At 60.8% G+C, this 87,624-nt stretch carries 80 protein-coding genes and 2 pseudogenes; 44 read left to right on the plus strand and 38 right to left on the minus strand.

The window, feature by feature from the left end:
* Positions 1 to 136 (plus strand): annotated as a pseudogene (locus ACQZ40_RS21010) (IS4 family transposase); the annotation flags it as partial.
* Positions 137 to 218: 82 nt separating this feature from the next.
* Here the strand turns inward: ACQZ40_RS21010 and panB are convergent.
* The 8 genes from panB to ACQZ40_RS21050 form a co-directional block, all read right to left on the minus strand.
* Positions 219 to 1,058 carry a 3-methyl-2-oxobutanoate hydroxymethyltransferase gene (panB, locus tag ACQZ40_RS21015; RefSeq protein ID WP_125145840.1) on the minus strand — a complete coding sequence of 280 codons (840 nt, stop codon included), beginning with the start codon at positions 1,056 to 1,058 and terminating at the stop codon, positions 219 to 221.
* Positions 1,055 to 1,933, minus strand: coding sequence for a pantoate--beta-alanine ligase (gene panC / locus ACQZ40_RS21020; protein ID WP_448748599.1), 879 nt, complete (start codon positions 1,931 to 1,933; stop codon positions 1,055 to 1,057). Before panC ends, panB begins: the two co-directional genes overlap by 4 nt.
* Positions 1,934 to 2,080: 147 nt before the next feature.
* Positions 2,081 to 2,851, minus strand: coding sequence for an enoyl-CoA hydratase-related protein (locus ACQZ40_RS21025; RefSeq protein ID WP_125145838.1), 771 nt, complete (start codon positions 2,849 to 2,851; stop codon positions 2,081 to 2,083).
* Positions 2,841 to 3,767 carry a hydroxymethylglutaryl-CoA lyase gene (locus ACQZ40_RS21030; RefSeq protein ID WP_448748600.1) on the minus strand — a complete coding sequence of 309 codons (927 nt, stop codon included), beginning with the start codon at positions 3,765 to 3,767 and terminating at the stop codon, positions 2,841 to 2,843. The genes ACQZ40_RS21025 and ACQZ40_RS21030 overlap by 11 nt, the downstream gene beginning before the upstream one ends.
* Before the next feature lies 1 nt (position 3,768).
* Positions 3,769 to 5,760, minus strand: coding sequence for an acetyl-CoA carboxylase biotin carboxylase subunit (locus ACQZ40_RS21035; protein ID WP_448748601.1), 1,992 nt, complete (start codon positions 5,758 to 5,760; stop codon positions 3,769 to 3,771).
* Between the two features lie 7 nt (positions 5,761 to 5,767).
* On the minus strand, positions 5,768 to 7,369 hold the full coding sequence (locus ACQZ40_RS21040; protein ID WP_448748602.1) for a carboxyl transferase domain-containing protein: 1,602 nt from the start codon (positions 7,367 to 7,369) through the stop codon (positions 5,768 to 5,770).
* A gap of 7 nt (positions 7,370 to 7,376) precedes the next feature.
* On the minus strand, positions 7,377 to 8,549 hold the full coding sequence (locus ACQZ40_RS21045) for an isovaleryl-CoA dehydrogenase (protein ID WP_448748603.1): 1,173 nt from the start codon (positions 8,547 to 8,549) through the stop codon (positions 7,377 to 7,379).
* An 80-nt stretch (positions 8,550 to 8,629) separates the two neighbouring features.
* Positions 8,630 to 9,103, minus strand: coding sequence for an Lrp/AsnC family transcriptional regulator (locus ACQZ40_RS21050; protein ID WP_035221263.1), 474 nt, complete (start codon positions 9,101 to 9,103; stop codon positions 8,630 to 8,632).
* Between the two features lie 231 nt (positions 9,104 to 9,334).
* On the opposite strand from ACQZ40_RS21050, the gene ACQZ40_RS21055 reads away from it, so the two are divergent.
* From ACQZ40_RS21055 to gpmI, 6 genes are all read left to right on the plus strand, one after another.
* Complete coding sequence (locus tag ACQZ40_RS21055; RefSeq protein ID WP_448748629.1) at positions 9,335 to 10,450, plus strand: acetyl-CoA C-acyltransferase; 1,116 nt, start codon at positions 9,335 to 9,337, stop codon at positions 10,448 to 10,450.
* A gap of 12 nt (positions 10,451 to 10,462) precedes the next feature.
* The gene (locus tag ACQZ40_RS21060; RefSeq protein WP_174036917.1) at positions 10,463 to 11,590 is read left to right on the plus strand and encodes an acyl-CoA dehydrogenase family protein; all 1,128 of its coding nucleotides are present in this window, start codon (positions 10,463 to 10,465) and stop codon (positions 11,588 to 11,590) included.
* A 44-nt stretch (positions 11,591 to 11,634) separates the two neighbouring features.
* The gene (locus ACQZ40_RS21065; protein ID WP_448748604.1) at positions 11,635 to 12,873 is read left to right on the plus strand and encodes a thiamine pyrophosphate-dependent enzyme; all 1,239 of its coding nucleotides are present in this window, start codon (positions 11,635 to 11,637) and stop codon (positions 12,871 to 12,873) included.
* A gap of 3 nt (positions 12,874 to 12,876) precedes the next feature.
* Positions 12,877 to 13,890, plus strand: coding sequence for an alpha-ketoacid dehydrogenase subunit beta (locus ACQZ40_RS21070; RefSeq protein WP_059753514.1), 1,014 nt, complete (start codon positions 12,877 to 12,879; stop codon positions 13,888 to 13,890).
* Positions 13,891 to 13,892: 2 nt separating this feature from the next.
* Positions 13,893 to 15,161: a dihydrolipoamide acetyltransferase family protein gene (locus tag ACQZ40_RS21075; RefSeq protein ID WP_448748605.1), complete on the plus strand. Its 1,269-nt coding sequence runs from the start codon at positions 13,893 to 13,895 to the stop codon at positions 15,159 to 15,161.
* A 347-nt stretch (positions 15,162 to 15,508) separates the two neighbouring features.
* On the plus strand, positions 15,509 to 17,026 hold the full coding sequence (gene gpmI, locus ACQZ40_RS21080; RefSeq protein ID WP_443407369.1) for a 2,3-bisphosphoglycerate-independent phosphoglycerate mutase: 1,518 nt from the start codon (positions 15,509 to 15,511) through the stop codon (positions 17,024 to 17,026).
* A gap of 74 nt (positions 17,027 to 17,100) precedes the next feature.
* Here the strand turns inward: gpmI and ACQZ40_RS21085 are convergent, their stop codons facing one another.
* The 7 genes from ACQZ40_RS21085 to ACQZ40_RS21115 all read right to left on the minus strand — a co-directional run bounded on the left by ACQZ40_RS21085 (position 17,101) and on the right by ACQZ40_RS21115 (position 21,993).
* Complete coding sequence (locus ACQZ40_RS21085) at positions 17,101 to 17,538, minus strand: YeeE/YedE family protein (protein WP_174036911.1); 438 nt, start codon at positions 17,536 to 17,538, stop codon at positions 17,101 to 17,103.
* The gene (locus tag ACQZ40_RS21090) at positions 17,535 to 17,942 is read right to left on the minus strand and encodes a YeeE/YedE family protein (protein WP_065657141.1); all 408 of its coding nucleotides are present in this window, start codon (positions 17,940 to 17,942) and stop codon (positions 17,535 to 17,537) included. The genes ACQZ40_RS21085 and ACQZ40_RS21090 overlap by 4 nt, the downstream gene beginning before the upstream one ends.
* Positions 17,939 to 18,295, minus strand: coding sequence for a sulfite-sensing transcriptional repressor BigR (gene bigR, locus ACQZ40_RS21095; RefSeq protein WP_078053453.1), 357 nt, complete (start codon positions 18,293 to 18,295; stop codon positions 17,939 to 17,941). Before bigR ends, ACQZ40_RS21090 begins: the two co-directional genes overlap by 4 nt.
* The gene (blh, locus tag ACQZ40_RS21100) at positions 18,289 to 19,584 is read right to left on the minus strand and encodes a bifunctional sulfur transferase/dioxygenase Blh (RefSeq protein ID WP_078053454.1); all 1,296 of its coding nucleotides are present in this window, start codon (positions 19,582 to 19,584) and stop codon (positions 18,289 to 18,291) included. Before blh ends, bigR begins: the two co-directional genes overlap by 7 nt.
* Positions 19,585 to 19,848: 264 nt before the next feature.
* A complete protein-coding gene (locus tag ACQZ40_RS21105) occupies positions 19,849 to 20,334 on the minus strand; it encodes a hypothetical protein (RefSeq protein WP_003524730.1) in 486 nt (161 codons plus the stop codon).
* Positions 20,335 to 20,347: 13 nt separating this feature from the next.
* Positions 20,348 to 21,139 (minus strand): SDR family NAD(P)-dependent oxidoreductase, encoded by a 792-nt coding sequence (locus ACQZ40_RS21110; protein ID WP_174039957.1) that lies wholly within the window; start codon positions 21,137 to 21,139, stop codon positions 20,348 to 20,350.
* A gap of 26 nt (positions 21,140 to 21,165) precedes the next feature.
* Positions 21,166 to 21,993 carry an alpha/beta fold hydrolase gene (locus ACQZ40_RS21115; protein ID WP_065657145.1) on the minus strand — a complete coding sequence of 276 codons (828 nt, stop codon included), beginning with the start codon at positions 21,991 to 21,993 and terminating at the stop codon, positions 21,166 to 21,168.
* A gap of 130 nt (positions 21,994 to 22,123) precedes the next feature.
* Between ACQZ40_RS21115 and ACQZ40_RS21120 the strand changes: the two genes are divergently transcribed.
* Positions 22,124 to 23,110 (plus strand): GlxA family transcriptional regulator, encoded by a 987-nt coding sequence (locus ACQZ40_RS21120; RefSeq protein WP_448748630.1) that lies wholly within the window; start codon positions 22,124 to 22,126, stop codon positions 23,108 to 23,110.
* A gap of 95 nt (positions 23,111 to 23,205) precedes the next feature.
* Positions 23,206 to 23,937, plus strand: coding sequence for a FadR/GntR family transcriptional regulator (locus ACQZ40_RS21125; RefSeq protein WP_035261197.1), 732 nt, complete (start codon positions 23,206 to 23,208; stop codon positions 23,935 to 23,937).
* A gap of 50 nt (positions 23,938 to 23,987) precedes the next feature.
* On the opposite strand, the pseudogene ACQZ40_RS21130 reads toward ACQZ40_RS21125, so the two are convergent.
* A pseudogene (locus ACQZ40_RS21130) lies at positions 23,988 to 24,172 on the minus strand (LysE family translocator); the annotation flags it as partial.
* Positions 24,173 to 24,482: 310 nt separating this feature from the next.
* On the opposite strand from ACQZ40_RS21130, the gene ACQZ40_RS21135 reads away from it, so the two are divergent.
* The 4 genes from ACQZ40_RS21135 to ACQZ40_RS21150 are packed head-to-tail and all read left to right on the plus strand — an operon-like array spanning position 24,483 to position 27,991.
* Positions 24,483 to 25,505, plus strand: coding sequence for an ABC transporter permease (locus ACQZ40_RS21135; RefSeq protein WP_020813122.1), 1,023 nt, complete (start codon positions 24,483 to 24,485; stop codon positions 25,503 to 25,505).
* The gene (locus ACQZ40_RS21140) at positions 25,505 to 26,392 is read left to right on the plus strand and encodes an ABC transporter permease (protein ID WP_003524723.1); all 888 of its coding nucleotides are present in this window, start codon (positions 25,505 to 25,507) and stop codon (positions 26,390 to 26,392) included. Before ACQZ40_RS21135 ends, ACQZ40_RS21140 begins: the two co-directional genes overlap by 1 nt.
* Positions 26,393 to 26,396: 4 nt before the next feature.
* Positions 26,397 to 27,233: an ABC transporter ATP-binding protein gene (locus ACQZ40_RS21145; RefSeq protein WP_448748606.1), complete on the plus strand. Its 837-nt coding sequence runs from the start codon at positions 26,397 to 26,399 to the stop codon at positions 27,231 to 27,233.
* On the plus strand, positions 27,233 to 27,991 hold the full coding sequence (locus tag ACQZ40_RS21150) for an ABC transporter ATP-binding protein (protein WP_065657148.1): 759 nt from the start codon (positions 27,233 to 27,235) through the stop codon (positions 27,989 to 27,991). Before ACQZ40_RS21145 ends, ACQZ40_RS21150 begins: the two co-directional genes overlap by 1 nt.
* A gap of 387 nt (positions 27,992 to 28,378) precedes the next feature.
* On the opposite strand, the gene ACQZ40_RS21155 is transcribed toward ACQZ40_RS21150, so the two are convergent.
* From ACQZ40_RS21155 to ACQZ40_RS21165, 3 genes are all read right to left on the minus strand, one after another.
* Positions 28,379 to 29,977, minus strand: a complete 1,599-nt coding sequence (locus ACQZ40_RS21155) for an ABC transporter substrate-binding protein (protein WP_174036908.1) — start codon at positions 29,975 to 29,977, stop codon at positions 28,379 to 28,381.
* 81 nt (positions 29,978 to 30,058) lie between these two features.
* Positions 30,059 to 30,688, minus strand: coding sequence for an SGNH/GDSL hydrolase family protein (locus tag ACQZ40_RS21160; RefSeq protein WP_142844684.1), 630 nt, complete (start codon positions 30,686 to 30,688; stop codon positions 30,059 to 30,061).
* A gap of 6 nt (positions 30,689 to 30,694) precedes the next feature.
* On the minus strand, positions 30,695 to 31,843 hold the full coding sequence (locus ACQZ40_RS21165) for a mandelate racemase family protein (protein ID WP_448748607.1): 1,149 nt from the start codon (positions 31,841 to 31,843) through the stop codon (positions 30,695 to 30,697).
* Positions 31,844 to 32,278: 435 nt separating this feature from the next.
* On the opposite strand from ACQZ40_RS21165, the gene ACQZ40_RS21170 reads away from it, so the two are divergent.
* Positions 32,279 to 33,307 carry an LLM class flavin-dependent oxidoreductase gene (locus ACQZ40_RS21170; RefSeq protein WP_448748608.1) on the plus strand — a complete coding sequence of 343 codons (1,029 nt, stop codon included), beginning with the start codon at positions 32,279 to 32,281 and terminating at the stop codon, positions 33,305 to 33,307.
* A 78-nt stretch (positions 33,308 to 33,385) separates the two neighbouring features.
* Here the strand turns inward: ACQZ40_RS21170 and ACQZ40_RS21175 are convergent, their stop codons facing one another.
* Positions 33,386 to 34,693 (minus strand): NtaA/DmoA family FMN-dependent monooxygenase, encoded by a 1,308-nt coding sequence (locus ACQZ40_RS21175; RefSeq protein ID WP_448748609.1) that lies wholly within the window; start codon positions 34,691 to 34,693, stop codon positions 33,386 to 33,388.
* A gap of 358 nt (positions 34,694 to 35,051) precedes the next feature.
* Between ACQZ40_RS21175 and ACQZ40_RS21180 the strand changes: the two genes are divergently transcribed.
* The 8 genes from ACQZ40_RS21180 (at position 35,052) to ACQZ40_RS21215 (ending at position 44,910) form a co-directional block, all read left to right on the plus strand.
* Positions 35,052 to 36,119 carry an ABC transporter substrate-binding protein gene (locus tag ACQZ40_RS21180; protein WP_448748610.1) on the plus strand — a complete coding sequence of 356 codons (1,068 nt, stop codon included), beginning with the start codon at positions 35,052 to 35,054 and terminating at the stop codon, positions 36,117 to 36,119.
* 7 nt (positions 36,120 to 36,126) lie between these two features.
* Positions 36,127 to 37,017: an NmrA family NAD(P)-binding protein gene (locus ACQZ40_RS21185; RefSeq protein WP_448748611.1), complete on the plus strand. Its 891-nt coding sequence runs from the start codon at positions 36,127 to 36,129 to the stop codon at positions 37,015 to 37,017.
* Positions 37,008 to 38,192: an LLM class flavin-dependent oxidoreductase gene (locus ACQZ40_RS21190; protein ID WP_338809554.1), complete on the plus strand. Its 1,185-nt coding sequence runs from the start codon at positions 37,008 to 37,010 to the stop codon at positions 38,190 to 38,192. The genes ACQZ40_RS21185 and ACQZ40_RS21190 overlap by 10 nt, the downstream gene beginning before the upstream one ends.
* 91 nt (positions 38,193 to 38,283) lie before the next feature.
* Positions 38,284 to 39,483, plus strand: a complete 1,200-nt coding sequence (locus tag ACQZ40_RS21195; RefSeq protein ID WP_448748612.1) for a M20 aminoacylase family protein — start codon at positions 38,284 to 38,286, stop codon at positions 39,481 to 39,483.
* Positions 39,484 to 39,517: 34 nt separating this feature from the next.
* Entirely contained in the window at positions 39,518 to 41,107 is a 1,590-nt protein-coding gene (locus ACQZ40_RS21200) for an ABC transporter substrate-binding protein (RefSeq protein ID WP_448748613.1), read from the plus strand.
* Positions 41,108 to 41,526: 419 nt separating this feature from the next.
* Positions 41,527 to 41,877 (plus strand): DUF3088 domain-containing protein, encoded by a 351-nt coding sequence (locus ACQZ40_RS21205; RefSeq protein ID WP_448748614.1) that lies wholly within the window; start codon positions 41,527 to 41,529, stop codon positions 41,875 to 41,877.
* A 39-nt stretch (positions 41,878 to 41,916) separates the two neighbouring features.
* The gene (locus tag ACQZ40_RS21210) at positions 41,917 to 43,512 is read left to right on the plus strand and encodes an ABC transporter substrate-binding protein (protein WP_271045666.1); all 1,596 of its coding nucleotides are present in this window, start codon (positions 41,917 to 41,919) and stop codon (positions 43,510 to 43,512) included.
* A gap of 45 nt (positions 43,513 to 43,557) precedes the next feature.
* Positions 43,558 to 44,910 (plus strand): LLM class flavin-dependent oxidoreductase, encoded by a 1,353-nt coding sequence (locus ACQZ40_RS21215; protein WP_271045667.1) that lies wholly within the window; start codon positions 43,558 to 43,560, stop codon positions 44,908 to 44,910.
* 16 nt (positions 44,911 to 44,926) lie between these two features.
* Here ACQZ40_RS21215 and ACQZ40_RS21220 read toward each other — a convergent pair whose 3' ends face one another.
* From ACQZ40_RS21220 to ACQZ40_RS21250, 7 genes are all read right to left on the minus strand, one after another.
* Complete coding sequence (locus tag ACQZ40_RS21220) at positions 44,927 to 45,898, minus strand: LysR substrate-binding domain-containing protein (protein WP_448748615.1); 972 nt, start codon at positions 45,896 to 45,898, stop codon at positions 44,927 to 44,929.
* Between the two features lie 37 nt (positions 45,899 to 45,935).
* Positions 45,936 to 47,174, minus strand: a complete 1,239-nt coding sequence (locus ACQZ40_RS21225; protein ID WP_448748616.1) for an acyl-CoA dehydrogenase family protein — start codon at positions 47,172 to 47,174, stop codon at positions 45,936 to 45,938.
* Positions 47,175 to 47,245: 71 nt separating this feature from the next.
* The gene (locus ACQZ40_RS21230) at positions 47,246 to 48,301 is read right to left on the minus strand and encodes an aldo/keto reductase (RefSeq protein ID WP_448748617.1); all 1,056 of its coding nucleotides are present in this window, start codon (positions 48,299 to 48,301) and stop codon (positions 47,246 to 47,248) included.
* Between the two features lie 18 nt (positions 48,302 to 48,319).
* Positions 48,320 to 49,255, minus strand: coding sequence for an ABC transporter ATP-binding protein (locus tag ACQZ40_RS21235; RefSeq protein WP_080857359.1), 936 nt, complete (start codon positions 49,253 to 49,255; stop codon positions 48,320 to 48,322).
* The gene (locus ACQZ40_RS21240; protein ID WP_080857358.1) at positions 49,233 to 50,231 is read right to left on the minus strand and encodes an ABC transporter ATP-binding protein; all 999 of its coding nucleotides are present in this window, start codon (positions 50,229 to 50,231) and stop codon (positions 49,233 to 49,235) included. The genes ACQZ40_RS21235 and ACQZ40_RS21240 overlap by 23 nt, the downstream gene beginning before the upstream one ends.
* Positions 50,228 to 51,223, minus strand: a complete 996-nt coding sequence (locus ACQZ40_RS21245) for an ABC transporter permease (protein ID WP_448748618.1) — start codon at positions 51,221 to 51,223, stop codon at positions 50,228 to 50,230. The genes ACQZ40_RS21240 and ACQZ40_RS21245 overlap by 4 nt, the downstream gene beginning before the upstream one ends.
* Positions 51,220 to 52,209, minus strand: coding sequence for an ABC transporter permease (locus ACQZ40_RS21250; protein ID WP_338809537.1), 990 nt, complete (start codon positions 52,207 to 52,209; stop codon positions 51,220 to 51,222). Before ACQZ40_RS21250 ends, ACQZ40_RS21245 begins: the two co-directional genes overlap by 4 nt.
* Before the next feature lie 269 nt (positions 52,210 to 52,478).
* On the opposite strand from ACQZ40_RS21250, the gene ACQZ40_RS21255 reads away from it, so the two are divergent.
* The 3 genes from ACQZ40_RS21255 (at position 52,479) to ACQZ40_RS21265 (ending at position 56,362) form a co-directional block, all read left to right on the plus strand.
* Entirely contained in the window at positions 52,479 to 54,086 is a 1,608-nt protein-coding gene (locus tag ACQZ40_RS21255) for an ABC transporter substrate-binding protein (protein WP_448748619.1), read from the plus strand.
* Positions 54,087 to 54,155: 69 nt separating this feature from the next.
* Entirely contained in the window at positions 54,156 to 55,187 is a 1,032-nt protein-coding gene (locus ACQZ40_RS21260) for an ABC transporter substrate-binding protein (RefSeq protein WP_078053477.1), read from the plus strand.
* Positions 55,184 to 56,362, plus strand: a complete 1,179-nt coding sequence (locus ACQZ40_RS21265; RefSeq protein ID WP_448748620.1) for an acyl-CoA dehydrogenase family protein — start codon at positions 55,184 to 55,186, stop codon at positions 56,360 to 56,362. Before ACQZ40_RS21260 ends, ACQZ40_RS21265 begins: the two co-directional genes overlap by 4 nt.
* Positions 56,363 to 56,416: 54 nt before the next feature.
* On the opposite strand, the gene ACQZ40_RS21270 is transcribed toward ACQZ40_RS21265, so the two are convergent.
* On the minus strand, positions 56,417 to 57,487 hold the full coding sequence (locus ACQZ40_RS21270) for an LLM class flavin-dependent oxidoreductase (RefSeq protein ID WP_080857355.1): 1,071 nt from the start codon (positions 57,485 to 57,487) through the stop codon (positions 56,417 to 56,419).
* A gap of 399 nt (positions 57,488 to 57,886) precedes the next feature.
* Between ACQZ40_RS21270 and ACQZ40_RS21275 the strand changes: the two genes are divergently transcribed.
* From ACQZ40_RS21275 to ACQZ40_RS21295, 5 genes are all read left to right on the plus strand, one after another.
* Positions 57,887 to 58,489: an alpha/beta hydrolase gene (locus tag ACQZ40_RS21275; RefSeq protein WP_080857354.1), complete on the plus strand. Its 603-nt coding sequence runs from the start codon at positions 57,887 to 57,889 to the stop codon at positions 58,487 to 58,489.
* A 187-nt stretch (positions 58,490 to 58,676) separates the two neighbouring features.
* A complete protein-coding gene (locus ACQZ40_RS21280) occupies positions 58,677 to 58,874 on the plus strand; it encodes a hypothetical protein (protein ID WP_080857353.1) in 198 nt (65 codons plus the stop codon).
* Positions 58,875 to 59,041: 167 nt separating this feature from the next.
* Positions 59,042 to 60,211, plus strand: a complete 1,170-nt coding sequence (gene ssuD / locus ACQZ40_RS21285; protein WP_020808882.1) for an FMNH2-dependent alkanesulfonate monooxygenase — start codon at positions 59,042 to 59,044, stop codon at positions 60,209 to 60,211.
* Positions 60,212 to 60,400: 189 nt separating this feature from the next.
* Positions 60,401 to 60,946, plus strand: a complete 546-nt coding sequence (locus tag ACQZ40_RS21290; protein ID WP_149741745.1) for a flavin reductase family protein — start codon at positions 60,401 to 60,403, stop codon at positions 60,944 to 60,946.
* 50 nt (positions 60,947 to 60,996) lie between these two features.
* Positions 60,997 to 61,941, plus strand: coding sequence for an acyl-CoA dehydrogenase family protein (locus ACQZ40_RS21295; protein WP_174039953.1), 945 nt, complete (start codon positions 60,997 to 60,999; stop codon positions 61,939 to 61,941).
* Positions 61,942 to 61,972: 31 nt separating this feature from the next.
* On the opposite strand, the gene ACQZ40_RS21300 is transcribed toward ACQZ40_RS21295, so the two are convergent.
* Positions 61,973 to 62,422: an RrF2 family transcriptional regulator gene (locus ACQZ40_RS21300; protein WP_059753414.1), complete on the minus strand. Its 450-nt coding sequence runs from the start codon at positions 62,420 to 62,422 to the stop codon at positions 61,973 to 61,975.
* A gap of 303 nt (positions 62,423 to 62,725) precedes the next feature.
* Between ACQZ40_RS21300 and ACQZ40_RS21305 the strand changes: the two genes are divergently transcribed.
* The 7 genes from ACQZ40_RS21305 to ACQZ40_RS21335 all read left to right on the plus strand — a co-directional run bounded on the left by ACQZ40_RS21305 (position 62,726) and on the right by ACQZ40_RS21335 (position 70,776).
* Positions 62,726 to 63,730 carry an LLM class flavin-dependent oxidoreductase gene (locus ACQZ40_RS21305; RefSeq protein ID WP_448748621.1) on the plus strand — a complete coding sequence of 335 codons (1,005 nt, stop codon included), beginning with the start codon at positions 62,726 to 62,728 and terminating at the stop codon, positions 63,728 to 63,730.
* 22 nt (positions 63,731 to 63,752) lie between these two features.
* Positions 63,753 to 65,093 carry an LLM class flavin-dependent oxidoreductase gene (locus ACQZ40_RS21310; RefSeq protein WP_149741747.1) on the plus strand — a complete coding sequence of 447 codons (1,341 nt, stop codon included), beginning with the start codon at positions 63,753 to 63,755 and terminating at the stop codon, positions 65,091 to 65,093.
* Between the two features lie 82 nt (positions 65,094 to 65,175).
* Entirely contained in the window at positions 65,176 to 66,363 is a 1,188-nt protein-coding gene (locus ACQZ40_RS21315) for a M20 aminoacylase family protein (protein WP_448748622.1), read from the plus strand.
* 21 nt (positions 66,364 to 66,384) lie between these two features.
* Entirely contained in the window at positions 66,385 to 66,942 is a 558-nt protein-coding gene (locus tag ACQZ40_RS21320) for a GNAT family N-acetyltransferase (protein ID WP_065657179.1), read from the plus strand.
* Positions 66,943 to 66,956: 14 nt separating this feature from the next.
* On the plus strand, positions 66,957 to 68,753 hold the full coding sequence (locus ACQZ40_RS21325; RefSeq protein WP_448748623.1) for an amino acid ABC transporter permease/ATP-binding protein: 1,797 nt from the start codon (positions 66,957 to 66,959) through the stop codon (positions 68,751 to 68,753).
* Between the two features lie 23 nt (positions 68,754 to 68,776).
* On the plus strand, positions 68,777 to 69,715 hold the full coding sequence (locus ACQZ40_RS21330; protein ID WP_448748624.1) for an ABC transporter substrate-binding protein: 939 nt from the start codon (positions 68,777 to 68,779) through the stop codon (positions 69,713 to 69,715).
* Between the two features lie 125 nt (positions 69,716 to 69,840).
* Positions 69,841 to 70,776, plus strand: coding sequence for an ABC transporter substrate-binding protein (locus tag ACQZ40_RS21335; RefSeq protein WP_448748625.1), 936 nt, complete (start codon positions 69,841 to 69,843; stop codon positions 70,774 to 70,776).
* A gap of 67 nt (positions 70,777 to 70,843) precedes the next feature.
* Here ACQZ40_RS21335 and ACQZ40_RS21340 read toward each other — a convergent pair whose 3' ends face one another.
* Positions 70,844 to 71,767 carry a LysR family transcriptional regulator gene (locus tag ACQZ40_RS21340; protein WP_065657182.1) on the minus strand — a complete coding sequence of 308 codons (924 nt, stop codon included), beginning with the start codon at positions 71,765 to 71,767 and terminating at the stop codon, positions 70,844 to 70,846.
* Between the two features lie 112 nt (positions 71,768 to 71,879).
* On the opposite strand from ACQZ40_RS21340, the gene ACQZ40_RS21345 reads away from it, so the two are divergent.
* The 3 genes from ACQZ40_RS21345 to ACQZ40_RS21355 are packed head-to-tail and all read left to right on the plus strand — an operon-like array spanning position 71,880 to position 74,696.
* Entirely contained in the window at positions 71,880 to 72,191 is a 312-nt protein-coding gene (locus tag ACQZ40_RS21345; protein WP_078053489.1) for a (2Fe-2S)-binding protein, read from the plus strand.
* Positions 72,170 to 73,552, plus strand: coding sequence for an FAD-dependent oxidoreductase (locus ACQZ40_RS21350; RefSeq protein ID WP_448748626.1), 1,383 nt, complete (start codon positions 72,170 to 72,172; stop codon positions 73,550 to 73,552). Before ACQZ40_RS21345 ends, ACQZ40_RS21350 begins: the two co-directional genes overlap by 22 nt.
* The gene (locus ACQZ40_RS21355; RefSeq protein WP_448748627.1) at positions 73,545 to 74,696 is read left to right on the plus strand and encodes an NAD(P)/FAD-dependent oxidoreductase; all 1,152 of its coding nucleotides are present in this window, start codon (positions 73,545 to 73,547) and stop codon (positions 74,694 to 74,696) included. The genes ACQZ40_RS21350 and ACQZ40_RS21355 overlap by 8 nt, the downstream gene beginning before the upstream one ends.
* A gap of 7 nt (positions 74,697 to 74,703) precedes the next feature.
* Here the strand turns inward: ACQZ40_RS21355 and ACQZ40_RS21360 are convergent, their stop codons facing one another.
* A complete protein-coding gene (locus ACQZ40_RS21360; protein ID WP_078053492.1) occupies positions 74,704 to 76,029 on the minus strand; it encodes an NAD(P)/FAD-dependent oxidoreductase in 1,326 nt (441 codons plus the stop codon).
* Positions 76,030 to 76,259: 230 nt separating this feature from the next.
* Here ACQZ40_RS21360 and ACQZ40_RS21365 point away from each other — a divergent pair, with 230 nt between their 5' ends.
* Complete coding sequence (locus ACQZ40_RS21365; protein ID WP_003506856.1) at positions 76,260 to 76,736, plus strand: Lrp/AsnC family transcriptional regulator; 477 nt, start codon at positions 76,260 to 76,262, stop codon at positions 76,734 to 76,736.
* A gap of 43 nt (positions 76,737 to 76,779) precedes the next feature.
* On the opposite strand, the gene ACQZ40_RS21370 is transcribed toward ACQZ40_RS21365, so the two are convergent.
* The 7 genes from ACQZ40_RS21370 to ACQZ40_RS21400 all read right to left on the minus strand — a co-directional run bounded on the left by ACQZ40_RS21370 (position 76,780) and on the right by ACQZ40_RS21400 (position 85,229).
* A complete protein-coding gene (locus ACQZ40_RS21370) occupies positions 76,780 to 78,435 on the minus strand; it encodes an ABC transporter ATP-binding protein (RefSeq protein ID WP_271045682.1) in 1,656 nt (551 codons plus the stop codon).
* Positions 78,435 to 79,286, minus strand: coding sequence for an ABC transporter permease (locus ACQZ40_RS21375; protein WP_059753371.1), 852 nt, complete (start codon positions 79,284 to 79,286; stop codon positions 78,435 to 78,437). The genes ACQZ40_RS21370 and ACQZ40_RS21375 overlap by 1 nt, the downstream gene beginning before the upstream one ends.
* On the minus strand, positions 79,286 to 80,236 hold the full coding sequence (locus ACQZ40_RS21380) for an ABC transporter permease (protein ID WP_003524664.1): 951 nt from the start codon (positions 80,234 to 80,236) through the stop codon (positions 79,286 to 79,288). Before ACQZ40_RS21380 ends, ACQZ40_RS21375 begins: the two co-directional genes overlap by 1 nt.
* A 92-nt stretch (positions 80,237 to 80,328) precedes the next feature.
* Positions 80,329 to 81,939, minus strand: a complete 1,611-nt coding sequence (locus tag ACQZ40_RS21385; RefSeq protein ID WP_142844668.1) for an ABC transporter substrate-binding protein — start codon at positions 81,937 to 81,939, stop codon at positions 80,329 to 80,331.
* A gap of 93 nt (positions 81,940 to 82,032) precedes the next feature.
* A complete protein-coding gene (locus ACQZ40_RS21390; RefSeq protein ID WP_065657190.1) occupies positions 82,033 to 82,746 on the minus strand; it encodes an HAD-IA family hydrolase in 714 nt (237 codons plus the stop codon).
* Positions 82,747 to 83,003: 257 nt separating this feature from the next.
* Entirely contained in the window at positions 83,004 to 84,377 is a 1,374-nt protein-coding gene (locus ACQZ40_RS21395; RefSeq protein ID WP_065657191.1) for an aspartate aminotransferase family protein, read from the minus strand.
* 15 nt (positions 84,378 to 84,392) lie between these two features.
* Entirely contained in the window at positions 84,393 to 85,229 is an 837-nt protein-coding gene (locus ACQZ40_RS21400; protein WP_448748628.1) for a GNAT family N-acetyltransferase, read from the minus strand.
* On the opposite strand from ACQZ40_RS21400, the gene ACQZ40_RS21405 reads away from it, so the two are divergent.
* Genes ACQZ40_RS21405 through ACQZ40_RS21415 form a run of 3 tightly spaced genes read left to right on the plus strand, consistent with a single transcriptional unit; the run spans position 85,194 to position 87,511 of the window.
* A complete protein-coding gene (locus ACQZ40_RS21405; protein ID WP_125145792.1) occupies positions 85,194 to 85,556 on the plus strand; it encodes a hypothetical protein in 363 nt (120 codons plus the stop codon). The two genes, ACQZ40_RS21400 and ACQZ40_RS21405, sit on opposite strands and share 36 nt — an antisense overlap.
* Positions 85,553 to 86,221, plus strand: coding sequence for a haloacid dehalogenase type II (locus ACQZ40_RS21410; protein WP_035221404.1), 669 nt, complete (start codon positions 85,553 to 85,555; stop codon positions 86,219 to 86,221). The genes ACQZ40_RS21405 and ACQZ40_RS21410 overlap by 4 nt, the downstream gene beginning before the upstream one ends.
* Before the next feature lie 15 nt (positions 86,222 to 86,236).
* Positions 86,237 to 87,511, plus strand: a complete 1,275-nt coding sequence (locus ACQZ40_RS21415) for an NAD(P)/FAD-dependent oxidoreductase (protein WP_271045687.1) — start codon at positions 86,237 to 86,239, stop codon at positions 87,509 to 87,511.
* Positions 87,512 to 87,624 lie beyond the last annotated feature (113 nt).

Genomic DNA, 87,624 nt, shown 5'->3' on the forward strand with positions numbered 1-87,624 from the left:
GCCAAGCCCACTCGCCTTCGCCCGGCTGGTACGCGCAAACCTCATGCACCGGCGACGCACCGATCGGCTTCTAAACCCGCCACCAGACAAACCCACAAATCAAAACCAGATGGCCTTCCAATGGCCACAAATTTAAACCGGACAGTAGTGGGACAGGCTCGAGCATGACGCAGGTGAAGGTGTTGGTCACGAGCGCGCCCGCTCGCTGCGCGCCTTCATTACTTCCCCGAAGGCGATTGCCGTCGCACCTGAAACGTATGCTCCGGCCCGGGAAAGGCCCCCGAGCGAACTTCATCGGCATAGGCCGCCGCTGCTTCCGAGACCGCTGGGCCCAGATCGGCGAAACGCTTGACGAATTTCGGTTTGAAATCGGTGAAAAGGCCAAGCATGTCGTCGGAAACGAGCACCTGCCCATCGCAGGCCGGCGATGCGCCAATGCCAACCGTGGGTGCGGCGAGTTTTTCGGTCAGTTCGCGGGCGAGCGGCTCGACGGTGCCTTCCACGACGATGGCGAAGGCGCCGGCCTGATCGACCGCAATCGCGTCGCGCCAGATTTTTTGTGTTTCCGCATCCGAATGTCCGAGCGAGCGGAAGCCGCCGGCGGTGTGCACCAGCTGCGGCATAAGCCCGACATGGCCGAATACCGGAATGCCGCGCGCCACCAGAAAGGCGATGGTCTCCGCCATTTCCTCGCCGCCTTCCAGCTTCACGCCGTCGCAGCCGGTTTCCTGCATCAATCGCACGGCATTGCGGAACGCCTGTTCCTTGGATTCCTGATAGGTACCGAAGGGAAGATCGACGATGACGCAGGCATGTTCGACGCCGCGCATGACGGCGCGGCCATGGGCGATCATCATGTCCAGCGTGACGCCGACCGTCGTGTCCATGCCGTAAAGCACCATGCCGAGGGAATCGCCGACCAGGAGCAGATCGCAATGCGGATCGAGAAGGCGGGCAATCGGCGTGGTATAGGCGGTCAGGCAGACGATGCGCGCCTCGCCCTTCATCTGCCGAATGGAGGCCGTCGTCAGCCGCTTGTGTTTTCCATGGGCGCTCATTCGGCCGCCTCCCGTTGATTGATCCTGTCGCGCCCGATGACGCGGTTGTCGAGGAGCCTCGTGCTGCCGAGCCTGACGAACAGCGCCACCAGCACCGGCCTCGCCTGCAATGAAGCGACGGGGGCGAGCGTATCGGGATCGCGCACTGCAACAACTTCCGGCAAGGCCAGCGGCTCGGCGGCGATGAATTTTTCTATCGCGGCTTCGAATGCGGCGGGGTCGTCGAAACCCTCGCCATAAAGCCGTTCCGCCTCATCGAGTGCGCGCGGCACGATCACCGCGGCGGCGCGTTCCGCATGGCTCAGATAAACGTTACGTGACGAACAGGCCAGCCCATCGGCTTCGCGCACCGTAGCGACTGGCACGACCCGCACCGGCTGGGCAAGGTCCTCGACCATGCGGCGGATCAGCGTTACCTGCTGATAATCCTTCTCGCCGAAATAGGCGGCGTCCGGCTGGACGAGGTTAAAAAGCTTGGTCACGACGGTCGCAACACCGGCGAAATGCCCCGGCCGCACCGCGCCTTCCAGCTGGCTTCCCAGTTCGGGCACATCCACGACCGTCTGCATCGGGCGCGGATACATCTCGGAGACGTCTGGTGCGAAAAGAATGTCGATGCCCGCCTCTTCCAGCAATGCGCTGTCCCGGGCGAGATCGCGGGGGTAACGGGCCAGATCCTCATTCGCACCGAATTGCAGCGGGTTGACGAAGATCGAAACCACCGTCACGTCGTTTTCCGCCTTGGATTGGGCAACGAGCGTCAGATGGCCGATATGGAGAAAGCCCATGGTCGGCACGAAGCCGATGGTTTTACCCGCACGGCGAAAGGCGGCGGTGGCATCCCGCAATTCTTCGACGGTTTTTACAAGCTGCATGGGTCTCCTCCGGCTCCCCAATCGCCGCCCGGCGAAAGGTGCTGGATAGAACTCGATTTGCCGAACGGGGTCAACGGACGCATCGGGATTATCGATTAACCCTATGACGACTTTTAAGAAAACCGGTGCTCGGCCAGATGGCGGCGATCACTCCACCCAGAGCGGTTTCCTTTTTTCGGCAAAGGCCAATCGCCCCTCCCGCGCCTCGTTGCTGCTGCTGATTGTGGCGATGACGTTTTCGGCAAAGGCGAGCCGCTCGCTGGAGGGCATATCGCGCATCTTCAGCAACGCCGCCTTTCCGGCCGCGATGGCGCTCGGTGCATTCTGCCGCAAGCGGGCGAGAACATCTTCCACCACGACATCGAGTTCGTCCGACGGGACAGCCCGATTGACGAGGCCAAGGCGCTCCGCATCAGCGGCGTTTATCGTGGCTCCAAGATAGGCCATTTCCTGAAGCTGGCTCAGGGGTATCTTCGCCAGAAGCTTCGCCGCCACCATGGCCGGGAAAAGCCCGACGCGGACTTCCGGCAGGCCGAATTCGGCATGGTCGACGGCATAGGCGAGATCGCAGGCGGCGACGAGGCCAAGCCCGCCGGCCAGAACCCGGCCGTTGATGCGGGCGATGACGGGCCTGTCGCAGCCCTCGATGGCACGCATCACATCGGCAATAGGGTTGGTTCCATCCCGCGAGAGGAACATGCCGCCGGCGCTTTCCTTCAGATCGGCCCCGGAGCAGAAGCTGCGGTCTCCCGCGGCCGTTATCACCACGGCGCGCAGGGCGTGGTTGCCAGATGCCGCGCGGATGGCCGTCGTCAGGGCGTCCGTCATCGCGGCATTCAAGGCATTGTGTACTTCCGGCCGGTTAAGCGTCAGCCAGAGAACGTCCTTGCGCCTTTCGCTCAGCAGTTCATTCGCCATGCGCGTCACCTTCCTGTCTTGCCGCAAGCAGCGCCTTGCCGGCGCGGGCCGCATTCGGTCTGCCGAGATGCCGGCTGATCCAGTTTCCGGTTTTCGCCACCGCCATCAGGTCGATACCGGTTTTAATGCCAAGCCCCTGCAGCAGATAAACGACATCTTCGGTGGCGACGTTGCCGCTGGCGCCCGGCGCAAAGGGGCAGCCGCCCAGCCCGGCCACCGAACTGTCGAAGACGGAGATACCTTCATCCAGCGAGGCAAGCACATTGGCGACGCCCTGCCCATAGGTATCGTGGAAATGCATGGCGAGTTTTTCACGCGGGATGCGGGCAGACACCCGCTTGATGAGACTGCGAATCTGGTCCGCCGTGCCGACGCCGATCGTATCGCCGAGCGAAATTTCGTAACAGCCAAGTGCGATGAGCGCCTCGGCCATCGCTGCCACCTCATCGGGTGCAACCGTACCGTCATAGGGGCAGCCGGCTATGCAGGAGACGTAACCGCGCATGAGGATGTTCCGGCCGGCCGCGGCTGATGCGACATCGCGCAGGCGCTCGAGGCTTTCGGCGCGCGAGCAGCCGATATTGTGCTGGCTGAACCCTTCGGATGCGGAGACGAAAACGGCGATTTCCGTCACGCCGGCATCAAGGGCGGCCTCGAAACCTTTCATATTGGGAACGAGCGCCGGATAGGCGGTGCCGGGTCGCCGTTCGAGGCCCTGGAACACCTCTTTCGAACCCGCCATTTGCGGCACTTTTTTGGGTGAGACGAAAGCACCCGCTTCCACCGCCGCCAATCCGGCTGCGGCCAGCCGTTCGATCAGCTCGATCTTGATGGCGGCTGGAACCTCGGCGCTTTCGTTCTGCAAGCCATCACGCGCGCCCACTTCGACAATTTTTACCCTTCGGGGCCAGCTCATCTCACCCGCCCTCCGGCTCGAAATCCACCAGCACCGCACCGGCCGCGACCATATCGCCCTCAATGCAATTGATGGCCGTGACGGTGCCTTTCGCCGGCGCGCGGATCGTGTGCTCCATTTTCATCGCCTCCATCACCACAAGCGCCTCGCCGGCTTCGACCGCAGCACCGTTGCTGCTCAGCAAGGCGCGGATGACGCCGGGCATCGGTGCTTCCAGACCGCCGGTATGCGTAGCGGAATCCGCGATATCGACGGGATCCGGCTGGCTGACGCGATAGTGTTCGCCATCCAGAAAAAGCGCGTACCGGCCATCCTCTGCAAAGAAATGGCCCTGCCTTTTCCTGCCTTCCACCGTCGCACGGAATTTACCGTCCTCGAAAAGGTTGCCATAGGCGCTGATCGCCCGTCCGTCGATCTCCAGCGAAAAACCGTCCGCCTCATGCGTGACGCCGACGCCAAGCGGCTGGTTGTCAAACACGAAATACAGCGTTTCCCGCGCTGGCGCGTTGAGGCGGAAGGCGGCCGTCATGTTCCAAGGGCTATGGGGATCGGCCTGCGAACCTGGCTTTCCGTTTTTCTGCCGCGCAAGCAGCAGGCCAAGCGCGGCCATGGCTATCTCGTTCCCGTCCGTTGCTGCCGGAGCAAACAGCGCCGCTTCGTTACGGGCGATGAAACCGGTATCGAGATCGGCGTTCGCGAAGGCCGCCAGTCCCGCAAGCCGCGTCAGAAAGGCGGCATTGCTGGTGACGCCGCTGATCGCCAGATTTTCGAGCGCCAACCGCAGACGCCGCACCGCCGAGGGGCGATCTCGGTCCCAGACGATCAGCTTGGCGATCATCGGATCGTAATGCACGGTGATGGCGTCGCCGGCGCGGATGCCGCTGTCGATCCGGACGTGAGGGCCCTGATCGGGAAAAACCAGATGGCTGATGGTGCCGATCGACGGCAGGAAATCATGCGCCGGGTCTTCGGCATAAATCCGTGCCTCGATGGCATGGCCGTTTATGCTCAGATTCGCCCAGTCTTCCGGCAGGGCCTCTCCGTTGGCGACGCGGATCTGCCATTCGACCAGATCGAGACCGGTAATATATTCCGTGACCGGATGTTCGACCTGGAGCCTCGTATTCATTTCCATGAAATAGAAGTCGCCGGAAGGGTCGAGCAGGAATTCCACCGTTCCCGCGCCGCGATAATCGATGGCGCGGGCGGCGGCGACCGCCGCTTCATACATGCGCTGCCGAAGTGCGTCGGGCAGGCCGGGGGCAGGGGCTTCCTCTATGACCTTCTGGTGCCGGCGCTGGATCGAGCAATCGCGCTCGAAAAGCGAAACACACTTGCCGTGGCCGTCGGCAAAGACCTGCACTTCCACATGGCGCGGCCGTTCAAGGTATTTTTCGATCAGCATGCGGTCATTGCCGAAAGCGGCCAGCGCTTCGCGTTTTGCGCCGGCAAGCTCCGCTGCGAAGTCGCGCTTTTGCCGGACGATGCGCATGCCCTTGCCGCCGCCGCCGGCCGAGGCCTTGAGCAGCACCGGATAACCGATCTTGTCGGCCTCGCTTGCCAGTCGTTTCTCCGATTGTTCGTCACCGTGATAACCGGGAACAACCGGAACGCCGGCCTTTGCCATCAGCGCCTTCGCCTCGCTTTTCCCACCCATGGCGCGAATTGCCGCTGCCGGCGGGCCAATGAATACGAGATCGGCGGCGGCGCATGCTTCGGCGAAGCCGGCATTTTCCGAAAGGAAACCGTAACCCGGATGAATTGCCTGCGCGCCGCAGGCTTTTGCGGCGGCGATGATTTTTTCGCCGTCGAGATAGGAGGCCCGCGCGGGTGCTGCGCCAATGGCGATGGCCTCGTCGGCAAGCGCCACATGCATGGCGTCACGGTCGGCGTCCGAATAGACTGCGACGGTGCGGATACCCAACTTGGCGGCGGTGCGGATGATGCGGCAGGCGATTTCGCCGCGATTGGCGATCAGAATTTTCGAGAACATCGTCGCCTCACATCCTGAATATGCCAAAACGGGTGGGTTCTATCGGCGCGTTGAGCGCGGCGGAAAGCCCGAGGCCGAGTACCAGACGGGTATCCTTCGGGTCGATGATGCCATCGTCCCAAAGTCGCGCGCTGGCATAATAGGGATGGCCCTCCCGCTCGTATTTTTCCCGGATCGGCTGTTTGAACGCCTCTTCGCCTTCCTTCGACCAGTGGCGGCCATCGGCCTCGATGCCGTCGAGGCGGATTTGCGCCAGAACGGAGGCTGCCTGTTCGCCGCCCATCACGGAAATGCGGGCATTCGGCCACATCCACAAAAAGCGCGGTGAATAGGCCCGCCCGCACATGCCGTAATTACCGGCCCCGAACGAGCCGCCGATGATGACGGTGAATTTCGGCACTTTGGCTGAAGCGACCGCAGTCACGAGCTTTGCGCCATCCTTGGCGATACCACCAGCCTCATAGGCCTTGCCGACCATGAAGCCGGTGATGTTTTGCAGGAAAACCAGCGGGATGCCGCGCTGGCAGCAGAGTTCGATGAAATGCGCGCCCTTCAGCGCCGATTCCGAAAACAGGATGCCGTTATTGGCGATGATGCCGACAGGATAACCGTGGATATGGGCAAAACCGCAGACCAAAGTCGTGCCGTAAAGCGCCTTGAACTCATCGAATTCGGAACCGTCCACCAGACGCGCGATGATCTCGCGCACCTCGAAGGGTTTTCTCGTATCGGCGGGAACGATGCCATAAAGCTCTTCAGCCGGATAAAGCGGCTCCACCGGTTCGCGGATATCGAGTTCCATCTGCTTGCGACGATTGAGGGTGGAAACGATCCGTCGGGTCAGTGCCAGCGCGTGGCGGTCGTCGTGGGCATAATGATCGGTGACGCCGGATTGCCGCGAATGCACATCCGCGCCGCCCAGCTCTTCCGCACTCACCACCTCGCCGGTTGCGGCCTTCACCAGTGGCGGGCCGCCGAGAAAGATCGTGCCCTGATTTTTGACGATGACGGACTGGTCGCTCATGGCGGGCACATAGGCCCCGCCCGCCGTGCAACTGCCCATCACCACGGCAATCTGGGCGATGCCCTGCGCCGACATATTGGCCTGATTGTAGAAGATGCGGCCGAAATGATCGCGGTCGGGAAATACTTCGTCCTGATTAGGCAGGTTCGCGCCGCCGGAATCCACGAGGTAAATGCAGGGCAGGCGGTTCTCCGTGGCGATTTCCTGCGCGCGCAGATGTTTCTTCACCGTCAGCGGATAATAGGTGCCGCCCTTTACCGTCGCATCATTGGCGACGATCACACATTCGCGGCCGGAGACCCGGCCGATGCCGGTGACGATGCCGGCGGCGGGAACGGGTTCGTCATAGACCTCGTATGCCGCGAATTGCGAGAATTCGAGAAACGGGCTGCCGGGATCGAGAAGGGCTTCGATCCGGTCGCGCGCCAGCAATTTGCCGCGGGAAAGATGCCGTTCACGGGCCTTGTCGCCGCCGCCTCTGGAGATTTTTTCGACGTGTTGGCGCAGGTCATCCACCAGCCCCGACATGAAATCGACATTGGCAGCGAAGGTCGGGTCGCGGTTCAGACTTGAAGTAAGCTTCATCGTGTCCTCACCCGTTGCCCTTGACCAGTTCGCGGCCGATCAGCATCCGGCGAATTTCGCTGGTGCCTGCGCCGATCTCATAAAGCTTGGCGTCGCGCAGCAGCCTTCCGGCCGGGCTTTCATTGACATAACCGGAGCCGCCGAGAAGCTGGATGGCATCCAGGGCCACCTGCGTCGCCCGTTCGGCGGCGAAGAGGATCGCGCCCGCCGCATCCTGTCTTGTGATGCGGCCATTGTCGCAAGCGCGGGCAACGGCATAGACATAGGCGCGCGACGCATTCATGGCCGAATAGATATCGGCAAGCTTGCCCTGCACCAGCTGGAATTCGCCGATGGGTTTGCCGAACTGCTTACGCTCACGCGCATAGGGCAGCACCAGGTCGATGGCCGCCTGCATGATGCCGACCGGGCCGGCGGCCAGCACGGCGCGCTCATAATCCAGCCCGCTCATCAGCACCGTCACGCCGTCATTGAGGCGGCCGAGGATGTTCTCTTCCGGCACCTCGCAATCTTCGAACACCAGTTCCGAAGTGGGTGAGCCGCGCATGCCGAGCTTGTCGAGTTTCTGGGCGGGGCGAAACCCCTTGAAGCTCTTTTCGATCAGGAAGGCCGTGATACCGCGAGGGCCGGCGGACATATCCGTCTTGGCGTAAACCACCAGCGTATCGGCCTCGTGGCCGTTGGTGATCCACATTTTCGCGCCGTTCAGCACATAGCGGTCGCCTTTGCGCTCCGCCTTCAGCCGCATTGAGACGACATCCGAACCGGCCCCAGTCTCGCTCATGGCGAGTGAACCGACATGCTCGCCGGAGACCAACTTCGGCAGATATCTGTGCTTCTGCTCTTGCGTTCCCCAGCGGTGGATCTGGTTGATGCAGAGGTTGGAATGGGCGCCATAGGAAAGGCCGATGGAAGCGGAAGCCCGGCTTATCTCTTCCATCGCGACGCAATGGGCGAGATAGCCCATGTCGGCACCGCCGAATTCTTCTGAAACCGTGATGCCGTGCAGACCGAGCTGGCCCATTTCCGGCCAGAGCTTACGTGGAAAACGGTCGTCGCGGTCGATCTCTGCCGCCAAGGGGGCAATTTTATCCTCTGCGAATGCGCTTGCGCTGTCGCGCAATGCTGCGATTTCCGGGCCGAGATCGGCATCGAAAATGGCGGCGAGGTCCAAACTCATCGCGTCTCCTCCTCCGGACGGCCCTTGCCGCCGTCCCTTTTATCAGCAGCCGGCACCTCCTCCGCGCCGGCAACCCTCGATTACGGCGCGTCACCCCCGGTGAAGGCGGCGGAACGGCGCACGAATGTCTTGATGGCGAAATTGGACTGGATGCGCGACACGCCGGGAACCGTGGTCAGGAAATCCAGAAGCTCCTGATAATGCGGCAAATCCCGCACCATGGCGTGTATCAGATAATCGGAACTGCCGCTGGTCTGATAACCGCCCACCACTTCCGGAATGGAGGCGACATGGTGTTCGAAGGTCGTCAGCGCTTCCTTGATCTGCCGTTCCAGCGTGACGGAGATGAAGACGCCCATATTGCCGAGCAGCCGGTTCTCATCGAACACGGCAGTATAACCGCGAATGATGCCTTCCTCTTCCAGCTTGCGCACACGTCGAAGCGTCGGCGTGAAGGAAAGACCTATCCGCGCTGCCAGGTCACGCCAGCTCACCCGTCCGTCATCGCCGAGCACATGCAGAATCTTGCGGTCGAAACTGTCGAGCTCAATCATGGATCATTTGCTCTATGATATGACTAATTGTTGGATCAAAGATATCGCCAATCAAAAAACTGTCAATCAAAATAGCTTTGAAATGAATTCGAGATAGTGATAGCGTTCACCTCAGTCGCGGTCTGGAGGAGATTGCGATGACGGTCGTTCTCTCAAGCGGTAGAATGGCCAAGGGAGGTGAATTTGGCTGTGCATGACCCTGTCGTGATCGTTGGGGCCGCCCGTACTGCTATGGGTGGGTTCCAGGGCGAATTCAAATCGGTGGCCGCGCCCGATCTCGGTGCGGCGGCGATCCGTGCGGCCGTCGAACGGGCTGCGGTTCCACCCACTGATATTGACGATGTGCTGATGGGCTGTGTGCTTACGGCCGGGCAGGGGCAGGCTCCGGCCAGACAGGCGGCCATTGCCGCCGGAATCCCCAACTCGGTTGGCGCGACGACCATCAACAAGATGTGCGGCTCTGGTATGAAGGCGATCATGCTGGCGCATGACCAGCTTGCGGCGGGAAGCTCTTCCATCGTACTTGCGGGCGGTATGGAAAGCATGAGCAATGCGCCCTATCTCTTGGATCGCGCCCGGAACGGCTATCGTCTCGGCCACGGCAAGCTCACTGACCACATGTTTTTGGATGGCCTCGAAGACGCTCATGACAAGGGTCGGCTGATGGGCACTTTCGCGGAAGATTGTGCTGAAGCCTACCAATTCACCCGTGCCATGCAGGATGACTATGCGCTGACCTCGCTGGAGCGCGCCCGGCGTGCCATCGCTGAGGGGGCTTTCGAAGCGGAGATCGCGCCTCTCGGCGATGTTGCCGTGGACGAGCAGCCGGGCAAGGCGAAGCCGGAAAAGATCCCGCAACTGAAGCCCGCCTTCCGCGATGGCGGAACGGTGACGGCGGCCAATTCCAGTTCGATTTCCGATGGCGCTGCCGCTCTCGTTCTCATGCGTCGCTCCGAAGCGGAAAGGCGGGGCCTTTCACCGCTGGCGACCATTATCGGCCAAACCTCTTATGCGGATGCACCCGCCGGATATCCAACGGCTCCCATCGGCGCGATGAAAAAGCTGTTCGATAAAACCGGCTGGGCGGCGAAGGATGTCGATCTGTTCGAAATCAACGAGGCCTTTGCCGTGGTGGCGATGGCGGCAATGCGCGATCTCGATCTGCCGCATGAGAAGGTGAATGTGCACGGCGGGGCGTGTGCGCTCGGCCATCCCATCGGCGCTTCCGGCGCGAGGATCGTCGTCACCCTGCTGGCCGCTTTGCAGCGCCAAGGGCTGAAGCGCGGCGTGGCCGCCGTCTGCATCGGCGGCGGCGAAGCAACCGCGCTCGGCATAGAGCGATATTAAGGGGAGGCGGCGATGATCCTGAACGAAGCCCAGCAGCAGATCAGGGGCATGGCCCGCGATTTCGCCCGCGAGCGGCTCGCCCCTGGGGCTGCTTCGCGTGACCGGGAAAGCCGGTTCCCGAAAGACGAACTGAAGGAGATGGGAGACCTCGGCTTCCTCGGAATGCTGGTCTCCGAGGACTATGGCGGCTCGGAAACCGGTGCCGTCGCTTATGCTCTGGCGCTGGAGGAAATCGCTGCCGGCGACGGCGCCTGTTCCACCATCATGAGTGTGCATAATTCGGTCGGTTGCGTGCCGATCCTGAAATTCGGGACCGAAGACCAGAAGCAGCGTTTCCTGCCGAAACTGGCCTCCGGCGAATGGATCGGTGGTTTTGCGCTGACCGAACCGCAGGCCGGTTCAGATGCGTCCAACCTCAAGACCCGCGCCCGGCGCGATGGCGACCGATATATTCTCGATGGCGCGAAGCAATTCATCACCTCGGGTAAAAATGGCGATGTCGTCATCGTCTTTGCAGTTACCGATGCGGAGGCGGGCAAGAAGGGCATCAGCGCGTTCATCGTGCCGACCGATACGCCGGGTTACGAGGTCATAAGGGTCGAAGAAAAGCTCGGCCTGCATTCATCCGATACCTGCCAGATCGCTTTCACCGAGATGGCGGTCCCGGCCGAATTGCGGCTGGGCGAAGAGGGGCAGGGGTATCGCATCGCGCTTGCCAATCTGGAAGGTGGGCGCATCGGCATCGCCGCGCAGGCGGTCGGCATGGCGCAGGCCGCCTTCGAGGCGGCGCGGGATTATGCCCGCGAGCGCAAGGCCTTCGGGCAGGCAATCGTGGAGCATCAGGCGGTGGCGTTTCGCCTCGCGGACATGGCGACGCGCATTGAGGCGGCGCGGCAACTGGTGTTGCATGCGGCGGCGCTGAAGGAGGCGGGAGAGCCCTGTCTTTCGGAGGCCTCGATGGCCAAGCTCTTCGCCTCCGAAATGGCCGAGCGCGTCTGCTCGGACGCCATCCAGATTCACGGCGGTTACGGCTACATGGCGGATTATCCGGTGGAGCGGATCTATCGTGATGTGCGCATCTGCCAGATTTACGAGGGAACCAGCGATGTCCAGCGGATGGTGATCGCGCGGAACCTTTGAGAGTTGTTTCGCGGTCTGGAGGAGATCGCGACGGGAGGAGTAGAATGGATATAACCGAAACGCCACGTCTCAGCCTGCATGTTCCCGAACCTGCGGTGCGGCCCGGCGGGGAGCCGGATTTCTCCAATGTGAGAATACCCAAGGCCGGTTCCGTGCCGCGCCCGGAGGTTGACGCCGCGCCGGAAAGCATGCGCGATCTCGCCTATTCGATCATTCGCGTCCTCAATCACCAGGGCGAGGCCGTCGGGCCCTGGGCCGGGCTGCTTTCGGATGAAGACTTGCTGGTAGGCCTCAAAAACATGATGCGGCTTCGGGCTTTCGATGCGCGCATGCTGATGGCGCAGCGTCAGGGCAAGACCTCCTTCTACATGCAGCATCTGGGTGAAGAGGCGGTGAGCTGCGCCTTCCGCAAGGCGCTTTCCAAGGGCGACATGAATTTCCCGACCTACCGGCAGGCGGGCTTACTGATCGCCGATGATTATCCGCTCGTCACCATGATGAACCAGATCTATTCCAACGAACTGGATCCACTGCATGGTCGTCAGTTGCCGGTGCTTTATTCCTCGAAGGAGCATGGTTTTTTCACCGTCTCCGGCAATCTCGCCACGCAATATGTGCAGGCGGTCGGCTGGGCGATGGCGTCGGCCATCAAGGGCGATACGAAGATCGCAGCCGCCTGGATCGGCGACGGTTCGACGGCAGAGTCGGATTTTCACTCGGCAATGGTCTTTGCCTCCACCTACAAGGCCCCGGTGGTTCTCAATATCGTCAACAATCAATGGGCGATTTCCACCTTTCAGGGCATTGCGCGCGGCGGCTCCGGCACCTTTGCGGCACGCGGGCTGGGCTTCGGCATTCCCGCACTTCGGGTCGACGGCAATGATTATCTCGCCGTTTATGCCGTGGCGCGCTGGGCGGTGGAACGGGCGCGCCGCAATCTCGGCCCGACGCTGATCGAATATGTGACCTATCGTGTCGGCGCCCATTCCACGTCGGACGATCCGAGCGCTTACCGCCCTAAGACGGAATCCGAGGCATGGCCGCTGGGCGACCCGGTTCTGAGGCTCAAAAAACACCTCATCCTGCGCGGCGTCTGGTCGGAGGAAAGGCACCGGCAGACGGAGGCGGAAATCGCCGATGAGGTGCTTGAGGCGCAGCGCGAGGCAGAAAGCCACGGCACACTGCATGAGGGCAAAAAACCGCCGAAAAAGGATATTTTCGAAGGCGTCTACGCCGAGATGCCACCGCATCTCGTCCGCCAGCGCCAGAAGGCAGGATGGTAAGACATGGCAAGAATGACGATGATTGAAGCCGTCCGCAGCGCCATGGATGTGTCCATGGAGCGCAGCGACGATGTCGTGGTGTTCGGCGAGGATGTGGGCTATTTCGGCGGCGTGTTCCGCGCCACGCAGGGGCTGCAGGGAAAATACGGCAAGACCCGCTGTTTCGATGCTCCGATCAGCGAATCCGGCATTGTCGGCACCGCCATCGGCATGGCCGCTTATGGCCTGCGCCCCTGTGTCGAAATCCAGTTCGCCGATTACATGTATCCCGCCTATGATCAGATCACCCAGGAGGCGGCGCGTATCCGCTATCGCTCCAATGGCGATTTCACCTGCCCCATCGTTCTCAGAATGCCGACCGGCGGGGGCATTTTTGGCGGGCAGACGCACAGTCAGAGCCCGGAAGCGCTTTTCACCCATGTCTGCGGGCTGAAGGTGGTCGTCCCTTCCAATCCCTATGACGCCAAGGGGCTGCTGATCGCCTCCATTGAAGACCCCGACCCGGTGATGTTTCTGGAGCCGAAGCGGCTTTATAACGGTCCCTTCGACGGGCATCACGACCGGCCGGTAACGCCCTGGTCCAAACACGAGATGGGGGAGGTGCCGGAAGGGCACTACACCATTCCCATCGGCAAGGCGGAGATACGCCGTCCCGGAAACGCTGTCACCGTCATCGCTTATGGCACCATGGTGCATGTGGCGCTGGCGGCGGCGGAAGAGACGGGTGTGGATGCCGAGATCATCGACCTTCGCAGCCTGCTGCCGCTCGATCTCGATACCATCGTGAAGTCCGTCTCCAAGACCGGCCGCTGCGTCATGGTGCATGAGGCGACGTTGACCTCCGGCTTCGGGGCCGAAGTCGTGTCGCTGGTGCAGGAACATTGTTTTTATCACCTTGAGGCCCCCGTCGTCCGCGTCGCGGGCTGGGATACGCCTTACCCGCATGCGCAGGAGTGGGACTATTTTCCGGGACCTGCCCGTGTCGGGCGCGCCCTTGTCGAAGTCATGGAGGCCTGATTATGGCGGAATTTGTTCTCACGATGCCTGATGTCGGTGAAGGTGTGGCGGAAGCCGAACTGGTGGAATGGAACGTCAAACCGGGCGATATCGTCCATGAGGACATGGTGCTGGCCGCGGTGATGACGGACAAGGCGACTGTGGAAATCCCATCCCCGGTGGCGGGCGTCGTCACCTGGCTTGCCGTGACGGTAGGAAATACTGTGCCGGTGAAGGCGCCGCTCCTGCGCATCGAAACCGATGTCGCGGCCGCCGCTCCCAATGGCAGCGTGCCGGAAGCGGAAGCGCCCACCCAGATGACGGAAGCGCCTGCCGACATGACGGACACGCCACCACCTGTTGAAGCCCAGCCGACGGCGCGAGAACCCGAGGCGCCGCCGGCGCCCGCCGCCGAACCGCATCATAAACCGTTGGCGTCTCCCGCCGTTCGCCAGCGCGCCGACGATCTCGATATCGATCTCACCAAGGTCAAGGGAACAGGCCCCGACGGGCATATCACCCATGCCGATCTCGACGGGTTTTTAACCGTGCGGGGACGGCCGGAACGCCCCGAGCCGATAGCGCCCCACGATAGCGCTGTCGAGGAGGTGAAGGTGACCGGGCTCAGGCGCAAGATTGCCGAGAAGATGGTGCTCTCCGCCTCCCGTATTCCCCACATCACCTATGTCGAGGAAGTCGACGTGACCGATCTGGAGGATTTGCGCGCGACCATGAACGGCAACCGCCGTTCCGGGCAACCGAAGCTCACGATCCTGCCGTTCCTGATGCGCGCGCTGGTGAAGGCCGTTGCCGATCATCCCGGCATGAATGCCACCTTCGACGACGACAAAGGGGTCGTCAGCCACTATGAAGCGGTTCATATCGGCATCGCCACGCAGACGCCGTCGGGCCTCACCGTTCCGGTCGTGCGCCACACGGAAACGCTCGGTCTTTGGGAATGCGCGGGCGAAGTCGCACGCGTCGCCGAAGCCGCCCGCACCGGCACGGCCCATCGGGAAGAGCTGATGGGCTCCACGATCACCATCAGTTCGCTGGGAGCCTTGGGCGGTGTGGTCTCGACACCCATCATCAATCACCCCGAAGTGGCGATCATCGGCGTCAACAAGATCATGACGCGTCCGGTCTGGGACGGGACACGGTTTGTGCCGCGCAAGATGATGAACCTCTCATCGAGCTTCGATCACCGGGTTGTCGATGGGTGGGATGCGGCGGTCTTCATCCAGGCCGTCAAGGCATTGCTGGAGAAGCCCGCGCTTATTTTCATCGAGTGAAGGCGATCCGTGCTCCCTCATCCCTGTGCTCGTCACAGGGATCCAGCCTGCTCAAGTCTTTGGGCTGAAAGGACTCTCTCCACCGCGCAGACGCGCGTCGGCTGGATTCCTGTGACGAGCACAGGAATGAGAGTGTATGCGTGTCATGACCGCATTTCGTAGCTCGCGTTTTCGACCTTCACGGAACTGTTTCGCTGTCTGTATAGGCTTGCGTTCGTCATCTTCGGGTATAGAAGAGAAGAACGAGAAGCATGTTTTCTCATCATGATCATAGTGGCGGAAGAGGGCGCTCCGGTGCCCGGCGGTCCGCCCTCCGCCGGCAACCGAATGAAGAAGAAGGTTCTCCCATGCGCACTCCTAAACCCGTTGTCCTGACTATTCTCGATGGCTGGGGGCTGAACGAGGACACATCCAGCAATGCGCCGGTGCTGGCGAATACGCCCACCATGGACCGCCTTTTCGCCACCTGCCCGAATGCGAGGCTCACCACTTTTGGCCCGAATGTCGGCCTGCCCACCGGGCAGATGGGCAATTCGGAAGTCGGCCACACCAATATCGGCGCTGGCCGCATCGTCGCCATGGATCTCGGCCAGATCGATCTGGCCATCGAGGACGGCAGCTTTTTCCGCAATGCGGCGATGCTCGATTTCGCCGCCACGGTGAAGGCCGCGGGTGGTGTGGCGCATCTGATGTGCGTCGTTTCCGATGGCGGCGTCCATGGCCATATCCTCCACGGCCAGGCGGCGGTGAAGCTGATGATCAGCCACGGCCTGAAGGTGGTGGTACATGCCATCACCGACGGCCGCGATGTCGCGCCGCAATCGGCTGAAGATTTTGTGGCTGCGCTGGTGGCAAGCCTGCCGCAGGGGGCAAGCATCGGCACGGTAATCGGCCGCTATTATGCGATGGATCGCGACAATCGCTGGGAGCGCGTCGAGAAAGCCTATGACGCCATGGTTCTGGCGAAAGGCGAACATGCGCGCGATGCAGTGAGCGCCGTTGCCCAGAGCTACAAAAACAACGTCACCGACGAATTCATCCTGCCGACGGTGATCGACGGCTATGAGGGCTTCAAGGCCGGCGACGGCCTGTTCTGCCTGAATTTCCGCGCCGACCGTGCCCGTGAAATCCTGCTTGCCATAGGGGCGGACGATTTCGACGGTTTTTCGCGCGAAAAGCCAGTCCTTTCGGCGCTGCTCGGCATGGTGGAATATTCCACCCGGCACAATGATTTCATGACCACGGCCTATCCCAAGCGCGATATCGTCAATACGCTGGGCGCATGGGTGGCGAAGCAGGGGCTCACGCAGTTCCGCCTTGCCGAGACGGAAAAATATCCGCATGTCACCTTCTTCCTGAATGGCGGCAAGGAAGAGCCGGAAGTCGGCGAAGACCGCTTCATGCCGAAATCCCCGAAGGTTGCGACCTACGATCTGCAGCCGGAGATGAGCGCGCCGGAAGTAACGGAAAAATTCGTCGAGGCGATCGGCAAGGGTTACGATCTGATCGTCACCAATTACGCCAACCCCGATATGGTCGGTCATACCGGCGACCTTCAGGCCGCAATCAAGGCCTGTGAAGCCGTGGATCGTGGGCTTGGTGCGGTCGTTGCCGCCCTCGAAAAAGTGGGTGGCGCGATGCTTGTCATTGCCGACCACGGCAATTGCGAAACCATGGTTGACCCGGTGACCGGTGGCCCGCATACGGCGCACACCACCAATCCGGTGCCGGTGATCCTTTTCGGTGGCCCGGAAGGTGCGAAGCTGCATGACGGCATTCTCGCCGATGTCGCCCCCACCTTGCTGCAACTGATGAATGTGCCGCTGCCGCCGGAAATGACGGGCAAAAGCCTGATCGACCTCTAATCACACGCCGTCGCGCGGGAGCGTTCCAGCCCCGCGCGACTGCCCGTTCCCCGCGCGCCGAACCAGCGTTTGCATTATGGCTGCTTTGCGTAGAGGCGGTCGTGAACCAGCATGCCGGCAATCATGGCGCTGACGAAAAGAACGACCGGCATAAGCCCGAGGGCGAGAGCCGATAGTGCCGGGCCGGGGCAGAAACCGGCAAGTCCCCAACCGACGCCGAAAATGGCCGAGCCTGTTATGAGCGGCCGGTCGATGCGGCTTTTTGCCGGAAGGTTGAAATCCTCTGCGAGGACCGGTTTGGCAAGACGTCGGCTGAGCAGCACACCCGGCACGGCGACCATCACCGCGCCGCCAAGAACGAACATCAGGCTGGGGTCCCAATGGCCGCTCGCCACATCTAGAAAACCGGAAACACGGGCCGGATCGACCATGCCGGAGAGCGAGAGGCCGAAGCCGAACAGCGCTCCTGCGGCCAATGCCAGGACAACACGCGCCACGGCCGGATTTTTCATGACAGGGCTCCTACTATCGTCGCGACGCAAATGCCGGTGATCAGGAAGGTGGCGGTCGCGGCGATGGAGCGCCGGGAAAATCGCGCCAGCCCCATGATGCCATGGCCGGACGTACAGCCGGAGCCCATGCGTGTGCCAAAACCCACCAGCAGGCCGGCAATGAGGATGAGCGGCCATGGTGAAACTATGGTGACGGCAGGCAGCCGGCCGAATGCGGCCGCATGGATATATGGCCCGGCCAGCAAGCCGGCGATGAAGGCGAGATCGGCAAGACGCCGCTCCCTGCCGAGCATCTTGCCCATGATCCCGCTGATGCCGGCAATGCGGCCGTTGAAAAGAAACAGCAGAATGCTGGCAAGACCGAGCAGCATGCCGCCGAAAAGAGAGGGCCAATAGGGGCTCACGGGGTCTCCTCCTCCGGCGCGCAGAATATGGTGTAAAGGGCTTCGATCAGTTGCGCCGCTTTCGCTTCGCTAAGTTGGTAGAAGATTTGCTTGGCGTCGCGCCGGGTCTCGACCACACCGGCTTCCCGCAGGACGCCCAGCTGCTGGGAAAGCGTCGGCTGGCGAATATCCAGCTTGACCTCCAGCTCGCCGACGGAAAATTCCCCCTGCGCCAGCGTGCAGGCGAGCATCAGCCGCGCAGGATGGGCAAGCGTCTTCAGAAGCAGCGCGACCTCGACAGCCCGCTCTTCCATGGCGGGGAGAGGGATTTCTGCAATATGCCGGGGCTTTTCCAGCGCGTTTTCCTTTACCATATGCTGCCCTCCAGCACGTCGAGCGGGAATTTCAGGTAACGTTTGCCATTCGCTTCCGGCTCCGGCAGGCGGCCGCCGCGAATATTGACCTGCAGGGCGTGGAGAATGAGCTTCGGCATCGGCAATGTGCGATCCCGCGCTTCCCTGAGGCGGATGAAGCCCTCCTCCGTCATGCCGGCAAGATGCGGATTGCTGCGTTTCTGTTCGCCGACCGTGGTTTCCCATTTAGGCGCGCGGCCGCCGGGCTGATAATCGTGGCCGGTGAAAAGCCGTGTTTCGTCGGGAAGGGCGAGAATGTCCTGGATCGACGCCCAGAGTTCCCTGGCGCTACCGCCGGGGAAATCGGCGCGCGCGGTGCCGGAATCGGGCATGAAAAGCGTATCGTGCACAAAGGCGGCATCACCCACCACATAGGTCACGGAAGCGAGCGTGTGGCCGGGCGAAAACAGCACGCGCGCTTCAAGGGAGCCGATATTGAACCTGTCGCCCGCCTCGAACAGCCGGTCCCATTGCGAGCCATCGGTTTTGAAATCCGGCCAGTTATATTTCTCCTGCCAGAGCTTCTGCACGCCGGTGACCTTCGCGCCGATCGCCGTCTGCGCGCCGGTCTTCTGCTTCAGATAATGGGCGGCGGAAAAATGGTCGGCATGCGGATGGGTATCGAGAATCCATTCCACCGACAGACCCTGGCTCTCTACATAGTCCAGAATGGCGTCGGCATTCATCGTTCCGGTCGCGCCGGATTTCTCATCAAAATCATAGACCGGGTCGATAATGGCGCAGCGCCCGGTGGAGGGATCGGACACGACATATTGCACGCTCCATGTGCGCGGATCGAAGAATGCCTTGACGTGCGGAACCGCCGCAGCGCGCCGGTCCAGCCAGCGGGTGGCGCCGGAAAGGTCAAAGCCATGCGCCTTGCCGAAAACCTCGATATCGTCTCTTTCGATGCGCCCATCCAGCGCTTCCCCGAGAACATGAAGCGTGAGCGCGCGGGTGCCGCCCTTGCAATGGGCAAAAACAGGACCTTCCGCTTCCGCCATTTTCTGCTGGAAGGCGCGGATATCGGCTTCGGTAATGGTAGGGCCGCTGACCGGGATGAAACCATAATCCATGCCCGCCGCGCTGGCGGCGCTTTTTTCCTGGGCATTGCCCGGCTGGCCGGGCTCTTCACCATCAGGCCGGGCGTTGATGATGCTTTTATAACCCTGGGCGGAGAGCGATGGGAAATCGGCGATCATCGGCTGGCCCGCAACTGTCAGACGCTCGTTGATCTTCACGGCATTCATCGGCACCTCCTGTTGTAATAATTTAATATATATTATTATATAATGTATATTGTATGTTTGCAAGGGCGCGGACCGCCCTCGTTTCCGAATGTCTCCAGCCGTATTTTCAGGAAAGGTTCGGAAAGAAATCCTAGAGACGGGATTTCTTCGTTTTGTGACGGGTGGGCTGAGATTGCCTGTATCGGACATGCAAAAACATGCCTTGCGCCCGAAATATTGGGCACAGGGCATGTTCGCGAAAACCGGTTCGAATTCAGGCTCGCTTCAGACGGCGAGCCTGCGGCGTGTCGCCTTCCAGCCAAGACAGATGGCTGCAACAAGCAGAACCGTCTGGGCGACCACGAAGGGCGGTTCATTGCCGTTCGGCGCCAGGTTGTTGAGTGTTTCGACCTTGAGAAAAGCCTGAACGATCAACACGAACATATTGAGATAAAGGCTGATCGTGGCGGTGATCGTATAAATGATGCGCGCCCTGCCATTCAGACCGTATCCATAAAGCGCAACCAGTGCGATAGCCAGAACGAGGGTAGAAATGATGCCGACGCCGAGTGCCGGTGTGAAATTTCCGATTGGAAACAGGAAGCCGGTAAGTGTGGTGGCGAGCGTGGTGACGAGGAAAATCGCCATCATGCGGGGCATCCACCGCCCCGCCGCATAAGCGGGCAGGGCGATCAGTCCGGTGGCAATGCCGATGAAGCTTAAGCCCACATGCAATGCCGTGAATTGGGGAATTGTCAGTCCGAGGATCATGATACGTCTCCCTCTATTCGGTTTTGGCTGCACGATACCGGATGGCGGCAAGTGCATGCGACAGATTGGGCCTTAACGCCGCGCGCGCCGCAAGGAAATTTTCAAGATCGGCCGTATCCGGCAGGGAAGGAATGGTCAGCGCTTCGCCGAGGTCTAGACCGGCAAGGGCCGCATCCACCATGTCGTAAACATCCATCACCATGGCGGCCGGAATGGCATCGAGCCGTTCCTCTTCCCAGATCGCCGTGCGGGTGATGCCCGGCAGGACGGCCTGAACCCGCACGCCGGAGGGTGAAAGCTGCGCCTGCAGCGCCTCGGTGAAGGCAAGCACGAAGGCCTTGGTGGCCGGGTAGACGGCGGTGAACGCCGCCGGCATCAAAGCTGTGACCGAGGTGATGTTGATGATCGTGCCCCTGCCATCGGCGGCAAGGCGCGGTGCGATGGCTGCCGCGAGCCGGGTGACGGCAAGAATGTTGAGGTTGATCATCGTCGTCACATAGGCCGGGTCCAGCGCCGTGATTGCGCCCTCGCCGGCAATGCCGGCATTGTTGACGAGGCCGGTAATCCGCCGGTCCTCACGCAACCGCGCCTCCACCTTTTCGAGGTCTTCCGCCCTGGAAAGATCGGCGGAGAGAACCTCGACTGCGATATGATGATCCTTTTCCAGCTGTGCGGCGAGCGCCTTCAGCTTTTCGGCGCGCCGCGCCACGAGAATGAGATCATGGCCGCGTTTTGCCAGACGTTCGGCATAGACCGCGCCGATGCCGTCGGATGCGCCGGTGATGAGAAATGTATTCCGTGTCATGTCCGTGTCTCCTTTGTGCGGCGGTTTCAGGCGTTGATGAAGGCGAGAAGGTCGGCGTTGAACCGGTCCTGATGGGTCTGCGTCAGGCCATGGTCGGCGCCTTCATAGATTTTGAGGACCGCGTGTTTGACGATTTTGACCGTGGAAAGCGCGGATGCGCCGACCGGCACGATCTGGTCGTCATCGCCGTGCAGAACCAGCGTCGGTTTGTCGAAGGCCTTCAGGTCCTGATGGAAATCGCTTTCCGAAAAGGCGCGAATACTGTCGAGCTGACCTTTCAGGCCGCCCATCATGCCCTGCCGCCAGAATTCCTCGCGGATGCCTTCGGATATCACGGCGCCTTCGCGGTTGTAGCCGTAAAAGGGAATGGTCAGATCCTTGAAGAACTGGCTGCGATTGTCATAGGTGCCCTTGCGGATACCGTCAAAAACATCGATCGGCAGGCCGATGGCATTGCTTTCCGTCTTCAGCATCAGCGGCGGCACCGCGCCGATGAGGGCGATTTTCGCGACGCGGGCCGTGCCATGGCGGCCGATATAACGCGTCACCTCGCCGCCGCCGGTGGAATGGCCGACCAGAATGATGTCGTGAAGATCGAGCTGTTCGATCAGCTCGGCCAGATCGTCGGCATATTGATCCATGGTATTGTTATGCCAGACCTGATCGGAGCGGCCGTGGCTGCGCCGGTCATGGGCGATGGTGCGGAAACCGTTGTTTGCGAAGAACACCATCTGCGCATCCCATGTATCGGCGCTGAGCGGCCAGCCATGGGAGAAGATGATGGGCTGGCCGTCTTTGCGGCCCCAGTCCTTGTAGAAAATATGCGTTCCGTCTCTGGTGGTGATCGTTGTCATGGCTCTCTCTCCTGTTGCAGGGAGCTTGCTTGCGTCCCGTGGGAATAGAGATACTCTGGAGGCCGCCGGGGCTGGATTGGCGCTTCTGACAGAAAACGAGCCGAAACTGACAAAACGGGGTGTGGGGCGCATGGCAGGTGTAACGGGAAGCGCGCTGGAAGTGGGGTTGGTCCTCTATCGGGACTGTCAGATCGCCATGGTGCATGGCATCACCGATCTTTTCGCCATCGCGTCGGTATTTTCACAGGATCGCGGCGGGCCTAAATTGCGGGTCAGCCACTGGAGCATGGGCGAAGGCGGTGAATTTTCCCGCTGTCATGACACCGAGCCCGGCGGGCCGGGGCATCCCGATATCTTCGTTGTGCCGGGCCGGTTGACCGGGCCGGCCGAAATCGCGGAAGCCGAGCCTTACGCCCGCTGGCTGCTGGATCGCCATGCGCAGGGGGCGACGCTCGCCGCCAGTTGCGGCGGTTCCTTCATTGTCGCCGCGACGGGTCTTTTGTCCGGTCGCCCGGCCACTACCCACTGGTTGTTTGCCGAGCGGTTCCGCGAACGTTTTCCCGATATCCGGCTGGAGATAGACAAGATCGTCATCGAGGACGGCGATATCATCACGGCCGGCGGGTTGATGGCGTGGACCGATCTTGGCCTGCGCATCGTCGACCGACTGCTCGGACCTTCGGTGATGATCGAGACCGGAAAGTTCCTGCTGATCGATCCCTCGGGGCGTGAACAACGTCATTATAGCAGCTTTGCTCCGAGGCTGACGCATGGCGATGAGCCGATCCTGAAGGTGCAGCACTGGCTGCAGGCCCGCGCCGGGCGGGCGACGAGCGTTACCGACATGGCCGGCCATGCCGGGCTGGAGGAGCGGACCTTCCTGCGCCGCTTCAAGGCCGCCACCGGCATGAAGCCCATCGAATATGTTCAGCATCTGCGGGTCGGCAAGGCGCGGGAATTGCTGGAATTCACCCGCCGTTCGGTCGATCAGATCGCCTGGTCGGTGGGCTATGAGGATTCAGCCGCCTTTCGCCGGGTGTTTCACCGTATTCTCGGTCTCTCACCGGGTGAATATAGGAGCCGCTTTTCCAGCAGTGCGGCCATGGCTGCGGCGTGAGGGTGGCCAACCCTCCCGGCGGTGCGGGGCCCGGCCCTTGCAATGTGGCGGACGTTTGCTAACATGCCAGACAAGTTTAAAACAGGTGGGCCGGAATGGACGTTGAGAGCAGCACGAAGCAGGGGGTATCGCTCGCGGCGAAAATCAGTTCGGCATTACGGCGGGATCTGTCGGAAGGTGTGTTCCGCCCCGGCGACCGTCTTCCAAGCGAAAGCGAACTAACGCGTGAATATTCCGTCAGCCGAACCGTGGTGCGCGAGGCCATCGCCATTCTGCGCGCCGATGGCCTTGTTGAAGCCCGCAAGGGCGCGGGCGTTTTTGCTGTCGAAGTAAAACCGGCCAAGGAGCTGCCCTTTAACGATCTGGCCGTCGGGCGAATTTCCTCGGTGATCGAATTGCTGGAATTGCGCACCGTTTTCGAGGTCGAATCCGCCGGGCTTGCGGCATCGCGCCGTTCCGCCGTGCAGGTGGAGGCGATTGTGGATGCGCATCGGCGCGTTGGTGATTGTCTCGCCGCCGGCCTGCCGACGCGGGACGCCGATTTCGAGTTCCATCTGGCCATTGCACAGGCGACGCAGAACAGGCGGTTTCCAGAGTTTCTTCAGCTCATTCGCTCCGGCATCATTCCCCGCGGCGAATTGCAGGGTGCGGCGCCCGGGTCGCGTCCGAAGGACTACAACCTGCATCTCCAGGAGGAGCATGCGAAGATCGTTGACGCCATCATCGAAGGCGATGCCGATGCCGCCCGCCAATATATGGCGGCGCATCTGCGCGGCAGCCTTGAGCGCTACAAGGTGCTTCTGCGCTCCCGCACAGCGGTGGAGTGATCCCGACCATATATCAATGGTTTACGCAGTTGCCCGCCGATAGAAGGCCAGCCCAATCCCAATGCAACCGCGCCGACCAGGATGAAACCCGAGAGAGCAGCGCCGGCCATGCCGATCATGGCGCGGCGTATTCCGAATCTCCAGCCATTGGCAAGCGCCAGCAAAGGGTGGGGCCGGGTGTTGCAATTCCGATAATGGCGGCCACGGCAAATGCCAGAAGCGTCATGTCAGCCATATTTTCCTCCCCCTGAAGTACGCACCTTATTGGTATCATAGCCAGGGACAGGTATCGGCGCATTCCGCAAGGCCGAGAATACAGGCTTTTGCGGTTGCGGCAACGCAGGCCCTTTTCCCCAAAAAAAACGAAAGCGGGGTGAGTCCCGTCCGAAATTCCACCCCGGACACATATTTCGGAACCTCGTCCAATACGGATTTCGCTGGGATGCGCTTGACAGCTTCCAACACCTGTGACAACTTGCGGATAGTTGTCAGACAGGATTGCGCCCTGGTCGCTTGCGCGGTCGATCTCTGGCAAGGGAGGAATCATGTCAAAAAGACGCCTTTCGCTATATGGCCTGTCCGGCCAGATCGGAAGTATTGCGGTTACGCTGCTTGGATTACTGCTGCTGACCTTTTTTATCGGCCGCCTGATGCCCGCCGATCCCGTGCGGGCGATCGTGGGCGAGGATGCGACGCGCGAAACCTATGAACAGGTCTATCACGCGCTCGGTTTCGACCGTCCGCTGTGGCAACAGTTCTTCTATTATCTGGGAGACGTGTTCACCGGCGATTTCGGAACCTCGATCCGCACCGGGCGTCCGGTCATCGAAGACATCATCAGGGTCATGCCGGCGACGATGGAGCTGGCGACCTTCGCGATCCTGATCGGTGCCGGCCTCGGCATTCCCATGGGCGTTTATGCCGCCGTCAATAAAGACCGCTGGCAGGATCATCTGGTGCGCGTGCTCAGCCTGTTCGGCCATTCCATGCCGATCTTCTGGACCGGCATGATCGCGCTGATCGTTTTTTACGCCCATCTCGGCCTTGTCGGCGGTGGTGGACGCATGGACCAGTTCTATATCGGTCTGGTCGAGGAGCGGACGGGCTTTCTGCTCATCGACAGCCTGCTTGCGGGCGATATGGAGGTCTTCTGGTCGGCCATCAACCACCTCATCCTTCCCGCCGCTTTGCTCGGTTATTCCTCCTCGGCCTATATCACCCGCATGACGCGTAGCTTCATGCTGGACCAGTTGGGCCAGGAATATGTGACGACGGCCCGGGTCAAGGGCCTGTCGCAGCGGCAGACGGTGTGGCTGCATGCCTTCGGCAATATCCGCGTGCAGCTCGTCACCATCATTGCGCTTGCTTACGGCTCGCTGCTGGAAGGGGCGGTTCTCATCGAGACCGTCTTCGCCTGGCCGGGTTTCGGGCAATATCTCACCAGCAATCTTATTATCGGCGACATGAATGCCGTGATGACCTGCGTGCTTATCGTTGGCGTCATCTTTATCGGGCTCAATCTCCTGTCCGACATTCTCTACCGCTTTTTCGATCCGAGGACCCGCTGATGACGGCCCGTACAGAAACCTCCTTCCGCCTTCCGGTGCCCTTGAATGCGCTGAAGAACATCGTGGTTTTCCTCCTGAAAAGCCCGACATCGGCCTTCGGTTTGGCTGTGCTGCTGCTTCTGGTCATCGCTGCGATTTTCGCGCCCTGGCTTGCGACGCATGACCCCTACGCACAGGATCTCGCCAATACGCTGAAGGCTCCGGGTAATGGCCACGTCTTCGGCACGGACGAGTTGGGGCGCGATATCTACAGCCGCCTTCTCTGGGGCGCACGCATCACACTCACCATCATCTCGCTGGTCTCGATCATCGTCGGTCCCGTTGGCCTTCTGGTCGGCACGGCCTCCGGTTATCTCGGCGGCAAGTTCGATACGGTGATGATGCGCATCACGGATATTTTCCTGTCCTTCCCGAGCCTCATCCTGTCGCTCGCCTTCGTCGCAGCGCTCGGCCCGAGCCTCAACAATGCGATCATCGCGATTGCACTCACCTCATGGCCGCCGATTGCGCGCCTTGCCCGTGCCGAAGCCATGACTTTTCGCAAGGCGGATTACATTGCCGCCGCGCGGCTTCAGGGCGCATCGCCGCTGCGCATCATCGTCAAGTCGATCATGCCCATGTGCCTGCCTTCGGTCCTCATCCGCCTGACGCTGAACATGGCGACCGTCATCCTCACCGCCGCCGGCCTCGGCTTCCTCGGCCTCGGCGCGCAGCCGCCGCTGCCGGAATGGGGGGCGATGATCGCCACCGGCCGGCGTTACATGCTGGATAGCTGGTGGCTCGTCACCTTCCCCGGCATTGCGATCCTCTCCGTCAGCCTCGCCTTCAATCTTCTGGGTGATGGCCTGCGGGATGCGCTCGATCCGAAGCAGATGAACCGGAGATAGGGCCATGGAAAAACCAATCCTCGACGTCGAAAATCTCCGTATCCGTTATGGCGGCTCGCCGACTGAGGCGGTGCGCGGCATCTCCTTCACCCTTGGCCGGGAACGGCTCGGCATCGTCGGCGAAAGCGGCTCGGGCAAATCCACCGTCGGCCGCGCCCTGCTGCGCCTTCTGCCATCGGCGACGATCACCGCCGACAGGCTGGATTTCGATGGCCTCGATCTTCTCTCGCTTGATGAGAAGGAGATGTTGAAGGTTCGCGGCCGGCGCATGTCGATGATCCTTCAGGATCCGAAATTCTCCCTCAACCCCATCCGCCGGGTCGGCGACCAGGTGACGGAGACTTATCTGCGCCACTTCAAGGCTTCGAAAGCCGAGGCCCGGGAAAAGGCGCTGGCCATGCTCGATGCGGTGAAAATCCGCGATGCCGCCCGGGTTTACGAGCAATATCCGCATGAGATTTCCGGCGGCATGGGCCAGCGTGTCATGATCGCCATGATGCTGCTTGCCGATCCCGATCTCGTCATCGCCGATGAGCCGACCTCGGCGCTCGATGTGACGGTGCGGCTGCAGGTGCTGAATATTCTCGACGATCTCGTGCGCGATCGCGGCATCGGCCTCATCATGATCAGCCACGACCTTAATCTCGTGCGGAATTTCTGCGACCGGGTGCTCATTATGTATTCCGGCCGGGTGGTGGAAACGCTCGCCGCACGCGATCTCGATCAGGCGCAGCACCCCTATACGCGCGGCCTGCTGGCGGCGCAGCCGCGTATCGGCGGCTCGCGTGCGCCGCTTGCGGTGCTCGATCGCCGCCCCGAATGGCTGGAGGAGAACGTATAATGGCCGTTTCCGTTGAAACCCGCGATCTCTCCATCACCTTCGGCAGCGGCCATACGGCGCTGAAAGTGCTGCCTTCCGTATCCTTCCGCGTCGAGCCGGGTGAGTGCTTCGGGCTGGTCGGCGAAAGCGGATCGGGCAAATCCACCGTGCTTCGCTGCGTCTCCATGCTCAACGATTTCTGGACCGGCGATATCCTCATCGACGGCAGGTCGGTGCGCGATATGCCGCTGATCGAGCGGTGCCGCATGCTGCAAATGGTGTTTCAGGACCCCTACGGATCGCTGCATCCTCGCCAGTCGGTGCGCACCGTGCTTTCGGAATCGCTTGCGATCCACAAGCTCGGCGACCGTGAAGAGCGGATGCGCAAGGTCATCACGGATGTCGGACTGCCCATCTCTTTCCTCGACCGCTTCCCGCATCAGCTTTCCGGCGGTCAGCGGCAGCGCGTGGCGATTGCCCGGGCGCTGATCCTCGAACCGTCGCTGCTGCTGCTAGACGAGCCGACGTCTGCGCTCGACGTCTCGGTGCAGGCGGAAATCCTCAATCTCCTCCAGCGCCTGCGGGAAGAGCGTGGCTTCACCTATATCATGGTGACCCACGATCTCGCCGTCGTCGACCACATGTGCGACCGCTTCGCGGTGATGCTGCGCGGCGAAATCACCGAAATCCTGCCGCGCGAGGCTATCGCCGGCAATGGCGCGACGCATCCCTATGCGCGCGAACTGATCGGCGCCTCGCTGGAATATGAAGGCGCGTGACGGCTCCAAGACCGTGCCGTCCTCCTCCGGGGCGTCACGGATAATAACATCCTCCTTCCTTGCCCGGCCCCCCTGCCGGGCATTTTTTTGGGGAGGCAGGCCGAAAATAGAAAAGACCGTTGGTGATCGGGCCTTGGGCTGCTGACAAACGGAGCCTCTCCTCCGTCATGCCGGACTAGATCCGGCATCCAGCCACGACGCGTCTGCGCCGTGAGAGGAGTCTTACGCGATCAAGGACTTGATCGCGCTGGACCCCGGATCTAGTCCGGGGTGATGGAGTGCGGATGCCTCACTTTGCGGAATATTTCGGCTTTGTAAGGCCTTGTCGGCAGCAAAAAAAGCGCGGGGTTAGCCCGCGCCTTTTCTTATTCGAGCATAGGCGGCGAATTACCGCTCCTTGCTCACCTCTTCAAACCGCGAAAGCCAGGGGCTGACGATCATGCCCTTGACGTCACTGCGGAAGGCGGCGGTGTCGATGACTTCGGAGAAGGGCTGAATGGACATGACGATCTCGTCCATATAGCCCTGCAACTCCTCATAAAGCTTCGTCTGTTTCGCCACGTCGCGCTCGACCAGCGCCGCCTCGATCATCTTGTTCAGCTTCTCATCGAAGAAGCTGGTGCGCCAGCTCTGGTAATTGGTGAGCTTGGCGTCATCGGCATTGTTGGGATTATAGGCGATGGAGCGCAGGTTGTTGTCCGGGTGCGGCTGCTGGCCGCCGCCGCCGCGGCCGAGCAGCAGTTCGAAATTCCGCTCGCGCATGGCGCCATAGATCTGGTCGCCGGAGCCGCTGATCAGCTCGGCTTGAATGCCGGCCTGCGCCAGCGTGTTCTGGATCGCCGTTGCCGCCTTCATGAAGGGGTCTTCCGAAAGCACGCGCAGCGTGGTCTTGAAACCGTTAGGATAACCAGCTTCTGCCAGAAGCGACTTGGCTTTTTCGATGTCGAGCTTGTAGCCCTGATCCGGCAGCGCGCCCATGACGCCAGTGCTGAGGGAGCGCTGATGCAGCTTGCCGTAATAGGGCATGACCGCCTTGTCGAGACCGTCGTAGTCGATCAGGTAACGCAGGGCCTCGCGCACCTTCTTGTTGGCGAAGCGCTCATCCTTCATCGAAACGCTGAGGTAATAAAAACCGGAACCGGGTGTGGATTCGATGGTGACGGCCTTGTCGGCCTCGAGCGATTTCAGGTCCGGGGCCTGAAGGGAATAGGCAACGTCGATATCGCCTTTTTCCAGCATCAGCCGCTGCGACTGCGATTCCGGCAGATGGCGCATCAGGATGCGCTTCATCTTGGCCTTCTCACCCCAATAATCGTCGTTGCGGGTGAGGATGATATATTCGTTGGATTTCCACTGCGTCAGCTTGAAGGGGCCGGAGCCGGCGGAATTCAGCGTCAGCCATGCGCCGCCCAGATCGCCGTCCTTTTCATTCTCAAGCGCCGTCTTGCTGTCGATGATCGAGCCGGGGCCGTTCTGCGCAAGGATCATCAGCAGAAGGTTGGGATCGTCGGGCTTCGGGATATTCAGCACGAAGGTCTGGTCGTTTTCGGCAACGAACAGCTTGTCGGCCTCTTCCAGCTTGAAGCCGCGGGTTTTCAGGAAGGACGATTGCGCCAGGTTGCGGGCAAGCAGCCGCTTTAGGCTCCACGCCACGTCCTTTGCCGTCACGGCATTGCCGGAAGCGAATTTGGCATCGGCGCGCAGATGGAAACGAATGGATTTCCGGTCTTCGGCAATCTCCCAGCGTTCGGCAATGCGAGGCTGAACGCTGCGATCTTTCGGGGAAAGCACGACCAGCGTGTCATAGACATTGTTCAGCACCTGCACGGTCTCGCGGCCGGTAATGGCGGCGGGATCGAGGGTGAGGATATTGCTCATGGTCGTGGCGACGATGAGCTGGTCCTTCGGCGTTTCGGCAAAGGCGCTGAGCGGCATGGCGCCGATCAGCAGGGCGCCAAGTGCTGCGGTTGCAAGAAAATGTTTCATCTTTCCTCCCAATACGGCCGGTTCATACGGCCTTTCCACGTTTTGATCCACACGCCCGGTTCCTCCTCGGGCGTCGCAGGATCAGCCAAGAATCTCTCTGACCGGAGCTGCGAGCGCCCGGCCGATTGCCGCCGTTGCCGGCGCGTCCAGATGCACGCCATCCACCGGTGAGGCGCTGGCAACCGATCCGGCATCGAAAAAGGCATGTCCAAGTTCGGCGGCGAGTTTGCGGTAAAGCGGCGCAAGCCTGAGCGATTGCCCGATGTCCCGCCCACCCGCGGGCTCTCCGCCGGGGCCCGCGACGCAGGGCGGCGGGGAGACGATCAGCAGTTTCGGAACGGCCTCACGCGGTTTGTAAATGAAGGTCTCGACAATCTGCGCCAGCCGCCGCATGCCGGAAACGGCGGCTTCCGCACGCCCGCCATGCACCGGTTTGATATCGTTGGTGCCGAGCATGACGATGACGAGATCGAGTGGCATGTGGCAGGACAACGCGACTTCAAGCGCCCGCGCGCCATTGCGGCAGGCCGGGCCGGCATGGTCATCGTAGCAGGTGGTGCGCCCGCCAAGCCCTTCCGGATGAACCTTCGCCTTTCCGGAAAGCTCCGCCTCCAGCACCTCCGGCCAGCGGTGTTCGGCGGGGTGCCGCAGACCCGTTGCCGGGTCCGCGCCCCAGGTGAGGCTGTCTCCGAAGGCGAGCACCGTTTTCATCGCCCCTTACCTCACCCGATTGTTGTCGATGAAGGTAAAATCGATGTCCTCGCCAAGGCCCGGCCGGTCAGGGACATGCACGAAGCCGTCGCGGTCCATCGGGTCGGACAGCGACTTCAGATAATCGTGGCCGTCATCATATTCGAGGAAGGGGTGCAACAGGCCGCGCTCATACCAGCGGCAATTCTTGGTGGCGGCGACAACATGAAGGTTCATGCCGGTATTGCCATGCACCTCGCATTCCATGCCGAAGGCTTCAGCCAGATGCATGGTCTTCAGCGCCGGGGTGATGCCGCCGACATCGTTGACGCCGGTGCGCAGAATATCGCAGGCGCCGGATTTGATCCATTCGGCCCGGTGCCAATGTTTGCCGGCCGCACTTTCGGGGCCGACGACCGGAATATCGAGATTGTCGGAAAGCCATTTGTAGGAAGACAGCGACTGCTCATCCATCGGTTCCTCGATCCAGTCGAAACCGAGTTTTTCGAGACCACGCCCAAGCGCCAGCGCATCGGTGCGGGAATACCAGTGGAAGGCGTCGATCATCAGGCGAATATCGGGTCCGACCGCCTCGCGCACGGCTGCGCAGGCCTTGAGATCCATCTTCACATCCGGTGCCCAGCTGACGGGCGGCATCCATGTGTGCAGCTTGATGCCCTTGTAGCCGCGCTTCACCAGCGTTTCGGCAAAGCGGCCGTAGTCCTCAGGTGTCGCAAGCCCGCCTTCCAGCTCATCGCCGCACATGATGGAGCCATAGGCGAGCACCTTGTCGCGATAGCCGCCGATCAACTTGTATACAGGTTGATTGAGCGAGCGGCCGGCAAGGTCCCACAAGGCGCAATCGACCACCGCCAGCGTGCGGTCGGTCAGCTGCGCGGCCGAACCGCGTTGCCAGTGAGCAAGGTCCTGCCATAGCCGTTCGCGGTCGCGATGGTCTTCACCGATCAGGACTTTCTTGACGAATTTCTCGATGACATGCGGGCGAACGATCTCCGGCGCGGTGAAAGAATGGCCTTCCTGACCGTCCTCGGTGCGGATTGTCAGCATGGCCTGTTCCACCTGATGCGCCGGACCCGGATGCGCGTGACCGGCACTGTCCGAGTGCCGACGGGTCGTCGTGCGGAAAACACGGACCTCGACGTCGGTGATGATCATAATTCCTCCCTCATGCAGGTATGGCAGCGTTTGCGATTGCTGCAATGTCATACATGTATGCGTTATTTGTCAACATGTATGATAATCTGTATTACATGTTAGTGCCAAAAATCAAGGCCATTTGCGCACGGCGTTGCACAGGTCATCGGTGAGACCGGGCTCCTGAGGGAAATTTTGCGCCTTGGCGAAAGAAAATCTGACGGGAGGCATGAGCGCGACCTATGCCGAATGGGATGTAATCCATAATTTTAGTAGACTATTGAATCGCGCAACGATCTTTCAACAAAGGCCGGCACTATAAACGAACATGCCGTGCCAGCCGCGCCCCTCATCATGCATTCTGCATGGGTATGCGCAGCATTGAACGGCTGTCCGGGACAGGGATGGCTGCATCTGCGCTGCTGAGCTTCAACAGTCATTTCCGGATGTACAGCCATGCCTCTTTCCCATATCTCCCAATTTGCCTTTCTCGTTCCCGGCAATTATCAGGACGACGATCCGGCACGAGGGCTGGAAGAAACCCTGCGGCTTTTCGAAACCGGAGAGGCGCTGGGTTATCACAGCGCCTGGGTTCGCCAGCGCCATCTGGAACGGGGCGTGTCATCGGCGGCGACTTTCCTCGCGGCGGCATCGCAGCGCACGAAACGGATCGGCCTCGGCACCGCCGTCATTCAGCTTGGTTACGAAAATCCCTTCAGGCTGGCGGAAGATCTGGCCACCGTGGATGTCCTGTCGCGCGGGCGGTTGAATGTCGGGGTTTCGGTGGGCGCGCCACCCTTCGCCCATCTTATTTCGGATTATGTCGATACGGTTCCCGATGCGGACTACAGCCATGCCCGCGCCGAAAAGCTGGCAAGGGCCCTGCGGTCGGAACCGCTATCCAGCGAGACGGAAGCGGGTAATGCGGCCGGCGCGCAGGTGCCGCGCCTGCGTCCAGTCGCCAGGGGGCTGACGGACCGGCTCTGGTATGGCGGCGGATCGCAGAATTCCGCGCGCTGGGCTGGGAAGGCGGGCTTCAATCTTCTGACGGGCAATATCGTCAGCGGCGAAAATACCGATGATTTTCTGACCGCGCAGGCGGCGCTGGTCAGCCGCTTCCGGCAGGAATGGGCGCATGAGCGCCAGCCGCGTGTCGCTCTTGGCCGCGTGATCCTGCCGACCGATAGCGCGAGCCCCGCGACCCGCCGCCGTTACAAGGAATTCGCCGCCGAGCGTGACAAGCGCACGACCACGCCGCATGGCGCGCGCCGCACGCTTTTCCTGCCCGATATCGTTGGAACGACGGACGAAATTCTGGAGAGACTGTCGCGCGATCCCGTTCTGCCGCACGTCTCGGAATTCCGCCTCGAACTGCCCTATGAATTCCAGCCGGAAGATTATCGCCAGATCGTCACGGATTTCGCCTCCGTCCTGCCGCAGCTCTCAGGCGGGCAGCCGGTTTTGAAAGTGGCGACGGGCCAATAATATGTTCCGTTCCCGCCATTCCCGCCTCATGCGGGAGGGGCGGGAGATCGACATTTGCGATAGCGCCACCGCTGCTATTCAATCTGGATAAGGCAGGCCATAGCGGTCGCGGATCGTCGCGCCTTCATATTGGCGCGGGTAAACACCCCGATCCTGAAGCACCGGCACGACCTTTTCGACGAATTCAGCAATGTCGTCGGGTGCTCGCGGCGGCTGCAGGGTGTAACCATCCACCGTGCCATCCTGCCAGAGGTCGATAATGCCATCCGCCACCTCTTCCGGCGTGCCGAGCAGCAGCCGGTGATGTCCTTCCGAGCGGCGCACGGCCTCGCGGGCGGTGAGTTTTTCATGGCTCAGCAGGTCGGAAAGGCCAAGCCCCATGCCCACTGCCCATTGCCGGTTCTGGTCCGGGACGAAACGTTCCGCATCGAGTTTCACATCGGGATTGAAATCGCGGGGATCGATGCCGTTTTCCCTAGCGAAGCGCGCCAGCAGACCGTCTTCGGAGCCTGTTCCGCTATACAGTTCGTGTTTGCGCAATGCTTCCTCACGGGTCTCGCCGAGAATGACAACGAGGCCCGGAACGATGCGGACGCCGGAGGGATCGCGGCCGAGGGAGATGGCTCGGTCGCGGACCTTCTTGCCAAAGGCCTGGCCCGCCGGGCGTGACAGGATGTTGCAATAGATAATCTCGCCATGGCGTGCCGCCAGATCGATGCCGCCTTCGGAGGCGCCGGCCTGCGCGATGACGGGATGCCCCTGCGGCCCACGCGGAACGTTGAGCGGGCCTTTGACATGGAAATATTGCCCCTCGTGATCGATGGTTTCGGCGGTCGCCGCATCCCAGAAACGCTCTTCCGGCACCTGGCCTTCGCGGCGCGGATCCCAGCTTGACCAGAGTTTTTTCGCCACATCGAGAAATTCGGTGGCCTTGGCATATCTCTCGCTGCGCGGCGGCAGCGGATCGTTGCCGAAATTGGCGGCGACATTGGGATTGAAGGAAGAGACGATGTTGACGATCAGCCTGCCGCCGGTGACAAGGTCGATGGATTGGGTTCGTCTGGCGAAATTATAGGGCGAATTATAGGTGGAGGATACCGTTGCCACAAAACCGATATCCGGCACCTGTGCGGCAAGCGATGTCGAGAGAATGAGCGGATCGATGGTGTGAAACGGGCGGCTTGCCGGGTCGGTCAGCAGTGCCGGGTGGTCGGAAAGGAAAACCGCGTCGAACCGGCCCTTATGCGCCAGTTCCGTCAGCCGGCGATAATAGCCTATGTCATTGATGTCGTGCCGGTCCCCGCTCCGGTATTTCCAGGCATTGGCGAGGTATCCGGTGGTGTTGATGCCGACATTGAGATTAAGCCGGCGTTTGGTCTTGCTCATGCTGCCACGTTTCTTTCAGGTCTGTTGGATTGCCGGCCTGTATTGACCGGCGCAATTGCGGGAAGCGTAACAGCCGGGGGTCCGGTCGCGAGTTAAAAATCCTTGCCGCGCAGAGAAGAAAAACTTTCATCCGTGGCAGCACCCAAGCTACGGTTGAAAGGAGATAACGCCGAGGCGGAGGTAGGGATGCGACCCAGAATCTTGCCATTATCGAAAGGATATTCCGCCACTCCGGTGTATCGCGGATAAGATGGAAACGAATTTCCCCAATCGCGCCTGAAATAGTACACTTTATCTATAGAAAATATTTTATGGCGTGTAGCGTGCCGTTCAGATCGCAATTTCGAGGACGAACGCCATGGCTGATGCCGCCCTTCGCCAGATAACCCAACCCGTAACCGTGTGGTACACACGCTGCCCGGCGCCCACGCCGCTTTCCATCGCGGCGCAACTGGGCTGGATCGAGGACAGTTTCGCCACCCATGGCATCTCTGTTTCCTCCATTCGCGACGCGGCCGATCCGGCCATTCGCCAGAGCCATTTCGATCATCGCCTGGACTGGTCCTTCCGTCAGGGCGGCAATATTCCGCCGATCTGGGCGAAATCAGGCGGCCGGAAAACACGGCTGGTGGGGTTGACGAGAACCGATGAGTTTCAGGCTGTCATCGCTTTGCCAGCAAGTGGAATAAGCAAGGACAGTGACCTGAAGGGGCGGCGCATCGGCCTGCCGAAACGGCCGAATGAAACCATCGATTTCCATCGTGCGACATCCCTGAAGGGCATCGTGTCGGCGCTGACGATCTCGGGCCTCGCCGTTGCGGATGTCGAGCTTGTCGATCTCACGGCGAAAGAGCCGGTGTTGCTCGATCCTTCTGACGACAGGTTCCATGGTCTGCGCCGGCGGTTTCCTTATGGCGAGGAGATTGCAGCGCTGCACCGTGGCCAGATCGATGCATTTTTCGTCAAGGGAGCGGAAGGTGTCACGGTCGCCAATCTGATCGGTGCGCAGGTCGTGGTGTCGACGGGATTTCACCCCGATCCGAAAATCCGCATCAACAACGGCACGCCGCGCCCCTTGACGGTGGACGCCACCTTTGCCGATGAGCGGCCCGATCTGGTGGCGGAACTGGTCGCCACCGTACAGCGGGTTGCCCAGTGGGCAAATGACAATCCTGCGGAAGCCGTGCGTTTCATCGCCCGTGAGATCGGCGTCAGCGAGGAGGCGGTTCTGGCTGCGAATGGCCCGGATGTGCACCGCAATCTGAGGCTCGATCTCGATCCGGCCGAGCTGGATGCACTCAGCCATTTCAAGGATTTCCTGCTGGAATGGAAATTCATTCCGGCGGATTTCGATGTGCAGGATTGGGCCGATCCACGCGCCCTTTATTCACAGCAAGATGCTGCGCAACGCAGTGCGGGAAAGTGAGGGCGTCATGACAGCCACCATTCTTGTAACGGGCGCAACCGGCAAGCTCGGCAGACGTGTCGTCAGCCGTGTCTTGCAGAAAGCGGTGAAGGTTCGGGTGCTGACCCGCAGGCGCGAGGACGCGCTCAAGCTCTGGGGCGACAGGGTCGAGATTGCGGAGGGTAATTTTTCCGATCCGGCCAGCCTGAAGGAGGCCTTGCGCGGTATCGAGACCGTCTTTCTGCTTTCCCCCATCGGTGAAATGCTGGCGGCGGACCAGAAGGCGGTCATCGATGCCGCCATCTCCGCCGGTGCATCGCGGATCGTGAAAATATCCGGCTCCGACTGGACCATTGAGAATGCCGTACATTCCATTTCGGGAGCGGCGCATGCCGAGGTGGAAGCGCATCTGGCCGCAAGCGGTGTCGCGTATACGGTGCTGCGGCCGAATGCCTGGATGCAGGTTGCACTGGAACCCGTTGTCGCCGCACTGCGCAAGGGGGAGGATGTGCCCGCCCGCTTTGGCAATGCGGCTGTCTCCTTCATCGATGCGGACGATATTGCCGATGTCGCGGTTCATGCGCTCACCACAAGCGCGCCTGTTTCCGGCGTCCTGGTGCTGACCGGTGGCGAAGCCTTGTCGGCGTTGGAAATCGCCCGCATCGCGGCGCGCATCCAGCATCGGCCCGTGGGAATTTCGGACAATGCCGCCCCGGCCTTTCCGCCGCATATCAGCGCGTTTGAACAGAAGGCGGTCGGCGAATTCGGCCAACTCATCCGCAAAGGTCTCGCGGCGTCCGTCAACAATACCGTCCAGCAGATTACCGGCCGTTTGCCCCGCAGCGTGGAGGACTATCTGCGTCTCCGGCTGGCAACCACCCCACAGGATCATTCCGAGGGAGAAAAGACATGGCGTTGACTGTTCCGCTGCCTGAAGGTTCCGAGCTGAAAGGTCTCGACCTGAAAAGCCCGGCTGATTTTGAAGACAGCCCGCTCAGCCGGGCGGTGAAACAGCCGTTGATGCTGGGCCTGTTCCTCAATCTTCAGGACATCAATTTCTCCAGCCTGCCGACGAGTAACAGCTGGACCTTCGATTACAATGTCGAACTGGTGAAGCGCGCGGAAGAGCTTGGTTTCGAAATCGCCTTCAGTCGCACACAATGGCTGCCGAAGGGCGGTTATGACGGCGAATCCTCGCTCGACAGTTTCATCGCGCTTGGCGCCATGGCGGCCGTCACGAAGAGCATTCTGCTGATCTCCACCATCCATGTGCTTTATGGGCCGCTGCATCCGCTGCATCTCGCCAAATATGGTGCGACGCTGGATCATATCGCCAAGGGACGCTGGGGCATCAACATCGTCACCGGCCACCGCGCCATCGAGCATGAAATGTTCGGCTGGCAGCGTATCGACCACGACAAGCGTTACGATATGGCCGGCGAATTGTTCGATGTGCTCCATCGCCTGTGGGGTGAGACCGAGAATTTTTCCTATGAAGGCAAGCTCAATCCCTGGGCGATCAACAATGGCTGGATCACGCCGAAGCCTGCTTTCGGACGCCCGCCGCTGGTGACGGCGACCGGTTCGCCCGCAGGCATCGATTTCGCCGCCCGTCATTCCGATCTGGTTTTCGTCACCTCGCCCGGTGGCGCGCATATAGACAGCGCGCTGGAAACGCTTCCAGATCATGTCGCAAACATTAAAAACCGCGCAAAGGCCTATGGCCGGCAGGTAAAGACGATTATCAATCCGATCATCGTCAGCCGCGATACGGAGAGGGAGGCAATCGCCTATGCGGATGCCATTGAGGCCGGAAAACCGCAGCCCGGCACCCGCGCCTTCGCCACCAATAATTACGACAGCGACGCCCATGCCTGGCGCGGCCGCGGCGATGCGCGCCACAAGCAGGGGCGCAATCTTGGCGGCAATATCGAAATCATCGGTTCGCCAGAGCAGGTAGTCGAGCAGCTTGTCGGTCTGAAAAAGGCAGGGATCGATGGGGTTCAGCTGAATTTCTACGATTTCCGCGAAGACCTCGATTATTTCGCAGAGCGCATTCTGCCGCTGATGAAGGAGGCGGGCCTGAGGCTCTGACGCCTCTCCCGCTGCATTTTCCAGTCCCGAAAACCACCCTTCGCAATCGCCCCGATTGCGAAAACGATATTTTTTGCCCTGAGGAGATACCGTGAATATCGCCGTCGATCCCGTCAAAACGCCCGCTCCTAAAATTCTGGATCGGATCGGGACCTATGTTCCCGAACTCGTCTCCATCCGCCACGATCTGCACCGGCATCCGGAAATCGGTTTCGAGGAGGTCCGCACCTCCGGCATCGTCGCTGAAAAGCTCGCCTCCTGGGGTATTGAGGTGCATCGCGGTTATGGCAAGACCGGCGTGGTCGGCGTGCTGCGCGGCCGCCATGCGGGCAATCGCTCCATCGGGCTGCGGGCGGATATGGATGCCCTGCCGATGCCGGAGGAAACCGGTCTGCCCTATGCGTCGGTCTATCCCGGCAAATTCCACGGCTGCGGGCATGATGTGCACACCACCATCCTGCTCGGCACCGCCCGTTATCTGGCGGAAACCCGCGATTTCGCCGGCACGGTGGTGTTCATTTTCCAGCCGGCCGAGGAAGGTCTCGGCGGCGCGCGCGCCATGATCGCCGATGGGTTGTTCAAGGACTTCCCCGTTGACGAGATTTACGGGCTGCACAATTCCTCCCATGCCGCGCCCAATCATCTCAAGGTTTCGCCCGGCACCATTCTGGCGGGGGCGGATTTCTTCGATATCCGGCTTAAGGGCAGGGGTGCCCACGCTGCTCACCCCGATGTTTCGCGTGACCCGGTGCCGGCGACGGGTGAACTGATCCAGGCATTGCAAACCATCGTCAGCCGCAATGTGTCGCCGACCGATCCTGCCGTCCTGTCGATCACTCGTATCGAAGCGGGATCGGCCTATAACGTCATTCCCGAAACGTCAGCGATTGCCGGGACGGTGCGGGCTTTTTCCGACAGCGTGCGCGAAACCATAAGGCAGCGCATCCGCACGATTTCCGATCACATTGCCGCGGCGCACGGCCTCACCGCCGAGGTGGATATTCGCGACATATTCTCGGTTCTCACCAATGACGATGCATCGGTGGGGATCGTCGCCGGCGTGGCGCGTGAGGTTCTGGGAGACGAGCGCGTTTCCACCGAGCCCGGCCGTTTCATGGGCAGCGAGGATTTTGCCGATCTCCTGAAACACGCGCCCGGCGCGTTTTTCACCCTCGGCCATTCCGGCACGGTGCCCGCCCATAATCCCGGTTTCATCGTTGACGACGCCATTCTGCCGGTTGGCGCCACCCTGTTTGCCCGGCTGGTGGAAACCCGGCTGAAACCTGCGTGAACATTTAAAAACAAGCCTGCAAAAGGAAACATCCATGGATATTACAAGACGTAAGACATTGCTTTTGAGTGCAGCGCTAACCGGGGCCATGCTGTTGCCCTCCCTGCCGGCTCTGGCGGCCGAAACGCCGAAAAAGGGCGGGATCGTCACCCTTGCAGGCCTTGGAGAGCCGACGACGCTGGTGCCGCTTTCCGATTCCAATACGCGCACCCGCGCCATTTCCACGAAAATCCTCGAAGGGCTGGTGCGGTTCGACAGCGAGTTCAAACCGCACCCGGTTCTGGCTGAAAGCTGGGAAACATCGGCCGACGGGCTGCGCCACACTTTCAAGCTGCGCAAGGGCGTCAAATGGCATGACGGCAAGGATTTCACGTCGCAGGACGTCAAATTTTCCCTGCTGGCCTTCAAGAAGGTCGGTCCACGCGGACGCATTACCTTCGCCAATGTTGCCGATATCGAAACGCCCGATCCGCTGACGGCCGTGGTGGTGCTTTCCAAACCCGCGCCGTATCTTTTGCGGGCGCTGACGGGCGGCGAAACGCCCATATTGCCAGCCCATGCCTATGCTTCAGAAAACTACAATGAAAGCCCGAACGGCAATGCGCCAATCGGCACAGGCCCCTTCGTGTTCGAGGAATGGAAACGCGGCAGCTACGTGAAGCTGAAGAAGAACCCGGATTATTGGCAGGCCGATCTACCTTACCTCGATGGTTTCGTGGCACGGTTCGTTGCCGATGCGGCGTCTACCACCATTTCCGTGGAGACGGGTGAGGCGGATTACACCGCCGATGTCTCCTACAGCGACCTTGAGCGCCTGCGGCAAAATCCGAAACTGGCAGTGGAGGTCTATACCGACGCTTATCTCAACAATGCGGCCGTGTTTGAGTTCAATCTGGAGAACCCAATTCTGGCGAAGAAGGAGGTGCGTCACGCGCTGGCCCATGCCATCGACCGCGATTTCATCAATGACGCCATCTTCTTCGGGACGGCGAAACCTGCTGGCTCAAACATCCCGGCAGTCTTCACCGCCTATAATGACGAAAAGCCCTTCACCTATGCCTTCGATCTCGCCAAGGCGAATGAGCTGCTGGACAAGGCCGGTTACCCAAAGGGCGCGGATGGCACCCGCTTTTCGCTGCGGCTCGCCTTTCTGCCGTCCGACGTCTTCCGTAAGACGTCCGAATATCTCCGCTCATCCTTCGGCAAACTCGGCGTGAAGGTGGATATCGTGGAGGGCGATCTCGCCACCTTCATCAAGCGCGTTTATACCGAGCGCGGTTTTGACCTGACGGTGAACGGCATCAGCCGGTTGTTCGATCCGACGGCGGGCGTGCAGCGCCTTTACTGGTCCGATGGCATCAAGAACCCCGCGCCTTATGTCAACGCCGCCCACTATAACAATCCCACCGTGGACAATCTTTTCCGGGCGGCCGCCATCGAGGTGGATGAAACGAAGCGAGCCGGGCAGTTCCATGAGATCCAGAAAGTCGTCGGCGATGACCTGCCGAATTTTTCCATCGTCGCCTTGCCGACCGTCATTCTGCGAAATACCAGCCTGAAATCGCTCGTGACGACCATCGACATAGCTTATGGCGATCTGGCGACGGCCTGGAAAGGCGAGTGAGCGTTTGTCAAAAAAGGCATCCAGGCTCCGTCACCCCGGACTGGATCCGGGGTCCAGCGCGATCAAGTCCTTGATCGCGAGAGACTCCTCTCACGGCGCAGACGCGATGCCGGGTCAAGCCCGGCATGACGGATGAAGGGTCTACGATCACCAACATTAACCCGGCAATTCTGCCGGGTTTTTTATTGCCGAAATCCGCCTTCCATCCTTTTTCCACCTTCGCGCGGCACGCCCGTTTCAGGGAAAAACTTTGCGCATGAAACAGGTCGGGCGAAACAGCGATGCCACCCGTCAAAATTTCGAAAAAATAAGTTTCGTCAATAATTTAGCGCAAAGCATTTCTTCGCCGCGAAGCAAGAATTGCTTTCTGGACCGACGCTTTGGCCGCCTGCACTGTGAGCTGGAAATCTCACCCTCACATGATGGATGCCATGGCCAAGGATACGCTTTTTTTGATCGCCCCCGGTTTTGAGGACTCAAAACACCCCGGTGTCCGCTTCGTCTGCCCCCATTGCAACCAGATCGAAGGCCTGCTTGCTGCCTTTCCGGACCTTGCCGCCGGGATCGATGTCCATCGCGTCGGTTTCCAGCGCCCGCGTGAGGCTGTCATCGCCGCCGTGGGAGAGGAAAACCAGTCGCTGCCGCTGTTCATCTTTGCCGGCGACGCACCCAGCGACGCTATGGCCAAGGGCGAGACGCATTTCATTCAGGACACCAAACGCATTTTGCAAATCCTCGCCGAGCGCCACGGGTTCCCGCAGCTGCACTGAGTTGCCGCGCCCGCATATCGGATTTTTTCGGAGACAGACATGACCATTTCCAGACGCCAGTTTCACAAAATTGCACTTGCCGCCGGCGCTTTCGTCGCGCTTCCAGGCGGTTCCTTTGCCGCTGCCGAAGAGCCGGTTTCGGGCGGCACGCTCAAGATTGTTTATTTTCCCGAGCCGACCCAGCTCGTGGCGATCAATACCAGTGCGGGCGGTCCGCAGTTTATCGGCTCGAAGATTTATGACGGGCTTTTGACCTATGATTACGAGCTTTCGCCCAAGCCGAGCCTCGCCAGGGAATGGAGCGTTTCGGCCGATGGGCTGGAATATGTCTTCCACCTGCAGCCCAAGGCGAAGTTTCACGATGGCAAACCGGTGACATCGGCAGACGTGGAATTTTCCATTCTGCGGCTGAAGGAAGCGCATCCGCGCGGCCGCGCTACTTTCTCGCATGTTGAAAGTGTCGATACCTCCGATCCGCTGGTCGCGAAAGTGAAGCTTTCCAAGCCGGCGCCGGGTCTGATCACCGCGCTTGCCTCGTCGGAATCGCCAATTGTGCCGAAGCACATTTTCGAGACCTTCAAGCCGACAGATAATCCGAAACCCGCCCAGATCATCGGCAGCGGTCCCTTCGTGCTGAAGGAATGGGTGCCGGGCAGTCATATCCTGCTGGAGAAAAATGCGGACTACTGGGATGCGCCGCGCCCCTATCTCGACCGCGTCATCATCCGCCTCATCAACGATGCGGGCGCACGCGCTGCGGCGCTGGAAACCGGGGAAGGCGACATCGGCCCCAACCCGGTGGCGCTTGCCGATCTGGAACGGCTGAAATCCATTCCGACGCTGAAGGTGGATGACCGCATCTATGCCTATGCCGGCCAGCAGAACCAGCTGGTGATCAACCTTGAGAACGAATATCTCAAGGAATTGAAGGTGAGGCAGGCCATTGCCCATGCTATCGATGTTCCGGCGCTCATCGATACCGTGCTTTACGGTTACGCCGTGCCATCGCCGACGCCGATCAGCCCCGGCCTTGCGAAGTTCCACAATCCGGATATCGGTTTCGCCAAGTTCGATGTCGCACAGGCTGAAAAGCTGCTGGATGAGGCCGGTTTCCCGCGCAAGGATGGCGGCAAGCGTTTCAAGCTTCGGGTTACCACCAACCCGTTCAACCCGCAGACCTATTCGGATTTCATCGCGCAGGCGCTGTCGAAGATCGGCATTGAGGCGGATATCCAGAAATTCGATTTCGGCACCTATGTGAAGGTGGTCTATACCGACCGCGCCTGGGATCTTTCGGTGGAATCCCTTTCCAATACCTTCGATCCGACAGCGGGCGTGCAGCGCGTCTACTGGAGCAAGAACTTCAAGATCGGCCTGCCATTCTCCAATGCCAGCAACTACGCCAATCCCGAAGTGGACCGGCTGCTGGAAGCAGCGGCGGTGGAGCCGGATATCGAAAAACGCGCCGCCTTCTTCAAGGAGTTTCAGGCCGTTATCGCCAAAGATCTTCCCGTCATCAATCTCGTCTCCCCCATCCAGCCGGTCGTCGGCAGCGTGCGCATCAAGGATTATGCGACAGGCGCAGAGGGGCTCAGCGGCAATCTCGCCAAGGCCTGGGTGACGAAGGAGGCGTGAGAGCCTCCCAACCCTTCGGTTCAGAGCGAATAAGAGGTCATTTCCATGAGCAGAAAATCCGAGAAGCTGGTTCTTAACGCGTTCATCTATCCGGGCGGACATCACGAGGCGGCTTGGCGGCATCCGGACTCTGAGCCGCATCGCGTCACCGATATAAAGCTCTATCAGGATATCGCCCGCAAGGCCGAGGCGGCCAAGCTGGATGCGATCTTCTTTGCCGATGCGCCGGTGCTGGATGCCAATATCCGCTATGCCGCCCGCCACCGGCTGGAGCCGATCACCATGCTTTCGGCGCTTGCCGCCGTCACGGAAAAGATCGGCTTCATCGCCACGGCGTCGACCACCTATTACGAGCCCTATAATCTTGCGCGGCTGTTCGCGTCCGTCGATCATATCAGCGGCGGCCGGGTGGGATGGAACATTGTGACGACTTCGGCGGATGCGGCTGCCGGCAATTTCAATCTCCAGAAGCATCCGCCGCATGCCGACCGTTACCGTCAGGCAATCGAGTTCGTGGATGTGGTGACGAAGCTCTGGGACAGCTGGGAAGATGATGCCATTGTTGCCGATAAGGAAAGCGGCCTTTTTGCCGATACAGACCGCATCCATCCGGCCAATCACGATGGCGAGTTCTATCGGGTGCGCGGCGCGCTCAACGTGCCGCGTTCACCGCAGGGCCGGCCGGTCTATGTGCAGGCCGGCTCCTCGGAGGAAGGGCGCGGTTTCGCCGCCCATTATGCCGAGGCAATCTTTACCGCGCATCAGACTCTGGAGAGTGCGCGGTCTTTTTATTCCGACATCAAGCGGCGCGTCGCGGCCACGGGGCGCAATCCCGCCCATGTGAAAATCCTGCCGGGCATCAGCCCCTTCATCGCGTCAACCGAAGAGGAGGCGCGCAGGCTCGAGGCCTCTTTCAACGATCTCATCCAGCCAGCCTTTTCGCTCGGGCAATTGCAGCGCATCACCGGCATCGATCTCTCATCGGCCGATCTCGACCAGCCTTTGCCGAAGGAGGCCGTGGAGGCGACACGGGCGCAGGCGGATAGCAGCCGCCATCAGCTGGTTCTCGATGTCATCGACCGGGAAAATCCGACGATCCGGCAATTGCTGCACCGGCTTGCTGGCGGACGTGGCCACAAGGTGATTTCCGGAACGCCGGAACAGGTGGCGGACTGGATAGAGACCTGGTTCCGCGAGGGCGCGGCCGACGGCTTCAATATCATGCCGCCATGGTTGAATGGCGGGTTTGACAACTTCGTCGACGAGGTCGTGCCGATCCTCAAACAGCGTGGGCTGTTCCGCGAAGATTATGAGGGCGATACGCTGCGCGATCACTATGGCCTGCCTCGGCCGGAAAATATCTTTGCGGCCAGAGAGTTGCAAAGGGAACGCGCCTGAGGTGGGACGGGCGTGTTCAGGCGGCGGCCTCGAGAGAGCGCATATCCTCGCGCAACAGGGCGAGTAGAGATGCAACCTCCGGCAGCCGCCGCCTGTCAGGACTGGTCAGCAGGTGATAACGGCTGGCGGTCGGCTGCGGTGCGCCAAAAGGAGCGATCAGCCGGCCGTTTTTCAGCTCTTCCGAAATCAGCGAATGGCGCACGAGGCCGATACCGTGGCCGGAGGAGATTGCCTCTATCAGCGCCGTCTGGCGTGAAAAACGTGGGCCGGTCACAGAGAGCCTGAGCGGAATGCGGCAGGCGCGAAGCCAGTTCGCCCATTCGAAGGCCGGGTCCAGGCCATTGCCACGCAACATCGCAAAACCGAGATCCCGCAAGCGCTCCGGTTCGTCTGCAAGCCTATGGCGTGCAGCGAATTCCGGGGTGCAGAGGGCGCTGACGGTATCGGCGAAAAGCGGCTCATGAGTGAAGCCCGGAATCTGCGCATGGGTGGCAACGATGGCGCAATCGGCGTCGAAATGGGGGAGGTCGATTGTTTCGCTCTCGAGGGATTCAATGGAAAGCTCCACGTCTCCGAGCGCCGGAACGATGCTGCCCAGCCGCGGCGCCAGCCAGCGGGCGGCAAAGCAACCTTCCGCCAGCACCTTCAGCTGCGGCCGGGCGTTTGAAACCATCAGGTCGGAAAGACTGCCGATCATGGTCTCGAAAGCATCGGCAAGGCCGGGATAAAGCGCACTGCCGGCATCCGTCAGCAGCAATTCACCGCGCTGGCGGCTGAAAAGCGGCTGGCCGAGATGGGTCTCGAGAATTCGCACCTGCTGTCCGATGGCAGCGGTCGAGACATGCAGTTCCTCCGCCGCCCGCGAAAAGCTTGCATGACGGGCGGCGACGACAAAGGCGCGCAAGGCGGTCAGCGGTGGCAGGCGGGAAAGTGTGGGCAGGCGAAGAGCTGCCCGGCTCGCGGCGGGAGCGATAAACTCCGGTCTCATTTCTGTTCCTCCTTTGCCGCCTGCATCTTCCGCATAGTCAGAACACCCGGCCTTCCCTGAGGTGGGTCGTGGTGCCGTTCAGGTAATAGTCACCGATTACCCGCGCCTTGTGGGCGAGCGGATTGTGATTGTAGACCGTGCGGATATTACGCCAGTGGCGGTCGAAATTCCGCTCGCTCGATGTCGCCGAGCCGCCGCCGAGTTCGTAAAGATTGGTGGCGACCGTCAGCGAAAGCTGCGATGCGATGATCTGGGTGCGGGCTGTGGCGAGCGAACCTTCCAGCAGGGCCGCCTCTATCGCCTCTTCGTCACCGCTCGCAAAGGCGGCGGCGGTGCGGTCGAGCGTTCTTGCCGCTTCGCGGATCAGCGTCTTCACGGCGAAAGCGCCGGCGCTGATTTCGCCGAGCATCTTCTGCACGAAGGGGTCCTGATTGGCGGTTTCGGCGCTGCTGTGGAGCGTGGTGCGCGCCTGGCGTAAAACATACTCCACACCGTCATTCAGCGCGCCCTGAACGGCGCCGGCGGCCGAGGCGGCGAGATGCAGCTGCCGCATGGCCGAGCTGTGGCGGCCGATCTGGCTGCCGAGCTTGCGGGTCGTCAGCTCATGCGGCAGTACCTCGACATTCTCCAGCAGAACACCGCCGCTCGCCGTCATGCGCTGGCCCATGCTGTCCCAGTCATCGAGGATGGTGATGCCAGAGCGATCGAGCGGAATGAGCACGCCGATCGGCTGCTCGTCATCGCCAATGGCGCTGAAGGTGCCGAAATCGGCAAAAGCTGTGCCGGTCGCATACCATTTGCGGCCGTTCAGCCGGTAGCGGTCACCATCGGCACTCAGCCGCGTGGTGATCTCGCCGGGCCGTTTGGTGCCCTGTTCAGTGCTGGCGCCCGCAAAGAGCTTGCCGGCAAGCACATGTTCGAGGTGCCGCCGGTCCTCCAGCTCGATGGGTGCAAGCGCAAGGTTTTCGGTGAAATTGAAATGGCTGCGAAGCGCATGCGGAATATTGCTGTCGGCTTCGCCGAGGATCATCAGCACTTCGATATAATCAGCAATCGAGCCGCCCGGTCCTCCCTTGGCTTCGGGAACGCGCAGCGTGCCGATCTTTGCCTCCTTGATAAGAGCGAAAATATCGAAGGGCAGTTCCCGCTGGCGCTCGCGGCGGGCGGCATCCCGGGCCGCGATAGCCGCAATGTCCTTTGCCCGGGCCAGAATCTCGTCACGGCTCGGTACGCCGGAATTGTCGGTGGTGGTCGTCTGTGGTTTCGGATTGGACATTGCGGTTTTCCCGTGAGCGGATGTGATAGCCTGCGGCACAATCGCGCCGCAGGCTTTTTTCGTCTGGACGATCAGGCGACCGCGCGCGGCTTGAGCGCCGGGCGGTGTGCGGGTTCGAGATTGCGCGGCACGCGGCCTTCGACGGGATGGCTTGGATCGTTGAAACCGGGTGTCGAGGGATGGCCTGTTGTCACGAGGCTGTCGACCAGTGCTTCATCTTCGGCATCGATTTTCACATCGAGGGCGCGGATATAGCCGTTCCAGTGCTCTTCGGTGCGCGGGCCGGTGATGGCGGCGGTGACGAACTTGTTGTTCAGCACCCAGGCGAGCGCGAAATCCGCCGCCGAAACACCCTTCGAAGCGGCATGGGCCGCGACCTTCTGGGCGATCTCGACCGATTCCGGACGCCATTCCGTTTCCAGAACACGCTTGTCGCCACGGCCGACGCGGGTATCGGCACCCGGCTGTTCGCCCGGCTGATATTTGCCGGTCAGTACGCCGCGTGCGAGCGGTGAATAGGACACGACGCCAAGGCCATAATGATTAGCCGCCGGCAGCTGCTCGGCTTCGGCCGTGCGGTTGACGATGTTGTAGAGCGGCTGGCTGGCAACCGGCCGGTCAATGCCAAGCTGATCGGCCAGATGCGAAATTTCAGCGATACGCCAGCCACGGAAATTCGAAACGCCGAAATAACGCAGCTTGCCGGCGCGGATGAGATCGGCGATGGCGCGCACCGGCTCTTCGAGCGGCGCATCAAAGACGGCGCGGTGGAAATAAAGGATGTCGATATAGTCAGTGTTGAGGCGGCGCAGCGAATTTTCGACGGTCTCGATCACCCATTTGCGAGAATGGCCGCCAAGGTTCGGGCCCTTGGTATGGGAATTGACGAATTTCGTCGCCAGAACCCAGTGATCGCGCGTGGACTTGATGCCGCGGCCAACGACCTCTTCCGACTTGCCGTCGTGATAGACGTCGGCGGTATCGATGAAGTTGATGCCCTGTTCGCGCGCCTTGTCTATGATGCGGAAGGCCACGTCATCCGGTGTCGGGCCTCCGAACATCATCGTGCCGAGGCTCAGCGGTGAAACTTTCAGCGCGCTGCGTCCGAGATAGCGATAGTCGACCATTATGGTTGCTCCTTTAAGTTATTGGGCATGGTGGCAGGCCACGGCGTGGTTCCTGCCGAAAAGGGTATAGTCAGGCGCTTTTTCGCGACAGAGATCGGTGGCGAGCGGGCAGCGTGTGTGAAACCGGCAGCCGGATGGCGGATCGTGCGGGCTCGGCAGATCGCCGGAAATCGGTGCCGCCTGCTTGCGGCGAGCGGGATCGGGAACGGCAGCGAGAAGCGCGCGAGTATAAGGATGCTTCGGAGAAGCCCAGAGTTCCGATGTCGACGCGCTTTCGACGATCTTGCCGAGATACATGACCAGCACGCGGTCGGAGAAATAACGCACCACGGAAAGGTCGTGGGACACGAAGAGATAGGAGAGCGAAAGCCGCTTCTTCATCTCCACCAGAAGATTGAGGATTTGCGCCTGTATCGAAAGATCGAGTGCCGAAACCGGCTCGTCGCAGACCACCAGTTCCGGTTCCAGAACCAGCGCGCGGGCAATGCCGATGCGCTGGCGCTGGCCACCGGAGAATTCATGCGGATAACGGTCGAGCGAATCCGCCGGCAGGCCCACCTGCGCGACGATGGCTTCAACGATCTCCCGCTGGCGCACCCGGTCTCCTATGCCATGTACCTTCAACGGCCCGGTAAGGATGGTGCGCACCGTCTGGCGCGGATTGAGCGAGGCAAAGGGATCCTGAAAGATCATCTGGATGCGGCGGCGAATGCCGCGCAATTCGGACGATGTCATTGCCGTGACATCCACACCCTTGAAGGTGATCCTGCCGGACGACGGTTCGACCAGTCGCATCAGCGATTTGCCGAGCGAGGATTTGCCGCAGCCGGATTCGCCGACCAGGGCCACGGTTTCACCCGCCTCGATATCGAGCGAGACGTCATCGACGGCGCGCACGGTGCCGCGTCCGCCCGTATAGTGGGTGGAAAGACTATGCACTGACAAGAGCGTCATCGGATACCTTCTGGGATGTGGTGGCAACGAAGGGGCAGGCGGCGTAGCGGCCGTCCGAAATTTCCCTCAGCGGTGGTACATATTGCCCGCAGAAGCCGCGGGCGCTCGGACAGCGCGGACGGAAGGCGCAACCGCGTTCCCCCGTGGCGGAAACGATGGAGCCCGGAATCTCGATGAGCGGCCCGTCGCGATAATGCTGACCGTCTTCCGCCCTCGGTGAGGCCGCGAGCAGGCCGCGCGTATAGGGATGGTAGGGGTTGGAGAAAACCGGTTCCGGCAAACCCTCTTCCACCTTGCGGCCGGCATACATGACCATCACCCGGTCCGCCCATTGCGCCACGATGCCGAGATCGTGGGTGATGAGGATGACCGCCATGTTGAGATCGCGGCGCAGATTGTCGAGCAGTTGCAGGATTTGCGCCTGTATCGTCACGTCGAGCGCTGTCGTCGCCTCGTCGGCGACCAGGAGTTTCGGATTGCAGGCAACGCCGATGGCGATCATCACACGTTGGCGCATGCCGCCGGAAAGCTGGTGCGGATAATCGTCCACCCTGCGGCGGGCGTCTGGAATATTGACCAGTTCCAGAAGCTCGATGGCGCGTTTGCGGGCCTGATGCCGGTCGATCTTTTCATGGATGCGCAGCACCTCGATGATCTGTTCGCCGACCGTCAGGACCGGGTTCAGCGAGGTCATCGGCTCCTGAAAGATCATGCCAATATCCCGGCCGCGAATGCCGCGCCATTGCCGCTCGGAAAGCGGCAGCAGGTCGCGACCCTCAAGCAGCACCCGGCCGCCGGTCTTGGCGTGGGAGGGTAAGAGGCCGATGAGGCCGAGCGCGGTCAGGGATTTGCCGGAGCCGCTTTCGCCGACGATGGCCAGCATTTCGCCGGGGCTGACATCGAAACTGACGCCTTTGACCGGCTGGGCGGAGCCGAAGCTGACGGAGAGATCATGGACTTCGATCAGTTTGCTCATCGGCGTTCCTCCGAAAAACGGGGGTTGAGCGCATCGTTGAGGCCATCGCTGATGAGGTTTAGCGAAATGACGGTGAAGACGATGGCGAGGCCGGGAAGGGCGGTCAGATACCAGGCGGTGCGGATGACATCGCGACCGGAACCGATCATCGATCCCCAGGAAACCCGGTTCGGATCGCCAAGGCCCATGAAGGAAAGCGCCGCTTCCATGAGGATCGCGCCTGCCACCATGACGGATGAGGTGACGATGATCGGTGGCAGCGCATTGGGCAGGATTTCCTGAAAAACGATGCGGGCATGGCCATAACCCAGGCTGCGGGCGGCAAGCACATAATCCTTCTCGCGGATGGCGCGGAATTCCGCACGGGTAAGACGTGCAACGAGCGGCCAGGTGATGATGCCGATGGCCGACGTGACCGTGGTGACCGAAGGCTGGGCGATGGCGACGAGCACCACCAGCAGCACGAAATTCGGCAGGGTCTGGAAGATTTCGATGAGCTTGACGAGGATATCATCAATCGAGCCACCGAAATAACCGGCGAAAGCGCCAACCGCGATGCCGATCGTGAGCCCGATCAGCGTTGCCACCACGCCGACGGTGAGCGAGATGCGCGCGCCATGCACGATGCCGGCCAGAACATCCCGGCCCATGGAATCGGTGCCGAGCGGATAGGCGGCATTCTGGCCGGGCCACAGGAACGGGCGCGCCACCATCTCCAGGGGATCACCGGGATAGATCAAGGGGGCGATCAGTGCGGTGACGATGACGGTTGCGAGAAACAGCAGCCCGACGATGGCGTTTGGATTGGTGAGGAAGATTTTCAGTTCCCGCCGCAGGCCGCGCCGTGGCACGGAGACGGAGCGGGCCGAAAGCGCATCCGGCGCATGGATATAGGGCCAGGCTTTTTCTTCCGGCTTTTTCGGTTTGGGATTGTTGTCTTCGGCGCCGAGTTCGGCTGCGCCGAGGACAGCGGTGGTCTGAGATGAATTCATCGGCTTTCTCCGATGCGGGGGTCAAGCCATGCCTGCAACAGGTCCACGGCAGCATTAACGATGATGACGACGAGGGAGGAGAGAAGCAGAATGCCGAGCAGCACGCTGAAATCCCGCGCCATGACGGCTTCGAAAGCAAGGCGGCCAAGGCCCGGCCAGCTGAAGACGGTTTCAACCACGACCGCGCCGCCCAGTAGGCCGCCGATATGCATGCCGGCCATGGTGGTGATGGGGATGAGCGCGTTGCGCAGGATATGGCGCGTCGTGAGGCGGAGCGGAGAGACGCCCTTGGCACGCGCCGTGCGCACATAGTCCTGGGATCTCACTTCCAGCATCGCTGCGCGGGTAAGGCGGGCATAGATGGCCAGAAAATAGAGGGCCAGCGAAAGGGCGGGGAGAACGATATAACGCAGCCTGTCCAGCAGGGCGTCGAGACCGGTGAGGCTGCTGCCGATGGTGCTGTCGCCGCCGGAGGGAAGCCAGCCGAGCTTCACTGAGAAGGTCAGGATAAGCATCAGGCCGATCCAGAAACCCGGCACGGAATAAAAGATCAGCGAACCGATGGAAATGATCCGGTCCGGCAGCTTGCCGGAGAAAAGCGCCATGATGGAGCCGAGAAACACACCGACAAAAATCGCAATGCCGAGTGCTGCGCCCATCAGCGCAAGCGTGCCGGGCAGGCGCTGGCCGATAAGGTCTGCCACAGGCATGCCGTATCGCGGCGAAAAACCAAGGCTGAACTGGGCCAGATTGCCGAGATAGTTCATCAGCTGATGCAGAACCGGCAGATCAAGCCCGAAGCGGGAGCGGATTTCCGCCATGGTCTCGACGGTTGCCGAACCCGCTTCCGCTGCCAGCACATCGGCGGCATCACCGGGTGCTAGCTGCAATAGGAAGAAGTTCAGGATGACGATACCGAGGACCGTCGGGACGGCCTGAATGGCCACCCTTTTTGCCTGCGATAAAATCCGTTTCGAATTCGACATCGGCTCCAGTCCGTAAGCGTGGAAATATGAAATCGGCCCCTGAAGGCGCTGGTATTAGTTGACTAATTTTATGGAATTTGTCAAAGAGTAATAGAATTATTTTCTGAAAATTACGGAAATATGCGTCATAAAGAAAAGATAATTCCTATTTATGAGAATGGTTGGTTCTTCATGCCAAGCTCGCTCTCGTCTGCGGAACAAACTTCTTCCTAAGCGCGGCCATTCAGTTTGCCGGTTTTTCGCCGGTTCAATCAAGGAGAGGGTATCGCATGACTATTTTCAACCAGACGACGCGGCGTGGATTTCTGCTGGCGTCCGTGGCGCTTGGCGTGGTGTCGCTGCCGGGGCTGAAGCTCAACGCGGCGGAGCCGGCAAGCGGTGGCACAGCCACCCTGCTCATCTCATCGGAGCCGCCGGTGCTGACGACGATCGCACACACAGCCTATAATTCCGTCTATATATCGCCCAAGGTCACCGAAGGTCTGCTGACCTATGATTTCGACCTCAATCCCAAGCCGCTGCTGGCCAAATCATGGAATGTGAGCGCGGATGGTCTGCGTTACACCTTCAATCTGAGGCCCGGCGTGAAATGGCATGACGGCAAGCCATTCACCTCCGCTGACGTGGCGTTCTCCATCAATACCATCAAGGAAGTGCATCCGCGCGGCCGCAATACATTCCTGAACCTCACTGCTGTCGAGACGCCGGACGAGCTGACGGCGGTTCTGGTTCTTTCCAAACCCGCGCCCTATCTGATAACCGCGCTTGCCGCCGCCGAAACGCCCATCGTGCCGAAACATCTTTATGAGGGTACGAAGGTGACCGAAAATCCGGTCAATCTCGCGCCTATCGGCACGGGTCCGTTCAAGTTCAAGGAGTGGGTGCGGGGCAGTCATATCGTTTTTGAGCGCAATGCCGACTATTGGGATGCGCCGCGCCCCTATCTCGACAAGCTGATTATTCGCTTCATTCCTGATGCTTCGGCTCGCGCGATTGCCATCGAAACCGGTGAAATCGATCTCGCGCCCAGCACGCCGGTCGCCTATAGCGATCTGGACCGGCTGAAAGAGCTGCCGAGCCTCGGCTTCGAGACCAACGGCTATCAATATACCAATTCGATCAGCCGCGTGGAATTCAACCTCGAAAAGGACGTGTTCAAGGATGTCCGCGTCCGCCGCGCCTTCGCGCATGTCATTGACCGTAACGTCATCTTCAACACGGTCAATTTCGGTTATGGCGCGACGATCACCGGGCCGATCAATCCGAAGCTGACGAAATGGTTCGTGGACGATCTGAAGACCTATCCGATCGATCTGAAGGCGGCGGAAGCGCTGCTGGATGAGGCCGGATACAAGCGCGGTGCGGATGGCATCCGTTTCAAGCTCAATCTGGACTATGTGCCGAGCACCGAGGCCTATCCGCGCGGTGCGGACTATATTCGTCAGGCGCTGGCGAAGGTCGGCGTGGAGGTGACGGTGCGGACGCAGGATTTCGCCACCTATACCAAACGCATCTACACGGATCGCGATTTCGATTTTGCCTATGAGGGCATGAGCAATCTCTTCGATCCGACTGTCGGCGTGCAGCGGCTCTACTGGTCGAAGAACTTCAAGAAGGGCGTGCCCTTCTCCAATGGAGCGGCTTACAGCAATCCGAAGGTGGATGCGCTTCTCGAAGCCGCCGCCATCGAGATCGATCCGGACAAGCGCGTCGCGCAATGGAAGGAAATCCAGCAGATTCTCGTAGAGGACGTGCCGGCCATCGACATTGTCGCAGCTCCGGAGATCACCATCTACAACAAGCGCATTGCCGATCACACCATCGGCGCGGAAGGCGTGGCGGGAAGCCTCGCCTTCGCGCATATCGCCGCATCCTGATCGTCTCGCCAGACCCGGCTCGCCCCTTGCGGCGGGCCGGGACCTTTCCCTTTCATCGAGGCCAAAGCCATGAGCACGACACTTTCTGAAATCTGGTACACACGCTGCCCGGTGCCCACACCGGTGGGGCTGGCGGCACAGCTCGGTTATCTCGAGCAGACCTTCGAGGAGGTCGGTATAGCGTTGAAATCCATCATCGATTCGCCTGACCGTTCCGTCCGGCAGAGCCATTTCAACCACACGCTGGAATGGTCCTTCCGCCATGGCGGCAATGTGCCTCCCATCCGCGCCCGTTCGGAGGGGCGCAATACGCGTCTCATCGGGGTGACGTGGACGGATGAGTTTCAGGCAATCATCACCCTGCCGGAAACCGGTATCCGCTCGCTTGCCGATCTCGTTGGCCGCCGTTTCGGCGTGCCGCGCAGACCGGAAGGCATTGTCGATTTCATGCGCGCGACGGCGCTGAAGGGCATCGTATCGGCGCTTTCGCTGGAAGGGCTGAAGATAGAGGATGTCGAACTCAAGGACATCGTCATCAAGGATTCGGTGCTGGCCTCGCAGGAAGGGCCGTCGTTGTTCGGCCTGAAGCGTCGGCAATCCTTCGGTGAGGAGATCATCGCGCTGTTGCGGGGTGAGGTCGATGCGATTTTTGTCAAGGGAACGGCTGGCATTGCCGCCGCGAACCTGATCGGTGCGGTGCAAGTGGCGGAGTTCGGTTTTCATCCCGATCCTAAGATACGCATCAATTCCGGTTCGCCACGGGTGCTGACGGTTGACGGGCGGCTTGCCGATGAGCGCCCCGATCTGGTGCAGCGGCTGGTTGACGCCATCGGCCGGGCCTCGCTATGGGCGGAACAGCACCCGGAGGAAACGCGTCGTTTCATCGCGCGCGAGGCCGGCGCGACGGAGGAACAGGTTCTGGCCGCCAATGGCGCTGAGGTTCACCGCCATCTCGGTCTCGGCCTCGATGCCGATCTTGTCGGCGCCGTCGGCCATTACAAGGACTTCCTGCATCAATGGGGCTTCCTTGAAAACGACTTCGATCTGGGCGACTGGATCGACGACCGTTTCGTCACGGCAAATGAAAGGGCGGTGGCATGAGCGTTGCACTTTCCGCCGTTGCGACCGCACCGGCGCAGCGGCCAGATCCCGTCGCCGTTGCAACCGCGCTGGCCGCGGATTTCAGCCTGACCGCTGCGGACCACGACAAAAGCGGCGAATTCGCCGCCGGTAATTTCGAGGCGCTTTTCAAGTCCGGCCTGCTGGGTCTCGTCACGGCTGAAAAGGATGGCGGGTGGGGCGAGGGCATGGAGACGGCACATGCCGTCATTACGGCCATTGCCAAAGGCGATCCGTCGACCGCTCTCATCCTCGCCATGCACTATAGTGTTCATGCCGCGATCCGGCGCGGCAAGTGGCCGGCAGCACTTGCTGCAAAGGTACTGGCCGCCAATAGCAGGGAACCGGCGCTCTTGAACAATGCGCAGGCGGAGCCGGGTGTGGGTTCGCCCGCCCATGGCGGCCTGCCGGAAACGACGGCGCGGATCGAGGGCGATTTCTGGGTGGTCAATGGCCGCAAGAGCTTCGTCACCGGCCTGCCGGGTCTGAAATGGGCGATCGTGCTTGCCGTGACGATGGAAGAGACGCCGCGCCTCATCCAGCTTCTTGTTCCTCTCGATGCGGTTGGCATCGCCCAGGAAAAAGCATGGGAGGCGACCGGCATGTACGCCACAGCCAGCCATGATCTGGTGCTGGAAGACGTGAAGGTGCCGCTTGCCGATATCGTCGCCGAGCAGCCGGCGGATGAGCCACTGCGGCGCGATGAAGCGGACGGGTATAATTTCTTCGTTCTGCTGGCCTCCGTCTATCACGGTGTCGCGCTTTCGGCGCGGGACGATTTGTTGCGCCATCTGAATGGCCATGTTCCGGCAAGCCTTGGCGCACCGCTGTCCTCCATCCCCCGCATTCAGGAAGGTCTCGGCCAGATCGAAGTGCTGCTGGCGGCGAACCGACGCCTCCTTCTCTCCGTCGCCCGCGATGTCGATGCGGGGGAGAGGGTGGGAACCGATGCACTGGCCGTTCGTCATTTGGTTATCGACAATGCCGTGGGGGTGACTGATCTGGCGCTGGAGCTTGGCGGCAATCGCGGCCTGCGCCGGGATTACGACCTTGAGCGCCATCACCGCGACGCCATAACGGCAAGGGCGCATGCGCCGCAGAGCCATATGATCCGAACGATTCTCGGTCGTCAGAGCATCAAGGCGGCGGGCGGCTGAAAGCAAAAGGGCGGCCCTGTCCGAGGTGGGCCGCCCATTTTCAGGTTACGCCCATCAATCCCGCAGCAGCGGCAGCAATCTCTCGCCCTGCCGCTCGATTTCCTTGAGATAGGGCGTGTCGGAAAGCACGAAATGGCTGATGCCCAGCGCGCGGTATTTGCGCAGTGACGCCGCGACATCTTCCGCCGAGCCGACAAGCCATGTGGTTCCCGCCCCGCCGCCGCCGAATTTGCCCGGCGCGGTATAGAGATTGTCGTCCAGCACGTCGCTCTGACGGTGCAAATCCAGCAGGCGGCGCTGGCCGACCGCCACGGCCTGAAGATGGTCGTTCCAGCGTACGCCATTGTTTGCGGCCATCTCGGCAACTTTCGCTTCCGCATCGCGCCATGCCTCGGCCGTGGTTTTTCGCACCAGCGTGGTGATCCGCAGGCCGAATTGCAGCGGCGGGAGATCGCGGCCGAGCTTTTCGCTGAAGTGCCTCAGCCGCTCGATCCTTTCGCGCACGCCGGCGAGCGGTTCTCCCCAGAAAAGCTGCACATCGGCCTCGGTTGCGGCCACCTCCTCGGCTGCTTCGGAAGCGCCGCCGAAATAGAGTTTGGGATGCGGCCGGCCCTCGCGCGTGGAGATGCGCGGCGAAACCGTGGAGTTCGCCACCCGGAAATGATCGCCATTAAAAGTGACGTTTTCTTCGGTCCAGAGCCGCCGCACCAGCCGCATGAATTCTTTCGTGCGGGCATAACGCTGCGCCTGATCGCCTTCTTCATCGCCATAGGCGGCAAGCTCATCCCTGCCGGAAACGATGTTGATCCGAACTCGACCGCCGGAAAGCTGGTCGAGCGTGGCGGCGGCCGATGCGAGGTTGGCCGGCTTCCAGTAGCCGGGACGGATGGCGATCAGCGGCTCGAATGTGGTGGTGCGCGCCGCAAGCGCCGCCGCCACTGTAAATGTATCCGGACGTCCCCAGCCGGTGCCGATCAGCGCGCCTTTCCAGCCATGGGTTTCAAGCGCTTTGGCATGGCTCGTCAATGTATCGAGACTATTGTGGTTTTCGCTGACGGCGTCGCCCCGGTGGCCTGGTTTGACGTCATTGGGGATGTACCAGAGAAATTCGCTCGCGCTGCTCACATTAACCGCCTGAATTTTCGTTTTATCTTGCAGTGGAATGGCGCTGCTGACGTTTGGCCTTCACCGCTTGGGCCTACGGGAGGCGCAATCCTCCGCAGCTGCGAGAATGGCAAAGCGGCGGCGGCCCGGCGAAGCAGCGATGTTTCTTTTGTCATGCGGCGGAGGAAAAGCTTTCCGTCTGGAAAGACTATATTGCATATATTTTCTATATAAAAAATTTGAGGAAATGATTCCCTCTGGACGAAATTATTTCCGACCTGGAGAACGCATTTTCTGCATGATCTAAATTGGATGGATCGATTTTCCGCGAGGCTTCGAAAGGTGAGCAAGGCAATAGTCGACGGAAATCGCGAAATTCACCATGCTTGCGGCATACCGCCCACAACCCATGGAGCAGGCATGTGTACCACCTTGATTGTCCCTGGCCTGAATGGTTCGGATGAAGGACATTGGCAGCGGCACTGGTTGCTGGATGATCCCGACTCGCGGCTGGTCGATCAGGACAATTGGCAATGCCCGGTTCTCGCGGACTGGCTCGATCGTCTCGAGGCCGCGCTGGCGACAGTCGAAAGCGCTTATATCGTCGCCCACAGCCTCGGTTGCCTGCTGGTGGCGAATATGGCGTCTCGTCTCTCGGCCGCCAAGATAAAGGGCGCGCTTCTGGTCGCACCCGCCCATCTCGACCGCGTCGAGGCGATGCATCCCTGTATCGTCCGGTTCGGCGCGTTTCCGCAGCAACCGCTTGCTTTCCCCAGCCTAGTCGTGGGCAGCATGAACGATCCCTACATGGATGCCGAAGAGCTTGCGCGCAGTGCGAGCCTTTGGGGGAGCGATCTCATCAATCTCGGCGCCGTCGGACATATCAATATTGCCAGCGGCTACGGACGATGGCCTGAGGGTTATGCTCTTTTCGAGCGGTTGAAGGCAGATGGCGCATCGACAAAGGCGGTGGCCGGATCGAGATTGCGTAGATTGATTGCCCTGGGCGAAGCACATTTTTGAGGAAATGACTGATCGTTCGGTTCCGTGCCCGATTACTGGTAGCCGGAAACGGATTTTTTCCCGCCGCCGCAACCTTAGTCCACATTTGCCGGCGATCCTCCAATTATAGAATAGTAATTTTATGGAAAATATTGACGATTTAGGACGGTCGCCTGAGGATAGGGGGAGTTGAGCAAAGGAGGCGCACATGCCACAGGGACTTCATGCGTTTACTTTCGATCTGTTCGGCTTGACCCGGCGTCAGCCGAGGGAAGAGGGACAGGTCAGCCTTCATCCCCTGGATCATTCCGGACGCATCAGGCAGGAGAAAAGCGATCTCGAACTCGAACGGGAAGAGATCTGCGAAATGAACTTTGCGATGCTCGGCCTTTATCCGGTCTTCTGACTACCATCAGCGAGGGTTCCTTTTCCCTTTGCAGCGCGGTTCATCCGGGAGAGAAACTCTCCTCGCCGGATGGAAATTGGAACAAAATTTCTTAAACGCGCCGGGGAATTGGCTACCCTTTTATCATCAAGCGCATTGCCCAAGGGCAGATTGCAAAGGACCTGCCGATGAGCACATCCGATAAACCACTCGATTTTCTATGGTTCATACCTACCTCAGGCGATGGCAGCTATCTCGGCTCGGATGATCTTTCGCGTCCTGCCGATCCCGGCTATTTCCGGGAAATAGCCCAGGCTGCCGATCGGCTCGGTTATTCAGGCGTGCTCATCCCCACCGGTGTCGCCTGTGAAGAATCCTTCATCCTTGCGGCCAATCTCGCTGCCTATACCGAGAAGCTGAAATTCCTCGTCGCCATCCGTCCGGGCGTCGCTTCGCCCGCCTATTATGCGCGGCTTGCTTCGACGCTCGATCGCGTTTCCCATGGCCGGCTGCTTCTCAACATCGTGGTTGGCGGCAGCGCGCAGGAATTGGCCGGTGACGGCATCTTCCTGCCGCATGACGAGCGTTACGACCACGCCGATGAGTTCTTCCAGGTGTTCAATTCGCTGATCGAAACCGGCAAGGGAAGCCTCGACGGCAAATATATCAAGGCGGTGGACGCGAAACTCGGGCTGCCGCCGGTGCAGGAACCGCGCCCGCCGCTTTATTTTGGCGGCTCTTCCGATGCCGGCATCGAGTTTTCCGCCGGTATCACCGACAAATATCTCACCTGGGGCGAACCGCCGGCGCAGGTGGCGGAAAAAATCGCCAAGGTGCGCGCCGCCGCCGCCAAAAAGGGGCGCAAGGTTACCTTCGGCATCCGTCTGCATTTCATCGTTCGTGAAACCGACGAGGAAGCATGGGCAGATGCAGAGCGGTTGATCTCGAAGCTCTCCGACGAAACCATCGCATCCGCTCAGGAAGTCTTCTCCAGGGCTTCGGATTCCGTCGGGCAGGCGAGAATGCAGGCGCTGCACAATGGCCGGCGCGACCGGCTGGAAGTCTCTCCGAATTTGTGGGCGGGCATCGGTCTCGTCCGTTCGGGTGCGGGCACGGCGCTGGTCGGTTCGCCGAAGACGGTAGCGGCGCGGCTCAGGGAATATCAGGCGCTAGGCATCGATACCGTCATCGCCTCGGGGTATCCGCATCTGGAGGAAGCCTATCGGCTATCCGAACTGCTGTTTCCGGAAATCGGCCTTGGCGGGCCTCGCAACCAGATACGATCTTCTTTCGGCGCGAAACAGGTTTTCGGTGGCGGCGGTCATGGCGGCAACGTCAAGCTGGTGTCCGGATCCTGATCCTTCGAGGGGAGGCGACCTGTGCCTCCCACCTTTTCGGCAGATAACCTTGCAGTGGGAATAAATCGGACGGCGGCACATAAAACATTATTTCTATAGAATATTATCATTATGGAAAACGATGTCTATTTCATCCCCCGCTGCCGCTGCTAGCTATTGAACAATTCAGCTGTTTTCAGGAGCAACCCGATGACATTGCAATATGCGGCCAAGGATCAACAATTCATCAACCTCCGCGACCCGGTCGCCGGCAGGGCGGCGGATGCCGACAGCCTCAAGGCGGCGCTGAGAACGCTGGGCGGCGGTGTCAGCGTGATTACGGCGGGTGAGGGCGACGAGCGAACGGGCGCGACCGTGACCTCGGCCACCGCTTTGTCGGTCGATCCGCCGCGCATTCTGGTGGCGCTCAACCGATCCTCATCCACATGGCCGGTGGTGCAGCGTTTCGGTCATCTTGCCGTCAACATCGTCGGGGCGAACCATCAGTTCGTCGCCAATCAGTTTGCCGGCATCGGCGGCCTGAAGGGCCCGGACCGGTATCGCGGTGCGGAATGGACACGGCTGTCGAGCGGTGCGCCCATTCTCGAAGACGCTGTTGCCGCGATCGATTGCACCATTGAAGAGACGATCGAACGGCACAGCCACGTCATCGTCATCGGCAAGGTTGAGGCGATCCGCATCGGCTCCGGCCATTCGCTGCTCTATCAAAACGGGCGTTATCATTCTCTGGACTGAGCGCCGGTCGTTCGGCGCTTTCACTTTGTCATTCTTTGAGGGAGTTGAGCATGGGATCCGTCACGCCTCTCGGCGAAAGACTTCGTTTCGTTCCTCCACGCCTCGGCGCGGATATCGATGTGCTGACCGTTGCCCGCACGATCGCCGAAAACTGCGCCGTTGAAAGTCCCGGGCAAATCCATGCGCGGATCGCCCGTTCCGGTCTTCTTGCTCTTTCCGTTCCAACGGAACTGGGCGGAACGGACATCACCAACGATGTTCTCTCGCAGGCGCTCGCCATCATTTCCGCAGCCGATGCGGCGGTGGCGCATGATCTCGTTGAACATTTCACCGCGCTTGAATTCATCAGGAATGCCGGCAGCGAAGACCAGCGCAAGGCGCTCTTCGCCCGTCTCGATCTTGGCGAGACCTTCGCACTGGCAATATCTGCCGCGGATCTGGATCAGGCCGTTACGGTGACGGAAGACGACTACGCCCTGCGGCTTCCCGATGACGTTGCGGGCTCGGTGAGGGGCGACGCGGACTGGATTGTCGTGCCGGCCGTCAACACGGCCGGGCAGCCTTTGCTCGTTGTTCTGCGCAACCGCCCCAATACGTCATGGGAAGGTCTGTTACGCGCGGATCAGGTGGTGTTTCTGGCTCAGGGCGCGGGAAATCTGGCCGTTTCCGTTTCCACCCTTTTGAAAGCCGCCGTGGCTCTGGGGCAGAAGCAGCGTGAACTTTCGGCGCTGCTGATCGACAGGCTGGCCGGCGATGGCGCGGCGCGACCCGTGATAGGCGAAATATTTCTCGCCATCGAACTCCTGAAGGCGCAAATATCCAGCCTTGCGGCCAATATCGATGCGGCCCAGGTGGGAGCGGAAAACGTCACCTTTCGTTCGGTTCGCAACAATGCCATCACGCTTGAAATCCTGATGGCGCGCCTCGGCCTTGTCGAAGGCGTCAGTGAAGCCGGGCTGATCGCGTCGCTGGACGACGATCTGCGCGGGCAATAGGCGAAGCTCGAATGAAGGGCCGTGCGGAATCCTATTCGCCGGCCGGAATGGAACGGGCGTTCTGCCCGTCCTTGGCCACGAATTGTGCGAGTGTCATGTTGTCCAGAATGGTTGCGATGGCGTCACGCACGTCCGTCATCGAAACCCTGACCTGACAGGTCTCCGGATCATCACAGTCGTCACAGGCTTCAAAAGCCGTGCGGCTTGCACAGCGAATGGGGGCCAGAGGTCCGTCCAGCGTGCGGATGACCTGCCCGATCATGATTTCCGATGGCATTTTCGACAGCGAATAACCGCCATTCGGGCCTTTCTTGGAGCGCAGAATGCCGCTATTGCGCAGCTCCAGAAGAATAGTATCCAGGAATTTTTTCGGGATATTGTTGCGGGTTGCAATTTCGGTCACGAAGGCGGTCTCGCCCTGGGGCAACCGCGCCAGATCGACAAGAGCCTTTAATCCGTATTTGCCTTTTTTGGTCAACATCGCATGATCCGAAAAGAGAGTCGGCGCGTTTTTGCAGCGCCGAGCCATATTATTCCTAACTTACTAAGTAGTTTTTAGCGAATTCCGGCGCAAGCCCGTTTCGTCCGGGTTTGGCGTTGAAAGCGGCCTGTTGCAGCCTTTTGGCGCCATTCCTTCGGCTCTATCGATGGCTTTGCAAGGGCTGGCTTCCGAAAACATCACTGAAAACAATATTTTCTCTGATCGCGCTGCAACGTGGAACGATCATCCTTTATTAGAATATAAAATCGGTAGACAAAGTATGCATCAAAGACACGCGAGGTGATGATGTATACGCTCAGTTTGCTTGACAAGAGCCCGGTTCCAACGGGTGAGGACGCGGCGAGTGCATTCCGCGACACGATCAATCTTGCCAGGCGCGCCGAAGAGCTGGGTTACCGCCGTTTCTGGGTGGCCGAACATCACAATTCGCCGGAGCTTGCCGGTTCCGCACCGGAAGCGCTGGTGGCGTGGATATTGGCGAAAACCTCCCACATCCGCGTCGGCTCGGGCGGCGTCATGCTGCAACACTATAGCCCTTACAAGGTCGCCGAGGTTTTCAACGTCCTGTCGTCGCTTGCGCCCGGCCGGGTCGATCTCGGCATCGGCAAGACACCGGGCGGGTTGCCGCTGGCGACGTCGGCCTTGCAGCAGGCCTATGATCCTGCCCGTAAACCGGATTTCGAAACGGCCGTCAGTGAACTCACCACGTTTTTGTCCGGCGCCGCGCCGCAGGACCACGCACAGGCCGGACTGCGGGCAACACCTGCGCCGCCGGTCGCTGCGGAAAGATTTCTGCTCGGCGCCAGCCCGGAAAGCGCAAGGCTTGCGGCTTCAAGGGGGTGGAATTTCGTCTTTGCCGGCCATCTCAATGGCGATGCGGAGGTTCTTCGCCGCAGCCTCTCGGCTTTTCGGGAAGAAAGCGGCGGAAGCGCTCCGATCCTTGCTTTGTCGGCTTTTGCGGCCAGCGACCCCGCCCATGCCGCGAGACAGGTGGAAGGTCAGCGCATCTACCGGGTATTCCTCAGCGACGGCAGGGCGTTCAACCTCGGCCGCCGAGAACAGGCGGAGGAATTCGCCCGCCAGTCCGGCGATACCGATTACCGCATCGAAGAGCGCAAGCCCAACGTCCTGCATGGCGGGCCGGAGGATATTCACAAGGCGCTTCGTGCGCTTTCCGAAGAGCACGGCATCGAGGAATTCATCATCGAGCCGCCGCATGTCGGTGCCGATCAGCGGCTTGCCTCGATAGAACTGCTTGCCACGCATCGCCTTTCCCGGGCGGCGTAATTTTCTCTGAGGAGGGAATGACATGACGAGAAAGAAAATCCGTTTCGGCATCATGCTTCAGGGCCCCGGCGGGCACATGAATGCCTGGCGGCACCCCAAAAGCCCGGTGGATGCCAGCGTCAATTTCGATTTCTTCAGGAAGACCGCGCTGAAGGCGGAAGCGGCGGGCATCGCCTTCGCTTTCGTGGCGGATGGGCTCTATATCAATGACAAGTCGATCCCGCATTTCCTCAACCGGTTCGAGCCGCTGACGATCCTTTCGGCGCTCGCCTCCGTGACCTCGAAGATCGGTCTCGCCGGCACCGTTTCGACCTCCTATAGCGACCCCTTCACCATTGCCCGTCAGTTCGCCTCGCTCGATCTGCTGAGCGGCGGCCGCGCCGGGTGGAATGCCGTGACGACACCGCTTGAAGGTACGGCGAAGAATTACAGCCGCAACCACCCCGAACATGCGCTGCGTTACGAGATTGCCGACGAGTATCTCGAAGTGATCAAGGGCCTGTGGGATAGCTGGGACGACGACGCTTTCCTGCGCAACCGCGAGACGGGACAGTTCTTCGACCGCGCCAAACTCCACACGCTCGGCCATAAGGGCCGCTTCTTCCAGGTGGAAGGCCCGCTCAATATCCAGCGTTCCCCGCAGGGGCAGCCGGTGGTATTCCAGGCCGGCTCCTCCGATGCCGGCATCGGTCTTGCGGGCAAACATGCGGATGCGGTCTTCACCAATTCCGCTTCGCTGGAGGAAAACCAGACTTTCCTGAAGCGTGTGAAACAGAGCGCCGTCGCGCAGGGCAGGTCCGCTGCCGATGTGAAGATTTTTCCCGGCATCGGCCCGATTGTCGGCGAGACGCAGGAGGAAGCGGAGGCGAAATACGACGTCATTCGCAACCTCATCACCATCGAGGATGCGCTGGCCTATCTCGGCCGTTTCTTCGACCATCATGATTTCAGCGTCTATCCGCTGGATGAGCCTTTCCCGGAACTCGGCGAGATCGGCAAGAACAGTTTCCGCTCCACGACCGACCGCATCAAGCGGCGCGCTAAGGAAAAGAACCAGACGCTGCGCGAGGCGGCGCTTGAGGCAGCGACCCCGCGTGAAGGTTTCATCGGCACCCCGGACAAGGTGGCCGACGAAATCATCCGCTGGGTGGAGCACGATGCGGCCGATGGCTTCATTCTGGGCTTCCCGGTGATTGCCGAGGGACTGGACGATTTTGTCCGTCTCGTCATACCGGTGCTGCAACGGCGCGGTTATTTCGATCCGCATCTGGAAGGGGCGACGCTGCGCGACCATCTCGGCCTGCCTTTCAGGGAAAGCGTCTATTCCCGCCGCGAAAACGGGTCGGACAAGGCCATCGCCTGAGCTTGCAGCCGGGCGGAGACGATTGCCGCCCGGTGCAGATTTCAAGACGCGGCGCGTAGCGAGCCGCGCAGGAGACAGAACCATGAATATCCGCATTGACGGCGCGCGTCCGCAGGACGACGCCGAACGGGGAATCCTTGCCTTCATCGACGAGAGCATCGCCATCCGGCATGATCTCCACCGGCATCCCGAGCTTTCGCTCAAGGAAAAACGCACGGCGGCGCTCATCGCCCGCTATCTCTTGTCGTTCGGATATGAGGTGACGGAAGGTGTCGGCGGCCACGGCGTTGTCGCCACGTTGAAACGCGGTCATGGCGACAAGCGCGTCGGCATTCGCGCCGATATCGACGCCCTGCCGATTGTCGAGGATACCGGCCTTGCCTATGCCAGCCAGACGCAGGGCGTCATGCATGCGTGCGGTCACGATGGCCATACGACGATCCTGCTTGCCGCTGCCCGGTATCTTGCCGAAACATCGAGTTTTTCCGGCACGCTGACGCTGATCTTCCAGCCGGCCGAGGAGATCGGCGCCGGGGCAAGGGCGATGATAAAGGACCGGCTTTTCGAGCGGTTTCCGGTCGATGCTGTCTTCGGCCTTCATAATTGGCCGGGTGTCGACACCGGACAGTTTGGCTTCGTCGAAGGCCCCGCCATGGCCTCCGTCGACAAGGCGAAGGTGCGGATTGTCGGCAAGGGCGGGCATGGCGCCGCGCCGCATGAGACGGTCGATCCGGTTCTCGCCTCGGCAAGCTTCGTCACCGCCCTGCAGAGCATCGTTTCGCGCAATGTCGATCCGCGCGAGATGGCGGTGCTGACGGTCGGCTCCATCGATGGCGGAACCGCCTCCAACGTCATTCCCGAAAGCGTCGAGCTTCAGATCACCGCCCGGGCGTTCTCGCCTGCCGTGCGTGACAGGCTGGAGGAGCGGCTCCCGGCGCTGGCCAAAGCGCAGGCCGAGAGCTTCGGCGCGAAGGCAGAGGTCGCCTATTCCCGCGGTTTCCCGCCGGTCATCAACCACATCCCTCAGACGGTTTTCGCCCGCGATGTCGCCAAACGGCATTTCGCCGCCGGGCAGATCGCCGAAGCGTTCCAGCCGCGCACGGCGAGCGAGGATTTCGCCTTCATGCTGCAGGAGCGGCCCGGTTCTTATCTCTTCGTCGGCAATGGCGACAGCGCACCGCTGCACAGTCCCCACTACGATTTCAACGACGCGATCATCGCGCCGGCAGCACGCTTCTGGGTGCGGCTGGCGGAAGCCTATCTCTCCTGACGCGAAAATTAGGACAAGGACATGAGCGACAGTTTTTTCTACACATCGGTCAAGGATCCGCTCGCAGCGCCGCTTCTGGAGGAGTTGCTGTTCGAATATGACAGCCGCTACGGCACATTCTTCAATGCGGAGGGGGCCAAGGCGGAGCTGAACAAATATCCGCCGGAAGCCTTCAGCCCGCCATCGGGCAATTTCCTGCTGCTCCTGCGCGACGGCAAAGCGATCGCCGGCGGCGCCTTCATGCGTTACGACGACGAAACGGCGGAATTCAAACGGGTCTGGACCCATTCCGCCCATCGCCGGCAAGGGCTTGCGAAAATCGTGCTCCGGGAACTGGAGCAGCAGGCGATCCGGCAGGGTTATGCCCGCGTTTATCTGACCACCGGCTTCCGTCAGCCGGAAGCGGTCGGTCTTTATCTCACCAATGGTTATCGCGCTTTGTTCGATACCGCGGCCGATCCCGAGACGATCCGGTCGTTGCCCTTCGAAAAATGGCTGTCCGAACCCGCACCCGTCTCTGTTCCGGGAGGAGCGCCGATAGCGACTGTGCGGCCGCAACCCTCTTCCGCCCATCCGTGAAAGGCCTTTTTCCGATGACGATAGCCTCTGATTTTCCGCATCTCGCCGTGGGCGACAAGAAGAGTGAACCGATCACGGGCGGTTACTCCCATTTCCGCATCGTTCCGGCCCGCTACCCGCTGCGGACGGTGGGCACGGTTTTCTCCGTCCTCATCATTGCCGCCGTCGTGCATTCCGTTTTCGGCAACCCGCGCTGGGGCTGGGATGTGTTTGCCGAATGGTTCTTCGCCGAACCGGTGCTGGTGGGTCTCGGCCGGACGCTGCTCCTGACCGCGCTCGGTGCGTTGTTTGGTTTTGTGTTGGGAACCCTGCTGGCGCTTGCCCGTGTTTCCCGGTCGCCGCTGCTGGTCGCTGTCTCCTGGACCTATATCTGGATTTTTCGCTCCATCCCGCTGATCGTGCTTTTGCTGATCCTCAACAATCTCGGCTATCTCTATGAAACCGTGACAATCGGTGTGCCCTATACCGGCATCAATTTCTTCAGCTGGAATACGACACAGCTGATGACGCCCTTTGCGGCGGCCGTTTTGGGGCTGACGCTCAATCAGGCCGCTTTCGCCTCCGAAATCGTTCGCGGCGGAATCCTTTCAGTCGATCAGGGGCAGCTCGAAGCCGCCGCCGCGCTCGGCCTTCCGCGCAGGCGGCAGGCGTCCTGCATCGTCCTGCCGCAGGCGATGCGCTCTATCCTGCCCACGGCCTTCAACGATATTATCGGCTTGGCCAAGGGCACGTCGCAGGTCTATATCCTCGCGCTGCCGGAGCTGTTCTATACGATCCAGATCATCTATCGCCGCAATCTGGAAGTGATCCCGCTGCTGATGGTCGCCACCGTCTGGTATCTGGTGATCCTGACCGCGCTTTCCATTGTTCAGCACCACATCGAACGCCACTTTTCGCGCGGCGCGCTGCGCAATCCGCCGCCCTCGCTGTTTGCCACGCTCTATCGCACATTCCTGCCGCGCAAGCCTTTGCCGGAAGCGGTGGAGACGCCAGCGCCCCCCATTGAAAGACCGGCTGCCGCCAGGACGGGAAGTTTCCAGCTCGGCAATCGTGGCGGTTCGGTCAATATCCACGGCGTTTCCAAGTCCTTCGGAACACTGAAGGTGCTGGACGATGTCACGCTCTCCATTCCGGCAGGCAGCGTCACCACCATTCTCGGTCAGTCCGGCTCCGGCAAGTCCACATTGCTGCGCTCCATCAATCATCTGGAGCGTGTCGACGACGGCTTCATCGCCATCGACGGCGAGCTGGTCGGATATCGCCAGAAAGGCGACACGCTTTATGAGCTGAAGGAAAGGGACATTCTGAAGCGACGCGTCGAAGTGGGCATGGTGTTCCAGAGCTTCAATCTGTTCCCGCATCTGACCGCGCTTGAAAACATCATCGAAGCGCCTATTGCCGTTCGAGGCATTTCGAAAGAGCAGGCCGAGGCCGAAGCGCGCGATCTTCTGGCCCGCGTCGGCCTTGCCGAAAAGGCCGGTGCTTACCCCCGCCAGCTTTCCGGCGGGCAGCAGCAGCGTGTGGCGATTGCCCGGGCCTTAGCGCTGCGGCCGAAGGTGCTGCTCTTCGACGAGCCGACATCCGCGCTCGACCCGGAGCTTGTCAATGAGGTGCTGGATGTCATCAAGGAGCTGTCCCGCTCCGGCGTCACTCTCATCATCGTCACCCACGAAATCGGCTTTGCCCGCGAAGTCTCCGACAGGGTCGTCTTCATGGAACAGGGCCGCATTCTCGAAACGGGCACGCCGGAGAAAGTGTTCAACAAGCCGGACCACCCGCGCACGGCCGAATTTCTCGCAAAAGTTCTCTAATCAACAACAAAGGAAACACTCACATGGCATTTTCATCGAAATTATTGTCCCTGCTTGCCGGCGGTCTTTTCACCGCCACCGCTGCGCTCATCCCGGCCGCGCATGCGCAGGAGGTTGACCTGTCGCCTGAACAGAAGGGGCGGGTGCGCGTCGAAAAGGTGGAAGAGGCAATCAAGCTTCTGCCCGCCGGCCATAAATTCATCGCCGACGGAAAGCTGACGGTCGCGACCGTTCCCTTCCGGCTGCCGCTGGTGGATTATGCGAGCGACACAAAAACGCCGATCGGCGTGGAACCGGATATCGCCCAGCTGGTCGCCGACAGCCTTGGCCTTGAGCTGCAGCTTGTGCCAATCGCCTGGGCAGACTGGCCGCTCGGTCTTGCATCCGGCAAATATGACGCCGTTACTTCCAACATCACGGTGACGGAAGCCCGCAAGGAAAAGTTCGATTTTTCCAGCTACCGCAACGATCTGCTCGGCTTCTATGTCGGCAATAACAGCAAGGTCACATCCATCGGCAAGCCGGAGGATGTCGCAGGGCTGAAGGTCATCGTCGGGGCCGCCACCAATCAGGAGCAGATCCTGCTGAAATGGATCAAGGACAACAAGGCGAAGGGACTGGCCGATACCGAGGTGCAATATTATGACGATCAGGCCGTGCTTGACGTCGCCCTGCAATCCGGCCGTGCGGATGCCTATCTCGGCCCTAATGCGACCTCTGCCTTTCAGGCGGCAAGCCAGAAGAAGACGAAGCTCGTCGGCACCTTCTCCGGCGGCTGGCCGGAAGCGGCCGAGATCGCCGTCGCTTCGAAAAAGGACGCAGGCATAGCGGAGGCCATCACCGCCGCTCTGAACGCCCAGATCAAGAACGGCAATTACGGCAAGGTTCTCGCCCGCTGGAACCTCTGCTCGGAAGCCATCACGGAATCCCGCACCAATCCGCCCGGCCTGCCCAAGAGCTAAGGCCAGATTTTCGAAAAAGCTGAGTTGAAGGTGGGACATCACTCAGCCGGTAGCGCGGGCATCCTCCCGTCCGCGCTACCTCCGTCCCGCAGTCATTCTATCGGGCATTCTATCGGGAAACCACAATGACCTTCACCTCTCGTCTCGCCACGGCCACGCTTGGCGCCTTTCTCTCAATCGCCGGTTTTGCATCGGCTTCGGCAACGGATGTTTTCGACCTGTCGCCGGATCAGCCCGGCCGCATCCGGGTTGAAAAAGACCCCGGCGCGATTGCAGCCGTTCCGAAGGATTTCAAATTCGTCACGCCGGGCAAACTCACCGTCGCGGTCGCACCCGGCGGACCGCCGCTCGCGACCTATGCGACGGATGCAAAAACGGTGGTCGGCGCAGATCCCGATTATGCGCTTGCGGTGGCCGACAGCCTTGGCTTGGAGCTGGAACTGGTGGCGGTGGCCTGGGCGGACTGGCCGCTGGGGCTTGCCTCCGGCAAATACGATGCGGTGATCTCGAATGTGGGCGTTACCGAGCAGCGCAAGGAAAAGTTCGATTTCTCCACCTATCGTCAGGGCCTGCACGGATTTTTCGTCAAGGCAGACAGCGGCATAACCGCCATCCGCGAGCCGAAGGACGCGGCCGGCCTAAGGATCATCGTCGGCGCCGGCACCAATCAGGAGCGTATTCTGCTGAAATGGAGCGACGAAAACGTCGCCGCCGGATTGAAGCCGATCGAGCTGCAATATTACGATGATGAAGCGACCCGGCTTGTGGCGCTTTCAGCGGGGCGGGCGGATGTGATCGTTCAGCCGCATGCGCAGCTGGTCTTCATCGCCGCGCGTGACAAGACCATCAAGCGTGTCGGCACCCTTTCCGCCGGCTGGCCGGAGCGGTCCGATGTCGCCATCACCACCCGCAAGGGATCGGGACTGGCCGATGCGCTGACGCTTGCCACCAACGACCTGATCAAGAGCGGCGCTTACGCGAAGATTCTGGATCGCTGGCAGCTATCGGAAGAAGCCCTGCGGGAATCGCGCACCAACCCGCCCGGCCTGCCGAAAAGCTGACCGTTCGAACACATGCGGCGGACTGCAATACCCGCAGGCTCAGGCCTTGCGGGTATTGTTTTGTCCGTCAATTCTGGGCGGGAAGGGCGCGAAAGAGCTTTCGCAATTCACCGACGAAGGGTTTGAAGAAACGCGAGAGCGGCCGGGCCGTGTTGGTGGAAACGGCGACATTCATCGTCACTTCAGGCATGAATGGGCGCACCGTCACCCCCTCGAAACTGTTCCAGCGCACCAGACCGTCTACAAGGGCGATGCCGATGCCGCCGCGTACCAGAGGTACGGCGCCCACCGATGAGGTGACCTGCACCGAAACGTCACGCATAAGCCCGTCGCGTTCGAAGACCTCGTTCAGCTGCGGGCCGATCTCGTCCGCATGGTTGCCATAGGAAATCAGCGGCCTGCCGGCGAGGTCGCGGGGCGTGACCGTCATCATTTCGGCGAGAGCATCATCATGCCGCATCACTGCCACGACCGGTACGGAGGCGAGGATTTCGCTGCGCACCGTCGGCGCCTGAATGGTGGAAAGCGTTACCGCAAAATCGATGTCGCCCAGCAGCAATTGTTCGGCAATCTCTTTTTTGGGCAGGGCGTTGAGGTGGATTTTGACGGTCGGATGCGCTTGCCGGAATGCCAGCAGCGCCTCGGGTAGCACGGAATAGGTGACCGGCAGGCTGGCGCCGATGCGCAGAAGGCCAAGCTTGCGCTCGCCGATGGTGCGCGTCAGTTTTTTCAGAACCTCAAGTTCGCGAAAAACCCGGTCGGCATCCTCATAGATCAGATGCGCTTCCATCGTCGGCACCAGCCGCCCGCCAATGCGCTCGAACAGCTTGTAACCCAGTTGGCTTTCCAGATGGTGCAGCACCTTGCTGACGCCGGGCTGGGAAACGGCAAGCGAATTGGCGGCCGCCGTCACCGAGCCGTCGCGCATGATGGCGCGGAAAATTTCAAGCTGTCGGGCGTTCATGGAAACCTCCAGCGTCATCTCTTCCATAACCCAAGGTTCTGTTCAAGCGACCATTTGCGATTGGCGGCAAACCTTCTGCCGTGGAAATCTGTGAAGGTGCAGGAGAGGTCCTGCGAAGATTTCGGGAAAGGAAACGCGGATGCTGGCCAGATTCAGGCGCATCGCCGAAGAGCGACGCGCGGCTTGCCCCATCCTGATCGACGGCATGCCGGTCGAGGCGCTGGAGGGCGACACAGTGCTGACGGCGCTGATGCTCTCGCGCGGCTTTGCCCGTTTGTCCGAGTTCGCCGATGGCGAGCGGGCGGGGTTCTGCCTGATGGGCGCCTGTCAGGATTGCTGGGTCTGGACGGGTGAAGGCGAGCGGCTGCGCGCCTGTTCCACCGCCGTACTCCCGGGCATGGATATCAGAACCGAGGTTCCGGAGGGGTTATGGCCGATTTGCGTGTCGTGATCGTGGGCGCCGGCCCCGCCGGTACGCGTGCCGCCGAGGCGTTGGTGCGGGCGGGGCTCCGCCCTGTCGTCATCGATGAGGGAGATCGCAGCGGCGGCCAGATCTACCGCCGCCAGCCGCAAAATTTCCGGCGTTCCTATGCGGCCCTTTACGGCACGGAAGCGGGCAAGGCGAAGGCTTTGCACGAGGCATTCGATGGGCTTTCGGGCCATATCGATTACCGGCCGCAGACCCTGGCATGGGCAATCCGCGACAATCGCATTCATATTCAGCGCGCCGAGACATCCGAGGCTCTCAATTTCGATGCCCTTATCATCGCATCGGGTGCGACCGACCGCATCATGCCTTTGCCGGGCTGGACGAGACCGGGATGTTTTTCGCTTGGCGCGGCGCAGATATCCCTGAAGGCGCAGGCCTGCGCAATAGGGCGGCGCGTGGTTTTCATGGGAACGGGACCGCTGCTTTATCTCGTGGCCTATCAATATATTAAGGCAGGCGCGGCCCCCCTGGCGGTGCTGGATACCACGCCGTTTTCCACGCAGATCAAGGGTCTGCCGGGGATGATGGCGCGGCCAACGCAGCTCGTCAAAGGCATGCGGCTCGTTGGGGCGCTGTTGGCCGGCGGGATAAGGATCGAGCGAGGCATTGTGCCGTTAGAGATTCTCGGTGACGGTGAGAATGGCGTGACCGGTATCCGCTACCGGAATGCCTCCGGTGAGGAAACACGCCTCGCCTGCGATGCGGTCGGTATGGGTTATCATCTGCGGGCGGAAAGCCAGCTTGCCGATCTTGCCGGATGTCGCTTTTCCTTTCATCCGACGATCCGGCAATGGTTGCCGGATGTGGACGATATGGGGCGCAGTTCGGTGCGGAATGTCTATCTGGCGGGCGATGGCGTGCATATTCTCGGTGCAGATGGTGCGGAAGCCTCCGGCCGGCTTGCCGCCTTCGCGCTTCTTGAGGATCAGGGTTTGAAGCCATCCCGCGCGGAGATCGGCCACTGTCGGAAGCAATTGAGAGCTGCGAGGCGCTTTGCGCAGGGAATGGCCCGGGCCTTCCCCTGGCCGCACCAGTTGGCGCAGACACTTGCCGACGAGACGATCATCTGCCGCTGTGAGGTAGTGACGGCGGGAGAGCTGCGCGCGAGCGTGACCGGCAAGGGCGCAACGGAGGTCAATCGCTCGAAAGCTTTCTCGCGGGCCGGCATGGGCCGGTGCCAGGGGCGGTTCTGCGGGCAGGCGGAACAGGAGATTGTCGCCGCCGCCTCTGGTCTGCCGGTTGAATCGGCGGGACGGCTGCGCGGGCAGGCGCCCGTAAAACCGCTGCCGCTGGCGATTGTGAGGGGAGACGATAATGCGTAACGCGCTTGCGGAGGCGGATGTCATTATTGTCGGCGGGGGCATTGTCGGAACCGCCACGGCGTTTTTCCTGCGGCAACGCGGCGTCAGCGTCATTCTGCTGGAGCGTTTCCTTGTCGGCCAGCAGGCGAGCGGCACCAATTTCGGCAATGTGCGCCGTCAGGGCCGTTACCTCGGGCAGCTTCCGCTCGCCAACAGATCGCGGGATATCTGGAGCCGCATCCCGCAACTGACCGGCGCGGATGTGGAATTCATGCCCGTCGGCCATATCCGGTTTCTCTGGACGGAAGAACAGATCGCCACGGTCGAGAAATACCGCGACGATGCCGCGCAATATGGTCTGGAGCTGCATATCCTCCCGCGCGAGGTCATCCGGCAGAAATTTCCCTTCATCGGACCGGAAGCGGTTGCCGGATCATGGTCGCCGCATGATGGTCACGCCAATCCGCGCCTCGTCGCGCCCGCCTTCGCCCGTGCGGCGCGGCGGGACGGTGCAACGATCGTGGAAAATTGCGAGGTTCTGGCCATCGAAAAGGCGGGTGAGGATTTCCGTGTGACGACGGTGGAAGGGGATTGTCGCGCGCCCGTCGTGCTGGTCGCCAGCGGCGCATGGGGCGGCGGGTTTGCTGGCGCTTTGGGCGAGGCGGTGCCGCTGGAGGTTGCCGGCCCGCAAATGGGCGTGACGGAACCCTTGCCATGGTTCATTCACCCGGTCGTTGGCGTCTCCACCAAAATTCCCGGCGAAGTGATCTATATGCGGCAAATCCCGCGCGGAAATGTCATTTTCGGTGGGGTGAAACGATGCGCCGCCGCGCTGGATGAACGCCGGGCGAAATACGATCCCGCCGGGCTCGATGCCCAGCTGCGTCAGCTTCTGCGGCTGGCGCCCGCCTTGCGCCATGCCCGGCTGATCCGCACCTGGTCCGGCGTGGAGGGCTATATGGCCGACGATCTGCCGGTCATGGGAGACAGTGCCGCAACCTCCGGCCTTTATTATGCCTTTGGCTTCAGCGGCCACGGTTTCCAGATCGGCCCGGGTGTCGGCGACGTGATGGCGGAGCTGATAGCGACCGGGAAGACCACGACGCCGATTGCGGATTTTCACATCGGCCGTTTCCGTCGTGGTCAGCCTGTCGCATCCCACTAAGCGAGGATCAGAAATCCGCGACCTTGCCCCAGGACGAGTTCAGGAAACGGCTGGGGTGATAGGGGGCGGCATCGACGATCGGGTTCGAGCCCGTCACGATATCGGCGATCAGATGGCCGGCGCCCGGCCCTATGCCGAAACCATGGCCGCTGAAGCCGGCGGCGAGAATGAAGCCGGGCAATTCGCTGGTTTCGCCGATGGCGGGCACGCCATCGGGCGTGCTGTCGATGAAACCGGCCCAGGCAGCGGAAATCTGCGTTTTGCCGAGGGCGGGCAGAAGCTCAAGCGCCCTTCGATGAGTCTCGCGGATGGCGGCGGCATTGGGTTTCGGGTCGAGAATACGAACCCGTTCCATCGGCGTCGGCGCATCGAGCCGCCAGCGTTTCAGCGTCTCGTGGCCGCCGCGAATGCCTTCCAGCCCGCCCGGCCGCAGGCTTCGCCAGCGCTTGAGGAACATCGGGATGAATTCACGGGCAAACCGCATCTGCTGCGCCGTCGGGTCAATGCGCCCCAGCCCGCTGATGGCGAGCGTGTAACCGCCGTCTTTTCTCTTCGTTGCCGAAACGGCGGCGGTGTGCAGCGCATCCGGCAGTCCTTCCGCACCTGGTGTGACGGAGAGGATGGAAGAGCGGACGGAGGCCTGCGGGAAACGAATGCCGAGCTGCCGGCAAAAGGACGACGCCCAGGCCCCGCCGGACATGATGGCGGTTTTGGTGCGGATCGTGCCTTTTTCGGTGACGACGGCGCTGACCCGGCCGCCTTCCGTCTCAAGCCCGCGTGCGGCGCAATTCTGATGCACCGTGCCGCCCAGCTTGATGATGGCGCGCGCCACGGCGGGTGCTGCCATGGAAGGATCGGCCGTGCCGTCCGTCGGCGAAAACACGCCGCCCTTCCAGCGCTTTCCCGTGGATCGGCCGCGTTCGCTCGCCTCATCGGCGCTCAGCATATGGGTCGTCACGCCTGCGGTAATGGCAAAGTCGCGCCAGCGCGCCCAGCCGGCAAGTTCGGCCTCATTGTCGCTCAGGTAAAACAGCCCGCAGCGGCGAAAACCCGTGTCCTCGCCGCTCTCTGCGCCAAACTCTTCCCAGAGCGCCAGGCTCTTGGTGGAAATCGGCAATTCGCGGGCGTCGCGGTTCTGCTGGCGGCACCAGCCCCAGTTGCGGCTGGATTGCTCGGCCCCGATCAGGCCTTTTTCGACCAGCGCCACTTTCAGGCCGCGCCGGGCAAGATAATAGGCGGCGAAGACACCGACGATTCCACCGCCGATAATGACGGCGTCTGCGGATGTCGGCAGTTCCGGCGATGTCGTGATCTGTTGCAGCGGGGCGGGCATGGTCGGACTCCTTATATTCGTCCTAATTTACCTCAGCCGGCGTGTAAACGCTGCCAGACTGGGCCTCTTGCCGGAATCTCCTGCTGTTGGGCGACGCCTCTGCAACTCTTTATGCTGCATCAAAAAAATATCCCCACGTCGACAGGGCTCGCCCATGTGGTAAGATTTCCTTTGCCGCGCCAGAATTTTATGCCGCGTGTTCAAAAAACAAAAAAGGGGTTCCGCACGTGATGAAACTTGACCGGATCGATATCAAGATCCTCTACGAATTGCAGAAAAACGGTCGCATCACCAATGTCGAGCTGGCGGAACTTGTCAATCTGTCGCCAAGCCCCTGCCTGATGCGGGTGAAGAAGCTGCAGGCGGAAGGTTATATCGAGGGTTATTCGGCGCAGATCAACATCAACAAGCTCGGCCAGACGCTGACGGTGTTTACGGAAATCACGCTGAAGAACCATCGCCAGATCGATTTCGCCCGCTTCCTCGGCGTTGTCGAAAAGATCGACCAGGTGGTGGAATGCCACCTTGTTTCGGGCGGTTACGATTACCTGCTGAAATTCGTCACCTCTGGCATCGTTGAATACCAGTCGATCATGGAGCGGCTGACCGATATGGATGTGGGCATCGACAAATATTTCAGCTTCGTGGTGCTGAAATCGCCGATCATCAAGTCGCATATGCCGCTGACCAGCCTGTTTCCGCTGTGAGGTGTGAGAAAACGGCCCGTTGCCGGGCCGTATCATTTCATTCTCACCTTTTCGAAAACGCCCGCACCAGCTCCGCATCCTGCTGGAGATTGTCGAGCCATGTCGGGTCGAGTTTCGGCACCGAGGAAAACAGCAGTTTCGAATAGGGGTGGGAGGGCGATTTGATCGCTTCGGTTTCCAGATGCTCCACCTTCTGCCCGCCATACATCACGACAATCTCGTCGCAGATGGTTTCCACCACCGAGAGATCGTGGCTGATGAAGATATAGGAGAGGTTCAGCTCCCGCTGCAGCTCTCCGAGAAGATCGATGATCGCGGCCGCCACCACGGTATCGAGTGCCGAGGTGATTTCGTCGCAGATGATGAGCGAGGGTTCGGCGGCAAGTGCGCGGGCGAAATTGACGCGTTGTTTCTGGCCGCCGGAAAGACCGGAAGGGTGGCGGTGACGCACCGAGCGCGGCAACTTCACCATATCGAGAAGTTCATCGATCCGGGCGTCGCGCGCCTTGCCTTTCATGCCGTGATAGAAGGTCAGCGGCCGGCCGAGAATATCCTCGATGGGTTTCGAGGGGTTGAGTGCGGTATCGGCATATTGGAACACGATCTGCATCCGGCGCAGCTGGTCGCCGGTTCGACGCCGGGCATCCGCATCCAGTTCCCGGCCTTCGAAGATGACATGGCCGCCGGCCGCCGGCAGAATGCCGGCGATGGCGCGCGCCAGCGTCGATTTTCCGCAACCGGATTCGCCGATGATGCCGAGATTACGACCGGGATAGACCGAGAGGCTGACGCTATCCACCGCCCGCACCAGCGGCATCTTGTCTTCGCCCTTCGTTCCGTAACCGGCGATCAGCTTTTCGATGTCCAGCAGCGGCGTTGCCTGCTCCTGTCTGGCGGGTGTGATGACACGCGCCTTGTCATGAAAGGCCGTCAGCAGTTCCTTCGTGTAGGGATGCTGGGCATTTTCGAGGATATCGGTGGTCGTACCGGTTTCCTGAACCTCGCCGCCTTTCAGCACAACGATCCGATCGGCGATCTGGGCGACGACGGCGAGATCGTGCGAAACATAAACGCCGCCGATGCCGTTCTTGCGCATTGCCGATTTGAAGGCACGCAGAACCTCGATCTGGGTCGTGACGTCGAGAGCGGTGGTCGGCTCGTCGAAGATCACCAGCTTCGGATTGCCGATCAGCGCCATTGCGGCGGAGAGGCGCTGAAGCTGGCCGCCGGACACCTGATGCGGGTAACGCTCGCCGATGGTCTCGGGGTTGGGCAGCGACAGCGCCTTGAAAAGTTCAACCGCCCGCGTGCGTGCTTCCTGCGGTGGCATCAGATGGTGGATGCGGGTGACTTCGATGACCTGGTCGATGATCTTCTGCGCCGGGTTGAAGGCGGCGGCGGCGCTCTGCGGCACATAGGCCACTTTTGTGCCGCGGACTTTGGCGCGTTCGACTTCGGAAAGCTGCACCATGTCCTGGCCCGCCACCTTGACGCTGCCGCCGGAAATGCGGCAGCCCGGCCGGGCATAGCCCATCATGGTCAGCGCGATGGTAGTCTTGCCGGAGCCGCTTTCGCCGATCAGCGCGACGATTTCGCCATCGGCGATGTCGATGTCCACGCCTTTGATGATGTCGATACGGCGGCCGGAATCGGTGGTGGCCTCGACTTTCAGTCCACGGATTTCAACAAGATTGCTCATTATTCGCTCCTGTCGCGGATTTTCTGCGGCAGATTGTCGATCAGCAGGTTGACGCTGATCGTCAGGCTGGCAATGGCCAGCGACGGGAAGATGACGGCGGGGGCCGCAAACGGCAGGCCGCCGATGTTCTCACGCACCAGCGCGCCCCAGTCCGCATTCGGCGGCTGCAGGCCGAGGCCGAGGAAGGAAAGGCCCGACAGAAGCAGCACGATGAACACGAAGCGCACGCCAAGATCGGCCAGGACGGGCCGGACGATGTTCGGCAGGATTTCAGAGCCGATGAGGTAGAACAGGCTTTCGCCGCGCACCCGGGCGACGGTGACGAAATCCATGGTGTTGACGTTGACGGCGAGCGCCCGGGCGAAACGATAGGCGCCCGGTGTATAGATGACCGAGAGCGTGATGATCAGCACCGGAATGGAAGAGCCGACGGCGGCGACGACCACGAGACCGAAAAGCTTGCTCGGAATGGAATTTACCGCATCGAGAAACCGGCTGAGCGCCGCATCGAACCAGCCGCCGATGACGGCGGCGCACATGCCGAGCACGACGCCGGAGGTGCAGGCGATGGTGACGGCGGCGAGCGATATGCCGACCGTGAAACGCGCGCCCATGAGAATGCGGGAGAACACGTCACGGCCGAGATAATCGGAACCGAGCCAGAGATCGGAGGTCATCGGCCCGAAATAATCGAGATCGACGATCTCACCGACCGGATGCGGAATGAGATAGGGCGCGAAGATTGCGACCATGGCCCAGAAAAAAATGACGAGAAAGCCGAAAACACCGACTGCGTTGATCTTGTAACCCAAACGCGAGGTCCCCGAAGTTGTTTTAATATTGTCGGCCATCAGCGCAGCCTCGGATTGGACATGATGGCGATGATATCCGCCGTCGTGATGAGGAGGAGATAACCGACGCAGAAGATCATCGCGCAGCTCTGGATCAGCGGCAGGTCGCGGGTTGCGACGCCATCGACCATCAGCTTGGCAATGCCGGGATAATTGAAGATTGTCTCGACGATGATGACGCCGCCGACGAGATAGGAAAGTGATAGCGCCACCGCATTGACGATGGGGCCGAGCGCATTGGGAAGCGCATGGCGAAGCACGATGCGCATGCGCGGCGCGCCCTTCAAAAGCGCCATTTCCACATAGGGCGTATCCAGCGTCTCGATGACGGCAGCGCGGCTCATGCGGATCATCTGTGCGGAAACGACGAAGGTCAGCGTGATGACCGGCATGGCATAGACCCGCAGCACATCGAAAAGCGTGTGAACCTCGCTGACCAGCGACAGCGCCGGAAGCCATTTCAGATAGACGGCGAAAAGCAGCACGGCGAGTGTGGCGATCATGAATTCCGGCACCGAAATGACGCCGATGGTCAGCACGGTTACGGCCCGGTCATAAAGCGTTCCGCGCAGCATGGCGGAGCTGATGCCGAGGGTCAGAGCCAGCGGCACGGCGATGATGGTGGTAATGCCGGCAAGCTTCATGGAGTTGACGAAGCGCGGTCCGATAAGGTCGGCAATCGCCATGTTGTTGGCATAGGACGTGCCGAGTTCACCCTGCAGCAGGCCGAGAAGCCAGCGGACGAAGCGCAGGAGGGCCGGATCGTCGAGATGCATGGCGGTGCGCAGGCCGGCCACGGCCTCCGGCGTCGCCGCCTGGCCAAGCAGGATCGTCGCCGTGTCGCCGGGCAGCAGGCTGGTGGCGGAAAAGACGATAAACGACACGATAAGCAGCGTCGTCAGCATGACGACCAGCCGCCTGGCGATAAGGGATAATATCCGGCTGTTCATTCACATGCTCCTGCGACGTGCCTGATTGTGGAGGCTTTCCGCAACGACGGAAAGGCTACCGGGCGCATTTTCGCGCCCGGCCCCATGGTCTATCAGGCTTCGAGCCAGACGTATTCCGCAAAGGCGTAACCCATCATGCCGCCGAGCGGATTTGCTTCCAGACCCTTCAGCTTGGAACTGATGGCGTCGACATTCGAAATATAGGCGGGAATGATGGTGCCGGCTTCGTCGGCGATCATCGTTTCCAGTTCGAAGTAGATCTGCTTGCGCTTGTCCATATCGAGCATGCCACGTGCTTCGAGCATCAGCTTGTCGAATTTCGGCGACTTGTACTGGCTTTCGTTCCACGGTGCGTCGGAAGCATAGAGCAGCGAGAACAGGATATCCGGTGTCGGGCGCGGGTTGATGTTGCCGAAATGGACAGGCGCCTTGAGCCAGTAATTGCTCCAGTAACCGTCCGAAGGCACGCGCTGCACATCCAGTTTGACGCCGATTTCGGCGGCGGAAGCCTGGATGATCATCGCCATGTCGACGGAAGAGCTTGCCGCATCCGATGCGATGACCGGAATGGATTGGCCAATGAGGCCGGCCTTCTGGAAGTGGAACTTCGCCTTGTCAGGATCGAAGGCTTTCGGCTTGAGGTCCGGATTGTGATAGGGGCTCATCGGCGGAACCGGCTGGTCGTTGCCGACTTCACCGAGGCCGCGCAGGGCCGCCTTGACGATCTGCTCGCGATTGACGATCGACTTCATGCCGGCGACGAAATCGGCGTTATTACCGGGCGCCTGGTCAAGACGCATGTTGAGGTTGGTGTAATTCCCCGATGTCGTCTTGGACAGAACGACACCGTCCTGCTTGTCGAGCAGGCGAAGTGCACGCGGGTTGATGGACGCCGCAAGCTGGATATCGCCGGAAAGAAGGGCGTTGACGCGTGCATTGTCGTCCGAAATCGCCATGAATTCGAAGCTGTCGATGTGCGGGCCGCCAGACTTCCAGTAATTGGTGTTCTTGCTCATGATCGAACGCACGCCCGGCTCGAATTTTTCGAGCTTGAAAGCGCCAGTGCCGTTGCCCTTGGAGAAATCCGTGGTGCCGTCGGCAACGATCATGAAATGGTGCAGGGCCAGAATGGATGGCAGGTCCGCATTCGCGTTCGCCAGCGTGATTTCGACTGTGCTCTTGTCGAGAGCCTTGAAGCCGGTCATCTGCGCGGCAATCTTTGCGACCTTGGAACCGACGGCCGGATCGAGATGTCGCTTCAGCGAATAAACCACGTCGTCGGCCGTCAGGGCCTTGCCGTCGTGGAAGGTGACGCCGGAACGCAGCTTCACCGTCCAGGTTTTGGCGTCCTTTGTTTCGATAGCTTCGGCCAGTTCCAGCTGTGGTGTTCCGGAAACATCGAGGAAGCTCAAACGGTTATAGAGCGCGCAGCAACGGACATAGTCCGTCGAAAGCGAGGCTTTTGCCGGATCGAGCGTATCGGCGGTGGAGGAGGACCAGCCGGCAGCTTTCAGCGTGCCGCCGGATACCGGCGTTGCGGCCACGGCATTTGAAGCGCGGCCGAGGATGGCCGAACCGGCGGAAAGGGCGACGCCGCCCGCCAGCAGCATGTGAAGCAGCTCACGCCGCGTTGCGCCGCGCCGGATCGCCTGTTCAACGGCGGCATCGTCGGAGCGGGTCCAGTTTGTAATCCTGTCACTCATGGTCTTCCCCTTTTGTATGATTTGTTGAAATGCGTCTGAAGAAATTTCCGGCATGCCGCATCCCAGTTCGCGGCACGCCATTGGCGGGGCGGCTCAGCCGCCCGTCTGTTTCACTGCTTCGGCAAGGCCGGCCATCGAGGTGAAGTGGTAGTCAGGCTCGGTAAAGTTTTCCGGCTCGATCGTACCGCCATATCCTTTCTGGGCGTGGCGACGCTCGATCCAGCAATTGGTCATGCCCAGTTTCCGGGAAATGCCGATATCGTGGTACTGGCTTTGCGCGACGTGCAGAATGTCGTCCTTAGATGCGCCTTCGCTTTTCACAAAGGCGAAGACCTTTTCGAAGAAGGCGGGATCGGGTTTTTCGGTGCCGGTGTCATCCGCCGTGAAAGCGGCATGAAACGGATTGCCGAGTTCCTTCGAGAAATATTCGAAGGCCCAGCGCTGGGCGTTGGTCATGGCGATGAGGCGATGCGTCTTGGCAAGTTCGGCCATGGCGGCGCGGCTGTCTTCAAAGCCTTTCCAGCTTTTTGCCGCATCGCGCAGGCGTTCACCGAATGCGCGTTCCGCCGGCAGGCCAAGTTCGGGAGCGATGATCAGGTATACGCGGACGAGGTCATCCGGAAACAGGTCGGTCGCGTCGGAATAACGGGCCGCGCGGTAAAGCGCGAGCGCCTTTTCACCATCGACCTCCACGCCGTTTTCCGCGCCGATTGCGGCCAGCGTCGATTTCAGGCCGCCTTCGAAATCGATGAGGGTTCCCACCACGTCGAAGCTCATATATTTGAAGTCGCTCAGTTTTTTGGGCAATGTCGGTCTCCGCTTTGCCGCCTTAAGCCTCTTGGGGAGCCTGCGGCAGATTATTCTGTTCCCGGACGGGATCCTTGCCCCGTTCCCATTTACGATTACGCCCTTTTTTATGGCGTTTAGTGCCGTTTGCATTAATAGTTTGGCACTTTCGGCACACCGGATTCGCCGAAATGGATCGGCTCTTCGGCAGAATATTGCGAATATGCGGTGCGTTGCGACATTTCGAGAGGATGCCGCAACGCCACCCGGCTATCGCCTCAGGCCATGGCGGCCCGTACCGCGGGGTCTTCGAGCGTCTGGTCGAGGGTCTTCAGCGTCCGCTCGATGATGGCGTCGATCTCGCTGTCGGTGCAGCAGAGCGGCGGCGCGTAACCCAGAATACCGTTCGCAAAGGCGCGCACGATCAGACCGTTTTCCCAGGCGCGGTCGAAAACCTTGCGTGCGGGGGCCGCAGCGGCCGGCAGCGGCGTTTTCTTGTCCTTGTCGGTCACGAGTTCGATGGCGGCGAGCATGCCGCGCCCGCGGACATCGCCGACCAGCGGATGGCTTCTCAGGCTCTCAAGCCCCGCCATCAGCCTTTCACCGGCGCGGCGGCCATTTTCCAGCAGCCCGCCCTCGTAAAGTTTCAGCACTTCGAGGCCGACGGCGGCGCTGACGGGATGGGCGGAATAGGTGTAGCCATGCCCGATTGCGGCCTCGCCTGCGAAGTCGGCTATTGTATCATAGACGTGGTCCGCCATGAAGACGGCGCCCATCGGCACGTAGCCGGAGGTCAGACCCTTGGCGGTGGTGATGAAGTCCGGCACGATATCCTCGTCGGCACAGGCAAACAGCGGCCCCGTGCGGCCAAAGCCGGTGATGACCTCGTCGGCGACGAAGAGGATGCCATAGGACCGGCAGAGGTCACGCATGGCCTTAATCCAGCCGGGAGGCGGCACGAGAACCCCGCCGGAACCCTGGATCGGTTCCGCATAGAAGGCGGCGACGCGGTCCGGACCGATCGCCTCGATCTTGTCCTTCAGGATTTGCAGGGAGGATGCGATAATGGCGGCCGGGTCGCTTCCCACCGGGTTACGGTAGGCGTAGTGCGACGGGATTTTGTGCTGCCAGTCGTAGGGCACGCCGAAACCGGCATGGAAAGCGGGCAGGGCGGTGAGGCCCGAACCGGCGGTGGTGGAGCCGTGATAACCCTGTTCGATGGAAATGAACTGGTCGCGCTGCGGCTGGCCCTTGGCATGCCAGTAATAGCGGATGAACCGAATGGTGCTGTCCACCGCATCGGAGCCGCCAAGCGTGAAATAGACGTGGTTGAGATCGCCCGGCGCGCGGTCGGCAAGCTCGGAGGCCAGCCGGATGGCCGGTTCGCTGCCAATGTCGAAATAGGCGGTGGCATAAGGCAATTCCCGCATCTGCTTTGCCGCCGCCTCGACGATGCTGTCATGGCCGTAACCGGCATTGACGCACCACAGGCCGGCAAAGCCGTCGATGAGCTGATGGCCGGTCATATCGGTGACGGTGGCGCCGCGTGCCGATTGCAGCACCCGCACGCCCAGCTTTTCATGGCCGCGGAAGGAGGAGACAGGGTGCACCAGATGGGCGCGATCCAGTTCGATCAGTGAATTGCTTAACATGGGGTCTCTCCGGATTCAGCCCAGCGCCTGGCTGGTCAATGCGAATGTTTTCAGTTTTTTGTCGGCGGGGATTTCGGTTTTCGACCGGCGCATGGCGATGCCGCCGCCGACATGGCCAAGACCGCGTTCGGCAAGCCAGGAGGCAAGCCCCGTATCGGCTGTGGTGTCCACACGAAGGAATGCGCCGGGACGTTCAGAAAACACGAATGCGATCAGATCTTTCGCGATTTCAGCGTTTTCCGCCACAACCGGGCCGATGACTTCGCCGCGCCCGAAGGCGCGAAGTGCTGCAAACCCCTTGATGACGCCCTGTTCCTGCACGACGGCGAAACGCGCCCTGTCGGCAAGTGCTGCAAAGAGGGCTGTACGGTCCGCACCGAAAGCCTGCGCATCGAGCACGGCGAGTTCGGCCGGATCGATGGTTTCCGCCCAGGTGACACCTTCCGGCCTGTCGGTCGCGGCCGGAATGCCCTGATGCTGGAGCACCTCGCCGCAGGCGGCGAAGCCCAGCTTTTCATAAAGGGGCAGGCCGTCGGCCGTGGCTACAAGACGGCACTCGCGATTTTCTGCTGCGTCCAATGCCGCGCCCATCAGCTGGCGTCCAAGGCCGCGGCCGCGCATGCTCTCGTCCACGATCACCATATTGACAGTGGCGCAGGTGTCTCCAAGAATCGTCGCCATGGCGGTTCCGACGACGCGCCCGTTTTCCAGGGCGACGAAACCCTTGCTCAGGGAAAGGACCAGCGCCCAGTCTTCTTTCCGGTGCGGCCAGCCGGCCTGGCGGGAAAGTTCAACGGCCGCGTCGAGGTGGTCCGGTTGAAACGTTTGGATATCGATCAGGCTCGCCTGCATGCCGGAACTCCGTTTTTCTGCTTATTCATTGATAGACCGATGCCGAAAGAAGATTGTCCCGACAAATGGGAAGGTTCGATATGTTTCGCTGTTGCTTTTATCCGCCGCCGCATCTTATGCCGCATCTTGTCCGCACCCGGCCGTAAACCGGGGACTGGCGGCGGCTTCCGGTTTGCCTCAACGCAACTCTCTGCCAAACTGGCGGCTGCATACGCAACAATCTGCTTCCGCGAATGGCAATTGCGGTGCGCCGACCGGGCAAAGGCTTTCTATGATCTGATTATTGCAGCCACCACCAATCCCCAAGCAAGGATGACGACGACATGACCATCTTCCGCCCGAAATACATCTCCTTCGATTGCTACGGCACGCTGATCAATTTCCAGATGGCAGAGGCCGCCCGCGATCTTTATGGCGATCGTCTCGATGAAGCGCAGATGCAGCAGTTCATCAAGAATTTTGCGGCCTATCGTCTGGATGAGATCATGGGTGACTGGAAGCCCTATGCTCAGGTGGTTCACAATTCGCTTTCGCGCAGCTGCAAGCGCAATGGCGTGGCCTTCAAGGATGAAGATGCCACCTTCGTTTACGAGCGCGTTCCGACCTGGGGCCCGCATGCCGATGTTCCGGCCGGGCTTGCCAAGGTTGCGAAGGAAATTCCCCTCGTCATCCTCTCCAATGCCATGAATTCGCAGATCATGTCGAATGTCGAAAAACTCGGTGCGCCCTTCCACGCGGTCTACACCGCCGAGCAGGCGCAGGCCTACAAGCCGCGCTTCAAGGCTTTCGAATATATGTTCGACATGCTGGGCTGCGGTCCGGAAGACATGCTGCATGTTTCCTCCTCGTTCCGTTACGATCTGATGTCGGCCCATGATCTCGGCATCAAGAACAAGGTCTGGGTCAATCGTGGTCACGAGCCCGCAAATCCCTATTACGGTTATGTCGAAATCGCCGATATTTCCGGCCTGGCAGGCGTGGTTGGATTGTAAGGAAAGGTCGGGACCATGAAGTTCGTCTCCTATTGGCACGATACCGCGCCGCAATTTTCAGGTGCCGCGCAAGGTCCCGTCGAAGGTCATTACGATGTCGCCGTCATCGGTGGAGGTTTCACCGGTCTCGGTGCCGCGCGCCAGCTGGCCAAGGCCGGCGCGCGGGTGGTCGTTCTTGAAGGGGAGCGGGTCGGCTGGGGCGCCTCCGGCCGCAATGGCGGGCATCTCAACAATGGTCTCGCCCATTCCTATCTCTCCGCCAAGGCCGAGCTTGGCAAGGAACGCGCGATCGCCCTCTACAGGGCGCTCGATTCCTCCATCGATACGCTGGAGGGCCTGATCGCGGAGGAAGGCATCGATTGCAACTTCCGCCGCTCGGGCAAGCTGAAGCTTGCCTCCAAGCCGCAGCATTTCGAAGGTCTGGCGAAGAATTTCGAGGCGCTGCATGCCGAGGTCGATCCCGATACGGCGCTTCTTTCCGCAGTCGATCTCAAGTCGGAGATCGGTTCGCCCTTTTATGGCGCCATGCTCTCGAAGAAGAGCGCCATGATGCATATGGGGCGCTATGTGGCCGGCCTTGCCGAAGCCGCCAGCCGTCATGGCGCGGTGATTTTCGAAAATGCGGCGGTGACGAAGCACATCCAGAACGGCAGGACCCATGAACTGGAAACCCCGCGCGGCAAGGTGACGGCCGACAATGTTCTGGTGGCGACCGGCGCTTACACGCCGTCCGGCTTCGGTTATTTCCGTCGCCGCATCATCGCCGTCGGCAGTTTCATCATCGCCACGCGGCCGCTGACGGATGCCGAGGTTCAGGCCTCGGTTCCGGGCAACCGCACCTATGTCAACTCCATGAATATCGGCAATTATTTCCGTCTGGCGCCGGACAATCGCTTGATCTTCGGCGGCCGCGCCCGCTTTTCCGCGACATCCGACCAGCGTTCTGATGCCAAGAGCGGCGCGATCCTGACGGAAAGCCTGCATCGCATCTTCCCGCAGCTTTCCCATGTGCCGATCGATTATTGCTGGGGCGGTCTGGTGGACATGACCAAGGACCGTTATCCGCGCGCCGGTTTCCATGACGGCGTCTGGTACGCCATGGGCTATTCCGGCCACGGTGCGCAGCTCTCGACGCATCTCGGGATGATTATGGCTGACGCCATTCTGGGACGGCCGGACAAGAATCCGCTGAAGGGGCTTGATTGGCCGGCGGTTCCCGGTCATTTCGGCAAGCCGTGGTTCCTGCCGCTGGTGGGCTTTTATTACAAGATGCTGGACAAGATTCAGTAGAAGGGCTGTTAGTTTTTCCGTCATGCCGGACTTGTGTGGACGTATTGTGGTTTACTTGATGCATAGGCCGGGATGCGCATCCCGGCCTATGCAGGCAGGCGGCCGTATTTCCG

It is taken from the genome of Agrobacterium sp. 16-172Ci (assembly GCF_053522725.1).

Coding starts and splice junctions, on each gene's coding strand:
- panB (WP_125145840.1), bottom strand. CDS start 1,058: ATGAGCGCCCATGGAAAACACAAGCGGCTGACGACGGCCTCCATTCGG.
- panC (WP_448748599.1), bottom strand. CDS start 1,933: ATGCAGCTTGTAAAAACCGTCGAAGAATTGCGGGATGCCACCGCCGCC.
- ACQZ40_RS21025 (WP_125145838.1), bottom strand. CDS start 2,851: ATGGCGAATGAACTGCTGAGCGAAAGGCGCAAGGACGTTCTCTGGCTG.
- ACQZ40_RS21030 (WP_448748600.1), bottom strand. CDS start 3,767: ATGAGCTGGCCCCGAAGGGTAAAAATTGTCGAAGTGGGCGCGCGTGAT.
- ACQZ40_RS21035 (WP_448748601.1), bottom strand. CDS start 5,760: ATGTTCTCGAAAATTCTGATCGCCAATCGCGGCGAAATCGCCTGCCGC.
- ACQZ40_RS21040 (WP_448748602.1), bottom strand. CDS start 7,369: ATGAAGCTTACTTCAAGTCTGAACCGCGACCCGACCTTCGCTGCCAAT.
- ACQZ40_RS21045 (WP_448748603.1), bottom strand. CDS start 8,549: ATGAGTTTGGACCTCGCCGCCATTTTCGATGCCGATCTCGGCCCGGAA.
- ACQZ40_RS21050 (WP_035221263.1), bottom strand. CDS start 9,103: ATGATTGAGCTCGACAGTTTCGACCGCAAGATTCTGCATGTGCTCGGC.
- ACQZ40_RS21055 (WP_448748629.1), top strand. CDS start 9,335: ATGGGTGGGTTCCAGGGCGAATTCAAATCGGTGGCCGCGCCCGATCTC.
- ACQZ40_RS21060 (WP_174036917.1), top strand. CDS start 10,463: ATGATCCTGAACGAAGCCCAGCAGCAGATCAGGGGCATGGCCCGCGAT.
- ACQZ40_RS21065 (WP_448748604.1), top strand. CDS start 11,635: ATGGATATAACCGAAACGCCACGTCTCAGCCTGCATGTTCCCGAACCT.
- ACQZ40_RS21070 (WP_059753514.1), top strand. CDS start 12,877: ATGGCAAGAATGACGATGATTGAAGCCGTCCGCAGCGCCATGGATGTG.
- ACQZ40_RS21075 (WP_448748605.1), top strand. CDS start 13,893: ATGGCGGAATTTGTTCTCACGATGCCTGATGTCGGTGAAGGTGTGGCG.
- gpmI (WP_443407369.1), top strand. CDS start 15,509: ATGCGCACTCCTAAACCCGTTGTCCTGACTATTCTCGATGGCTGGGGG.
- ACQZ40_RS21085 (WP_174036911.1), bottom strand. CDS start 17,538: ATGAAAAATCCGGCCGTGGCGCGTGTTGTCCTGGCATTGGCCGCAGGA.
- bigR (WP_078053453.1), bottom strand. CDS start 18,295: ATGGTAAAGGAAAACGCGCTGGAAAAGCCCCGGCATATTGCAGAAATC.
- blh (WP_078053454.1), bottom strand. CDS start 19,584: ATGAATGCCGTGAAGATCAACGAGCGTCTGACAGTTGCGGGCCAGCCG.
- ACQZ40_RS21105 (WP_003524730.1), bottom strand. CDS start 20,334: ATGATCCTCGGACTGACAATTCCCCAATTCACGGCATTGCATGTGGGC.
- ACQZ40_RS21110 (WP_174039957.1), bottom strand. CDS start 21,139: ATGACACGGAATACATTTCTCATCACCGGCGCATCCGACGGCATCGGC.
- ACQZ40_RS21115 (WP_065657145.1), bottom strand. CDS start 21,993: ATGACAACGATCACCACCAGAGACGGAACGCATATTTTCTACAAGGAC.
- ACQZ40_RS21120 (WP_448748630.1), top strand. CDS start 22,124: ATGGCAGGTGTAACGGGAAGCGCGCTGGAAGTGGGGTTGGTCCTCTAT.
- ACQZ40_RS21125 (WP_035261197.1), top strand. CDS start 23,206: ATGGACGTTGAGAGCAGCACGAAGCAGGGGGTATCGCTCGCGGCGAAA.
- ACQZ40_RS21135 (WP_020813122.1), top strand. CDS start 24,483: ATGTCAAAAAGACGCCTTTCGCTATATGGCCTGTCCGGCCAGATCGGA.
- ACQZ40_RS21140 (WP_003524723.1), top strand. CDS start 25,505: ATGACGGCCCGTACAGAAACCTCCTTCCGCCTTCCGGTGCCCTTGAAT.
- ACQZ40_RS21145 (WP_448748606.1), top strand. CDS start 26,397: ATGGAAAAACCAATCCTCGACGTCGAAAATCTCCGTATCCGTTATGGC.
- ACQZ40_RS21150 (WP_065657148.1), top strand. CDS start 27,233: ATGGCCGTTTCCGTTGAAACCCGCGATCTCTCCATCACCTTCGGCAGC.
- ACQZ40_RS21155 (WP_174036908.1), bottom strand. CDS start 29,977: ATGAAACATTTTCTTGCAACCGCAGCACTTGGCGCCCTGCTGATCGGC.
- ACQZ40_RS21160 (WP_142844684.1), bottom strand. CDS start 30,688: ATGAAAACGGTGCTCGCCTTCGGAGACAGCCTCACCTGGGGCGCGGAC.
- ACQZ40_RS21165 (WP_448748607.1), bottom strand. CDS start 31,843: ATGATCATCACCGACGTCGAGGTCCGTGTTTTCCGCACGACGACCCGT.
- ACQZ40_RS21170 (WP_448748608.1), top strand. CDS start 32,279: ATGCCTCTTTCCCATATCTCCCAATTTGCCTTTCTCGTTCCCGGCAAT.
- ACQZ40_RS21175 (WP_448748609.1), bottom strand. CDS start 34,693: ATGAGCAAGACCAAACGCCGGCTTAATCTCAATGTCGGCATCAACACC.
- ACQZ40_RS21180 (WP_448748610.1), top strand. CDS start 35,052: ATGGCTGATGCCGCCCTTCGCCAGATAACCCAACCCGTAACCGTGTGG.
- ACQZ40_RS21185 (WP_448748611.1), top strand. CDS start 36,127: ATGACAGCCACCATTCTTGTAACGGGCGCAACCGGCAAGCTCGGCAGA.
- ACQZ40_RS21190 (WP_338809554.1), top strand. CDS start 37,008: ATGGCGTTGACTGTTCCGCTGCCTGAAGGTTCCGAGCTGAAAGGTCTC.
- ACQZ40_RS21200 (WP_448748613.1), top strand. CDS start 39,518: ATGGATATTACAAGACGTAAGACATTGCTTTTGAGTGCAGCGCTAACC.
- ACQZ40_RS21205 (WP_448748614.1), top strand. CDS start 41,527: ATGATGGATGCCATGGCCAAGGATACGCTTTTTTTGATCGCCCCCGGT.
- ACQZ40_RS21210 (WP_271045666.1), top strand. CDS start 41,917: ATGACCATTTCCAGACGCCAGTTTCACAAAATTGCACTTGCCGCCGGC.
- ACQZ40_RS21215 (WP_271045667.1), top strand. CDS start 43,558: ATGAGCAGAAAATCCGAGAAGCTGGTTCTTAACGCGTTCATCTATCCG.
- ACQZ40_RS21220 (WP_448748615.1), bottom strand. CDS start 45,898: ATGAGACCGGAGTTTATCGCTCCCGCCGCGAGCCGGGCAGCTCTTCGC.
- ACQZ40_RS21225 (WP_448748616.1), bottom strand. CDS start 47,174: ATGTCCAATCCGAAACCACAGACGACCACCACCGACAATTCCGGCGTA.
- ACQZ40_RS21230 (WP_448748617.1), bottom strand. CDS start 48,301: ATGGTCGACTATCGCTATCTCGGACGCAGCGCGCTGAAAGTTTCACCG.
- ACQZ40_RS21235 (WP_080857359.1), bottom strand. CDS start 49,255: ATGACGCTCTTGTCAGTGCATAGTCTTTCCACCCACTATACGGGCGGA.
- ACQZ40_RS21240 (WP_080857358.1), bottom strand. CDS start 50,231: ATGAGCAAACTGATCGAAGTCCATGATCTCTCCGTCAGCTTCGGCTCC.
- ACQZ40_RS21245 (WP_448748618.1), bottom strand. CDS start 51,223: ATGAATTCATCTCAGACCACCGCTGTCCTCGGCGCAGCCGAACTCGGC.
- ACQZ40_RS21250 (WP_338809537.1), bottom strand. CDS start 52,209: ATGTCGAATTCGAAACGGATTTTATCGCAGGCAAAAAGGGTGGCCATT.
- ACQZ40_RS21255 (WP_448748619.1), top strand. CDS start 52,479: ATGACTATTTTCAACCAGACGACGCGGCGTGGATTTCTGCTGGCGTCC.
- ACQZ40_RS21260 (WP_078053477.1), top strand. CDS start 54,156: ATGAGCACGACACTTTCTGAAATCTGGTACACACGCTGCCCGGTGCCC.
- ACQZ40_RS21265 (WP_448748620.1), top strand. CDS start 55,184: ATGAGCGTTGCACTTTCCGCCGTTGCGACCGCACCGGCGCAGCGGCCA.
- ACQZ40_RS21275 (WP_080857354.1), top strand. CDS start 57,887: ATGTGTACCACCTTGATTGTCCCTGGCCTGAATGGTTCGGATGAAGGA.
- ACQZ40_RS21280 (WP_080857353.1), top strand. CDS start 58,677: ATGCCACAGGGACTTCATGCGTTTACTTTCGATCTGTTCGGCTTGACC.
- ssuD (WP_020808882.1), top strand. CDS start 59,042: ATGAGCACATCCGATAAACCACTCGATTTTCTATGGTTCATACCTACC.
- ACQZ40_RS21290 (WP_149741745.1), top strand. CDS start 60,401: ATGACATTGCAATATGCGGCCAAGGATCAACAATTCATCAACCTCCGC.
- ACQZ40_RS21295 (WP_174039953.1), top strand. CDS start 60,997: ATGGGATCCGTCACGCCTCTCGGCGAAAGACTTCGTTTCGTTCCTCCA.
- ACQZ40_RS21300 (WP_059753414.1), bottom strand. CDS start 62,422: ATGTTGACCAAAAAAGGCAAATACGGATTAAAGGCTCTTGTCGATCTG.
- ACQZ40_RS21305 (WP_448748621.1), top strand. CDS start 62,726: ATGATGTATACGCTCAGTTTGCTTGACAAGAGCCCGGTTCCAACGGGT.
- ACQZ40_RS21310 (WP_149741747.1), top strand. CDS start 63,753: ATGACGAGAAAGAAAATCCGTTTCGGCATCATGCTTCAGGGCCCCGGC.
- ACQZ40_RS21315 (WP_448748622.1), top strand. CDS start 65,176: ATGAATATCCGCATTGACGGCGCGCGTCCGCAGGACGACGCCGAACGG.
- ACQZ40_RS21320 (WP_065657179.1), top strand. CDS start 66,385: ATGAGCGACAGTTTTTTCTACACATCGGTCAAGGATCCGCTCGCAGCG.
- ACQZ40_RS21325 (WP_448748623.1), top strand. CDS start 66,957: ATGACGATAGCCTCTGATTTTCCGCATCTCGCCGTGGGCGACAAGAAG.
- ACQZ40_RS21330 (WP_448748624.1), top strand. CDS start 68,777: ATGGCATTTTCATCGAAATTATTGTCCCTGCTTGCCGGCGGTCTTTTC.
- ACQZ40_RS21335 (WP_448748625.1), top strand. CDS start 69,841: ATGACCTTCACCTCTCGTCTCGCCACGGCCACGCTTGGCGCCTTTCTC.
- ACQZ40_RS21340 (WP_065657182.1), bottom strand. CDS start 71,767: ATGGAAGAGATGACGCTGGAGGTTTCCATGAACGCCCGACAGCTTGAA.
- ACQZ40_RS21345 (WP_078053489.1), top strand. CDS start 71,880: ATGCTGGCCAGATTCAGGCGCATCGCCGAAGAGCGACGCGCGGCTTGC.
- ACQZ40_RS21350 (WP_448748626.1), top strand. CDS start 72,170: ATGGCCGATTTGCGTGTCGTGATCGTGGGCGCCGGCCCCGCCGGTACG.
- ACQZ40_RS21355 (WP_448748627.1), top strand. CDS start 73,545: ATGCGTAACGCGCTTGCGGAGGCGGATGTCATTATTGTCGGCGGGGGC.
- ACQZ40_RS21360 (WP_078053492.1), bottom strand. CDS start 76,029: ATGCCCGCCCCGCTGCAACAGATCACGACATCGCCGGAACTGCCGACA.
- ACQZ40_RS21365 (WP_003506856.1), top strand. CDS start 76,260: ATGAAACTTGACCGGATCGATATCAAGATCCTCTACGAATTGCAGAAA.
- ACQZ40_RS21370 (WP_271045682.1), bottom strand. CDS start 78,435: ATGAGCAATCTTGTTGAAATCCGTGGACTGAAAGTCGAGGCCACCACC.
- ACQZ40_RS21375 (WP_059753371.1), bottom strand. CDS start 79,286: ATGGCCGACAATATTAAAACAACTTCGGGGACCTCGCGTTTGGGTTAC.
- ACQZ40_RS21380 (WP_003524664.1), bottom strand. CDS start 80,236: ATGAACAGCCGGATATTATCCCTTATCGCCAGGCGGCTGGTCGTCATG.
- ACQZ40_RS21385 (WP_142844668.1), bottom strand. CDS start 81,939: ATGAGTGACAGGATTACAAACTGGACCCGCTCCGACGATGCCGCCGTT.
- ACQZ40_RS21395 (WP_065657191.1), bottom strand. CDS start 84,377: ATGTTAAGCAATTCACTGATCGAACTGGATCGCGCCCATCTGGTGCAC.
- ACQZ40_RS21400 (WP_448748628.1), bottom strand. CDS start 85,229: ATGCAGGCGAGCCTGATCGATATCCAAACGTTTCAACCGGACCACCTC.
- ACQZ40_RS21410 (WP_035221404.1), top strand. CDS start 85,553: ATGACCATCTTCCGCCCGAAATACATCTCCTTCGATTGCTACGGCACG.
- ACQZ40_RS21415 (WP_271045687.1), top strand. CDS start 86,237: ATGAAGTTCGTCTCCTATTGGCACGATACCGCGCCGCAATTTTCAGGT.